Consider the following 109,312-nt stretch of genomic DNA (forward strand, 5'->3'; position numbering starts at 1 on the left):
CGCTGGCACGCCGAATCGCGGAAACGCGCCGGTGCCGACCGCCGCGCCGGTGCGGTCGTGCGTGGTGGGACCGCGACCGACCGTCTGTTCCGTGGGGACGACGCGGGCCGGACCGTGCGAATGCAGCCGGCACCAACCAATTAAAGTTGGATTGTTCTAATCACACTGTATTGATGATGGATCCGAGCGCGCTCCGAAGAGCGGACGAAGCGAACCGGAACTGGTCATCCCCGTCCCCCGTGGAGCTGTGGGGCAGATGAGGTTCGTCGTCGTGGCGGGCAACACGGAGACGGCACGGATCGACGGCATCAGCGCCGCCGGGGCCGACGGCGACGTGATGGTCCACACCCCGAGCGCCGACCTCGAGATACTGACGTACGGTCGGCCAGTGCAGGCACCGGTCGTCCCCGTCAGTCCGTCGGGGTGTCCCACGCCTGCGGTCGTCACCCGCGCGGCGCGTGAGCTGCTGGAGTTCGAGACCGTCGCGCTGGACGCCGGCCTCGCCCGCCAGACCGGGTCGCCCACCGTGACCGTCGGCGACGGTGTGGGGCGGGACGTCCGCCGAACCCGGGCCGTTCCCGCCGCTCCGGAGACGTACGAAGCGGCTCGGCAGTTCGGCCGCGACCTCCCGGACGACGAACTCGTGCTCGGTGAGACCATCCCCGGCGGCACGACGACGGCGCTGGGCGTCCTCACCGCACTCGGCGAGCGGGCGACGGTGTCGTCCTCGCTCCCGGACAACCCGCTCGCGCTCAAGCGAGCGGTCGTCGACGAGGCGCTGGACGCCAGCGGCCTGTCCCCCGGTGACACGGCCGACGACCCGGTCGAGACGGTCCAGCACGTCGGCGACCCCGTGCTCGCCGCCGTGGCCGGACTGGTCGACGGCGCGACGGATTCGGGCACGTCCGTAACGCTCGCCGGCGGCACCCAGATGGCGGCCGCCGCCGCACTCGCTCGCCACGCCGGCGTCGACGCACCGCTCTCGCTCGCCACCACCTCATTCGTCGCCGCCGACGAGACTGCGGCCATCCGCGACGTGGCGACGGACCTCGACCTGGCGCTGACCGTCACCGACCCCGGCTTCGACGCCCGGGACCATCCGGCGATGGACGCCTACGTCGCCGGCGAGGCGAAGGAAGGCGTCGGGATGGGCGGCGCGCTGGCGCTCGTCGACCGGTCCGACGTTCCGATGGCGTCGCTACGCGAACGGATAGTCACGGTGTACGACCGACTCGTGGCCGACGCGTCACCGCCGGATCCATGAATACCGCAGCATTCCGAGAGCCGAACCCCACGCTCCCCCGAGGTGACCACCCGTGAGTGGAGCCGACACGTCGATCGACGGCGTCTCGTTCGACCTCTTCGGGACGCTGGTCAGGGTGGACGGACCTGACGACCCGGCCGCGGCGGTCGCCGACGCGCTCGAAGCCCGCGACGTGGACGTGCCGGACGACTGGTCGACCGCCTACGCGGAACCGCACGTCGAGGTCCCCGACGGCACCGAACTTCCCCTCGCGGACCACGTGGTGGCCGCGCTGGCGAGCCGTTCCGACTCGCTTCGCGGGGACGACGTCCGAAGCGACGTCGAGGATGCCGTGTTCGACGCGTTCGAACCGCGCGTGGAGACCCGGGAGGACGCCGCGTCGGCCGTGAAGACGCTGGCGGACCGCCTGCCGGTCGGCGTCCTGTCGAACTGCAGCGTTTCCGGCCTCGCCGAACGCGCCCTCGCCGAGTCCGACGTGGACGAGTCGGCGCTCGACGCGGTCGTCACGAGCGTCGACTGCGGGTGGCGCAAGCCGGCCCCGCGCGCGTTCGAGGCCGTCGCAGCGGAACTGGGCGTCGAGGTGGACCGACTGGTCCACGTCGGCGACGATCCCCGGACGGACGGACGAGCGACCGCGGCGGGCGCGAGGAGCGTCCTCGTCGAGGAGACGCCGCTCGGGGCGGTTCCCGAGACCCTGGAGGAACGATGGGGATGACGGCGACCGCGGCGGTCGGACTGGCCCTGCTGCTGGACGCCGTCTTCGAGGAGTTCCCCGGCCGCGTCCATCCCGTCGCGCTGTTCGGTCGCGTCGTCGGTCGATTCGACCGGTCGTGGGCCCATCCGAAACCCGTCGGCGCGCTCGCCGCGCTCGTCCTTCCGCTCGGCGCGGCCGCTCTCGCGGGCGTACTCACCGACCTCGCCGGCAGCTACGGCGCGGCTCTCGGCACCGGCGTCGCCGCGGTTGCGCTGTTCAGCGCGACGAGCCTCCGGATGCTGGTCTCGGAGGCCGCCAGCGTCGTCGACCGGACCGAGAGCGACGTCGAGGCCGCCCGCGGCGCGGTGCGTGCGCTCGTCGGCCGGGACGCGACCGACCTGTCGCCGGGTGAACTCCGGAGCGCCGCCGTCGAGTCCGTCGCCGAGAACCTCGCCGACGGACTCGTAGCGCCCCTGGTCGCCTTCGCACTCGGCGCGCAGTTCTCCCTCCCGCTGGCGGTGGCCGCCGCCGTCTGGGTGAAGGCCGTGAACACGGTGGACTCGATGCTCGGCTACCGCTCGAAGCCGGTCGGCTGGGCGGGCGCGCGCCTGGACGACGTCGTCATGTGGCTGCCGGCCCGACTCGGCGCGGCGAGCATCGCGCTCGCCGGTCGGTCGCTGGCGGCGCTCGGTCGCGCTCGCGTCTGGCATACCGCGCCGCCCTCGCCGAACTCCGGGTGGCCGATGGCGACCCTCGCCGCCGTGCTCGACGTCGAACTCGTCAAACCGGGCGTGTACGACCTGAACCCGGCCGGCGAGCTGCCGACCGCCTCCGACGCACGGGCGGGCATCCGCGTCGTGGGCGTCGCGGGCGTGCTCTCGTTCTTCACCGCGGGGGTGGTCGCGTGGTTCTGACCGCGCTCCGGGGCGCGCTGGGGTTCCTCTCCCGGTTGCCGCTCGGCCGGACCGAGGACGCGTGGGAGGCGTTCCGGGCGTCCCCGACGGCGTTCCCACTCGCGGGCTACGTCGTCGGCGCGCTCGTCGCGCTGCCGCTGCTGGTGCCCGCACCGGTCCCCACCGTCGCGCTCCTGTTCGTCGCCGGCGTCTACGCCGCGACGGGTATCAACCACGTCGACGGGGTGACGGATCTCGGCGACGCGGCGGCCGTCCACGGCGGACCGTCCGAGCGTCGCGACGTGATGACGGACACCGTCGTCGGCACCGGTGGCGCGCTCGCCGTCGCCCTCGTCGTCCTCGGTCTCGGCACCGCCGGCGCAGCACTGGCCGGTCTTCCCGCACGGGCAGCGCTCGTCGTCGTCACGGCCGAGGTTGGCGCCAAACTCGGCATGGCGACGCTCGTCTGCCTCGGGTCGGCACCGCACGAGGGACTCGGTTCCGCGCTCACGGCGAACGCGGACGCCCGCTCGCTCGTCCCGGCGGCCGTCGTCGCGCTGCCCGCGGTCGCGCTGACCTGGCCGCGGCTCGCCCCCGGCGCAGCGGCCCTGACCGCCGCCGTGCTGGCGTCGCTCGCCGTGTTCGCCTGGGCGCGGACGAACCTCGGCGGGGTGAGCGGCGACGTCCTCGGGGCGACGAACGAGGTCGCTCGCGTCGCGGCGCTGCACGCGGGGGTGGTCGCGTGGACGCGCTTCTGATGTGCGGCGGCCGCGGCACCCGCCTCGACGCACCCGTCGAGAAGCCGCTGTTCGAGGTCGGCGGCCGGCCGATGGTCGACCACGTCCGCGACGCGCTCCGCGCGAGCCGCTGCGAGACCGTGCACGCGGTCGGCTCCCCGGACACGCCGGAGACCCGCGACCACTGGGAGGGCACGTATCTCGAAGCACCCGGCGACGGCTACGTCGCCGACCTGCAGTACGCACTGGAGCGGGTGGACACCCCGGTCCTGACCGTCGCTACGGACCTCCCGCTGCTCGGCGGCGACGCGGTCGACGCGGTGCTGGACGCCCACGGCGGCGGGTCGCTGACGGTCGCCGTCCCCGCCGCGCTGAAGCGCCGCCTGGGGGTGAGCACCGACACGACGACCACCGTCGTCGGCCGCGAGGTCGCACCGACGGGACTCAACGTCGTCGACCCGGACGACGACGGCGACACGCACCTGTCGTACGACGTCCGCCTCGCGGTCAACGTGAACCGACCCGGCGACGCGACCGTCGCGGAGGAACTCCTATGAGAACGCAACGCAGGAACCCGGATCCGACGGACGGAACGAACGGTGACGGCACACACCGAACCATCCAGCGAGGCTGTCTGAAGACGGACGAGCGACCGCCCGGCCGACCGACGTCGGCCGGGAGGGGTGACGGATGAACCCCGACGCCGTCCGCCAGGTCGGCCGAGAACCACACGGTAGCAGCGACGACCCGACCCTGCTCGACTTCAGCGCCAACACGAACCCCCGGGTTCCGGACGGGGTCGAGGCGGTGTACCGGGACGCGTTCGAGGCGTCGCGGTCGTATCCGCCGGAACCGCCGGCCGAGTACCGGGAAGCGGCGGCAACGTACGTCGACTGCGACCCCGAACAGGTCGTCCCGACGCCGGGCGGCCTCGCCGCCATCCGCCGGACCGTCGATCTCGCCGTCGACGACGGCGACTCGGTGCTCGTCCCGCACCCCAGTTTCGGCGAGTACGCGCGGGAGGTCCGCCTCCACGGTGGCGACCCGTCGTTCGTCCCGCACCACGAAATCCTCGACGCCGACCCCACAGACCACGCGCTCGCAATCGTCTGCAACCCGAACAACCCCACCGGCACCGCGTACGACGCCGGCGCGCTGGCGGCGTTCGCCGACCGGTGTCGGGGGGCCGGAACGCGACTGCTCGTCGACGAGGCGTTCCTCGGGTTCACCGACCGGCCGTCGCTCGCGGGCACGGACGGCGTCGTCGTCGCGCGCTCGCTGACGAAGCTGTTCGGCCTCCCCGGCCTCCGGGCCGGGTTCGCCGTCGCGACGGGGGAGTTCCGGGAGGCCCTGCTCGGTGCTCGCCGCCCGTGGAACGTCGGCGGCACGGCACTGGCCTCCGGTGGCTTCTGCATGGACCAGGGCGACTTCGTCGCGCGCACGCGAGAGCGCGTGCGAACGGAGCGAGCGCGGATGCGGGAGGCACTAGCCGAACGGTTCGACGTCGTCCCCTCCGACGCGCCGTTCCTGCTGTTCGACGTCGGCGACCGCGACGTAGACGCCGTGCTCGCACGGGCGCGGGAGCGCGGCCTCGCGCTCCGCGACGCCACGACGTTCCGGGGGCTCGACTCCCACGTCCGCGTCGCCGTCCGACTCCCCGAGGAAAACGACCGTCTCCTGGAGGTGCTCCGTGACGTTTGACGCGACGGTCGCCGACGGTGTCCTCGCGGTCCGCCGACCGTCGACGCGCTGGCTCTCGACGGGGTGGGCCGGCGGGTACGAACGGGCGGACGCCGCCTACAACGTCACCGTCCCCGAGGGCTGGGACCGGACCGACCTCGACGCGTACGTCGCGGAACGACGCGACAGCGCGGGGTTCGAGAGCAGCGGGCCGTCGCTGCTGACCGGCGTCGAGATGCGCCACGCCAGGGGTGCTCGTCTCGGTCCCGTCCGGGCGTTCGCCACGGTCGGTCTGTCGAACCCGGCTGCCCTCCCCGTGGAACGGGGAGCGAAGGACGGTGACCGAGGAGGCGCCGCGACGACCGGCGTCGACGACGAACGGGCGACCGACGAATCGCTCGACGGTGAACGACGCATCGGGACGGTCAACCTCGTCGTCGGGACGACGCGGACGCTGGACGACGGCGCGCTCGCGACCCTGCTCGGCGTCGTCGTCGAGGCGAAGGCAGCCACGCTGGTGGCGCTGTCCGGCTTCCCCGGCACGACGTCGGACGCTGCGGTCGTCGGCAGCGTGCCGGACGGCGAGTCAGAAACGTTCGCCGGCAGTGCGACGGCGGTCGGCGCGGCCGCCCGCGCCTGCGTCCGGGACGCGGTGCGTGCGAGCTTCCGCTCCCGGTACGCCTCGCGGGGCGTCCCACGTTCCGTCGACGACGCCGATCACGGCGTCGTCACCGACCAGCGCGCGGATGTGTTCGAACCGTGAACGACGATAGGGATACCATGACGAACGACGACACCGACGACGACCGAGAGGAACAGCCCCCGCGCCCGCCAGGGCGCGGCGAGACGCCCGAAGCCCGCCCCGTCGAGCCGTCGGCTCCGCCGGAGTTCGGCCTCGTCCAGGTCTGGTGGGGAGACGGCAAGGGGAAGACGACCGCCGCCCTGGGGATGGGGTTCCGCGCGGCCGGGCACGGCTACCGCGTCCACGTGCTCCAGTTCATGAAGGGCGGCGCGTCGAGCGTCGAGGACGTCCGCGGCGAGTACAACGCCATCGCGGCGATGCCCGGCATCTCCTACGAGAACTCGGGTCACTACGGCTGGCACGGACGGCTGGACGGGTCCGACGAGGACGAACACGTCGCCAGGGCGCGCGGCGGACTGGAGCGCGCCCGGGAGCTAATCGGCGCTGTGCGCGAGGCCGACCTGGGGTCGCCGCTCCCGCTCGACGGCCCCGCCGACGACGGCGTGCACATGCTCGTCCTCGACGAGATACTGTACGCCGCGAACCGCGAGCTCGTCGACCCCGACGCGGTCGTCGACCTCGTCGAGTCGAAACCGGACGACCTCGAACTCGTGCTCACCGGCGGTCACGAGGCACCCGAGTACGTCCGCGACCACGCCGACCTGATCACGAACGTCCGCAAGGAGAAACACCCGTTCGGGGCGGGCCACCGCGCCCGCAAGGGGACCGAGTACTGATGACCCACACCCTGCTCGTCGCAGGGACGGCGAGCCACGTCGGCAAGAGCACGGTCGCGACGGGGCTGTGTCGGCGTCTCGCGCGGCAGGGCGTCTCGGTCGCCCCGTTCAAGGCACAGAACATGAGCAACAACGCCCGGGCGGTCGTGACCCCCGACGGCGACTGGGGCGAGGTCGGCGTCTCGCAGTACGTGCAGGTGCGCGCAGCGAACGTGGCGCCGACGACGGACGCGAATCCGGTCCTGCTGAAACCACGTGGTGACGGCGAGAGCCAACTCGTCGTCCAGGGGGAGCCGGTCGGCCACTTCGCTGCCGGCGACTACTACGAGGAGCACTGGCACCGCGCTCGCGAGGCGGCCGTGGAGTCCTACGAGCGACTGGCGGCCGACCACGACGTCGTCGTCGCCGAAGGGGCGGGCAGCATCGCCGAGATCAACCTCCACGACCGCGACCTGGCGAACGTCGAGACGGCCCGGTTCGCGGACGCGTCGATCCTGCTCCTCGGCGACATCGAGCGCGGCGGCGTGTTCGCCAGCCTCTACGGCACGCTCGAACTGCTGCCGGACGACCTGCGCGAGCGGGTCTACGGCGTCGCCATCACGAAGTTCCGCGGCGACGCCGCGCTCCTCGAACCCGGCATCGAGGAGTTCGAGCGGCGCACGGACGTCCCTGTCGTCGGAGTGCTCCCCCACGACGACCCCGGTCTGCCCGAGGAGGATAGCCTGTCGCTCCCCTCCGTCGACGAGCGGGCCCTTCTCGGCGACGACGACGGCGTTTCACCGGACCGCGCGGTCACCGTCGGCGTCCCTCGCCTCCCGCACGTCTCGAACTTCACCGACGTCGACCCGCTGGCGCGCGTCCCCGGTGTCCGCGTCGCCTACCTCCCGCTCGACGCCACCCTCGATGGGGTCGACGCGCTCGTCCTCCCCGGCACCAAGAACACGGTCGACGACCTGCTGGCGCTCCGGGAGGCCGGGTTCGACGACGCCCTCGCGACGTTCTCGGGCCCCGTCGTGGGCATCTGCGGCGGCTACCAGATGCTCGGCGAACGACTGACGAACGCCGCCGTCGAAGGGACGGGAAGGAAAGACACCCTCCGGGGATTCGGCCTTCTGCCGGTCGAGACGCGGTTCACGCGCGAGAAGGAGGTCCGTCAGGTGTCCGTGGACGTCACTGGAACCGGCCCCATCGACGGCGCCACGGGAACCGCGTCCGGCTACGAGATACACGTTGGGCGGACGTCGCAGACACCGTCCGTCGGTCGGCCGCTGGGCGAACAGAGTGCTGCGACCTCGTCCGTCCTCGGCACGTACCTGCACGGCCTCTTCGAGAACGAGAACGTTCGGGCGGCGTTCTGCGACGCCGTCTTCCGTAGCACGGGAACGTCCCGTCCGTTCGCGTCGTCCGAACTACCGTCTCCCTACGTCGACGCCGCGGACCTCGTCGACGGAATCGACCTGCCGTTCGATCCGTTGCCGTAGGCCGTCTGTTCGTTCCGTTTTCGCGATGAGATTGTCTCGGTCCTGTCCGTTCACCCCACTGGCTTCTGTATAGCGAAATGCGGTTTACTCGTTGCGTCGGAGACGTCGGCAGTGCCAGGAACTGAAAGTACATTTATAACTAGTCTGTCGCGTTCCAGCGAAACGGCCGACGGATACGGGATGGTGCGTCCCCCCGTGCAACCGTCCGGGCGCGGTTCGCTGCTGCTATCCTCTGACCGGCTGTCAATCAGGCGCGAAGTTCCGGCAGGGACAGGAGGACACGGCCTCGTTCGACACAACGATAGCCGACCGGAGCTTCGGTTCGTGGTGTTCCGTCCGACCTGGACGTACAGCCCTCACTTCGTCCCATCGACCCCAGGGTGACATCGCTCATAGCTCCTCGGCTGGCTTCCTGTAGACAGCCTCCACTGCGGCGTGCTGGTGGGGTTCGCCGCCGGAGTCGTCGTCGAACACGAACTCGTCCCTGTACAGGCGCTCCCAGTCGCCGTAGTACGTCCGGAGTTCAGTGGGGTCGTAGAAGTGCTCGTTCTCCCCCCAGTCGGGTGCCGGCGGGACGTCCTCCCGGTCGACGAACGCGAAGACGGCGTGGACGCCGCCCGGGCGAGTCTGCTGCTTGAAGTGGTCGAACTGCGCGCTGCGATTCTCCGGCCGGAGGTACTGCACCGCGCCGATGGAGTAGAAGACGTCGACCGGACGGTCGATCTGGAGGTCGTTGACGTCGGCCGGTTCCGTGTCGATCGCGACGCCGCGTTCCTCCGCCAGCCGTCGGGCCTTCTCCAGCCCGTTCGGCGCGACGTCGACGGCGAGGACGTCGAGGCCCCGTTCGGCCATGTAGACCGAATCGCGTCCTTCCCCTGCGCCGACGTCGATGGCGGAGAGGTCGTCTCGCTCGGGCGCGAACTCGACCGCCCGCTTCGCGAGCTCGTTCGGTTCCGTTCCCCAGTAGTACTCGTCGCGTCCGTAGATTTCCTGCAATCTCTCGTATTCCATCGTCGTCTCCTCGGTCGAGAATCGCCGACGGGGAGTAGTTTTCGACGTGCGTCTCGTCTTGGATACGGTCGGTACCGCGGATTCGGGTCCGACGGTCCCTCGAATGGGGAAATCTCCGGAATCGACGAGGGAGACGTCCTGTACGGTATTTCCGGTAGTCGAACTGGCGGCGTCCGTCACTCGCAGGCGTCCGGGTCGAGGGTCGTCGGCATATCGCGGAACGTCCCGTCGGCGTCGACGCGCACGGTGACGGAGTAACAGCCGGCATTGCCGTTCTGCGGAAAGGTTCGCCGTATCTCGTCCGTTCCGCCGTCGAGACGGGCCGTCACGGTGTACCTGCCGGGGTCGGTCGGCAACCCGTCGGTGACGACCGGTTGTGTCTCGTCCTGCGGCGGGACGTCCTGGGTCCTGCGGAACACCGTCTCGTCGTCCGATTCGATGTGAACTGCGACCGTTTGCGGCGCGTTTCCGCGGTTGATGAACACCAGTTCGCCGATTCGTGCGTTGGGAGTACCGAAGACCGACGTACACCCAGCGAGGAGCGCTGTCGACGCCGTTCCGAGCCCGACGAGAAGGCGGCGACGGGACCGGTGCGTGGGCACGTCCGGGTATGGCGACGGGCACCGGTATACGTCTTTCGCTACTGACGGGGATTCAGTTTCGCGCCCATCTCCGCCACTGGATATCGCGACATGGAATTCATCTGTTCGCCATCGCCCTACAGCAGCGAGTACACGTTCGCCTCGTACACCTCGCGAACGCGGTCGCCCCAGTTGTGCGTGTAGGTGTCGATGATGTCGCTGGCGACGTCGCCGCGGAGGTACTTGACGATGCCGCGGTCGCCGGTACGGTCCCGGAGGTGGGTGGTGAAGAAGTGCCGGAAGTAGTGGGGTGTGACGTTCTCGGCCGCGCCGCCGCCGGTGCGGTACCACCCGGCCTCGCGGGCGTGGCGTTCGACTGCGTGGCGGACCATCTTCGGCGTGACGCGCTCGCCCCAGTCACCGCTCGTGCTGACGAACAGCGCCGGCGACGAGGTGTCGGGACGCACCGCCAGCCAGCGCACCAGCGTCCGCGACAGTTCGTCGTCTACGGGCACTATCGTCCCCCGTTTGCGCTTGTTCGAGGCGGTGCGCTCCTCGCCGTTGACGACGTCGCCGCGGGAGACGTCGGCGGCGACGTAGAGCGAGTCGGGGCGGTCGTCGATCTGCGGCCGTTCGCCCAGCGAGAACGCCGTCCTGGCGTCGTCGTCGGACAGGTTCACGTCCTGGAGGTCGAGATTGCAGAGCTCACCGACGCGCATCCCGGTCTTCAGTAGCGTGACGACGAGCGCCCGCTCCAGGGGGTGCCGGACGCCGTCGACGAACTCACGCATCCGGGGGATGGCGATCTCGCGTCGCGTCGGGTCCTTGTCGATGGACTCGTGCATCTCCTCGACGACGAGCGCCATCGGGTTGGATTCGAACGCACCGACCTGGGTCATGTACGCATAGAACCTGTGGAGGTAGGAGGCGTAGGTGGCGACGGTGCTCTCGGCGTTCTCGTCGCGGAGGGTGTGCACCCAGGCCATGCAGTCACGACGGCTGGCGTCCCCGGGCGTGACCGCACGCCCGGAGGGGTTGCGGTCGGGGTCGCCGAGGAACGACTCGAACTCCCGCAGGACGCGCTCGTAGGCGTCGCGGGTACGCTCGCTCTTGCCGTGGTACTGGAGGTCCTGGAGGAAGTACCCGACCGAGTCATCGGGGTCCGGGTCGTTGGTTGCGGGACTACTGGCCATCTGAACCCTCCACGACGACGTAGCCGCCGTGCCGACCGCTGTATCTCACGCGGTTCTCGTCCTGGAGGCTCCCGAGCGCCTCGTCGAGGCGGTCCTCGAAGTCGCCGGCGAGCCGTTCGACCAGTTCGTCCCACGACAGGTTCCCCTCGCGAGAGAGCAGTTCGAGGACGGTGTCTTCGAGGCCGTCACCCCCAGGGTTCGACCCGTGAGATTGGGGTTCCTCGGGGTCGAGGTCGAACCCCCGTCGTCCGGCCTGAACCATCGTCCGGACGAACTCGCTCTGGCTCATGTCGAGGGCGTCGGCGTGCTCCTTCCACTCGGATTTTTGGCACTCTGGAACGTACGTCTTCACAGCGGCGCGATCCGTCCCGTCGTCGGGCATGGACGGGACGTCTCAGCCCCACCACTTCAATTTGTCCCACGTGCCGTGATAAGCGAACTTATCTTCTCGAATAGGTCTCCAATCACTGCCGGAAATCCCTATTATCTCGTACGATAGCATCATCAAACCGCCCCTGATGGTACTATTTACGACGATAAACTTCTGGACGACGATTGCACCCAGGGCTGGTGGTCGGGGTCGACCAGTCGGCGTCCTCGTTCGTCGCTCGCTCCGGAACACTGCCCGTTCGAATCCGAAGCCCAACGAAGTTCTGGACGCGACGTTCTCGGACTCGCCCCGCGACGACGTTCGGTGTGGAGTCCGGGATAGTACACTGCGCCGTGCGCCCTTCAGGACGGGTGGCTGGACCTCTCCTGTCGACAGTCGCCTCGAACTGCTGGACAGCGGACTTTCGACCGTTCTCCGGATCCGTTCCCCCGGTGGTGGGCATGATGACCATGACGCCTCTGTGACGAGACGTGCGATTGTTCGGTGCTGACGCAGTCGAACCACCATCTCCGAACGGTGTCCGACCGGTCGGTTGCCACGCTCTTGCTCGACACTTCAGCCGTCTACTTCGCGTCGGCGTTCTCGAAGGCCCACCGAGACCAGGACGACTGAAGAGTCGCTCGACGTCACTGTCAGGGCCGTCTGCCCCCCTGCGCTGGGTTTCGGTAGCCCAGTGTGCGCTCGAACGGCGTCTGGACTCGTCCGATACGGAGGCGATGAACCACATGTCGCTATACCCAACGACGGGGGTGTCGGCGTCGAATCACTGCTCCTACGACTCCACCCTGTCGGCGTAGCATTCGAGTTCGTTCGCGAGTTCGCGGGCGCGGTCCGTGGAGAGCGACACGGTGTCGCCGTGGGCCGGCAGGTCGCCGAGTTTCGCGTTGTCGAGCTCGAGTTGCAGCGTCACGACGTCGGGACTTTCGACGCGAGGGGTGCTCACGTCCAGGATAGCGTCGGTCTCCTCGGACCAGCCGTGTCCTTCGGCCACGTCGCGGAACAGGTCGAACGTCGTGTAGTCGGCGACGCTCATGACCCGGTCGGCCATCTCAGTCGTCCCCCGATGCGGGCGCGTCCCCCGGACTCGTCGGCGCGGGACTGTCGTCCATCGCGTCGTCCTCTGCGTAGGGGTGCCACGTATTCTTCGTGTTGTGCATGACGGGGTCGTAGGAGGTCTCTTCCGGTTCGAGGAGTTCGGCCAGCGTCTCCTCGTCGCGGCCCGCGACGAACTCCCGGAAGGCCTCGCCGTCCTCGCGCTCGGCGACGAACCCCTGGACGAGGTTGCGGATGGCGCCGGACACCTCGTCGGCGGCGACGCGCTCGCGCACCCAGTCGGCGAACGCGGGATTCTCGCCGAGGCCGACGTCGAGCACCTCGACGACCTCGCCGTTGTTGCGCGTCTTCATCCCGCGGAGGCTCACGTCCGCTATCTGGGGTTGCGCGCAGGAAGCGGTCCAGTCCGAGAGGTGGACGTGAAGTTCTCGACGTCGTCGAGCAATGCGACGTTCTCGACCAGCCAGCGCGAGAACCGGACCTGCCGGTTCTTCGTCTCGACGATGGAGGGCGAGCAGAACTCGGTGCCGGTGCAGGCGATGGACCCGCGCTGGAACGGGTGCGGGTCGGGGCTGTAGCGCTCCAGGAGTGGCTCGTCGTTCAGGGCGTCGAGGTTCTCCTCGGGCACGTCGGTCAGCAGGAGGTTCTGGCGCTGGGTGAGCCGGACCTCGCCCGAACCGTACTGCTCTGCGATGTCCGCGAGTTCTATCGTCTCCGCCGCGCCGACGCGGCCGACGAGGACGTTCAGGCCGACGTAGAAGTTTCCGTCGCGCTGACGATGGACGCCGACGTGGTCCGCGTAACCGGGGTCGTCCGGGACGCCGGCGTTGCAGGAGTACTCCTCGCGCAGTTCGGTGCCCGCCGTGTGCAGTTCGAAGTCGACGTACTCCTCCTGGAGGACGCGCCGCAGTTTCGCCGGTCCCCACTCGTCGACGAGGAACTTGATGTGGGCCCGCCGGCGGTTCTCGCGGTTCCCGTGGTCGCGGAACAGCGCGGTGAGCCCTCCGAGCACGGCCACCACGTCGTCCTCCACGACGCGCTCGTGGGCGACGGCGTCGTCGACCGACACGCCGATGCGGTGGAGCGCATCGACGTGGGAATGACCCGAACGGCGAGCGGACGACCCAGGAGGATATCAACCGCCTGCTGGTCCGCCAGGCGCGCGAGGGGAACGACGTGGTCCGCCTGAAGGGCGGCGACCCGGCGGTGTTCGGCCGCGGCGGCGAGGAGGCCGAACATCTCGCGCGCGAGGGCGTGGCGTTCGGGGTGGTACCGGAGACCACGAGCGCCATCGCCGCGACCGAGGTCGCCGGCATCCCGGTGACCCACCGTGAGTACGCCTCGAGTCCGAGGGTCGTCACTGGGCACGAGGGCCCGACGAAGGCCCAAAGCGCCATCGACGGTGGCGCTCTCGCGGACTGCGTCGTCGCGGGCGGCACGCTCGTCGTCCTGATGAGCGTCGCGCGACTAGCGGACAACGCCCGCGCGCTCCGCGACCACGGCGTGCCGAAGACGACGTCGGCCGCCGTCGTCGAACGAGCGACTCACGAGGATGAGTTCACCGTCACCGGGACGGTCGACACCATCGACGAACGGAGCCGCGAGGTGGGCGTCGATACCGACCTCGCTCCTCGCGCGAGCGCCGCGATGGTCGACGAGGTGGGGTTCGGATTCTACCTCCAGTCGCGGGGCGAACCCCGGCGTCGACGTGCTGTTGCTCGCCCGGCAGACCCTCGGGTACGGTCGTTCGTCAACACCGTCGAGACGCTGGCGAATCTCGCCGACGCGGACGCACACCTCGCCAGCTTCTTCCACCTCTCGTTCGCCAGGAGGCTGGTCGACGCGCTCCGCAAGAGCGAGCAGGCGATCGACCGCGTCGTCGGGTTCCAGGGGTGAGAGAGCTACGACGACGTGCGGCCCGGCACCACGCGGTTCGCGGAGTGGGGCGGCGAGTTCCGCGACGGCGAACGTGAGACGGAGACGCTCGGCCTCGACGCAGACGCCGACGTGCTCGAGGTCGCCGACGACCGCGTCGATTCCGCACGGATCACTGAGTCCGTCCTGGCCTGCGACCGGACGGACGCGTTCGCCGACGCCGCTGCGGTCAACGCCAGCGTCAGGATCTACGCTCGCGGCGACGTCCATACGATGTGGGACGGCGTCGAACTCGCGAAGAAGACGCTCGCCGACGGCGACGCGGGCGACCGGCTCGCTGCGCTCCGGGACTTCGACGCCTGAGAACACTCCCCCCGACGTGGCGACGCGCGCCCCGTGCCGGGGGCGATAAACCGTCGAGCGACGCCGCCGCGACCCGCTCCGCGACCCCCGCACTTCCTCGACGTCGCCGGTCTCCCTGGCGACGCGCCAGACGCGCTCCGACGCCACGACGGCGCGCAGCGCGTCCCGCCGGGCTTCCGGCGGTCGGTCGCGCAGGTCTGCTGCGGCACGGGCAACCAGCCCCGCGCCAGCGACCTCCGGTTCGAGACGCCGACGGAGGTGTGCTCAGGGCGGGACTCAGACCGCGCGTCGCGACCGCAGCGAGGACGGGGACCGTCCCGGACCGCGCGTTCGACTGCCTCGTTCACCGCCGCGTCGTCCGTCGCTGCCACGACCAGCGCCGGGTCCGTCCGGTCGACCCAGTTCGCCACGTTCCTCCGCCCGGCCGCTTTCGCGTCCGCAACGGGGGCCGCGCGGACCATATCTACCCCGGGACGTACTCGTCGAACGCCGGCGAGACGACCACCACGTCGGCCTCGTCGGCGAACCGGCCGCCTTCCGCAGGCCGACCGGTCCGCCGCCGAAGACGAGCACGCGCTCGCCCTCGCGGTCGTGCAGGAGCGAGATCATCGTCCTCGGATAGCCAGGCAGGGGTCTTCTGCGTCTCCCTTCGGGTTTCCCTCCCGCTGGACGACCCGACCGCGTAGGACCTGCTGACGGGCGCGGTAAGTTCGACGCCCGTCGCGGGTCCGCTCTCGCGGGTGACGCCCCATCCCACCGCGCAGGCGGATCGTCCGGCGCGTCGTCGCGCTCGTGGTCCTGTCGACGTGAAGCGCCCTGTCGTTCATCCCCATCGATCCCGGCGGTCAGACCCCGCAGAGAGGATGACGTCGTTGGTCGATCCAGGGCCACAAGGTATAACATATTCTTAATTATAGCGAATTTGACTGGTTTGAGGCGCAACGGATGAACCGTATTTCGCTATATACAATTCCGGGCGTGATCCGCTCCCGACGACACACCCAGGACCGGCAGATGAGTGGTCGGGAGAGAACATGGACGACCCGGCGCTGAGGGCGGCGCGACGACGCGGGATTCAATCGAGAGTGTTCCGGAGTCGGTCGGCGACGGCGTCCATCGCATCGTCTGCGGTCGTCACGCTGTCGGTGAGGCTGAGGAACCCGTGCGCCATGCCGGGGTAGTGCTGGTGGTCGACCGGAACCCCCGCGTCGGACAGGCGCTCCGCGTAGGCGACGCCCTCGTCGCGCAGCGGGTCGAAGCCGGCGGTGACGACCGTCGCGGGGGGGAGGCCGGTGACGTCGTCCGCTCGAAGCGGGGACGCGTAGGGGTTCGCCGCGTCGACCGGACTTCGAAGGTACTGCTCCCAGAACCACTTCATGTCTGCGCGCGAGAGCAACGGTCCGTCCGCGTTCTCCGCGTAGGAGTCGGTGTCGAACCCGTGGTCGGTGATGGGGTAGAGCAGGGACTGCGCGGCGAGGTCCGGGCCGTCGAAGTTCCGTGCACGGAGCGCCGTCGCGGCCGCGAGGTTCCCGCCGGCACTCGTGCCGGCGACGGCGATGCGGTCGGCGTCGCCGCCGAAGGACTCGACGTGGTCGGCCACCCAGGCGAGTGCCGCGTAACCGTCGTCCACCGCGGCGGGAAAGGGGTGTTCCGGCGCGAGGCGGTAGTCGACGGAGACCACGACGCAGTCGGCCCTGACCGCCAGTTCCCGGCAGACGCCGTCGATGGAGTCGAGCGTCCCGAGCATCCATCCCCCGCCGTGGTAGAAGACGACGACCGGTCGTTCGGGTATCGCTCCGGCGTCTACCTCACCTGCTTCGGAGAACTCGGGGCGGTAGACGCGGATCGGGATATCGCCGTCCGGCCCGGGGATCGAGAGGTTCCGGACGAATCCGACCGGCCTGACGTCGCCGGACGTGAACACCTCGTCCTCGACGCGGCGTGCCGATTCGACCGACAGCGCGTGCCAGGGCGGGACCCCCGCTCGTTCTATCTCGGCGATCGCGGTAGCCATCTCCGGGTCGAGTTCCATACGCTCCCTCTCGGGGGCACGAAAGTTATAGTTCGGCCACGCGAGGACGCGTCGACTTCTCTGGCGCCAGCGTCCGTATCTCCACCCTAACCGCCGGTAATTTCTGTTATACGGCATCAACGACAGGGTTCTCCGGTGGACGGTCGTCGCGTTTTATCCGGGTGCCTGGCGGAGACGTGACCGGAATGAGAACGAAACGATCGACGCGAACAGCGACAGTTGGACTCATCGCGGTGTTGCTCGTCGGATACGCCGGCGCTGGCGTTGCGGTCGCAACACAGGACGATGGCGGGACTACGAACGTCCGGGTGGCACACATGTCGCCGGACGCCCCGGCCGTCGACGTCCTGGTCGACAACGAGACGGCCGTCGAGAACCTCTCGTTCGGTAACGTCACCGACTACCTGTCGGTGCCGGGTGGCGAGCGGAACGTGACGATAACCGCCGCGGGCGACCCGAGCACGGTCGTCTACTCGGACAACGTCACGTTCGAGGCAGGCACGAACTACACCGTCGTCGCCGCCGGTGAGGTCTCCGAGGGCGCGAACACCACGTTCCAGCCACTGGTCCTCGAGGACAACTTCACCGTTCCCGGGCCAAACGAGGCGTCTGTCCGACTCGTCCACGTCGCACCTGATGCGCCGCCCATCGACGTGACCGTCCCCGCGACGAACCGGACGCTGTTCGACAACGTCTCGTTCGGCGAGGCGACCGACTACGTCTCCGCCCAGCCGGGCTCCTTCGAGGTCGAGGTGCGCGCAGCGACCGCGAACGACACCGGCCAGGTCGTGCGGACGTTCAACCTGTCCGTCGAGGGCGGCACGGTCTACACCGCCTTCGCGGCCGGATACCTGAACCCGCAGGACGCGCCCGCCGACGTGCCGCTCCAGGCCATCCTCGTCACCGACGCGACGAGCGGAGCGAACCAGACGACGGCAGGCAACGCCACGACGGCCGCAGGGAACGCGACGACAGCGGCAGGGGCGGCGACCGAGACTGGCACCGCAACCGAGACCGGTACTGCGACCGGAACGACGACCGAGGCAGGCATGGAGACCGGTACTGCAACCGGAACGACGACCGAGGCGGGGATGAACACCGAAACCGAAACGGGGACGACGACCGAGACAGGCATGGAGACGGGAACTGCGACCGGAACGACGACGTAGAACTCGCGAGGCAGGGGCCGGCGTCGGGATTCCGACTCCCGCTGACGCCGACGTTCTGGACTCCGTCACCTCGCTTTGTCGTCGGTGAAATCGCCCACAATCGCCGAATACCTGGACGCAGTGGTCGTTTCCGGTTGGATTTCGGCGATCGTGGGCCGAGGTAATTCCCGTTACGGAGGTAGCGAATCGGCGACGGCCCCAGTACCGAGCCCGTTTCTGCTATGCACGGTCGCACCATTTTAACCGCGACTCCCTCGAAGAGAGGAGTCGATGAGGGGGAAACACACACATAGAACGGTAGCGGTAGCACTCGTGACACTACTACTGGTGGGGTACGGCGGGGTGGCCGGCGTGTTGGCCGGGTCGGCGTCGCAGTCGGACGAGGAGACGAACGTCCGGGTGGCACACATGTCGCCGGACGCCCCGGCCGTCGACGTCCTGGTCGACGACGAGACGGCCGTCGAGAACCTCTCGTTCGGCAACGTCACCGACTACCTGACGCTCGCCCCGGGTGAGGCGAACGTGACGATAACCGCCGCGGGCGACCCGAGCACGGTCGTCTTCTCGGACGAGATCACGTTCGAGGCCGGCACCAACTACACCGTCGCGGCGACCGGCGAGGTAACCGAGGCCGCTGAGACGACGTTCGAGCCGGTCGTCTTCGAGGACGACTTCACCGTTCCGGGGCCTGACGAGGCGTCGGTCCGGCTCGCGCACGTCTCGCCCGACGCGCCGGCCGTCGACGTGACGATAGCGGAGACGAACGAGACGCTGTTCGACAACGTCACGTTCCAGGAAGCCACCGAGTACGTGAACGTTCCCGCGGGCGACTACACGCTCGAAGTCCGCCCGGCGACCGAAGACGACGACGGCGAGGTCGTCGCGGAGTTCGACGTCTCGCTCGAAGGGGGTACAGTCTACACGGCGTTCGCGGCGGGGTACCTGAACCCCGAGGACGCCCCGGTCGATGAGCCGTTCCAGCTCATCACGGTCGTCGACGCGGAAGGTGAGAAGGTGACGACCACTGAGGCCGCGCCGGAGACGACTACGACTGAGAAGCCGGTGGAGACCACTACCGAGAAGCCAGCGAAGGAGACTACGACGGAGAAACCGGCAAAGACAACCACCACGGAGAAACCGGTGGAGACTACGACAACCGAGAAGCCAGCGAAGGAGACTACGACGGAGAGACCGGTGGAAACCACCACGGAGAAGCCGATGGAAACCACCACGGAGAAGCCGATGGAGACTACGACAACCGAGAAGCCAGCGAAGGAGACTACGACGGAGAGACCGGTGGAAACCACCACGGAGAAGCCGATGGAAACCACCACGGAGAAGCCGATGGAGACTACGACAACCGAGAAGCCAGCGAAGGAGACTACGACGGAGAAGCCGGTGGAAACCACGACGAAGAAGACAGAGCCGATGACCGAGACGACTGAGAAAACCGACGGCGGCGGCGACTACTGACGACGCTCCGTTCTCATTGCAGTTCGACGGGACGCGCCTGACGGCGCGTCCGGACTGCTCACGGGTCGACGGCATCCGAGAGGGCGAGGTCACTCGGCGGATTCGACTCAGTCGTCCTTGATGCGCTCGGCGACGCTCTCGAGTTGCTCCATCCGCTCCTCTCTGGCGGCGTCCCGGAGCGCCTGCTGGTTGTCGGTCGGGCACTCCAGTTCTGGAACCGGCGTCGGAGAGCCCGATTCGTCCAGCGCGACGAAGGTGAAGACGGAAGTGGTCGTCTCGCGCTCCTCGTCGGTCCGGGGGTCCTCGGCCCGGACGTTCACCTTCACGTCGACGCTCGTGTTGCCCGTCGAGAAGACGAACGCCTCGACGACTGCGACCTCGCCGCGGTCGATGGGGCTGATGAAGTCGACGTGGTCCATCGAGGCGGTGACACACTGGTTGCCGGAGAAGCGCATCGCCGCGATGGCCCCGCAGATGTCCATCCAGTGCAGCACCGCGCCACCGAGCGCGCGTCCGAGGTTGTTCGTGTCGTTCGGCAGCAACAGCTCCGTCATCTCCGTGTACGAGTCCATCAGCGTCGCGGTCTCGCTCATGACCGGGCGTTCGCGTGACGGTCACTTAGTTCCCGTCCGTCCCGCCCTTCCCGGTCGAACGCGAGTCGCCACAGGGGCGCTCCGGTACCGCCGACATCGTCCCGCCTGCACGGGGTCGATTTAAAGGATGGGCCATTGAACGGACAGGCCCTTGCTCGTCTCGTTCGACGTATCCAGCATGCCACGACCGCGATCGACGGCAGACTCCGATTGGGCCGTCACGCTCCAACACTCCTGGAACGACGAGACGTCGCTCGTCGAGACGGTCGTCCGGGCGCTGGTTGCCGCAACCGACGACCCACCCGAGTCGTTCACGCCGATACATCGCTGCGTCGACGTCGACGCTCTCGAACGGATCTTCGCTCCACGTCCCGACGGAACGCCGCGACCGGACACCGCCGCGACGACGTTCACCGTCGACGGCCACGAGGTTCTCGTGGAGAGCGGCGGTCGCGTCGCCGTTCGCCCGGTTCGCTGACGACGGCTGCTGACGGTGGCCGCCGGTCGCCGACGAAGGGCGTCCCGTCGGTAGTCGGCCGCCGTTCGGCTCAGTTCGGGGGACAGGCTGGCGATAAAAAATTGCTCTTTCACCGACAACGGTAAAAACGGAGGGCGAGAAAAGTGGATAATGACCGACCAGAACCCGCCGTCGTCCACGAACGACGACGGGAGCGTACGCGTCGTGGGGACGGCCCACGTCTCCGCGGAGAGCGTCGAACGCGTCGAGGAGGTGGTCGAGGAAGAGCAACCGGACACGGTGGCGGTCGAACTCGACGAGAGTCGGTACAAGCAGATGCAAGGGGAGGTGGCGGACGACCTCGAACCGGCCGACCTGCTGCAGGGCAACACCGTCTTCCAGTTCATCGCCTACTGGATGCTGTCGTACGTCCAGGCCCGGATGGGCGAGCAGTTCGACATCGAACCGGGTGCGGACATGAAGGCCGCCGTCGACGTCGCCGAGCGAGAGGGCAGCGACGTCGCGCTGGTCGACCGCGACATCCAGATGACCATCCAGCGCTTCTGGGCGCGGATGACGTTCCGCGAGAAGCTACGGATGGTCGGCAGCCTCGCCCTGGGGGTGACCGACCCGCTCACGCTGGGCGTCCTCGGCGGCGCGATGGTCGGGGCCTTCTTCGCCCTCCTGTTCGGCATCTTCCTCGCGCCGCTGCTCGGCATCGGCTCGCTGCTCACGCTCGGGGCGGGCGCTGGCACGCTCGAACTCGTCGGCGGGGTCGTCGGCGGTACGGTGGCCGGCGTCGGCCTCGGTGCGTTCGCGGTGTCGATGGGTGCGACCCGGCGGTACGACGTCGCGCTCGCTGCGGGCGGACTGCTCGGCCTGATCGTCGGGGCGGCGGCCGGCGTCGGCGCGGTGACGGTCGTCGGCGCTGCCACCCTGGAGTCCATCGGCGCGATAACGCTCCGGTCGCTCGTCGCCATCGCCGGCGGCGTCGGGGTGGGTCTCGTCGGTGGGGCCGCGCTCGGCGTCTTCATGGGGACGGGCGTGCAGACTGACCTGGACGAGGGCGACCTCTCCGACGTCGACGACGGCGACCTCTCGAACCCGGACGTCCTCGCCGCGATGAGCGAGGAGGAGGAGTTCGACATCGAGGACCTGACGGACGTCGACGTCATCACCGCGATGATGGAGGAGTTCCGGCAGTTCTCGCCTGGCGGCGCGGAGGCGCTCATCGACGAACGCGACGCGTTCATCGCCCACCGCCTCGTCCAGTTGCGCGAGGCGGGCCGTGACGTGGTCGCCGTGGTCGGTGCCGGCCACCGCGCTGGCATCGAGGAGTACCTCGAGTCGCCCCAGACGCTCCCCCCGATGGAGTCGCTGGTCGGCGTCGAGACGGGGCGGCGCTTCTCGCTGTTCAAGATATTCGGATACCTCATCTCCGCCGGGTTCGTCGCCTTCTTCGTCCTGCTGTTCATGGCCGGCGTGCGCAACACGTTCCTCGTCAAGGTGTTCGCCGCGTGGTTCCTCTTCAACGGCGTCTTCTCGTTCGCGCTGGCGAAGCTCGCGGGCGCACACTGGGGGAGCGCGCTCGTCGGCGGCGCGATCGCGTGGCTGACCAGCGTCAACCCGCTGCTCGCTCCCGGCTGGTTCGCGGGCTACGTCGAACTGAAGTACACGAGCGTCAACGTCTCCGACATCGCGACGCTGAACGAGATCATGAGCGACGAGGAGAGCCCGCTCTCGGACCTGGTCGGTCGGATGATGGACGTCCCGCTCTTCCGACTCATCGCCATCGTCGCGATGACCAACTTCGGGAGCATGATCGCGACGTTCCTCTTCCCGTTCGTCGTCCTCCCGCTGCTCGGGCCGGAGGTCGGCGGCGTCGACCGCATCACCCAGCTGATGATAGAGGGCGCTCGCAACAGCGCCGACCTCATCGTGGAGGCCGTGACGTGAAGTTCAGCGGCCGCGAGGTCCGCGACCTGCTGGTCGCGTGGCTGGCGCTCGGCGTCGCCTTCACCTTCTTCTTCGAGCGCGACCTCGTCCGCGCGCTGATGAGCGGCGGCGTTCCACCGGTGCAGTTCGGTAGCGTCCTCGTGCTCTCGCTGACGACGGCCGGCGTCGCCTTCCTCCTGCACGAACTCGCGCACAAGGTCGTCGCCGTGCGGTTCGGCCAGCTCGCGGAGTTCCGCGCCGACTACGGTATGCTCTTCCTGGCCGTCGCGGGCGGGCTGGCGGGCTTCCTGTTCGCCGCGCCCGGGGCCGTCTACCACCAGGGTCGGTCGACGCTGCGCGAGAACGGTCTCATCGCGCTCGCCGGCCCGGTGACGAACGTCGCACTCGGGTTCCTCTTCCTGCCGCTGGTGTTCGTCGGGGGCTTCGTCACGGACGTCGGCTACCGCGGCGCACAGATCAACTTCATCCTCGCCGGCTTCAACATGCTCCCCTGGGGACCGCTCGACGGCAACACGGTCCGGAAGTGGAGCACCCCCGTCTTCGTCGCAGTGCTCGTGCCGACGGTGCTGCTCGCGCTGTTCGTGATGTTCCCGACGCTGTTCCTGTAGCGCACTTTCGCCGGTTTCGACGCGTCGACGGGTACCAATGCGACGCAGAACGGCAGACATTTACTCCCGGCACGCGCCGGTTCGACCATGAGCGAGGACGAGGACGCGGAGCTCACGTACGCCGACGCGGGGGTAGACATCGACGCGAGCGAGGCGGCGACCGCCGCGCTGGTCGGCGCGGTCGGCGACATCGACGACACGACCGACTACGCCGGACTGCTCGACATCGGCGACCGGTACCTCGCGCTGGCGACCGACGGCGTCGGCACGAAACTGCTCGTCGCCGAGGCGCTGGGCGACTACTCGACGGTCGGCGTCGACTGCATCGCGATGAACGCGAACGACCTGGTCGCGGCGGGCGTCGAACCCGTCGCCTTCGTCGACTACCTCGCCGTCGAGGAGCCGAGCGAGGAGTTCTCCGAGCAGGTCGGCGAGGGCCTGGCGGCCGGCGCGGAGGAGGCCGGCGTCGCCCTCGTCGGCGGCGAGACCGCGGTGATGCCCGACGTCATCAGGGGGCTCGACCTCGCAGGTGCGTGCGTCGGCCTCACGCCGAAGGACGCCGTCTTCCCCGGCGAGGCCGAGGCCGGCGACGCGCTCGTCGGCTTCCCCTCCAGCGGCATCCACTCCAACGGGCTGACGCTCGCCCGCGAGGCGGCGACCCGCAACCACGAATACACCGACCCGTTCCCGTACGGCGACCGCTCTATCGGCGAGGAACTGCTGGAGCCGACGCGGCTCTACACGTACCTTCTCCCGGCGCTGCGCGACCACGACGTCCACGCCGCCGCCCACGTCACCGGCGGCGGGTGGACCAACCTCTCCCGGATGGGTGAGTTCGAGTACGACGTCACCGACCCCTTCCCGGCACAGGACGTCTTCGCGTTCGTCCAGGAGGAGGGCAACGTCTCCGACGAGGAGATGCACCGGACGTTCAACATGGGCACCGGTTTCGTCGTGGCGCTTCCCGCCGACGAAGCCGAGTCGCTGGCCGACGCAACTGACGGCCGGGTCGTCGGCGAGGTCGGCGAGGGCGACGCGGTCGAGATCCGCGGGCTGACGCTGTCCTGATCGGTTACGCCGGCGGACTTCGTATCGCAACCGTTCCAGAAGGCGCTCGTTCTCCACGCCGTCGAACGGCGGAGCCGACGAGAGCAGTACCGTCGTCGACGCGAGGCCGGACGTTCAGGAGAGTCGTGCGGCGACGTCGGCCTCGGTGACGATGCCGACCGTCTCGCCGCCTTCGGTCACCATCACGGCCTTGTAGTGGTCGAGGAGGTTCGATATCTCGTTGAGCGTCGCGGACTTCGAGACGGTCGGGAAGCTCTCGGCCATGAACTCCCGGACGGGCTGGTCGCGGGCGTCCTCGTCGACGTGCACGAGGTCGCCCTGGCTGATCGAGCCCACGGGGACGCCCTCGTTGATGACCGGCAGTTGCGAGTACCCCGCGTCCTGCATCTTGCCCACCGCGTCGCTGACGGGGTCGGACGGGGCGACGCTGACGACCTCCTCGTGCAGCAGGTCCTCCGCCCGGACGACGTCGCCTTCCGACTCCTCGAGCGCGTCGATGATGCGGGTGAAGGTAGAGAGCCGAGGGTCGACGTCGTCGCCCTCGATGCGGGCGATGAGGGGTTGTGAGACGCCCGCCCGCTCGGCCAGTTCGCTCTGTGTGAGTCCCAGGTCCTTCCGCCGTTCGCGGATGTCCTGGGTCGTCGGAATCTCCATACCTGAGATAACCCGAGGTTATGGGATAAAACGTTCGACTCGCTAGACGTCGCCAGCGTCGTCCGTACCGCCGAACTCGATGTCCTCGTCCTCACCGAACTCGATGGTTTCGACGACCGACAGCGGGACGTCGCGGAGCGCGCCGCCGATCTCGCTCTTCGCGATGCGCTGGGCGTGCTCCTCGCTGTCGGCGTTGAACACCTTCATCTCCAGGACCAGACCGACGAGCGCGGTGTTCGCCGCGATGAACGCGGAGTCGAACGGCTCGCCGCAGGCCGGACAGCCCGTCGCTCCTACCTCGACCTCCACGTAGTCCATGTCCTTCTCGTTCAGTCGCTTGCCGGCTTCGCTGACGGCGACGCCGATGGCGTCGTCGATGTCCTCTACGTCACGTACCAACCAGGCCGCCTCCATCGCAACGAGGTAGTTGCTCATACCAGAGCGGTTGCTCCCGAGGGTTTCGTGTCTTTTGGTTTCATCGCCGCCGTCGCCGTGGACTACCGTACCGTCGCGGTGGTCGACCCGCCCCGTCGCCGGCGGGACACCCGACCCGTCGCGTTCACGGTCCGTCGGTCGCGTCCGTCACCCGTCCTCGGCGGACAGGTCCTTCTCCATCTCGACGACGTCGAGTTCGACGCCGCCGGTGGTCGCGTGCGTCTGGACCCGCTGGCGCTCGTAGCCCGCACGCTCGTAGAACGGCACCGCGTTCAGGGAGGCGCGCAGCGTGAGGGTGGGCTGGCCGGCGGCGTCCGCTCGCGATTCGAGGTCGGCGAGCAGGGCGGAGCCGACGCCGGTCCGGGCGTGGTCGGGGTGGACGTACACCGCAGTCACCGTGCCGTCGTCGAGCCTGATGCGGCCGAACCCGGCGACCTCGCCGTCGCGCTCCGCGACGACGATGGCTGTCGATTCGTTCCTGACCGACTCCCGGAACGACGCGACCCCGAGCGGCCGGTGGGCCCACGCGTCCACCTGTTCGTCGTCGTATGTCGCTGGCCCGAACGCGCGGATCGACGCGACGTGGACGTCGAGGACGTCACCGACGTCCCCGTCTGTGGCTGGACGAACGGTTGGCACGACGCGGGGTACGACGACCCCCGATAAAGCTCCGTTGGGGGACGAGGACGCACGTTCAGGACGGAGCGGGGACGCCCGTCAGGTGACGATGGAGTAGGTGAAGAGGAAGGCGAAGTAGAGCACGACGAGCAGGGCGACCATCTTCAGCCTGAAGATGCGGAGGTCGGCCGTCTCCTCCTCGTAGGCCTCGCGGAACGCGGCCACCTCCTCGTCGTCGAGCGCGTCCCCATGTTCGATGCCGCGGTGGAGGACGAGATGCTCCTCGTCGCGGAACGGGCGTCCGCAGTAGCCACAGTCGTGGGACGATTCGCCGGCCGGAACGTGGGTTTCGAGGTCGGTGGTCATACGTACGGTGGGTCGACGGGCGGCTGGGAGACGATCCACATGCTGGTCATCGTGTACAGTATCATCACCACGACGAGCGCGTACTGGCTCCGGACCGCCTGCAGGCGGCCCGGGAACAGTCGGTAGGCCGTCGTGTGCGCCACCCAGACCGCGAGGAGGTGGCCGAGCAGGACGAACGACATCTCCAGCCCGCCGAACCAGGCCGGCAGGACGAGTCTGACCGCCGTCGGCGGGTCCAGCGGTGCGGAGAGCGCGCCGGCCAGTGCCGGCGACAGCGCGAGGAAGTAGTCCAGATAGTGCGCGAGGTGGTAGCCGGCCGCGATGGGGAGCAGCGACGGAGCGAACCGTCGCGCGATGGCCATCGGGGTGAGGTACGTGTCGGCCGACCGTCGCGATATCGACGTCGCCAGCCAGTAGACGCCGAGGAAGAGCGCGTACCCGCCCAGCAAGGCCCCCAGGTAGGCGACCCGCGCCGGCACGCCGCTCTCGACGACGGGGCGGACGGCGTCCCCCCAGAGGCCGGTGGCGACGAGGCCGTCGTAGGTCGTCACCCACAGGAGCGCGACGACGAACGCCACCTCGTCGACGCCGGTGACGAGTTTCGTCTCGGCGAGTCGCGCGCCGGGCAGCGTCACCTCGATGCCCGATTCGGTCCGTCGAACCGGCGCGACCCGGCCGTAGTAGCGGAACACGCGCGCGACCGGGTCGACCGTGTCGAACCACCGGTCGGTGCCGAAGACGGTGGTGCCCGCGAGTGTTACGGCGGTGTAGACGAGCACCACGGTGGCGAGCAGTTCGGCGTCGGACGCGAGCGGGCTGACGACCTCCAGCCAGACGAGCGCGAGCAGGCCGACGACGCTGGGCCACGCGCCCAGCCGTTCGGGGTAGTCGGCCCCGAGCGTCGGCAGCAGGTCGCCCAGCGTCCGCCAGGGGTTCAGCGCCGGCCAGGCGTTGCCGACGAGGTAGGTCGTCGCCGTGAACCCGGCCCACCAGCCGACCCAGACGACGAGGATGGCGAGGTTCTGCTCCGGGGTCGACGGCCCGACGAGTCCGACAGCGACGACGGCCACCAGGCCGACCAGACCCACGCCGCGCGTGACGAGCGCGAGACGGTCGTCGAACGTCGGCGACCGCTGTCGCCAGTCGTGGATGGCACCGATGAGGGTCCGGTCGGTGACGAAGCTGGCGAGGAGGAAGGAGGCGCTGACCACGCCGCCGCCCGTGAGCAGGAACAGCCACAGCGGAACGGAGAGCGACCCCGACGACGCACCGCGGAGGCTCCCGCCGTGAGCCAGCGCCCGTCCCGTCGGACCGGCGAGGAGCGTGGTCGCGGCCAGGGCGAACGCGAGAAGTCGTGTCCGTGTTCGACCGCTCATCGGTGGCGGTAGGGGCGTCCGCCGATAATACCTTCCGGAACTCGTCGAGCGGCGTCGGGGAGCCTTCCCGACGGCGAGTTCTGCGGTACCGAGTAGCGAGGCGAGGAGAAGAGAGCCAGCGGTCGAAGACGAGGCGCGAACGGAGAACGGAACGCGAGACCGTTCAGTGGTCGGGCTGCTCAGCGGGCGCTTCCATTCCTGATATCTTGAGGATGAGGATGTTCTGGGTGTCGTCCTTGCCGTCGACGGTGCCCTCGACGACCAGCTTCGACAGCGGCGTCGGACCGACGGTCACGTCGTCGCCCTCGTGGAAGTCGCGGACCGACCCGCGGAGGTGGATCTCGGCGCGACAGAGGTCGGGATGGTGGACGCTGGTGAGACCGATCTCCTTGACGTTCGCCTCCTCGACCTCCTCGCCGTTGTGACGGAGTTCGACCTCGGCGGCGTCGTCCATCTGCTGGACGTCGAGGGCCTCGTAGGCGTTCGCGGTCGGCTTGTACCCCCCTTTCGGACCGGGGACGCCCTCGACGAGCTGGAGCGCCTTGAGACTCTGCATCTGGTTGCGGATGGTCCCCGGATTCCGGTCGACCTCCTCGGCGATGTCCTCACCCTTGACGGCGTCCTCGCTCTCCCGGTGCAGGTTTACGAGCGCCGTCAGTATCGTACGCTGGCTCGAAGTTAACTCGATGCTCGACATTGTGGGAAACTTGGTAATAGATTTCCTTAAATGCGATGGTGTGAACGGAGAGTTACAGGAAATCGACGTTTCCGCTCGACGTTCGTCAATCCTGCGATGTCGACGGGCGGGTCGGTCGACGACGATCCGTCTCGCGCGGCCGAATGGGGGCCTCTTTTCCCCCTGCGCTCGTTGGCTGACGTATGAACAGAACGGTCCAGATCATCGGTGCACCGGTCGACTACGGGGCGAACCGACGCGGCGTGGACATGGGTCCGTCCGCGATCCGCTACGCCGGCCTCGGTGACCAGCTCGACAGTACCGGGGTCGAGGTCGTCGACGCGGGCGACCTCCTCGTGCCGCGCGCGGAGGAGCGAGACCCAGAACGGGAGTCGCCCGAGGAGGGAAAGGCGAAGTTCCTCCGGGAGACCGCCGACGCCTGCGCCCGGCTTTCGGACGAGGTGGCGGCGACCATCGCGGACGGCGCGTTCCCGCTGGTGCTGGGCGGCGACCACTCCATCGCGATGGGGACGCTCGGCGGGTCGGCCCGCGACGCCGACGTCGGCGCCGTGTGGTTCGACGCCCACGGCGACTTCAACACGCCGCGCACGTCGCCGAGCGGGAACGTCCACGGGATGCCTCTGGCCGGCGCCCTCGGCGTCGGCGACTTCGCGGACACCGAGTGGGCCAACGCCCCGCGCCTGCGGGAGGAGAACGTCGTCATCGTCGGCTTGCGGAGCATCGACGACGACGAACGCGAGGCCATCCGGGACAGCGAGGTGACGGCCTACACCATGTCCGACATCGACGAGCGGGGCATCACCCCCATCGTCGAGGAGGCCCTCGACGTCGCCACTGCGGGCGTCGACGGCATCCACGTCAGCCTGGACCTCGACTGGCTCGACCCCAACGAGGCCCCTGGCGTCGGGACGCCCGTCCGCGGCGGTGTCACGTACCGCGAGGCCCACTCCGCCCTGGAGACCGTCGCTCGCCGCGACGAGCGCGAGGGCGTCCTCCGCTCGCTCGACGTCGTCGAGGTGAACCCCATCCTCGACGAACACAACGAGACGGCCGAACTCGCCACCGAACTGGCCGCGAGCGCGCTCGGCAAGCGCATCCTCTGAGCCGGACCGCTCCCGCCCATCGTAACGGCCGGAACACCGACATTATGATATAGATAGCTCGACGACCCGCGAGCGTGACCGACTACGACGCCATCCTGTTCGACAACGACGGCGTGCTGGTCGAACCGCCGACCGACGAGAACCTGCTCGCCGCCGCCGAGTCGGCGTTCCGGGCGGTCGGCGTCGACGACCCGGACACCACGCACGTGGACGAGATAATCCGCGGCGTGACGCCCGACAGCCTCTACGACGTCTGTTCCGCCTACGACGTCGACCCGCAGGAGTTCTGGCACGTCCGCGACACCCACGCCTCCGAGGCGCAACTGGCCGAGTTCCGCGAAGGGAGACGAACGCAGTACGACGACGTGGCGGCCATCGAGGACCTCGCCCACGACCTCGGCATCGTGAGTTCGAACCAGCACCGGACCATCGAGTTCATCCTCGACTTCCACGAGTTCGGCGACCTGTTCGACACCTACTACGGCCGCGGAATGGGCGTCGAGGACCTCCACCGGAAGAAACCGGAACCGCACTTCCTGGAGCGCGCGCTCGACGACCTCGGCGCGGAGTCCGCGCTGTTCGTCGGCGACAGCCAGAGCGACGTCGAGGCCGCCCACCGCGCAGGCCTCGACTCGGCGTTCATCCGGCGCTCCCACTGCGCGGACGCGACGCTGTCGACCGAACCGGACTACGAGGTCGAGGACCTCTACGACGTGGTAGAAATCGCGCGATAGAACGGCCGGACGCTGCTTACTCGTCCGCGGCGTCCGCTTCGTCCTCGGCGTCCGGCGTCGGCAGCACGTCGACGCTGGCGACGGCGTCGCCGCCCTCTATCTCCATCACCTTCACGCCCATCGTGTTCCGGCCGACCTCGGAGACGTCGCCGGCGCGGATGCGCATGATCTGGCCGTCCTCGCTCATCACGACGAGGTGGTCGTCCGCGGCGACGCTCTTGACGGACGTCACCGGACCGTTCCGGTCGCCTGTCTTGATGTCGACGAGGCCCATGCCGTTGCGCGACTGCGGGCGGTACTCGGCGAGGGGCGTCCGCTTGCCGTAGCCCTGGCGGGTGACGGTGAGCAGGTCGCGGTCCCCGCCGTCGGCCGCGACGACGCCCACGACCTCGTCGTCGTCCTGGAGGTCGACGCCGTGGACGCCGCGGGCGCTACGTCCCATCTCGCGGACCTCGGATTCGTCGAAGCGGATGGTCATCCCGCCGCTGGTCGCCAGCACGAGGTCCTTCGTGCCGTCGGTGACCTCGACGTCGACGAGTTCGTCGCCGTCCTCAAGTCGCGCGGCGATGATGCCGGTGGAGAGGATGTTCTCGAACTCGTCGGCGTCGGTCCGCTTGACGTAGCCCTGGCGGGTGACCATCGTCAGGCACTCGTCGTCCTCGAACTCGTCGGTGGTGACGACGGCGGTGATGTCCTCGCCGTCGTCGAGGTCGAGGAGGTTGATGGCGGACTTGCCCCGTGCGGTGCGGGACATCTCGGGAATCTCGTAGGTCTTCAGGCGGTAGACCTGCCCGTGGTTGGTGAAACAGAGCAGGTAGTCGTGGGTGTTGGCCCGGAACACCTTCGAGACGCGGTCGTCCTCCTTGATGTCGCCGCCGATGATGCCCTTGCCGCCGCGGCCCTGGGCGTCGAACTGGTCGACGGGCATGCGCTTGACGTAGTCCTGCTCGGTGACGACGACGAACACCTCCTCCTCGGCGATGAGGTCCTCGCGGGTCACCTCGTCGGTGGCCTCGACGATGCTCGTCCGGCGGTCGTCGTCGTACTCCGCCTTGACCTCGCGGAGTTCGTCCTTGATGACGCCGAGCAGTTCCGACTCCTCTTCGAGGATGGTCTCCAGGCGGTCGATGCGCGCCTGGACGTCCTCGTACTCGTCCTCGATCTCGGCGGCCTCCAGGGAGGTGAGGCTACCGAGCTGCATCCGGACGATGTGTTCGGACTGGGTCTCCGAGAAATCGAACTGGGCCTGGAGCGCCTCGCGAGCCTCGTCGCGGTCCTCGGCGTCCTGGATGAGGTCGACCACGTCGTCGATCTCCTCCAGCGCGCGGAGGCGACCTTCGAGGATGTGGGCGCGGTGTTCGGCCTCCTCGAGTTCGTGTTCGGAGCGCCGGCGGACGACCTCGCGCCGGTGGTCGACGTAGTGTTCGAGCGTCTCCTTGAGGCTCAACACCTTGGGCTGGCCGTCGACCAGCGAGAGGTTGATGACGCCGAACGTCTTCTCGAGGTAGTGGTCGAGCAGCTGGTTCTCGACCACCTCGGCGATGGCGTTCTGCTTGAGTTCGACGACGACGCGGATGCCGTCGCGGTCGGACTCGTCGCGCAGGTCGCGGATGCCCTCGATGGTGCCGTCGTTGACGAGGTCGGCGATCTTCTCGACGAGGCGCGCCTTGTTCGTCTGGAACGGCAGTTCCGTGATGACGATACGGTCGTCCTGGACCTCGTACTCCGCGCGCACCCGGAGCCGACCGCGGCCCGTCTTGTACGCCTGGTGGATGGCGTTCTTGCCGACGATGTTCGCGCCGGTCGGGAAGTCCGGTCCCTTGACGTGTTCCATCAGGTCCTCGACCGTGGCGTCGGGGTTGTCGATGAGCTCGATGGTGGCGTCGACGACCTCGCCGAGGTTGTGCGGCGGGATGTTCGTCGACATCCCGACCGCGATGCCCGACGACCCGTTGATCAGCAGGTTCGGGACGGCGGCGGGCAGCACCTCCGGCTCCTGGAGGCGGTCGTCGTAGTTGGACTGCCAGTCGACGGTGTCCATGTCGATGTCCGCCAGCAGCTCCTCCGCGATGGGTGCCATCCGGGCCTCCGTGTAACGCATCGCGGCCGGCGGGTCGCCGTCGACGCTGCCGAAGTTCCCCTGGCCGTCGATGAGCGGGTAGCGCATCGAGAAGTCCTGGGCCATCCGGGCCAGCGCGTCGTAGATGGACTGGTCCCCGTGGGGGTGGAAGTCACCCATCGTGTCACCCACGATGTTCGAGGACTTGCGGTGGCTCGCACCGCTGGTGACGCCGGACCGGTGCATCGCGTAGAGGATGCGCCGGTGAACGGGCTTCAGCCCGTCGCGCACGTCCGGCAGCGCGCGCCCCGCGATGACCGACATCGCGTAGTCGATGTAGCTCTGCTCCATCTCGTCTTCGACCCGGACGTTGTCGATCCGTTCGGCGACCTCGTCGGGTACGTCTGGTACGTCCGAACTCATATGTCGACCCACTCGGCTTCCGTGGCGTGCTCCTGGATGAACTGCTTGCGTGGCTCGACGGCGTCACCCATCAGCACGGAGAACATCTTGTCCGCCGCGGCGGCGTCCTCGATGGTGATCTGCTTGAGGATGCGGTTCTCGGGGTTCATCGTCGTCTCCCAGAGCTGCTCGGGGTTCATCTCGCCGAGGCCCTTGAACCGCTGGACCTGGGAGGGTTCGCCGTCGCACTTCTCCTCGACGATGCGGTCGCGTTCCGCCTCCGTCATCACGTCGTACGTCTCGCCGCGGTGGCGGATGCGGTACAGCGGCGGCTGGGCCGCGTAAACGTACCCGGCTTCGAGCAGCGGGCGCATGTAGCGGTACAGCAGCGTCAGGTACAGCGTCCGGATGTGCGCGCCGTCCACGTCGGCGTCGGTCATGATGATGATCTTGTGGTAGCGCGCGTCGTCGATGTCGAACTCCTCGCCGATGCCCGTGCCGACGGCGGTGATGAAGTGACGGATCTTGTCGTTCTCCAGCACGCGGTCGAGGCGGTGCTTCTCGACGTTCAGCACCTTGCCGAACAGCGGGAGGATGGCCTGGAACTTGCGGTCGCGTGCCTGCTTTGCCGACCCGCCCGCGGAGTCGCCCTCCACGACGAACAGTTCCGCCTCCTCGGGGTCGCGCGTCTGACAGTCGGCCAACTTCCCGGGGAGCGCGGTCGAGTCGAGCGCGTTCTTCCGGCGGGTGAGCTCCTCGGCCTTCTTCGCGGCCTTGCGTGCCTTCGCGGCCTCGACCGCCTTGGCGACGATGGCCTCGGCGGTGTCGGGGTGCTCCTCGAAGAACGTCCCGAGACCGTCGTGCATCGCGCTTTCGACGATGCCCCGGACCTCGCTGTTGCCGAGTTTCGTCTTCGTCTGCCCCTCGAACTGCGGGTCGGGGTGTTTCACCGAGATGACCGCAGTGAGTCCCTCACGGATGTCCTCGCCCTTGAGGTTCTCGTCGAGGTCGGCGAGCAGGTCGTTGTCGTTCGCGTAGTCGTTGACGACCCGGGTGAGCGCGGTCTTGAACCCGGTGAGGTGGGTACCGCCCTCGCGCGTGTTGATGTTGTTGGCGAACGCGTGGATGGAGCCCTGGAGTTCGTCGGTCGCCTGCATCGCGACCTCGACCTGGATGTTCTCCGCCTCGTCCTCGAAGTAGATGACGTCGCGGTGCAGCGGCGACTTCGTCTCGTTGAGGTACTCGACGAACTCGCGGATGCCGCCCTCGTAGTAGAACAGGTCGCCCTGTTCGTCGTCGCGTTCGTCCTCCAGCGCGATCTCCACGCCGGAGTTGAGGAAGGCGAGTTCGCGGAGGCGGCTCTCGAGCGTCGAGTAGGTGAACTCGGTGGTCTCGAAGATGTCGTCGTCGGGCCAGAACCGGATCTCGGTCCCGGTCTCCTCCTCGTCGTCGAGGGGTCGGACCTCCTCCAGTTCACCCTGGGGTTCGCCGCGCTCGAACGCCTGTCGCCAGAGCGTCCCCTCGCGCCTGACCTCGACCTCGAGGCGCTGGGAGAGCGCGTTGACGACGGAGACGCCGACGCCGTGCAGACCGCCGGAGACCTGGTAGGACTTGTTGTCGAACTTGCCGCCGGCGTGGAGGACCGTCAGGATGACCTCGACGGCGGGTTTGTCGTACTCCTCGTGCGTGTCGACCGGGATGCCCCGGCCGTCGTCGGCGATGCTGACGGAGTCGTCCTCGTGGACGGTGACGTCGATGGTGTCACAGTGGCCCGCCAGTGCTTCGTCGATTGAGTTGTCGACCACCTCGAACACGAGGTGGTGTAACCCGCGAGAGTCGGTAGAACCGATGTACATCGCCGGACGTTTCCGGACGGCCTGGAGCCCTTCCAGGACCTGTATCTGCCCGGCTCCATACTCATTTGCGTCGCTCATAAATCCTGATTTATCGTAGGAGCTTCCAACTGATAAAGGTCACGCACGCGCGCGCATGAAACCCAAAAATAGGGCGCCAGCGAGAAAGAACAGCCCGACGCCGCGTTGGAACAGGCCAGCGACGCATCAGAATGTGGGGGGAACGGCGAGAGAGCAACTGACGGCGGGTACAGCGGGCTCGGTGATGACCCACCGTCGAAGTGGGTCGGTGTAGTGGCGGAACGGCACGGACGCGACTGGTCACCCTGCGACCGGAGCGATGGAACGAGCGGCTCCCCCGACGCCCGCCTACACTTTCACTTTCACCGCGGACCACCGCGGCAGTTTTAACGCCCCCGGCGATAATTACGAGCGAAGAATGCCTTCGATGCAGTCGACGCTCGGCGACGAGGGGATCGCCGAGGAGCTGGCCGAGAGCCAGCGACAGATCTCCATCGCCGAGTTCTTCGAGAAGAACAAGCATATGCTCGGGTTCGACAGCGGGGCCCGCGGCCTTGTAACGGCCGTGAAGGAGGCCGTCGACAACGCGCTCGACGCCACCGAGGAGGCCCGGCTGGACCCGCCGGACATCTACGTCAAGATCGAGGAGGCCGGCGACTACTATCGGCTCATCGTCGAGGACAACGGCCCCGGCATCACCCGCGAACAGATACCGAACGTCTTCGGGAAGCTGCTGTACGGCTCGCGGTTCCACAAGCGCGAGCAGTCCCGCGGCCAGCAGGGTATCGGCATCTCCGCGGCGGTGCTGTACTCCCAGTTGACCAGCGGGAAGCCCGCGAAGGTCACCAGCCGGACCGAGAACAGCAGCACGGCCCAGTACTTCGAGCTCATCATCGACACCGACGAGAACGAGCCGGAGATCAAGAAGGAGGTCGAACTCTCGCCGGGCGAGAGCGACCTCAACCCGACCCACGGCACCCGCATCGAGATGGAGATGGAGGCCAACATGCGGGCCCGCCAGCAGCTCCTCCGGTACATCAAGCACACCGCCGTCGTCAACCCGCACGCTCGCATCCGGTTCAAGGAGCCGAGCATGGACGACGAGCAGGTGTTCGAGCGGGCCGACGGCTACGAGATGCCCGCCGAGACAGACGAGATCCGCCCGCACCCGCACGGCGTCGAACTCGGGACCGTGCTGAAGATGCTGTCGAACACCAGCTCGCACAGCGTCTCCGGGTTCGTCCAGGAGGAGTTCACGCGCGTCGGCAAGAAGACCGCCGACAGCATCGTCGACAACTTCCGCGACCGCCACTTCGGCCGCGAGCTCACGTGGCGCGGCCCGCAGGCTCACGACGAGGAGGACGTCGAGGCTGCCGTGACCGACGCGGTGGCGAACAAGGGCGCAGACGCGACGGCGGCATTCGCCGAGCGCGTCGCCGCCGCAGTGGCGGAGCGCGAGCCCATCGGCCACTCGCAGCTCGAAGCGGCGGTGGCCGACGCCGCCGAGGCGGTCGGCGAAGAACACGGCGTGACGTTCGGCGACACCGTCCAGGCGAACGCGGTCGAGGCCGCCTGGGACGCCATCGTCGCCGACCGGACCGCCGACCTCTACCGCATCGTCGACGAAGCGACGACGACCCGCAAGGACGACGAGACCGTGCAGGCGCTGGCCGAGCGCCTCGCCTCGCAGTTCGACCGCGAGGAGTCGGTCGACCGCGCGACCCGCGACGAACTCGTCGAACTCGTCGACCGCGCGGCGGACAACACCGAGGAGTACGCCGACGCGACGTTCGGCGAGACGGCCCGCGAGAACGTCGTCGAGGAACTCTGGTCGGCGATGGTGACCGTCCCGGACGACGTGCCGCTGGTCCGCGAACTCGTCGACGACCGCGACGCCAGCAGCGAACTGCTGGAGGCGATGCGGGAGACGGACATCATCTCCCCGCCGACCGACTGCCTGTCGCCCATCACGGACGAACTCGTCGAGGCGGGGCTCCGGAAGGAGTTCGACGCCGACTTCTACGCGGCGTCGACGCGCGACGCCGACGTCCACGGCGGCGACCCGTTCATCGTCGAGGCGGGCATCGCGTACGGCGGCGACCTCCCCGACGAGGGCGAGGCCGACGTCATGCGGTTCGCCAACCGCGTTCCGCTGGTCTACCAGCGCGGGGCCTGCGCGACGACGGACGTGGTCAAGTCCATCGGCTGGCGCAACTACAACCTCGACCAGCCCGGCGGGAGCGGCATCCCCCAGGGACCGGTCGTCATCATGGTCCACGTCGCTTCGACGAACGTCCCGTTCACGAGCGAGAGCAAGGACGCCATCGCGAACGTCCCGGAAATCGAGGACGAGATCGAACTCGCCATCCGGGAGGCTGCCCGAGAGCTGAAGTCCTACCTCAAGAAGCGCCGGTCGCTCCAGCAGCGCAAGCGCAAGCAGAACGTCATCGCTTCCATCCTCCCGGAGATGGCGACGAAGCTGGCCGAGGTGACCGGCCGGGACGAGCCGGAGTACGGCGACGCGCTCGCCCGCATCATGAACAACGTGCTGGTCGAGCGGACGGTCGAGGACGGCGCGGTGAGCCTCGCCGTGGAGAACCACACCTCCAGCAACGAAGCGGTCGACGTGACCGACATCGTCTCCGCCGAGCCGCGGAACCTCTCCGACGGCGCGACCGCCGTCGACATGGACGGGGAGTGGTTCATCAAGTGGTCGCCGGAAGTGGAGAGCGGCGAGACCGCCGAACTGACCTACGAGACCGACCCGGACGCGTCGTTCGACACGGCTGACGTGGCCGGAATCGAAGACGAGCTACTCACCAACAACACATGAGCGCAGACACGGAATCCGACGCCCGCGAGCAACTCATCGAACTCGCGGAGGAGTTCTACGACCAGTTCGAACAGGGCGAAGTGCCGCGGATGAACCTCCCGACTCGGACCAAGAGCAACATCGAGTACGACGAGGAGGACGAGGTGTGGGTGTACGGCGACCGCCAGAGCACCCGCAGCGCCAAGAGCGTCCGCGGCGCCCAGAAGCTGCTGAAGGCAATCTACACCATCGAGTTCCTCTCGACGCAGCTCCAGGAGGAGCGCTCGTCCACCCTGCGTGAGCTGTACTACCTCTCCGAATCGTGGGACGCCAACGAGGCGCAGTTCAACGACCAGGACGAGTCGAACCAGATGGTCGAGGACCTCGAGATCGTCTCGGACGTCACCCGCGAGGACTTCCACATGCGGCCCGAGGAGTCCGGCGCGACCATCATGGGCCCGCTGCACCTTCGCGAGCAGACCCGCCGCGGCGAGCGCGAGATACACTGCCAGAAGGACGTCGGGGAGGGCGGCTACCAGATCCCGAACAATCCCGACACGATCGAGTTCCTCGACCACGACGCCGACTTCGTCCTCTGCGTCGAGACCGGTGGTATGCGCGACCGCCTCGTCGAGAACGGCTTCGACGAGGAGTACAACACCATCGTCGTCCACCTCAAGGGCCAGCCGGCCCGGGCGACACGTCGCATCACCCGACGGCTCCACGACGAACTCGACCTGCCGGTCACTGTGTTCACTGACGGCGACCCGTGGTCGTACCGCATCTTCGGCTCGGTCGCCTACGGCTCCATCAAGTCCGCCCACCTCAGCGACTACCTCGCGACCCCCGACGCCAGGTTCATCGGCATCCAGCCGGAGGACATCGTCGAGTACGACCTGCCGACCGACCCCCTCTCGGACTCCGACGTGAACGCCCTGGAGTCCGAACTCGAGGACCCGCGCTTCCAGTCCGACTACTGGACGGAGCAGATAGAGCTCCAGCTCGACATCGAGAAGAAGTCCGAACAGCAGTCGCTGGCGTCCCACGGTCTCGACTTCGTCACCGAGACGTACCTGCCCGAGCGCCTGGACGAGATGGGCGTCCTGTAGCTGGGCAGTCCGTTCCGACGGCCGAGCCTCTCTCCGTCCCGCCGTTCTCACCCGCGATTGCCGCCAGCAGTGCGTCTATCGCTCGTCCAGCGCCACGGGGACGCCACGGCTTGCGACGTCCGCGGCGAACGCCCGCGAGTCGGTCTCCAGCGCCGCGAAGGTGTCGTAGTGGATGGGAACGACGAGGTCGGGGTCGATGGATTCCGCCAGGTCGGCCGCCTCGTGCCGGTCCATGGTGAAGCTCCCGCCGATGGGCGGCAGGAACAGCGAGGTCTCGATCTCCCCGAGGCCGTCGAGCGCGTCGGTGTCGCCCGGCCAGTACGCCGTCGTCCCGTCGAGCGACAGGAGGTAGCCGACGCCGAACCCCTCCGGGTGGTATGGGTCGCCCCCGGCGTCCGTGTGCGGACCGTCCGGTTCGTTGAACGCCGGGACGGTCCACGCCTCGCTCTCGCCGACGGTCACGTGGTCCTCCTGACCGACCCGCACGACGTCGTACGGCAGGTCGTCCACGGGGCGGACGTCGCGCCCGGTGTTGGCGGCGTCCACGCCTTCGTACGCGACGACGGTGGCGTCGTCGCTCGCGACGCGCTCGATGCCGTCCGAATCGTAGTGGTGGTCGTGGGTCACGAACACGACGTCGCCGTCCCGCGCGTGGTAGTCGACCGGGTCCGGGTGAGCGGCGTCGGGGTTGTCCGGTTCCCAGTCGCCGGTGAGGACGCCGTACCGCCCGGGGTCGAGGTAGGCCACGAAGCCGGACGGGGTCTCCAGTCGGACCGTCGCGTACCCGAACCACTCCACAGTGAGGCCGTCGTGTCGGATCGTCATGACTGGCGATTGGCCCGCCCCGGTAGAAAAGGCTGTGCCAGCTACCCCTGGTAGGGGGCGTAGCTCACGCAGTAGGCATTCGGCTCGATGGTGCCTTCGACGATGGCGCAGGCGCCGACGCCGTCGCCGTTCTTGTCGGGGATGTAGTACAGACACCCCGAGCACTGCTGGCCGCTCTTCGGTTCGGGCTGGTAGGCGACGGCGGACTGCGACGAGACCGCGTCCGGGTCGCGTTCGTTCCCACCCAGCGCCGTGGCGGTCGCGTACTGGTCGGGGACGGGTTCGACGGTCCCCTGGGTTCCGCCGGTCGTATCACCGTCGCCGCCGTCGCCGCCGTTGCTGCTGCATCCCGCCAGGCCGACCGTCGCCGCGGTCACGCCCGCGAGGTGGATGAACCGTCTGCGACTGCTGGTGCCGTCGTCGGACATGGTGAGAAATCGGCATCGGCGGAGAGTAACGCTACTGGTCCGGTTCTCGAAAACGAAGCGGAAACGTCCCGGGGGCGACCCCGGTCAGAGGTCCACGCGGTCGCCGATCTCGACGATGGCGAGCGACAGCGGGTGGTCGAAGCTGCGAACGTGGTCGTGGAGGGCCGTCGGGTCCGCGGTCAGGCCCTTCCACATGTCCCAGTGGCTCGGCAACAGTCGGTCGAGTTCGAGCGCGTTCGCTGCCTCGGCGACCTGGTTCTCGTCGCTGTACCACTTCGTCCGCTTCGGTTCGCGTGTCTCCTTGTCCGGAATCCGGCCGACGGACCCGAACGCCAGGATACCGAGGTCGATGTCGTACCGTTCGCCGACGCCGGCGAGCTCGTCGCCGGGCTTGGTGTCGCCGCCGTGGAAGACGGTCCCGGCATCGTGTTCGAACACGTAGGAGACGGGATGGGTCGCGTCCGGGTCGTGGGCCGGTTCGACGTGGACGGTGAACTCGCCGACCTCGACGGACTCGCCCTCGGCGACCTCGGCGAACTGGTCGTCGGTCACGTCCCACTCGTCGGGCCAGCGCTCTTCCTCGCGCGCGACGGCGAGGCTATCGTCCGGGGCGTACAGCGTTGCGCCCGTCGATTCGAGGATGGGTGCCTGGCTCGGCCCGTGGACGTGGTCGGTGTGTTCGTGGGTCGCGAAGAGGGCGTCGGCCTCGTCGACGTCGGTCGGGTCGAACGGCACGGGGACCATCCGGACCGTCCGCGGCGGGTCGCCGGTGCCGAGGTAGGGGTCGACGAACACCGTCGTCCCATCGGTGCCCTTCAGGACGAACCCGTTGCAGCCGAGATACCAGATGGCGACGCCGTCGGGGTCGGCGTCCTCGACGGCGCGCGGGAGCCAGTCTCCCCAGTCGCTGTGTATCGTCACGTTCGACCATGCTCCGAGCGCGGGCCTAAGTGTTGCGGAACGACGGACGACGTCGGTCACGGTCGCCACCCCCCATCGTCGTCCGCCGGGGTGCCCACTTCATCTTCACCTGTCCCGTATGAATCTACTTGTTTGATTTACTAACCAAAGACATATATTGTGCGGGAAAAATCAGGTGAATACCTGCAACCGGCCGTTCTGCCGAGTGCAGGTACACTGGATCGACGTGTCTCTGACAACCGCGGCGTCACGCCGCATCGCGTCCGGGAGTCTGGCCCGGACGTGATTTCGCGACCCACGGTCGCTCGACCGTCGCTGTCGAAGATGTTCCTGACGGAGTGGAGAGAGCGACCAGCGCAGTCGCCGTCGCCGGACGACGACCGGTGGTCGCTGGAGTGCACGCCGGACCGGGAGCGTCGGCGGGGACCGGCGTCCGAAAAGGTTCCGGACGAGTAGATGGTGGTGGTCGGGCCGCTTTACTTTACGGCACGGGACGGGTTTCGGCAAGTCGTATCCGTCTTACGGACGTGGAATCGTCCGGTGTTCTGAACGCGCCTAATAAACTAACCGGCTATTTAAGATAGTTTTATGCGGACGGACCCCCGACGTCCACGAACGATGACGGCGAGCGAGGACGTGCCGGCGGAGACGATCGCGACCGTAACGAGACGCTCGTCGTTCCTCGCTGCGCTCGCCGCGGGACCGAAGCGGAAGCGCGACCTCCGCGACGAACTCGGCGTCTCCCGTTCGACCGTCTACAAGGCCGTACGCGAACTCGACGAACACGGACTCGTCGAGCGAACCGACGACGGACTCGTGCTGACGCTCGCGGGGCGCATGGTCGAGTCGGCGTACGCGACGTTCCACGGGACGGTGACGGACGTCTCCCGGACGCGAGAACTCCTGGCGAGTCTGCCGCGGACCGTCGACGTCCCGTCGGCGCTGCTGGACGGCGCAGACGTCGTCACGGCCGAACGACACGCCCCGAACCGTCCGGTTCGGCTGTTCGAAGAACTCGTCGGTGATGCCGACGTCGTACGCGGCATCTCGCCGGTGGCGCTCCCACAGTACGTCGACCTGTTCCACGAGCAGGCCGTCACCGGGGAACTCGCGGCCAACCTCGTCCTCGAGAAACCCGTCGTGGAGTACCTGCTCACGGAGTACGGGGACGAGTTCGGCGAGACGCTCGACACGGGCCACCTCGCGGTGTGGGAGACGGAGGCGACGCTCCCGTTCGGTCTCGTCGTCGTCGAAGGAAAGCGGAGCGGCGTCGGCGTCGTGGCCTACGACGAGCGCGGCGAACTGCGCGGACTCGTCGTCAACGAGTCGCGCGAGGCGGTGACGTGGGGGCGGGAGACGTTCGACGACTACCGGTCGTCGGGGACCCGCCTCCGGCCCGGTCCGGTGCAGTAGTCGGTCGTCGCGTCAGCGGCCTTCCCACTCGGGCTCTCTGTCCTCCAGGAACGCGTCGATGCCCTCGTTCTTGTCCGCGGAGGCGAACAGTTGCGCGAACAGTTCGGCCTCGTACTCGATGCCCGATTCGAGGTCCATCCGGCTGCTCGCCTTCACGGCCTTCTTCGCGAGTTCGAGCGCGAGCGGGCTCTTCGCCGCCATCCGGCCGGCGAGTTCGTAGACGCGCTCGTCCAGCGCGTCGGTGGCGTGGACCTCGTCTACGAGACCGATGTCGCTGGCCTCCTCGGCGTCGATGATCTCGCCGGAGAGGACGAGCCGCATCGCCTGGCCCTCGCCGACGAGTCGCGCGAGCCGCTGGGTGCCGCCGCCCCCGGGCATGATGCCGAGGTTGATCTCGGGCTGGCCGAGCTTCGCGTCTTCGCGGGCGATGCGCACGTCGCAGGCCTGCGCGAGTTCGCAGCCGCCGCCGAGCGCGTGCCCGTTGATGCGCGCGATGACCGGCTTCTCCAGGTCGTCGACGTACTCGTAGACACGGGGGCGTTTGCTCGCCTCCCGCTGCTCGATGGGACCGCGCTCGCGGAGCTCCTTCACGTCAGCGCCGGCGACGAACGAGCCGGAGTCCTCTGAGCCAGTCAGCACGACGACGCGCACCTCGTCGGACGCCTCGACCGCGTCGAGGACGTCCTTCAGCTCGGCGCGGAGCTGGGCGTTCAGCGCGTTGCGGGCGTCGGGGCGCGAGAGCGTGACCGTCGCGACGTGGTCGGCTCGCTCGCCGACGGCGACGTCGACGGTCTCGCACTCGCCAGCCACCTGCTGCGGACTGCCGGGCGAGGCGTCGCCGCTCATTCGTCGTCACCCCAGTCGCCGGAGGTGCCCACTATCTCGCCGTCCTCCCAGACGTAGAACCCCTCGCCGGTCTTCTTGCCGAGCTTCCCGGCGCGCACCTTCTGGCGGAGGATCTGCGGCGGGCGGAACCGCTCGCCGAGCTCCTCACGGAGGTGTTCGAGGATGTCGAGGCGGACGTCGAGTCCGACGACGTCGCCGAGTTCGATGGGGCCCATCGGGTGGTTGTATCCGAGTTCCATCGCTGCGTCGATGTCCCGGGGGCTGGCGACGCCCTCCTGGAGCATCCGGATGGCCTCGACGCCGAGCGCGACGCCGAGTCGCGAGGAGGCGAAGCCGGGCGAGTCGCGCACCTCGACGGCCACCTTGTCGACGTCCTCGACGAACTCCGTGGCGAACGCGACCGTCTCGTCGTCGGCCTGCTCGGGCACGACGACCTCGACGAGCTTCATGATGTGGACGGGGTTGAAGAAGTGCAGACCGACGGCGCGCGAGGGGTCGTCGAGCGCGCTCGCGATCTCGGTCAGCGACAGCGAGGACGTGTTCGAGGCGATGATGGCGTCGTCGTCGACGAGTTCCTCCACGTCTCCGAAGGTGCTATGCTTGATCTCCATCTCCTCGGGGACGGCCTCGACGACCAGGTCCGCGTCGCCGACCGCTTCTTCGAGGTCGGTCGTCCCCGAGATGCGGTCGAGCGCCGCGTCCTTCTCCGCCTCGGTCACCTTGTCGCGGTCGACGCCCCCCTGGAGGTTGGCCTCGATGCTGTCGATGCCGTCCTCGACGAACTCCATCTCGATGTCCCGCAGCGTCACGTCGTGTCCGGCCATGGCCGTGACCTGGGCGATGCCGTGTCCCATGGTCCCGGCTCCGAGTACGCCTACCTTCATCGTGCGACAAACGGCGTCGGCGCACGAAAAGCGTTTATCTCCGGGACGGACTTGCCACGTCCGTCGCTCTCGTCGGGGTCACCCCGCTCAGTCGTCGACCGGCGGCCGCAGCTTGAACCCGTAGCGGGTGACGCCCTCCTGCGTGTAGATGCGCCGCATCGTCGTCTCGACCGGGTCGCCGATAGTGAGGCTCCCGGGGTCGGTCCCCGTCACCTGCGCCGGCGCGCTCGTCTGCCCGCCCTCGGGGCCGTCGAACGCCACGACGATGACGCCGAAGTCGCCGGACCTGGCCTGCTGTTCGGCGAACTCCGGGGGTGCGCCGCCCTGCGAGATGGTCGTCGTTGCCTCGACGGTACCGGTGCCGGGCAGGGTCACTTCCTCGTACTCGACGAGCGAGGTGCAGGCGGTACAGGCGCCCTCCGGCGGGAAGTTCAGCGCCCCGCAGTCGGGACAGCGGCCGGCGACCAGCCGGTGGCGCTGGTCGAGGGTGCGCCGCCACGACGGGACGCTGACGTACGCACCGCCGCCGCTCGGCGGGCCGGAGGTGAGTTCGCCGCGTTGGCGGAGGTACTCGGCGTAGGAGACGGACTCGTCGCCGTCGAGCGCAAGCGACGCCGGCACCTCGCCGCTCTCTGCCTCGACGACCAGGGCGTCCGCGCCCGCGCCGCTACCGTAGGCGGCCGCGAGGACGCGCTCGTGTCCGTCTGCCAGCGCGCGGGCGAGGCTCAGGGGCACGCTCGCCGCACCGGTGTCGCCGAGGTCGCGGACCAGCGCGCACTCCTGGACGTCGGCGGCCTCGACGCCGAGTGCGCCCGCGGCGCGGTAGGGGAGCTTCCCGTCCGGCGCTTGCACGGCCGCGGCGTCGACGTCTTCGAAGTCCAGTTCGGCGACAGCGCCCGCGAGCGTGTCCGTGAACGCCTGGCGGTCGTACGCGGTGACGCCCAGGCCCTCCGTGGCGTCGTCGCCGGTCCGTCGGAAGCGCGTGCCAGGGTACTCGCTCGCGTACTCCGCCTGCTGGGTCACGACCGCCGGGCCTTCGGCGGCGAGCACGAACGCCGCGGCACCAGCGCCGGCGGCGTGCTCCTCGTCGCTGTCCGGTTCGCCGCGCGGGCTGTCGGCGGCGACCACGAGACCGACGCCGTCGCCCCACTGTCCGGCCGCGAGACCGGCGTCGAGCGCGCGGGTCCCGGCGCGGGTGCTGCCCGTGAAGACGTGGCGGGTCGCGTCGTCGGGAACGCCGAGCATCCCGCCGAGACGGACGGTCAGGTCGGACTCGGCCAGCGGCGGCGTCGTCGAGGCGAACGCCAGGAACGCGACCTCGTCGCCGTCGCGACCGGCGGCGTCGAGCGCGCGCGTCGCCGCCTCCCAGGCCATCGTGAGCGCGTCCTCGTCGGCACCGGGGACGGCCTTCGACTCGACGCCGGCGGCGTGGAACTGCCCCCACGCCTCGCGGAACTCCGCGGCGTCGACGCGGAACCGGGGCGCGTACGCGCCGACCGCCGCGATGGCGGGTGCGTCGCTCATGCGTCCACCTCCCGGTCGACGGCAGACTCGCGTTCGAAGACGTGGACGACGGCCGCGCCGCCGCTCCCGCCGACGTTGTGCGTCAGCCCGCGGGTCGGGTCCTCGACCTGGCGCTCGCCCGCGTCGCCGGAGAGCTGCTTGAACGCCTCGGCGACCTGACCGACGCCGGTCGCACCGATGGGGTGGCCCTTCGACTTGAGGCCGCCCGAGGTGTTGACGGGAAGTTCGCCGTCGAGTTCCGTCGCGCCGGCTGCGACGAACTCGCCCCCCTCGCCGGGCTCGCAGAAGCCGAGGTCCTCGTACGCGAGCAGTTCGGCGATGGCGAAGCAGTCGTGGACCTCCGCGAAGTCGAGGTCCGACGGGTCGACGCCGGCCATCTCGTAGGCGCGCTCGCCCGCCTCGCGCGAGGCCGGGATGGAGGTGTAGGTGTCGCGCTGGAACAGGCCGACGTGGTCGCTGGCCGCGCCGACGCCCGCGACGCGGATGGGGTCGTCGGTGTACTCGTCGACGACGTCCTCGCTCACGACGAGCGCGGCAGCCGCACCGTCGGTGGTCGGACAGCAGTGGTACAGCGTCAGGGGGTCGGCGACGACCGGCGCGGTCTCGGCGTCGTCGAGCGAGCACTCGAAGCCGAGGTGGGCGTGGGGGTTCTTCGCCCCGTTGCTGTGGTTCTTGACCGCGACGTGCGAGAGCTGTTCGCTCGTCGTGCCGTACTCGGCCATGTGTGCGTCCGCCATCTGGGCGTACACGCCCGCGAACGTCGTCCCCGAGAGGCGCTCCCACTCCGTCTCGCCGGAGACGCCCAGCCAGTACTTCGTGGCGTCGCTGGAGGTGTCGGTCATCACCTCGACGCCGCTGGCGAGCGCCACGTCTGCCATCCCGCTCTTGACGGCCTGGACCGCCTGCCGCATCGCGTAGCCGGACGCGGCGCAGGCGTTCTCGACGCGCGTCGTCGGGACGCCGTCGAGGCCCACGTGCTCGGTCGCCGCCGGCCCGGAGAGGCCGAGCTGTCGTCCGCCCACGCCGAGAGTGCCGACGAACGCCTCGTCGATGTCGTCTGGATCGATGCCGGCCGGGACGCTGTCGCAGGCGCCCTCGAACGCCGTGCGGAACAGCGACCGGTAGCTTTCGTCGGGGAACGACCCGAAGTCGGTCTGGGCCGCGCCGACGAGGTACGCGTCTCGCATGGGAGCCAGTCACGGCCCCGGGGAGAAATAACTGCCGTCCTTCCCGCGTTTTGCCCGTTCGCCCCATGGGTCCGTTCGTCCGCATCTCGACCGTGTGAGCGGCGGAACGGCGCTCGCACGGACGGTCACGCACCTGACGTCACCGGGGTCTGACGTCACTGAGACTCGTCCCGCGCGAAGACGCGCGTGCCCCAACCGACGACGTAGCCCGTGACCGCACCGGCGATGCCGACCGTGGCGAAGACGACCACGACGGCCCACAGCGGCGCGTCGCCGGTCTCGGCTCCGACCAGCGCCTGGCTGGCCGCGACCACCAGGCCGAAGAGTAGCGCGGGCGTCAGACCGACGGCGAGGCTCGCGAGCACGCTCCCGCCCCGGTAGGCGCTCGCGGCCGACACGACCGGCGGCGCGAGAAAGAGTACCGCCGGGAGGAGCGGGTCGTAGACGGCCCGCGCGACCGGCCGCACGCCCGGAACGTGCTGACCGACCACGACGACCAGCAGGAGTCCCAGCACGACGACGGCGAATCCCCCGACGAATCGCATCCAGTGTTCGGTCCGGTCGTCGGCGGTGGTCCGCGACGGGACGGCAACGAGCGGAATCACGGATACGGGCTTCGAGAGTCAGAAATATAAACTTTCTCGGGAGGCAGCGCTTGCGTAGCGAGAAAGGATTTTGTACCCGCCTTCTAAACGATAGTTTGGCAATGGTATACAGCGACATAGAGGTCGCGTCCCGTGAGGAACTCCGGGACATCCAGACCGAACGCCTCACCGAGACAGTGGCGTACGCGTACGAGAACGTCCCCTACTACCAGGAGGCGCTGGACGAGGCCGGCGTCACACCGGACGACATCGAGAGCGTCGAGGACGTGTCGAAGCTGCCGTTCACGACGAAGGAGGACTTCCGCGACGAGTACCCCGACGGCCTGTTCGCCGTCGACCGGTCGGAGATCGCTCGGCTCCACGCCTCTTCCGGCACGACCGGGAAGCCGAAGATCGTCTCCTACACCGACGAGGACCTCGACGTCTGGCGCGAGGTGATGGCGCGGTCGCTCGCCGCGGCCGGCGTCACCGACGACCACGTCGTCCAGAACGCCTACGGCTACGGCCTGTTCACCGGTGGCCTCGGCTTCCACGACGGCGTCGAGGAACTCGGGGCCTGCGTCATCCCCGTCGGTGGCGGCAACACCGCCCGCCAGATCGACATGATCCAGGACCTCGAGAGCGACGTGCTCTCGGCGACGCCGTCGTACTGTCTCTACCTGGCGGAGGCCGCCGAGGAGCAGGGCATCGACCCCGCCGAGCTCTCCCTCTCGCGGGTCATCATCGGCGCTGAGCCGTTCACCGACCCCATGCGCGAGGAGATCGAGGAAGCCCTCGACGTGACCGCGGTAGACGTCTACGGCCTCTCGGAGATCATCGGCCCGGGCGTCGCCATCGAGTGCGAGCACGCCCAGGACGGCCTGCACCTCTGGGAGGACCACTTCTACCCCGAGATCGTCGATCCGGAGACGGGCGAACCCCTGCCGGAGGGCGAGGAGGGCGAACTCGTGCTGACCTCCCTGACCAAGGAGGCCCTGCCGGTCCTCCGCTACCGCACGGGCGACATGACCTCGCTGAACTACGAGGAGTGCGAGTGCGGTCGCACCGTCGTCCGGATGGACAACGTCACCGGTCGCGCGGACGACCTGCTCATCGTCCGCGGGGTGAACGTCTACCCGAGCCAGATCGAGGAGGTCATGGTCGACATCGAGGAGGTCGCCCCGTACTACCGCATCGACCTCTACCGGCGCAACAACCTCGACACCATGGAGCTCACCGTCGAGTACTGCGAGAGCTACGAGGGCACCCACGACGAACTGGAGTCCACCATCCGCCAGCGACTGGAGGAGATACTGGAGGTCAAGCCGGACGAGATCGAGGTCGTCGGCCCCGGCGTCATCGAGCGCTCGGAGACCGGCAAGGTCAAGCGCGTGTTCGACCACCGCTGAGAACGACCCGCGACGCGACCCACGATCCAGTGTAACGGCCCGCTTTTTTCGCCGCCGAACGCCCTCAGTCGGAGACGCTGACGCCGCCGAACGCCGTGAATCCCGTGACGACGAGGTCGACCTCGTCGTGTTCCTCGGAGCGGTGGGGGCGTTCGTCCTCCGCGCCGCCGAACACCGGCAGCACGTCCATCTGGACGTTCCACTCCCGGGGGACGACGACCTCGACGCCGCCGAAGAGGGCGACGACGTTGATCTGGGCCGGGCGGTCGGTCACCTCGGACTTGCGGAGGTCGAGTTCGACCCCGCCGAACAGCGCCGTGAGGTCGCCGCCGTTGAACTGCCGTGAGGTCGCGCGCTGGTTGCGCCCGCCGAAGATCGCCAGCGTCGAGACGTACTCGCTGCCGACGGCGACCGACTGGCTCCGGAGGCGGCCGAGGACGACGGAGACGCCGAAGATGATGAGGAGCACCGGCCAGAACTGGCCGAGGTCCGCAGCCACGACCACGTCGAGGGCGACGAGTTGCCACGCCAGCGCGACGGTCACGAGCACGAGCGGGCCGGTCACGTTCCTGAAGCGACTGGTGACCAGCGCGTACAGCCCGACGAGGACGAACAACGAGGGGACGAAGTCGACGAGGAAACTCGTGTCGTAGACGCCGGTCGTGTTCAGGAGCAGGACGATACCGAGCAGGATGATCAGCGCCCCGAAGAGCGCCTGGCTGTTGGGCCGTCGTTCGAGTGACATGACTATATCGATGTCTACGGCCCGTTACGTCATATGGTTGTGGTAGCGAACGTTACCACGCGGCAACGCGTCGGGAACCGTCGACCACGCGTCGGGCGACGCACCGTGCGATGGGCGGTGAGTGCGTCTGACGGCCGGCGCGTGCGTCCGACGGCCGACGTGTCAGGGCTTGTAGACGCGGCCGCGGAAGATGGCGATCTCCTCGCCGTCGTCGTCCGTGATGTCCACGCGATAGCTGGCGGTCGAACGGCTCCCGTGTTCGCGTTCGGCGCTGGCGGTCAGCGTGTCGCCGACCTCGACGGCGTCGAGGTACGAGATGTTCGTCTCCAGTGCGAGCGCCGTCTCGCCTTCCGAGTTGGAGGCGGCCGCGAACGCGGCGTCGGCGAGCGAGTAGACCGCGCCGCCGTGGGGCGTCCCGTGGAAGTTGAGCAGGTCCTCGGTGACGGTGAGTTCGGTCTCCGCCGTCCCGGGCGCCAGTTCGACGAGTTCGACGCCGATCTTCTGGCAGAAGGGGTCCTCGGCGATACGCTCGCGGCGTTCGTCCGGTATGTCGGCCATACGCGCGATTGGGAGAACCACTATTTATAATCTCGCGTCCACCACGTCGCTTGCGTCGACTCTCCGGGCGAAACCGTCGCCGGATACCATAGAGTTTTATCGGAAACGCCGAAACGTGGGGATATGGCCTACAGCTACGAGCCCCACTACTTCGAGGACTTCGAGGAAGGACAGACGTTCGAGAGCGTCGGCCGCACCGTCACCGAGTACGACTTCGTGATGCACTCGGCGTTCACCGGCGACTGGACCGAACTCCACACGAACAAGGAGTACGCCGAGGAGGAGAACTTCGGCGAGCGCGTCGCCCACGGCCCGATGACGTTCTCGCTCGCGACCGGGTTCGTCTACCGCATCGGTATCCTCGAACGCACCGTGCTGGCGTTCCTCGGGATGAACTACATGGACATCCCGAACCCCGTCTACATGGACGACACCATCTCGCTGGACATGGAGGTCGTCGAGACGAAGGACATCAGCAGCCGCGACGACTCCGGCCTCGTCGTCATCGACACGACGATGACGAACCAGGAGGACACCATCGTCTTCGAGGGCGACATGAAGTTCCTCATCAAGAAGCGCGACTGAGGACGGACAGCGACCGGGGACAGCTCCGGGAGTGGCGAGCACGCCCGCGATTGCTGATTCTTCCGCGCGGTCGGGACCCGGTCGGTGCTGGCGGGTGAGCCAGCGGGCGGTGCGACCCCGCGGACGGGACGACTCCGCGACGGGAGACTGTCCGGCGGCCGACTGCGCAGGCGGTCGACAGCGCCGACGGCGGTGACGACAGCTTCAAGGTATGACGACGACGCAACTTCACGATAGCAATGGGTACGACACGTGGTAGCATCGAACGGCGCGAGGGAATCGATGGCTGACCGATCGACGCGCGTCGGCGTCGACGTCGGCGGTACGTTCACCGACATCGTCTCGATACGAGACGGGGCGGTCCAGGTTAGCAAGACACCGTCGACCCCTGACGCGCCCGAGCAGGCGGTCCTCGACGGACTCCGGACGGTCCGGGACCGTGACGACCTCGCGTTCCAGGACGTCGACTTCCTCGCGCACGGGACCACCGTGGCGACGAACGCCGTCCTCGAAGTGGAGTGGGCGGACACCGCTCTGGTCACGACCGAGGGGTTCGGCGACGCCCTCGAGATCGGTCGCCAGGCCCGTCCCGACATCTACGACTTCCAGGTGGAGAAACCCCGGCCCGTGGTCGAGCGCGACCGGCGCTACGAGGTACCGGAGCGACTCGACGAGCGCGGCAATCCGCTCGTCGAGCTAGACGAGAGCGCGGTCAGGGACCTCGCCGCGGAGTTGCGGGAGACCGGCGTCGAGAGCGTCGCCGTCAGCCTGCTCTTCTCGTTCGAGAACGACGTTCACGAGCGCCGCGTCCGCGAACTGCTCCGCGAGGAGGGCCTCGACGCCTCCTTCTCGCTGTCCAGCAACGTCCTCCCCGAGATTCGCGAGTACGAACGCACGCTGACGACGGGGCTGAACGCCGCACTCAAACCGGTGATGGACGAGTACATCGGGAACCTGGAGTCCCGGATCGCGGACGACGACATCGCCGCCGAACTCAAGATAATGCAGTCCAACGGCGGAATCATCACCGCCGACGCGGCCAGGGAGCAACCGGTCAACACGCTCCTGTCCGGACCGGCGGCCGGCGTGCAGGGTGCGGCCTACGTCGCGGAACTCGCCGGGACGGAGGACATCATCACGATGGACATGGGCGGTACCTCCTGCGACGTATCGCTGGTCGAGGGCGGCGAACCGCTCGTCACGACCGACGTCGAGGTCGGTGACTACCCCGTCAGCGTCCCGATGATCGACATCCACACGGTCGGCGCAGGCGGCGGGTCGATCGCGTGGATCGACGCCGGCGACGCGCTCCGCGTCGGTCCGCGGTCGGCGGGCGCGAACCCCGGTCCGGTCTGCTACGGCCGGGGGGGCGACCGTCCGACGACGACGGACGCTCACCTCCTGCTCGGGCGACTGGACCCCGAATCCTTCCTCTCGGACGATCTGGACGGTGCGGCGGACGCCGCCGAGCGAGTCGTCGAGCGCGACGTCGCCGACCCCCTCGGGATGAGCGTGCAGGAGGCCGCGCAGGGAATCCTCGACGTGGCGAACGCGAACATGGCGCGAGCGCTCCGCGTGGTCTCCGTCGAGCGTGGATACGACCCGCGGGAGTTCGGCCTGGTGGCGTTCGGCGGTGCCGGACCGCTGCACGCCTGCAAACTCGCCGCGGAACTCGACGTCCCGCGCGTCATCGTTCCCCGAACGGCGGGCGTCCTCTCGGCGCTCGGACTGCTGATCAGCGACGTGCTGTACGACTACAGCACCTCGCGCGTGCGGCCGTTCGTCGAGTTGGACGCCGCGGACCTGCAGGCGACGTTCGACTCCTTCGCCGACGAGGGGCGGGAGCGACTCGCGGACGAGGACCACCCGGAGGGACAGCGCCAGTTCGAACGCTCCGTCGACCTTCGGTACGAGGGACAGTCGTTCGAACTGTCGGTGCCGGTTCCCGACGGGGACCTCGACGCCGACGCCCTCGCGACCATCGTCGACCGGTTCCACGAGCGCCACCGCCAGCGGTACGGCCACGCCTACGAGTCCGAACCCGTCGAACTCGTCACCATCCGGCTCCGGGTCCGTGGCGTCGTGGAGACGCCCGACCTGGCCTACAGCGGGGCAAACGGTGATCTGGCCGACGCCGTCAGCGATACCCGGCCGGTGGTATACGACGGAACGGTCCACGACACGCGCATCTACGACCGCCAGCGGCTACCGTCCGGGGCCTCGTTCGACGGCCCCGCCGTGGTCGAGGGCGTCGAGAGCACCGTCGTCGTCCACCCCCACCAGCGGGTCAGCGTCGACGAGTACGGAACGCTACTGGTGGAGGGACAGTGATGGTCGACTCGGTCACGCTCGAAGTCATCCGCAACGCCTGTATCGCCGTCGCCGAGGAGATGAACGCGAACCTCATCCGGACCGGGTACTCGCCGAACATCAAGGAGCGCCGGGACTGCTCGTGTGCGCTGTTCGACGCCGACGCCCAGATGATCTCGCAGGCGGAGAACATGCCGGTCCACCTCGGGGCGATGCCGTACTCCGTCGAGGCGGCCGTCGACCGCTTCCCGCCCGAGACGCTCGAACCGGGCGACGCCGTCCTGTTGAACGACCCCTTCTACGGCGGCGCACACCTTCCCGACCTCACGCTCGTGACCCCGGTGTTCGTCGACGGCGAGATACTCGCGTTCGCGGCGAACCGCGCGCATCACGCCGACATCGGCGGCTCGCGCGCCGGGAGCGTCGCCGCCGACTCGACCGAGATATACCAGGAAGGCCTGCGGATTCCGCCGGTGAAACTGTTCGAAGGCGGCGAGCCGAACGAGGCCGTCTTCGACGTGGTGCTGACGAACGTCCGCACCCCGGACGAGCGACGCGGGGACCTCCGCGCGCAGGAGGCGGCCAACCAGACGGGCGTCCGCCGCTTCCGCGACCTCGCCGAGAAGTACGGCGTCGAGACGCTGCGGGACGCCCTCGACGGTATCAAGACCTACTCCGAGCGCCGCATGCGGTCCGAGATAGCGGCGTTGCCGGACGGCACGTACGCCTTCGAGGACGTCCTCGACGACGACGGTCTCGGGAACGAGGACGTCCCCATCCGCGCGGAGGTGGTCGTCGACGGCGACGAGGTGCGAGTCGACTTCACCGGCACCGCCGAACAGGTCGACGGGCCGGTGAACGCGGTGTTCGCGGTCACCGCGTCCGCGACCTACTACGCCGTCCGCTGTGTCACCGACCCCGACATCCCCCCGAACCACGGCTGTTACCGACCCATCGACATCGACGCACCCGAGGGGACCGTCGTCAATCCGGAGCCGCCGGCGGCGGTCGTGGGGGGCAACCTGGAGACCTCCCAGCGGGTCACCGACGTCGTCCTCGGTGCGTTCGGCGAGCAGGTGCCCGAACGCGTCGTCGCGGCCGGCCAGGGGACGATGAACAACGTCACCTTCGGCGGCACCGACCCCCGCGACGGGTCGCCGTACGCCTTCTACGAGACGCAGGGCGGCGGGTTCGGCGGCCGCGACGGCGCGGACGGGATTGACGGCGTCCACGTCCACATGAGCAACACGATGAACACGCCCGCCGAGGTGCTGGAGACCGCCTATCCGCTCCGGGTGACACGCTACGAACTCCGCCCCGACTCCGGCGGCGCGGGCGAGTTCCGCGGCGGCCTCGGTCTGCGCCGGGACATCCGCGTTCGCGGCCACGAGGCGACGTTCAGCCTCCTCGCCGACCGCCACCGCCACGCACCGTACGGACTCGACGGCGGCGACCCCGGTGAACCGGGCGCGGCGTACCTCCTGGACGGCGACGAGACCCGCATCGACCAGAAGTCCATCCACGACCTGCCAGCGGGGACCACCGTCAGCATCCGCACGCCCGGTGGCGGCGGGTACGGCGACCCGTCGGACCGCGACCCGGCAGCCGTCGCCCGGGACGTGCGTCTCGGCAAGGTGTCGGTCGAGGAGGCGCTCCGACGGTACGACGTCGACCGCGACGACCTCGACCTCGGCGACGCCGACGGCGGCCGTCTGGAACGCGACGGCGTGGACTCCGACGGAACGGAGTGAACGGTCCGACGGCGAATCCACCGGTGTTTTCTATTCCGATTGCCAACGGTGACACATGGCACCCGTCGATGTCCTCGACGACGAGGACGAACCGCGCATCGTCGACACGCACTGTCACCAGCCCACGGAGGAGTTCCTGAACGACGCCGGCGGCCAGATGATGGAGGACGCCGCCAACAAGTTCGGGGCGGACATGGAGACGGACACCTACGAGAACCTCGTCGAGGAGTACCACGAGGTCGGCATCTCCACGGCCGTCCTCCTCGGCTGGGACGCCGAGACCAACACCGGCAACCCGCCGGTGCCGAACGACTACGTCGCCGAGATCCGCGACCAGTACGACGACTTCTTCGTCGGGTTCGCGAGCGTCGACCCCCTGAAGGACGACTGCGCCCAGGAGGCCGAACGCGCCGTGAAGGATCTCGACCTTTCCGGGTTCAAGTTCCAGCAGATCGCCCAGGGGTTCGACCCGAGCGACCCCGAGCACGACGAACTGTGGACCACCATCGAGGACCTCGGCGTCCCCGTCGTGTTCCACGGCGGCAACTCCACGCTCGGCGCGGGCGCTCCGGGCGGGCGCGGACTGAAGGTCAAGCACGGCAACCCCATGCTCATCGACGACGTCGCCGCCGAGCACCCCGACCTCCAGATCCTCATCGCTCATCCCGCGTTCCCGTGGGAGAAGGAGCAACTCGCCATCTGCCAGCAGAAGGGGAACGTGTACATGGACCTCTCCGGGTGGATGCCCCGGTACATCGACGACCAGGTGCTGCACTACGCGAAGACCCTCCTGCAGGACAAGGTGATGTTCGGCACCGACTACCCGATGATCGACCCGAAGCCGTGGCTCGAACAGTTCGCCGAACTCGAGTTCCCCGAGGAGGTCCAGCGCAAGATCCTCTGGGAGAACGCCGAACAGTTCCTCGACCTGTAACGCAGCCGACCCATCCCGACCGCTCGTTTTCCGACCGACGCTTCTCGCGTATTTCATCCGCCAAGCGCCTGTTCTCGGTCGACCGAACGGTCGGCCGGAGCGTCCCTCGTCCGTTCGCCGGACGGCGTTTCAGTGACCCTACTTAATTCTATTTCAGGAAACGCTCATGTCCTCGGCCGGACACCCTTCGAGTGACCATGTCCGACTACGAACTCGACCCGCTGCCGTACGACTACGACGCACTCGAACCGCACGTAAGCGAGCAGGTGCTCACGTGGCACCACGACACCCACCACCAGGGCTACGTCAACGGCTGGAACGCCGCCGAGGAGACGCTCGCCGAGAACCGCGAGGACGGCGACTTCGGCTCCTCCGCCGGCGCCATCCGCAACGTGACCCACAACGGCTCGGGCCACGTCCTCCACGACCTGTTCTGGAACTCCATGTCCCCGGAGGGCGGCGACGAGCCCGAGGGACCGCTCGCCGACCGCATCGCGGCGGACTTCGGCTCCTACGAGGCCTGGAAGGGCGAGTTCGAGGCGGCCGCGAGCGACGCCGGCGGCTGGGCGCTGCTGGTCTACGACTCCTTCAGCAACCAGCTCCGCAACGTCGTCGTGGACAAGCACGACCAGGGCGCGCTCTGGGGCAGCCACCCCGTCCTGGCGCTCGACGTCTGGGAGCACTCCTACTACCACGACTACGGCCCGGCCCGCGGCGACTTCGTCGACGCCTTCTTCGAGGTCGTCGACTGGCGCGAACCGACCGCGCGCTACGAGCGCCTGGTCGAACAGTTCGAGTAACTCCCGAATCCGCTAATTTTTTCGGCCGCTAGCAGTCGACTTTCACCATGGACGACGCGACGCGACTGACCCCCGTCGACGACGTGCCAGCGAACGGGTCGTGGCTGTTCACCGTCTTCGATCGGACCGGCGAGCGCGAGGAGGCCATCCTCGTCCGCGCGTGCGACGGCGTCGCCGGGTGGCTGAACTTCTGTCAGCACGAGACCGACCAGCGACTCGACCGCGGGGTCGGCGCCGCCGTCCGCGACGACGAGATCGTCTGTCCGAAGCACGGCTCGATGTTCGACGCCTGCTCAGGAACGTGTGACAACGGCAAGGCCGCCGGGTCGACGCTCGTCGCGGTGGACGTCGCCGTCGAGGACGGCGCGGTCTTCCTCACGGACGACGCGTACGACTTCGCCCACGAGGGCGGCATCGAGGACGACGACCTGCCGGGGTCGTCGTCGCACCTCACCTTCTAGGTCTCACTCGAACTCGGGTTCACGACCTTCGAGGAACGCCGAGACGCCCTCCTCGTGGGCCGGCGTTCCGTAGGCCAGCGACTGGACCATGTTCTCGAACTCCATCGCCTCGCGCCACTCCTTGCCCATGTTGCCGTGGATGGCGCGCTTGGCGAGGCCGATGGTCTTCGTGGGGCGCTGCTGAAGGGTTTCAAGCAGGTCGTCGACGGCGGCGTCGAGTTGCTCGTCCGGCACGACCTCGTTGACGAGGTCCATCTCCGCGGCCTCGTCGGCGCCGAAGAACTCCCCGGTGAACGCCAGGCGCTTGGCCGTCCGCAGGCCGACGAGCTTCGGGAGGAGGAAGGAGCCGCCGGTGTCGGGGATGAGGCCGACGCGGACGAACGCGCAGCCGAACGTCGCCGACTCGACTGCGTAGGCGAAGTCGCTGATGGCCGTGATGGCCAGTCCCGCGCCGACGGCGTCGCCGTTCACCTTCGCGACGATGGGGACGGGCGCGTCGAGCGCCTCCTCGACGACGCGACCGAACGTCTCCGTGACCCGGTCGAAAGCCTCGTCCGGGCTCTCCTCGCGCTCGGCCATCGACTGGATGTCGCCGCCGGCGCTGAACGCCTCGCCCTCGCCGGTCAGCACGACGGCGTCGTGTTCGCTGGCGTCGGACTCGGCGAGCACCTCGGCCAGTTCCTCCGCCGCCTCGATGCTGAAGGCGTTCAGCACGTCCGGGCGGTCGAACGTCACGGTGCGGATTCCGTCCTCGTCGGAGACTCGCATATCCGAGCGTTTCCCTCCAGTGAGTTAAGGGTACTCACCCGCCGGGCGACCGGCGACCGTCCGCCGGACGACGCGACGGCAATGGACCGGGGGAAGAAGTACGCTTAAGCCGCTCCCACGTGCACGTCGCCGGTATGGACATCGAAGCGTTCTTCGAGGGGATGCCGTTCGCCGACCTGCTCGGCGTCGAGGTGACCGAGGCAGCGGACGGCCACGCTGAAGGACACGTCGAGATGCGCCAGGAACTGTCCTGGAACCAGGATCGCGAGATGGCACACGGCGGCGTCACGTTCACGCTCGCGGACACCGTCGGCGGCGCGGCGCTCGTCTCGCTGAACGACCAGCCCGTACCGACCGTCGACATGCGGATCGACTACCTCGCCGCCGGGACCGGCGACCTGTACGCCGAGGCTGACGTCGTCCGGAACGGGAGCGACGTCGGCGTCGTCGACGTGGCGGTCTACGACGAGGACGACGAGCACGTCGCGGACGCCCGCGGCGTCTACAAGACCGGGTAGAACACACTCCCTTTTCAGCCGAACAACTGCGTGAACAGCGCCCGTTGTGCGCGGTGGAGGCGTTCGAGGAAGGCCGACTTGCTGACGCCGAGTTCGTCGGCGACGTCGCTGGCGGTAACCTTCCGGGGGACGGCGAAGTACCCCATCTCCAGCGCGGCGCGCAGGGCGCGCTCCTGCGCGGGCGTGACGTCCCACTGGCGAGCGACGACGGTCTCGTCCTCCGAGCCGAGCGGGTGGACGCGCGCCAGGGTCACGCCGACGGCCTCGCCGGCAGCTTCGAGGACGCCCTGGAGGACGTCGTGGCCGACGACCGCGCCGGTGAACGTCGCGCCGCCGTCGCGGTAGCGTAGCGACTCCGCCATGAAGCCGGCGTTCGTCAGTTCGTGGACGATGCAGGGGTGTTTCGAGAGACAGCGGTAGTTCAGTCGGTCGTCGGTCGTCGAGACGTGGAGGTAGCGGACGCGGTCGTCGGCGTCGAGGAACTCCGTCAGCCCGCCGCTGTCGCCCGGCGCGCTGAACTGCAGGAGGACGTTACCGTCGTCGCGGTACTGCGGCGGCTGGCAGTCGACGGCGACGTTCGTCGCACGCGTCGCCTCCGCGAGCGGGCAGTCGTCGCCCGTCACGTCGAACTCGACGACGAGGCACTCGTCTATCACGCCCGACCGGTCGGCCGGGGAGTACATAAATCCCGTTCATGGGCGGGTGAACTGGTATGGGTCGGGGCGTGTAACGAACGACCATGGAGATAGAGACCGTCAAAGAGCGGGCCGGTCCGCGGGCGTTCAGCCCGAAGGACGACCTGCCCGAGAAGTACCGGAAGGCAGCCACGCGGATGATCGAGTTCCACGCGAACAGCGAGATCATGGGCGCGTACCTCGAGAAACCGTTCATCCGCGAGGCCCCGAGCCTCGACCGGAAGCTCGCCTTCTCGGCGAAGGTCCAGGACGAGATCGGTCACGGTCAGCTCCTCTACCGGGCCGCGGAGTCGCTCGGCGTGAAGACCCGCGACGAGATGCTCGACGACCTCGCGAACGGACAGGGGAAGTTCCTGAACTGCTTCCACTACCCGATGGAGAGCTGGGTCGAGACGCCGATGATCGCCTTCTTCGTCGACGGTGCCGCGATGCGACGGCAGGCGACGCTGAAGAAGACCAGCTGGGAACCGTACGCCCACGCGATGGACAAGGTCTGCTTCGAGGAGGGCTTCCACGTCAAACACGGCGAGGCTATCCTCTACGAGCTCATGACGGGGTCGAAGAAGGAACAGGAGATGACCCAGGACGCCTTCGAGACGTGGTGGCCGCGCATCATCCAGTTCTTCGGCCCCACCGACGACAAGTCCACCCACCACGACTTCTCCAGCGAGGTCGGGCTCAAGCAGATGTCGAACGACGAACTGCGCAACACGTTCCTCAACGCCTACATCCCGAAGGCGAAGAAGTACGGCCTCGAGATTCCCGACGAGCCGCGCATCACGAAGAACGACGACGGCACCTACGAGGTCCGCGAGGACGACCTCGACTGGGACGAGTTCTTCACCATCGCGAAAAACGAGTACGAGCCGGGCGTCGGCCAGATAAACGGCCGGAAGAAGGCCCAGGAAGCGGTCGAATGGGTTCGCGAATCGATGGACAGCCACGAACAGAAGATGTACGGCGGCACGCAGCCGCAGGCGGCTGACTGACAATGATCTGGGAAGTGTTCCGACAGAACCAGGAGGGTGACTACCACACCCACTGTGGCAACGTTCACGCGCCGGATCGCGAGATGGCGCTGATGTTCGCCGAGATCCAGCACGCGCGGCGCAAACCGACCAACAGCCTCTGGGTCGTCCCGAAGGAGGAGATCGGCGAGGTCGACACCGAGGACGCGGCCTTCGGCGGCACGACGGACAAGTCCTACCGCTGGGCGCAGACGTACAGCTTCGAGGCCGCTGCCGAGGAGGTCGCCGCCTCCGAGAGCGAGCAGGTCGAGGCCGAGCGCCGTCGCACTCCCGCGGACGGAGGTGACGACTGATGGCGGCCGCCGAACCCCTCTCCGGTCCGGACGACCTCTCCGACGACGAGCGCGAGGCCGTCGAACACCTGCTGTACCGCCTCGCCGACGACGAGTTCGTCGTCGCGGAACGCTACACCGAGTGGCAGGTCCGCGCGCCGACGCTGGAGTCGGACCTGGCGCTCGCGAACATCGCGCAGGACGAACTTGGCCACGCCCGGCTCTGGTACGACCTGCTGGAGGACTTCGGCTTCGACGAGACCGACCTCGTCTGGGAGCGCGACCCCGGCCAGTGGCGCCAGAGCACGCTGACCGAACTCCCCTACGGCGAGGGCGAGTGGGCCGACGTCGCCGTGCGCTCGTACCTCTACGACGTCGCCGAGGAGCTCCGCCTCGACGCCCTCGCGGACTCGTCGTACGCCCGCATCCGCGACCGCGTGGGCAAGATCCAGAGCGAGGAGGACTACCACCGCGAGCACGCCGAGAACTGGCTCGACCGGCTCTGCGAGGACGAGGAGAGCCGCGAGCGCGTCCAGGACGCGCTCGACCGTCTCCTCCCGCACGCGCTGACCATCTTCGCACCGACCGACGAGGCCGTCGAGGACCGCATCGACGAACTCGGCCTCCGCACGCGGTCGCTCGTCGACATGCGCGAGGAGTGGCTCGACACCGTCGTCCCGTACCTCGAGAGCCTCGGGCTCTCGGTCGACGAGGTCGAACTCCCGGAACAGTACGACACCCACCACGAGAACCTCGAGATGCCGGACGTGGTCGGTCGCGACCAGTCCCACACCGAGGCCTGGGACGACCTCTGGTCCGAGTTCACGAACTCCTACCGCGAACTCGGGCGCACCGAGGCGTCCACCATCATGGCGGATCCCGACGATGTCTAGCGACATCCCCTACGACCCCGAGGTGCCGGGGCTCGACGACGACTGCGAGGACCCCGTCCTCTGTGCGTACACCGAGTACGTCGAGGGCGACGGCGACGTCGAGGACCTGCCGGCGACCGGCGAGGACGCCGATGGCGTCGAGGCCGACGTCTGGGAGGCACTGTACGACATCGAGGACCCGGAGATGCCGGTCTCCATCGTCGACCTCGGCCTCATCTACGGCGTCGAGGTCACCGAGGGCGACGACGGCGCGACCGTCGAGGTGCTGATGACCCTCACCTACTCCGGCTGTCCCGCCCGCGAGATGCTGACCCAGCAGGTCGAGGACGCGGCCGCCGACGTCGACGGCGTCGCGCGCGCCGACCTGCGTCTCGTCTGGAGCCCCGAGTGGACCATCGACATGGTGACAGAACAGGGCAAAGACGACCTTCGCGAGTTCGGACTGAGCGTGTAACCATGCGAGGACTCGACCCGAGCGTCGAAACCAGCGGCGAGACGAGCGGTGCGGAGTGTCCGTACTGCGGTTCGACGGACACCGAGCGCGAACACCCCAAGGGGCCGTCGCTCTGTCGGTCGATGCACTACTGCAACGCCTGCGAGCAGCCGTTCGAGAAGTTCGAGTGACGGCACCGGGGCTCCCGGGACAGCCTTCGCGTCGGAAAAGACGGCCCGGCGTTCGGGCCGATGACCGGCCGTGACGTGTCTCGACTGGAGCTGATCACAACGGGTGCGTCGTGACCTGCGTCGAAGTGTGGTAAGCGATGACGACGCGTTTACGTCATACATCCAATTTATTATAAAGTTTTTGTTATCGGAATTAACTGGCAGGCGGCGCTGTTCGTCTCGATGGTCGTGAGCAGTAAACTATCGGTGACCGCGGTCCCCGGGACCGGGCACGTCGACCGGGAACGGGTCGTGGACGCCGTCAGGCCTTGACGACGTGGACCGGCCCGTCGCTCATGCGGACCACGCGTTCGGTGACGCTGCCGAGCAGGCGGCGGTACTCGCCGGTGTGCTGTTCGGTGCCCATCACGACCAGGTCGGCGTCGACGTCGTCGGCGCACGCGAGTATCTCCTCGTGCGGATGGCCGCGGACTATCTCGGTCGTCACATCGACGCCGTCGGCCTCCGCGGCGGCCGCCGACAGCACCCGTTCGCCCTGTTCCTCCAGCGCCGGCTCCGCGTTCTCGATGGCGTCGACGCCGGCGTAGTGGCCGTAGACGTCGTCGTCGACGACGTAGAGCAGGTGGACGGAGGCGTCGCACTGGCGCGCGAGGTCGAAGCCGCTGTCGACCGCCGCGCCGGAACCGTCACTGCCGTCGGTTGGGATGAGGATGCGATCGTACATCGTACGAAAAACTCGGCGTTCCGAGAACTAATATCGGGTTCCAGATTCCCAGTTGCCGGGAATCCCAGGAACTGGGAATCGGGATGACCCCTCTTTTACCCGGACTCCGTACCGATTAGTATGGCAGAATACGGCACTCCCGGTCCACGGAAGCAGGAAGGCATCGACGTGATCCGTCTCGTCATGGGCGTCGTCTGGGTCGTCGCTGGCGGCCTGTCGCTGCTCGCGGCGTCGCTGCTCGTGTCGGAGTTCGGCTCGGGTATCACGATCACCGGACGAGCGATGTCGGGGCTGTTCTTCGCGGCGCTCCTCGTCGCCGTCGTCGTGCTGGCGTGGTGGATGGAGTAACGCGAGGCGGCTGACTGCGACTACTTCTTCAGCGACCGTGCGGTGTTGCCGACGACGACCAGGCTGCTGGTCGCCATCGCCACCGCGGCGACGAGCGGGTTGATGTGCCCGAGGACCGCGGCCGGGATGGCGACGACGTTGTAGAGGAACGCCCAGCCCAGGTTCTGACGGATCCGCCGGCGCGTCGCGGCCGTGAGCGAGAACGTCTCCGGTACCGACGAGAGTCGACCGCCCGCGACGACGACGTCCGCCGCATCGGCCGCGAGCGCCGAGGCGTCGCCGAGCGCGATGCCGACGTCCGCCGCGGCGAGCGCCGGGGCGTCGTTGCTCCCGTCGCCCACCATGGCGACCGTGCCCTCGTCGGCGAGGCGGGCGACCGTCTCGCGCTTGCCCTCCGGCGGCACGCCGGCGAACACCCGGTCGACGCCGTCGTGCTCGCGGAACCGGCGGGCGGCGCGCTCGTCGTCGCCCGTGATGACGACGATCTCACGGTCCTCGACGGCCGCGAGCTCGTCGACCACCGCCTCCCAGTCGTCCCGTGGCTGGTCGCCCGTGACGAAGACGGCGCGCGCCCGTCCGTCCCAGCCCACCAGCGAGGGGACCCGACCGTCCGCGCGGGCGTCGTCGCAGGCGCCGAGCAGGTCCGCCGGCACCGTCCAGTCGTGAGCATCGAAGAGGTCCGGGTGGCCGACGAGCACGCGCTCCCCGTCGACGACCGCGCTCACGCCGCGCCCGGGGTGGCGCTCGAAGTCGGTGACGTCGACCCCCGGCGGCGACGTGTGGTCGACGACCGCCGTCCCGACCGGGTGCGAGGAGAACTGCTCGACGGCCGCCGCGCGCTCCATCGCTCCGGGGTCCGCGGCGTCGACGACCGCCATCTCGCCGGTCGTCAGCGTCCCGGTCTTGTCGAAGGCGACGACGTCGGCCTCGGTCGCACGCTCGAAGGTCGATGCGTCGGTGACGACCACGCCGCGGTCGAGCGCCGCCTTGAGCCCCGACGCGACCGCGAGCGGCGTCGCCAGTCCGAGCGCGCACGGACAGGAGACGACGAGCACGGCCAGGGCGGTCAGCGCGGCGCCCGTCGGCGACGCGCCCGCGACGAGCCGCCAGACGCCCGTCCCCGCGGCGAGCAGGACGACCAGCGGGACGAAGACGGCCGCCAGCCGGTCGGCGAGCCGCTGGACGCCGGCGCGGGAGCTCTGGATGTCCCAGAGCAGCGTGACGAGGCGGTCCAGGGTGCTCTCGCCCTCGTCGTCGACGGTTAGGACGAGCGCGCTGTCGGTGACGACGGTGCCGCCGAGCACCTCGTCGTCGGGCGACTTGCGGACGGGCACCGACTCCCCGGTGACGAGCGACTCGTCGACCGCCGCGGTGCCCTCGACGACGGTGCCGTCGACGGGGACGCGCTCGCCGGGGCGGACGACGACCCGGTCGCCTGCGCGCAGCGACCCGACGGCGACCTCCTCGGTACCGTCGGCGGTCTTCCGGCGGGCCGTCTCCACGCGCTCCCGCGTCAGGTCCTCGAGGAAGCCGCCGACGCGGTCCTTCACGCGCGCCTCGTAGTAGTTGCCGATGGTGACGACCATCACGACGACGACGGTGATGTCGAAGTACACCTCCGTCCGGCCCAGCAGGACGGCCGCCCCGCTGTAGACGTACGCGTTGCCCGCCGCGAGCGCGACGAGCAGGTCCATGTTCGGCTGGCCGGCGCGGAGGCTGACGTACGCGCCCCGGAGCACTGGGTAGCCGGTGTAGCCGAGCACGACGGTCGTCATCACCCAGATGTTCCACAGGAGGTAGTCGCCGACCGTCCCCTGCATGTCGACGAGCAGGTACTGCGAGTCCAGGCCGAAGTAGGCGGGATAGAGGAAGAGGACGTACCACATCATCGTCATCATGCCGAAGAACCCGCCGATGAGCAGGCGTCCGAGGTCCTCCTCTGTGTCGCCCTCGGCGTCGAGGTCGCGGGCGCGGTAGCCCATCCCGTTTATCGCGTCCGGGACGTCCGACCTGCTCCGCTGGCGCGGGTCGTAGCTCACCTTCGCCATCCCGGAGGCGTAGCTGGCGTCCACGTCGTAGACGCCCGGTTCGTCCTCCGCGGTCGTCTCCACGAACGCCTCGCAGGTCGCACAGTGCATCCCGTCGACCGAGAGGTACGCCGACTCGGCGTCCTCCGGGATCGGTTCGTCGTCGTCGCCGAGGCGGTCCCGGACCTCCTCGGGGTCGTCGACGTCGCCGAGGCGGCGCGCGACTTCGAGACAGCCGCGACAGCAGTACGTCCCCTCGACGTCGTCGTCGGTGACGGGCGGGTCGGGCGTCGGCAGGTCGCAGAGCGAGCAGGGCATGGTTCGTGAGGTTCTCGGTTCCGTCTGGTTCGTCGTTGCGATGCCACCGGACGGGGGTCAACGTGTCGGTTCGGCCGTCGCGGTCAGCGCGGCGCCTGTGGCATCGGGAGTTCCGGATGGGGAACGTCGATGCCGACCACCATCAGGCCGTGCGCGAGCAGGAAGTACCCCATGACGACGAACAGCACGCCGAGCACCCGGTGGAGGTTCCCCCGCGCGTTCGCGTCGAGCGACTGGACGACGGTCCCCGAGACGAACAGCGACGGGACGGTGCCCAGGCCGAGCGCGGCCAGCGACAGCGCGCCCACGACGGGCGACCCGCGCGCGAACGCGTAGAGGTACGCCGGGTAGAGGATGGGGCACGGCAGCGCCGCGTGGACGACGCCCAGCAGCGCGATGGTCGGCCCCTCGACCCACCGGTCCACGCGGCCGGCCAGCACGCCGGAGACGCGCTGGAACAGACCGCCGACGAGCGGGAGGTCGTGGCCGCCGACGCTCCCGCGGACGAGGTAGCCGACGCCCGTGGCGACGACGGCGGTGCCGACGAGCAGTCCGAGGCCCGCGCGAACGCCATTCGCCAGCGAGACGAGCGCGGCGGCGTCGACGACGAGCGCACCGAGCGCGCCGAGCAGCGCGCCCGCGACGGCGTAGCCGGCCGTGCGGCCGAGGTTGAACAGCAGGTGCTGGCGCGTGTCGCGCCACGTCACCACGTCGCCGGTGTTCATCCGGTCGGCGTACAGCGCGACGAGCGGGCCGCACATCCCGATGCAGTGGACGCCGCCGAGCAGCCCCACCGCGAAGAAGACGACCAGGCCCGTCTGCTCGGGGGTCGTCGCTTCGGCGTGCAGCGGAACGAGGAGCGGGTCAGACACCGGGAATCACCTCCACCGAGCGCGCGAGCTGGCCCAGGCCGGCGAGCAGCACGACCAGGCCGGCCGCGCGCCGGACGAGGGCGGCGTGACGAACGAACAGGGGGCGACCGACGTCGAGGCCGACGCCGACGGCCAGCGTCGCCCCGAGCATCGGCACCGCCATCCCCGTCGCGTAGGCGGCGACGACGCCGACGCTCGCCGCCGTCGAGACCGACAGCGCGCCCGAGAGCGTGGCGACGAACACCGGCAGGAAGCAGCCGACGGCGGCGGCCGCGTACGCCGCGCCGAACAGCGCGAACCCCACGACCGACTGCCGGCGCTCCGGCAGCGCGACGTGCAGCGACGGCACCCGGTCGAGGACGGCGGCGACGCCGAACGCGACGAGGCCGGCGCCGACGACAGGTTCGGCGTAGGCGAGCGCGCCGAGCGCGGTGCGCCCCGCCGCGGCGAGGACGACCACGATGCCACCGAACACCGCCAGGACGCCGGCGCTCGCCGCGAACCCGCGCGCGACGACGCCGGAGAGCTCGACGTCGCCCTCGCGGGCCACGTAGCCGACGTAGCCCGGGAGCAGCGGGTACGCGCACGGGGCGAAGAACGTCGCCACGCCCGCGCCGAACGCCGCGACGCCCGCTCCGGTCATCCGACCACCCCGTCGGTCATCCCGTCACCTCCTCCACTGCCGAGACGACTTTCTCGGGCGGGGTCGTCCCCGCCTCGGCCCAGGCGACCCAGTCGCCGTCGACGATTGCGGTGTACGGCAGGTTCCGCGCGCCGAGCGCCCGCGTGACGGCGCCGTCGGCGTCGAGGGCGACGGGCCAGTCGCCCCCGGCCTCGGCCCACCAGTTCCGCAGGTCCGCTTTCGTCAGCGTGCCCCCGAGAACCTGGTTGGTGACGGAGACGAACCGGACGTCGAGTTCTTCGCGGGCTTTCGCGAGGTTCCCGACCTGCGGCTTGCACGGCGGGCAGGTCGTCGCGAACAGGTCGACGACCGCGACGCCACCGTCGAACAGCGTCAGATCTCCTGCGGACGACCCGCGGGCGTCCAGCGTCTCGACCGTCACGGGCGAGAGCGCGTCGGCGGTCCCGTCGGAGCGTGCGAGCCACGCGCCCCCGGCGAGCGCGCCGGCGCCCGCGACGCCGGCGAGGAACCGCCGTCGGTTCATGATTCGGCCTGACGCACCTTGTTCAGGTCGTCGCGGACGTCCTGCCAGACGAGCGAACCGTCGCTCGTCTCGCGGTACGCCCGTTCGACGTACCCCTTCCGGTTCGCGAGCAGCACGACGCCGCTGTGGGTGAACATGTACATGTCCATGTTCTCCGGGTGGGTCTTCTCGAAGGCCACGCCGAACGTCTCCTGGACGACCTCCTTCGCCCGCTGCTCGGACTCGGGCCGGAGGAAGTACCAGTTCCCGGCGTCGAGGTCGACGTTCATCTCCTCGGCGTACGTCCGGAAGCGCTCCTCGGTGTCACGCTTCGGGTCGAAGGAGACGGCGAGGAACGCGACGTCGTCCGCGTACCCGTTGTTCACGCTGTGGGTCTGGACGTTCCGGAGCGCGGAGGTGAGCCGCGGACACATCGTGTTGCAGTGCGTGTAGATGAACGTCATCACGACGTCCCGGTCGTCGAACTGCGTCGTCGAGATGGTCTCGTCGTGCAGCGGGGCCGAGAGCTCCACCGACGGCAGTTTCGCACCGTGAGCCGGGTACGGGAGGTCCTCGGCGTCGTACTCCCTGTCGGGGGCAGAGAGGTGCGTGTCCCCGTTCCCCGACGACAGCATCCCGGTACAGCCGCTCAGCGCCGTCGCACTCGCCCCGCCCGCGAGAGCGAGGTACTGTCGACGACGCATCTCAGTGGGCCACCTCGACGTCTTCGCGTTCGGATCGCGAGATGGAGAACATGTAGAACAGGCCAGTGGTGATAAGCACGACGTTCACCAGGGCCAGGACGACGGGCCACATCGAACGGCCCATCGCGTAGGCGACGACGGCCGGCAACGCGAGCAGTCCCAGGACTGGCAGTATCTGCGTTCTCGATAGCTCCATACGCCCGGTTGGAACTAGACGATTAAGTGGTGTACGCGCAATCCCAGCGAGTGAGAATCGGGGGGCCATCATATACTGGTGGCATCCAGAAATCCGGCTAGGATGGTACGAAACGAGAAATCGAGACATTGCGGACTGCCGTATCTACCCGGAGGTGTGGGGCGATGAGCAGTGGCACCGCAGACGACGTCGTACCCGAAGACGACGTCGTGCCAGCGGCCGACCGCGGCGAGGTCGACCTCGACGATGGCATCGTGCGTGAGCTCGGGCACGACGAGTACACGCCCATCGGCACGCTCGTGCTGGTCGCGATCTACGCGGCCATCCTCGTGTTCATGTGGTCGTTCATGTACTTCGTCGAGTTCCTCAACAACGGACCGACGGTGGTGGGATAGATGAAGATACACAGGTTCGAGAAGCTCTGGCTCGCGTTTTCGCTGCTGCTGATCGTCGGGTTCATCGGCACCGTCACGTACGGTGCCGTCGGCGAAGGCATCCAGATGGTCAGCGACGACGGCGACGAGGTCGACCCGACCAAGCTCGACCAGCATCCGAAGTTCGGCGACCCCGGCGTGGAGAAGACGGGGCCGAACGAGTACGCCGTCTACGTCGTCGCCAGCCAGTTCCAGTACACGCCGGGGTCGTTCGGTAACCCCATCCGGGTTCCGACCGACGCCAACGTGACCTTCTACGTGACGACCAAAGACGTCATCCACGGCTTCGACGTCGCCGGAACGAACCTGAACACGATGGCGATCCCCGGCCAGGTCGCCGAGGTCACCGTCCGGTTCGACGAGCCTGGCGAGTACGGCATCCTCTGCAACGAGTACTGCGGTTCCGGCCACCACGGCATGGAGGGCAAGCTCGTCGCGGTGCCGAAATCGCAGTACGAGGGAGGTGACGGCGAATGACGTTCGTCGACGAGCGCCCCGAAGTCGCCAGGATGGTGCGGCTGAACTTCACGATATCGTTCGGCGCGCTCCTGGTCGGCGGCCTGTTCGGGATGATACAGGCGCTCCACCGGACGGACGTGTTCCGGGGGTTCGTCAGCTCCTCGGACTACTACACCGTCCTGACGGGGCACGGCGTGCTCCTGGCGCTGTTTTTCACCACCTTCTTCCTCAGCGGCCTGTTCACGTGGGGCGTCAGCAGGAGCCTCGACGAACCCCTGCCGAACGCGACGGCAACGAAGGGCTGGTTCACGCTGATGTTCAGCGGTGCGACGATTGCGGCGCTGACGGTGCTCGGCGGCTTCGTCCCCTCGATGCCGTTCAAGGCCGACGTGCTGTTCACGTTCTACGCGCCGCTGCAGGCGCATCCGCTGTTCTACGTGGGGCTGGCGATGTTCCTCGTCGGGTCGTGGCTCTCCGGTCTCGACTGGTTCCGGATGTACCGGTCGTGGAACAAGAAGAACCCCGACGAGCGGGTGCCGCTGCAGACGTTCATGGCGCTGACCACCATGCTCATGTGGTACATCTCGACCATGGGCGTCGCCGTCGAGGTGCTGTTCTTCCTGCTGCCGTGGTCGCTCGGCATCATCGAGACGGTCGACCCGCTGCTGACGCGGACGCTGTTCTGGTTCTTCGGCCACCCCGTGGTGTACTTCTGGTTGATGCCGGCGTACTTCGTCTGGTACACCATCCTGCCGAAGCTCTCGGGTGGGCGACTGTTCAGCGACCCCCTCGCGCGGGTCGTCTTCCTGCTGTTCCTCATCCTCTCGACGCCGGTCGGGTACCACCACCAGTACCTCGACCCCGGCATCCCGAGCGGGTTCAAGTTCGTCGCGATGACGAACACGATGTTCCTGCTGCTGCCGAGCCTCCTGACCGCGTTCACCGTCGTCGCCAGCATGGAGCACGGCGCGCGACAGCGCGGCGGCGAGGGCTACCTCGGCTGGCTCCGCGCGCTCCCGTGGGACAACCCGGCGTTCTCCGGGTCCGCGCTGGCCGGCCTGATGTTCGCGGCCGGCGGCTTCTCCGGGATGATCAACGCGGGGATGAACATCAACTACCTCGTCCACAACTCGACGTGGGTCCCCGGCCACTTCCACCTCACCGTCGGAACTGCCACGGCGCTGACGTTCATGTCCATCAGCTACTGGCTGTGGCCGCAGGTGACGGGGAAGCGGCTCCAGCACCGCAGGCTGGCGATGGTCCAGCCGTACGTCTGGTTCGTCGGCATGACCCTGATGTCCAACGCGCTGCACCGCGGGGGACTGGCGGGCATCCCGCGCCGGACCGCCGAACCGCAGTACAACAACGTCAACTTCGAGACGATAGTCGGTAGCGTCGGCGAACTCCGGCTCCAGATCGGTATCGGTGCCATCCTGCTGTTCACCAGCCTGTTCATGTTCCTGCTCGTCATGACGGGGACGTGGCTGGTCGACCGACGCGGGACCGTCGCAGTCGACGGGAACATCCCGGCGCCGCTGTCCGGGCCGGACGACAGTCCGACGATACTGGACAACTTCCGCGTCTGGGTCGTGCTCGCCATCGTACTGGTGATCATCGCGTACGGCGTCCCGCTCAGCTCGATGGTCCTCGACGGGGCGTTGACCCCCGGCTCCCCGCCCATCCCGGCATGACGGAGAACGAGCAACCGGGGATAAGCCGACGCACCATCATCCGCGTGCTCGTCGGCGGCGGAATCGGCATCCCGATCGCCGTCGAGAGCGCGACGCTGCTCGGCATGCTCGACGAACAGTTCGGCGGTGGCGGTGAGGGCGACGCGACGACCCTGTCGCTCGCGAACGGCGGTGCCGACGACCTGCTGTCGGAGACGCCCCAGGTCGAGCGGTTCGTGGAGGCGACCCAGCGCGACCGGAAGTTCGTCGCGAAGGTCGACTTCCGCAACGCCGGCGACGCACCGGCGACGTTCGCCCTCGGTCCCGTCGTGACCGGCGGCGACATCCGGGTCGACGGCGTTCGCGAGACGGAGACCATCGAACCGGGCGACCGCACACGGCTCACCGCCGAGTGGGAGCTTCCCCGCGGCAGCGAGCCGGCGGAGGTCGAGGCGACGACGACGGTGGACGGCGAATCCACCACCCGGACGCTGCAGTTCGAGACGTAACGCGGCGCTGGCACATCTCCTTTCGACGCCGTTCCGTCTTCCACCGTTCTGGCGAGCGTCGTGCATCGCGCATCCCCGGGCGACGAATAGCTCAGGTTTAAACGAGAAGGCGCACAACCCTCGACCATGACAGAGGCGGACGACGGGTGGTTCGCGGGGGTCGAGGCCGGCGACGACGAGGCCGGCACGGCGGCCATCCGCGAGGGACGTGCCGAGGCACCGGCCGACTGGCCGCGTCTGGCGGTCGAGGCCGGCTTCGCCGACGACGAAGCGGACTACTACGCGGCGTTGCGCGAGGCGACGCTCCGGGCGACCCGCGAGGCGGTCGCCGAGCGCGAACGGGCCGACGACCGCCAGCTCGTGCACGCGATCCGGTCCATGGACGACTGCGAGACGGAGGCGAACGAACTCGCCGAGCGCGTCGCCGAGTGGGCCGGCACCCGCTACCCGGACGCCGGGACTGGCGTCGAGTACGCGCGGGAACTCGCGACCAGGGAGCCGGAGACGCCCGTCGACCGTCAGCTCGTCTCGCTGGCGGAGCGGGTCGCCGACCTGGCCGACGAGCGCGACGCGCTCCGGGCGTTCGTCGAGCGCCAGGCGCCGGAGGTCGCGCCCAACCTCGCGGCGCTCGCGGGACCGGTGCTGGCGGCACGCCTTGTCGCGCTCGCCGGCGACCTCGAATCGCTGGCGAAGATGCCCGGCGGGACGGTACAGGTGCTCGGGGCCGAGGACGCCCTGTTCGCCCACCTCCGCGGCCACGCGACCTCCCCCAAGCACGGCGTCATCTACACCCACGAGTACGTCCGCGGCGCACCGCCGGACCAGCGCGGCGCAGTCGCGCGGACCCTCTCCGGGAAACTCGCCATCGCCGCGCGCGTCGACCACTACTCGGGGGAGCGCAAGCCGGAACTGGACGAGGAGCTCGACCGGCGCATCGACGGCATCCGCGACCGGGGTGACGGCGGGTGAGTCTCCCCGAGGGCGTCCAGCGACGCGAGTTCGACGGGAGTTCGCGACTCGCGACCCGGGGGCCGCCGGTGTACGGCGAGCCGACCGACGGCGAGTGGCGGCTCTGGGACGCGGGCCGCTCGAAGCTCGCCGCGTTCCTCGAACTGGGAATGGATACGGGGCTGCAAGGCGACGAGACGGTGCTGTACCTCGGCGCGGCCAGCGGGACGACCGCGAGCCACGTCGCCGACTTCGCCGGGCCGACGTACGCCGTCGAGTTCGCACCGCGGCCAGTGCGTGACCTGCTCGACGTCGCCGAGGCACGCGACAACCTCTTTCCGCTGCTGAAGGACGCGCGGAAGCCGGAGACGTACGCCCACGTCGTCGAGTCCGACGTCGACGTCATCGTCCAGGACGTCGCGACCCGCGGGCAGGCTCGCGTCGCGTGCGAGAACCGCCGGTTCCTCCACCGCGACGGACTCCTGCTCGCCGCCATCAAGGCCCGCAGCGAGGACGTCGCCAGCGACCCCGCGGAGGTGTACGACCTCGTGCTCGCGGACCTCCGCGAGGAGTACGAGATCCTGGAGACGACGGAACTCGCACCGTTCCACGAGGACCACCTCGGCGTGGTCGCCGTCCCCCGCTAGCGGTCCGTCTGTCCCCCGACACGTCGTGCGGCCGGGACGAAGCCCTCCGGTGGAACTCTCCGGTAGGCGCGGCCGTCTCCCGGAACTATTTACCCGGTGAGCGGCTACCATCCGGAAAATGGAGTTGGGTTCGGCAGAGAACTTCACCGAGATGGGGTCTCTGGGGGTCGAAGAGGAGTTCTACGTCGTCGACGACCGGGGCGTCCCGACCGCGGGTACCGACGAACTCGTCTACGAGCACGACCCGCCCGAACTCCTGGACGGCCGTCTCGACCACGAACTCTTCAAGTGCGTCATCGAGACCCAGACGCCGAAGACCACCATCGACGCTGCCGGAGAGCAGGTCCGTGCCGTCCGCGACGCGCTCGTCGACTACGCAGGCGACCACGGGTTCGGCATCGCCGGCGCAGGGCTCCATCCGGGCGCGAAGTGGCGCGAACTCGAACACGCCGACAAGCCGCGCTACCGAGCCCAGCTCGACCGCATCCAGTACCCGCAACACCGCAACACCACCGCCGGCCTCCACGTGCACGTCGGCGTGGACGACGCCGACGCCGCGGTCTGGGTGTCGAACCAGATACGCTGGTACCTGCCGGTGATGCTGGCGCTGTCGGCCAACTCGCCGTACTGGAACGGGTACGACACGGGGCTGGAGTCGGCGCGCGCCAAGATATTCGAGGCGCTGCCGAACACGGGGATGCCCACCGCGTTCGACTCCTACGAGGCGTTCGCGCGCTTCGAGGAGACGATGGTCGAGACCGGTTCCATCAACGACAGGGGCGAGCTCTGGTACGACGTGCGACCACACTCCGGCCACGGGACGGTGGAGGTCCGGGTGCCGGACGGGCAGGCTGACCCCGAGCGCGTGATGGCGTTCGTCGAGTACACCCACGCACTCGTCGTGGACCTCGCGGAACGGTACCGCGACGGCGAGTCGGGCGATTCGATGCGTCGCGAACTCCTCGACGAGAACAAGTGGCGGGCGATGCGGCACGGCCACGACGCCTCGTTCATCCGCCGGGACTGCGACGGCGAGGTGTCGCTCGGCGAGGTGGTCGACCGGGAGTGCGACCGCCTCGGCGTCTCCGGCATCCGCGACGTGTACGAGAGCGACAGCGGCGCGACCCGCCAGCGTCGGCTCCGCGAGGAAGAGGGGTTCGCGGCGCTCTGTCGGTCGCTGCTCCTCTAGATAACTTTTTTATCCGTCACCGACTTCTGTCGTTCTGAGAACGACAATGTCCGGGGACGACGTCACAGACGAGACCGAACGAACCGGGGAGGAGATTCCCGTGGAGACGGGGGAGCCGAGCGAGGACGTGCCGGGCGACGCCGACGAACGACTCTCGCGCGGTCGGAAGCGACTGGGAGAGGGGGCCGACCGAGCGGTCGAGGGCTTCGACCAGGGGATCGTGGACCTGCTGTCGTGGGTGTTAGACACCGAAACCCGCGCGCGCATCTACGTCTACCTCCGACAGAATCCGGGAAGCACGAGCGAGGAGATCGCGGAGGGGACCGGCCTCTACCCGAGCACCGTCAGGGAGTCGCTGGCGGAACTCCACGAGGAGGAGAAGGTCGATCGCGAGAAGCGCGAGAGCGCCGGCGCCGGCAACAACCCCTACGAGTACACCGCCATCGCTCCGAGCGACCTCGTCGGCGGCATCGTCGACCAGGTCCAGAGCGAACTCAACACCGTGTTCAACCTCGACCGGCACCTCGAAGGCGAAGCCGAGACCGAAGCCGAGACCGAGCCGGTCAGCATCAGCGTCGAGGAGGAACCGGAGGCGGATGAAGACGACACCGGCCCGGAACCGGAGAGCGGTGACGGTACGGACGGCGAGGAAGAACGGTCCGAATCCGACGAGGAGTAGCGGTCGTCGGGAGCGTCCCGCTCCGACGTCGAACTACCCGCGGTTGCTTTTCGAGGTCGGAGCAGAAGCGTGGCTCTCACGGACGACGTCGTAGCGAGTGCCAGGAATTTCAGGGATCGAACGAGATGAGGCCGGCGGCCTCGGACGCGAACGATTCCACGTTCGCGTCGAAGGAGTCGGCGTAGCGGACGAGCAGCGTGATGAGCGTCTCCGGACGTTCGACGGCGTAGCCGTCCTCGCGGGAGAGCAGCCCCATCTCCTCGAGGTCGGCGGCGTGTTTGCTCACGGTGGCGCGCGAGACGTCGAGCGCGTCGGCGATGTCGCCGCCGGAGGCGTCGGGGTCCCGGAGGAGTTCGACGACCATGCCGCGCGCGGTGTCCCGGCGGAGGTACGACAGCGCCACCTGCTCGAACGCGGAGAACTGCGCGGCCGGGAAGAAGCGGCGGTAGTCGCCGTCGCGGTGGCTCTCGACGACCTCGCCCTCAACGAGGCGGCGGAGGTGGTGCTGCGTCTCGCCGGTGCCGAGCTGGAGGTCGTCACGAATCTTCGAGAAGTGTGCGCCGGGCGTCGTCGCGACGTAGCCCGCTATCGCGTCGGGAACCTCGCTGCGCTCGTCCTTGCGATCGGCGAGCTTCGTCAGCGGTGCGGCTGCTCCGAGAACAGCGAAGCGCCGGAGGGTAGCGCGCTTATTTTCATCCACGTTCCCGCGCTCAACCATCTATCAGTTCTAATACAGCGGTGCCTAAAACGTCTTCGCTTGTTCGTCCTGATGGCATATTGAGATGTAGCGCCGGACTTATGACCGACTGGCCGGTAGGATAGAGTGATGAGCAGTAGTGTAACATCTGCACAAGATAGCTCGGCCGTCAGCACGGCCGTCGTCGAGGCCGTCGCGAGGGAGCGAGGGGTTCCGATCACCGAGATCGACACGCCCCTGAACGACGTCGTCGATCCCGACGCCCTGGACGCGCTGTTCGGCTCGACGGTGACCGGGAAGGAACGAATGACCACGGGACACGTCGAGTTCACCTTCGCGGGGTGCGACGTCGTCGTCGAGGCGGACGGATCCGTTCGTGCCACCGACTGCTCGGTCGACGAGGCATCAGAGGAAGCTATCTAACCACCGCCAGTCTGTTCTCTGCTGCTCTGTCTGTCGGTCTTTTCCTGCGGCGAACCTTCTACCGGCCGTGATAGGACCGGGGCAAAGCGTTGCGTGCGCGAGAATCACACCGTCGTCGACGCGGGAGACGGGCGGCCGGCGGCGACGCTCGGAGACGGTGGACAGCGGTGGTCGCTCCGCCACGCGGAGGTACCGGCGCCCACTCTCGGTGACAGCCGTTCGCACGACGAGGCGGTCATTGGACCTCAATGGAGGGCAGAAGCTACTTACGGAGCGAGGGTGAGAGGTGAACGTAATGAGCGGTGGTTCAGTAGAGGTAAGTGTCGTTCTCCCCGCCTACAACGAGGAGGCGACCATCGAAAACACCGTCGAGACGACCCTCGACACGCTGGAATCGTTCCTGCCCTCCAACACTTTCGAGGTCATAGTCGCTGAGGACGGCTGTGACGACAGGACGCCAGAGATTGCGGACCGGATGGCCGCCGAGGACGAACGCGTTCGACACTTCCACAGCGACGAGCGCCTCGGGCGCGGCGGCGCCCTGAACGCCGCGTTCGAGGCCGCACACGGCGACACTCTGGTCTACTTCGACACCGACCTCGCGACGGACATGAAACACCTGGAGGAGCTCGTCGAGAGCATCAGGTCCGGCGACTACGACGTCGCCACGGGTTCCCGGTGGATGCCGGGCGAGGAGGCCAGTCGACCGGCCAAGCGCGACGTCGCGAGCCGGGGGTTCAACGGCCTGACGCGCCTGTTCCTCGGCTCCGAGATGCGCGACCACCAGTGCGGATTCAAGGCGTTCGACCGCGCCGCCCTGTTCGACCTGCTGGCGGACGTCGAGGACGAACACTGGTTCTGGGACACCGAGGTGCTCGTGCGCGCACAGCGCCGTGGCTACGACGTCAAGGAGTTCGCAGTGGACTGGACGCCGAAGGGAGACACCAAGGTCGACCTGGTGCGTGACGTGTTCGGGATGGGGAGCCAGATACTCCGCTGCTGGTGGGAGTTCGCCGTCCAGCCGCGTGCCACCCGCCGCGTCTCCATGGCCGTAGGCGTCCTGCTGACCGTCGTCGCCGTCGCGCTGATGACGGTCTACCTGCCGGTCGAGCGCGTGCTCGCGGAGATGAGCAGCGCCAACCCACTGCTCGTCGGGGCAGCGGCGGTCGTCTACGTTCTCTCGTGGCCGCTGCGCGGCGCTCGCTACCGCGACATCCTGGAGGAACTGGGATACACGGAGAGCCTGGGATTCCTCACCGGCGCTGTGTTCGTCAGTCAGACCGGTAACCTGGTCTTTCCGGCGCGTGCGGGCGACGCAGTCCGTGCCTACGTCGTCAAGGCTCGCCGGGGGATCCCCTACCCGACGGGGTTCGCCTCGCTAGCCGTCGAGCGCGTGTTCGACCTGCTGACGATCACCGTCATGGCCGGCACCGTGCTGCTCGGGCTGACCATCTCGGGAGAGGCCGCCCAGCTCGTCGAGGCGGTCACCGGTGCGAAGGAGGGCGAGGCCGCTCGCATGGCGGTCGCCGTCGCCGGTGGCGTGGGCGCCGCGGCCATCGCGGCCGTCGTCGCCATCGTCGCCAGCGCCCGCTCCGACCGGAACCTCGTCCGGGGCGTCGTCCAGTACGTCAGCACCGACTCCTACGCGGACTACGTGGCCGGCATCGTCGAGCAGTTCGTCGGCGACGTCCAGACGGTCGCCAACGACCGCGAGGCGTTCTTCCGCGTCGGCGCGAGCAGCCTCGCCATCTGGTCGCTCGACGTCGTGACGGCGCTGCTGGTACTCGTCGCGTTCCCCTCGGTCTCGCTCGCCCCGGTGACGCTCGTCACGGTCGGGTTCTTCGCGGTGAGCGTCGGGAACCTCGCGAAGGTGCTGCCGCTCTCGCCCGGCGGCGTCGGCCTCTACGAGGCTGCGTTCACCGTGTTCGTCTGGGGACTGACGCCGATCGGCTGGGAGATCGCCGTCGGCGCGGCCATCCTCGACCACGCCGTGAAGAACGTCGTGACGCTGGTCGGCGGCGTCGGGTCGATGTTCTCCCTCAACGTCTCGCTGACCACGGCGGTCGAGGAAGGCACCGACGTCGCAGCCAACTCCGACCCCGCGTCGCTCGACGACTAGTACCGGTCCGTGACGAACGGGCCGAGCGCTCCGGCGAGCGCACCGGCCAACGCCGTCTCGCGGTCGACGATACCGTCCGTCAACACGCCCGCCGCTCCCATCTTCTTCGCCACGTTCGACTCGCCCAGCACGTCGTCCATCACAGGGCCGAGTTCCTCGCCGCCCCGGACGCGCCGGGCCACGCCGTCCGGGAGACGCAGACGGAGGCCGCTCCCCCGTCCGATCGTCTCGCCGTCCGTCACCGCGGCCCACATGACGAGGTAGAGCCCGTCGACGTCGCCGACCTCGGCGACGCCACCCTCCAGTCCGACGCCGAGGTCGTACCCGGCGTCGAGCGCGCGCCGGGCGCGGTTCTCCGCTCCTTCGACCGTCTCGGCGTCGCCGAACGGCTGTTCGGGGACGCCCGACGCCACGTCGACCGAGTCGACCGTCGCGTCGGTTCGTCCTTCGAGCGCTGCCTCCGTCGCCGCGACCTTCACCGGATTCGTGCTACCCACGCCGACTCGCATGGTCGAGTCGTGTCGTGGGGTCGACTTGGCGGTTTCTACTCCTTCGCGACGGTCGGTCGTGACGTCCCGGCGGTCCGGCCGTCGAGATACCGCTCGCCGTCGTCCGTGATGGCGTAGGCGTCGTCGCCGACGTGGCGAGCCAGTCCGTTCGCCGCCAGTCGCCGGCAGCGCTCGGCGACGTGGCCGGGTTTCCAGGGGACGCGGTCGTCGGTTGCGACCCGCGACGGGCGCAGTGGACCGTCGACGGCCAGCAGTTCGAGTATCCGTTCGTCGAGCAGTTCCGTCCAGGTGGTCGACCGTCGCATGGGACGTCGGCTCTGGTCGCGTCACGGAATTTAAACGTTCGCACCGCCGGCGTGGTCGCACGAATCGGAAACCGGTTTACCGCGCGCCTCCCACCAAGCGGGTATGGACGTACTTTCCGCCGCGCGGCGAGTCATCGCCGAGGACCCGGTCTGTGACGCCTGTCTGGGCCGCCAGTTCGCCGACCGGAGCTTCGGGTTGACGAACGACGACCGCGGCCACGCCCTCAGGGTCGCGGTCGCGCTCGAGGACGACGAGGACTTCGCCGAACCGGACGAGCAGTGCTGGGTCTGTGAGGGCCAGACCGACCGCTACGACGAGTGGGCCGAGACGGTCGCGGCCCAACTGGAGGGCGTCGAGTTCGAGACGTACCAGGTCGGGACGCGGACGCCGCCGCTCATCGAGGAGAACGAGGCGCTGCTGCGCGACGCCGCCGACCTGCCGGAGGACGCCGGCGAGCTGTTCAAGTCGGCGTTCAACCGCGAGGTCGGCAAGCGCGTCGGCAGGCTCACCGGGACCGAGGTGGACTTCGACCGCCCCGACGTGCTCGCGCTGCTCGACCTCGAAGCTGCGCCGTTCGAGGGCGACCTCTCCTCACACGCCGTCGACGTGCAGGTCAACCCCGCCTTCGTCTACGGCCGCTACCGCAAGCTCGAACGCGACATCCCCCAGACGGAGTGGCCCTGCCGGGAGTGCGGCGGCTCCGGCAAGCAGCTCGCGGAAGGCGGCGGCGAGGAGCCCTGCGACCACTGCGGCGGGTCGGGCTACATGTACGAGGAGAGCGTCGAACAGCTGACCACGCCGCCCATTCTCGACGCGATGGACGGCGACGAGGCGCTCTTCCACGGTGCCGGCCGCGAGGACGTCGACGCGCTGATGCTGGGGACGGGTCGACCGTTCGTCGTCGAGGTGAAGCGTCCCCGCAAGCGCAACCCCGAGACGGACGCCCTCGAACGCGAGATCAACGAGTTCGCGGACGGCGCCGTCGAGGTCGAGGGGCTCCGCCTCGCCACCCACGAGATGGTCGAGCGCGTGAAGGAACTGCCGGCGAGCAAGACCTACCGGATGGACGTCGAGTTCGACGCCCCCGTCGACGCCGACGCGCTCGCCGACGCCGTCGCAGAACTCGACGGGACGACGGTGGAGCAGTACACCCCGAACCGCGTCGACCACCGCCGGGCCAGCCGGACGCGCGAGCGCACCGTCTACGACATCGACGGCCACCTGGAGGACGAACGCCACGGCGAACTGGAGGTCCACGGCGAGGGCGGCCTCTACGTGAAGGAACTCGTCAGCGGCGACGAGGGGCGCACCGAGCCGAGCGTCGCGGGCGTGCTCGGCGTCGGCGCCGAGGTGACCGCGCTCGACGTGACCGCCGTCGAGGGCGAGGACGAACCGTTCGACGACCCCGAGTACCTGCGCGAGTGAGCGTCCGGGAGTTCACTCGGTCCGGTCCGCGCTGGTGGTGTACCCCGGTGGCGGCGGCAGTTCCACCACCTCCGTCTCCTCGCGCTCGTGCGGTATCCGCGCTTCCATCTCTATCTTGACAGCGTGGTCGCCGCCGACCACGTCGCTCACGCCGACCATCACCGTCCCGGGCAGCTCCGGCGGTTCGAAGTGGTCGCGACACGCCTCGCCGATCTCGAACTCCGCCTCGGGTAGCAGGTCCTCGCGGACGAAGTGCCGAATCATGGTCACGTCCGCCAGCCGCCCGTCGCAGTATTCACGCAGGAACCTGTCGGCGAACGAGAGCGCGCGGTCCGCCTGCGCCTTCGGCGTGTCGCCGGGCGCGACGACGCCGTCCAACTGCACGTGGTCGTGATTCGCGTGCCGTGTCAGGACGCCGGTCGCCGCCACGGCGTCGTCGCCGCGGTTCTCGCGTCTGAACACCGTCTTCTCCATGCGATGGCGTAGCGGCCGGTGTAGTATAAAAGCTGACAGCAATGTTACCACTCGATTCGACCCAGGTGACAACCAAGAACAGGTCCTCGATGTCTTCAAACGCGGCCGCGCGGGCGACGGTCCCTGGGGCTACGCAAATCTCCACCGTATCCGCCTTGAAACCGGCCTCCGGAAGCAACGCGTCAACGAAGCCCTCGGCAGTCTCGTCGACGCCGACTGGATCGAACACGTCCACGTCGACGGCGAGAAGGTCCGCGGGCTGTACCGATTTGTAGACGACCCTCGAAATGAAGACAATCTGGAGGAGAGCGCTTGATTGTGGCATATTCCTATGTACTCTGCGCGAACTGCACAGCCGGCATTCTCGCTTCCAACCCTGAGTCTGTGGACGTGAATGTCTCCTATGATGTGTAGCGGCTAGAGCGTATAGAGTCGGAGGAGATAGCCAAGGGTATCACCAACTACATCGACGTGAGAGTCTCGAGTCTCAGCTTATACGTGGTAGTGACGCGGAACGCTGTTTGGGCTGAATCAATAGCGTCTATTTACTCTCGCGGTTAAGGAACGTTCTTCTCCCTGAAGTTATGATCGAGGTTGTCGATGAGTTCGAAGATCACGGCGAACGACCACATCATAGCCAGATTTATATTCGGGGGAGAATTCATTTATAATAATGGCTCTAAATCGGCGTACATTTAATAAATCTTTGATGGCTCTTGGGATAAGTGGGGCGCTTAGTGGCTGCTTCGGGAGCACCACCCCTGATGGAGTTCGATTAGATAAAATCAGACTAGTGAATTTCGACCCAATCGAAAAAGCCAAAATAAAATTGGCGGTTACACAGGACGGCAACAGTATACTTGAAAACGTATACGATGTTAAGAAGAAAGTTGATCGAGTAGCTCAACCGACAATTATTAACGACTTACCGCAAGACCTTGGGAAGTACAGAATCGAGGTCATGAATATCGAGACAAACGCTTCAACATCATTGAAAATCACCAGAAGTTCATATTATAAATGCTCTTATGTAGATATATTCATAGTAGAAGATAATATAAGTATTTATGTTAAAAGGTGTGAATAAGGCTACAGCTTTTTATTTTCACTGAGGGATTTTTAGCTACGTAAACTGGTTCCTGGGGATTTATATCTTTATCGGACGCCATTGCCGCTCTAGATTTGGCAGCTGGTTCTTTCTCAATACCATGTCTCTTCTTTTCTGAAGTCGACATTGAATCAGGGTTTTCAGAAACATAGTTTGAAAGGCCAAATGTTTGCTGGTAATTGTTGAAGTCGCTCAGGGCATTGTTTTGTGAATTTCTGACTGTAGAGTCAAAGTATTCCTCCCCATATCGGTCGGGAATTTATATGTGAACTCTACATAGTGTCCTAATCTATCCGTCCGTTGACCTCGATAACGTCACTCATCACCCCAATAGTTACCCACTACATCATCATTTGTCCCAGAGGGGTGGTCCGCTTTTTCGACCGTATCGATCTCGGGCGGTCGCGAGGGCGAACCATCGGAGAAGGGTCCGAGAGCCGGGAGGTTGAAGACGTCCGCGTCCCAACCCTCGCGCATGAAGATACGCCAGAACGTCCGCCACTGGGCCTCGAAGAAGGCGCTGGAACTCCCCGTGGTCAGCGACGTGGTGAGCGACAAACTCGTCGACCTGCACACGGGAATCTTCATCGGACGTGCCGACGAGGCACACCGCGAGGAGCGCCGCGACCACCTCGACGCGTTCTTCGACGCGACGATGGACACCTACCTCGTCGCGCTCCAGGAGGGCGCGCCGGAGGCGGAGGCGCGCGAGATCACCCACGTCCAGGCCAACTTCGACTTCTACAACCACGGCTGGACGGAGATGATGGAGTTCCCCAGCGACGAACTCGAAGAGCACTACGAGCGCTACGAGACGTTCTTCGAGCGCCACGGCATCACCATCGCCGACCCGCTCGGGGAGTTCGAACCCGCGGACCTGCCGGAAGCACCGTCGACGCCGGAGAAACTGGACGACCCAGAGCACCCCCACGCTGTCGGCGGGTTCGCGGACGACGTGTACGTGGAGGGCGGTGACGGCGAGATCCGCGTCGGCGGCGGCGAGGAACCGGACGACGTGAGCGTCGACCACGCGCCGGGCGTCGACGACGACGTCGAAGCGTAGCCGACCGTTCGGTCGGACTGCTTCTCCGCCTGCTTCGTGGGCGTATTTATACGGCCCCCGTTCGAACCACCGACATGGAGTTCGATACGGTCGAGATCGACATCGGTACTCGCCGCCCGGAGGTCCTCCTCAACGCCGTCGACGCCGAGGACCTCGGCGTCAACCCGCTCGACAGGGTCCAGATACGATGGAACGGTGGGACGACCATCGGCATCGTGGAGGTGACCGAGGGGCTCGTCCCGGAGGGAACGATGGGCGTAACTGAACGGCTCGCGCACATCGACGGACGCGTCGACGTCACGCTCGCACCGCAACCCGACTCGGTCCGATACGTGCGCAAGAAACTCGACGACGTGGAACTGGAGGCGGACGAACTGGAGACCATCGTCTCCGACATCAACGAGAACCGCCTGAGCGACGTGGAACTCGGGGCGTACGTCTCCGCGACCTACGCGAACGGCATGTCGCTGTCCGAGACGATGCACCTCACCGACGCGATGACGGTCGCGGGCGAGACCATCGACTGGGGCGACGAACTGGTCGCCGACAAGCACTCCATCGGCGGCGTCGCCGGCAACCGGGTGACGCCCATCGTCGTCCCCATCGTCGCCGCCGCCGGCGTCAAGATTCCCAAGACCTCCTCGCGGGCGGTGACGTCGCCCGCCGGCACCGCCGACACGATGGAGGTGTTCTGCGACGTCTCGTTCTCGCTGGCGGACATCAGGGACATCGTCGCGGAGACGAACGGCTGCATGGTCTGGGGCGGGTCGGTGAATCTCTCGCCGGTCGACGACAAGATAATCCGCGCGCTGACACCGCTGTCCATCGACCCGCCGGGACAGGTCATCGCCTCCGTGCTGTCGAAAAAGCGCAGTGCCGGGTCGACGCACGTCCTCATCGACGTCCCCTACGGCGAGGGAGCGAAGGTCCACGGCCTCGACGACGCCCGCGAACTCGCCGAGGACTTCCGGCGCGTCGGCGAGGACGCCGGCATGCGCGTCGAGTGTACCATCACGCAGGGGACCCAGCCCATCGGCCGTGGCATCGGCCCGGTCCTCGAAGCCCGGGACGTCCTCGCCGTACTGCAGGGCGACGGCCCGGAGGACCTCCGCCTCAAGAGCATCCGCCTCGCGGACATCCTGCTCGACGCCTGCGACGCCGGCGAGGACGCCGAGGACGTCCTCGATTCGGGGCGCGCACTGTCGAGGTTCCGTGACATCGTCGCGGCGCAGAACGGCGACCCCGACGTGACGACCGACGACCTGCAACCTGGGAGCGAGCGGGCGGTCGTCCGCGCCGACCGTGGCGGCGTCGTCACGCACGTCGACAACCGCCTCGTCAGCGACATCGCGCGCCGCGCCGGTGCGCCGAAGGACGCGGGCGCGGGGCTGTATCTCCACCGCCGCGTCGGACAGGAGGTCGAGGCCGACGACGAACTGTTCACGCTCTACGCCGAGAACGAGAGCAAACTCGACGACGCGTGCTCGCTGGAACAGCGGACCGAGACCGTCCGCGTTCGGGGCCGCGACGAGGCACTCGTCGAGCGGATATAGCTACCGGGGCGTCTCGGTGCCCCACTTCTCCAGCGCCGTCGCGAGTTCGGAGTGGTCCTCGGCGTACTCCTCGACCGGGACGCCGTCCATCGTCGCGTCGATTGCCTGCCGGAGCGCCTTCGCACCGGCGTGGGTGCCGTCCGGGTGGCCGTGGACGCCGCCGCCGGCCTGGATGCCGACGTTCGTCCCGACGCGGTCCATCAGTTCCGGGACGAGGCCCGGGTGGAGACCGCCGGACGCCATCGGCAGCACGTCGTTCATGCCGTAGCGGTCGGCGTAGAGCCACTCGTTGATGCCCTCCGTGTCCTCGTTCTCGAGCTTGCCGAGGTCGGCGGTGCCGGTGTGGATGTGGTCGACGCCCACGAGACGGGCGATCTGTGCGAGGACGCGCATCGAGACGCCGTGGTTCTCGACGCGGTCGAAGGCGGCGTGCATCGCGCGGTGGGCGTGGATGGCGAGCCCGAGCTCCTCGCAGCGCTCTCGTACCGACTGTACGGCGGCCCACCCGGTCGTGACGACGTCGACCATCACGTACTCGCAGCCCTGCTCGGCGACGGCGTCGGCGCGGTCGAGCATCGTGTTCGCGTCCGCCGTGATGTTGACGAGGTAGCTCTTGGGCTCGCCCGTCTCCTCCTCGGCACGGTCGCGCTGCGCGAGGCTCTCGGTGAGGCGGTCGTGGAAGGGGTTGAACGCCTGGTCGGTGAGGTTCTCGTCGTCCTTGAGCAGGTCGATGCCGCCGGTCCAGGCCTCGTACCCGATCTCGGCGTGCTGGTCGGTCGAGAGGCCGACCTTCGGCTTCGGCACCGTCGCGGTGATGGGGCGGTCGCCCGCGTCGAAGATGTCGTTGCGGACGCTGGTGCCGAACTGGGGGCCGGGGAACGTCGTCGCGAGCGGTTCGGGCCACTCGCAGTCGAGCAGGCGGATGCGCTCGACGGCCTTCATGCCCATGATGTTGCCGGCGATGCAGGACAGCACCTGCGCCATGTTGCCGTCCTCGAACAGTTCGTCGGGGTAGGCGACCTGCACGCGAGAGCCGTCGATGTCGAACGCGGTCGCGCTGAGGTCGGTGATGCCCCCGCTGACCTGCAGTTCGGCCCACGTCCCGTTGGAGGACTCGCTGGCGACGCGGCTGGCGGCAGACTCCATGTCCATGTCGGCGGCCGGTTCCACGTGGAAGCTGCAGACCAGGTCCGACGCGGCCGGTTCGTAGTCGAGGTCGAGGAAGTCTTCGTACCTGATGCCGGTCATAACCTATCGGTTGGACGGCTTGGGTTAAAAATCCGACCGCTGCATCGGGTCGAACCAGGGACCGTCCACCTCGGCGAGAACACTGAAGCCGTCACGGGTCGTGAGCCAGCGCCATGCCTGCACCGCCAGACAGGGTTCTGGTGACGGGGGCAACGGGGCGGCAGGGCGGCGCGGTCGCTCGCAACTTGCTCGGTGACGGCGTCGACGTTCGCGCGCTCACGCGGAGGCCGGCGAGCGACGCGGCCGCGGAACTCGTCGAACGCGGCGCGAGCGTCGTCGAGGGGGACCTGACCGACCGCAGTTCGCTCGAAGCGGCCGTCGAGGACGTCGACGGCGTCTACTGCGTGACGACGTGGGGCGAGGGCGTCGACGAGGAGATCGACCAGGGTACGACGCTCGCGACGGTCGCCGCCGGGGCGGACGTCGACCACCTCGTGTTCAGTTCGGCCTGGGGCGCGGACCGCGACACGGACGTTCCCTTCTTCAGCTCCAAGCGTGCCATCGAACACCGCCTCGCGTCGCTCGACCTCCCGGTGACCATCGTTCGGCCGGCCTCCTTCATGCAGAACTTCGAGGGGATGCGCGGGGAGATCCGCGACGGTCGGCTGGCGCTGGCGCTCGCCCCGCGCGTGCCGCTGTACCTCGTGGACGTCGACGACGTCGGTGCGTTCGTCGCCGACGCGTTCCAGCGGCCCGGACGGTACGCGGGGAACGCGTACGACCTCGCCGGCGACGAACTGACGCTGTCGGCGATGGCCGTCCGCTTCTCGGCGATCACCGGCGTCGACGTGACCGCGGACCACCTCCCTGTCGAGCACGTGGCGAAACGGATGGGCGACGAGTACGCGGCGCTGTACCGCTGGCTCAACCGCGGTGCGGGCCCTATCGACCTCTCGCATCTGCGCACGGCACACGACGTGGAGTTCGCGCTGTTCCAGGACTTCCTCCTGGAGAACGACTGGCGCTAGTCCTCGTGCTTCGCAACCTCGAACATCGTCTCGACGGCGACGTCGGGTGCGACCGAGATGGAGTCGATGCCGGCGTCGAGCAGGAACTCGACGTAGCCGGGCACCGTCGACGGCGCGTCGCCGCAGATGCCGACGGGGACGTCGTGGTCGTGGGCGTCGGCGACGAGCGAGCGGATCGACTCCTCGACCGCGGGGTCGGCCTCGTCGAACAGGTGGGCGAGCCGCGCCGAGTTCCGGTCGACGCCGAGCACGAGCTGGGTCAGGTCGTTCGACCCGACGGAGAAGCCGTCGAAGCGCTCGGCGAACTCGTCGGCGAGCACGACGTTCGAGGGGAGCTCCGCCATCACGTAGACGGGAACGTCGTCGGGCGGCAACCCGAACTCCCCGAGCAGGTCCAGGACCTGCTCGCCCTCCTCGGGCGTCCGGCAGAACGGCACCATCACGACGACGTTGTCGAGGCCGACGTCCTCCCGGACCTGTCGGAGCGCCGTACACTCCAGTTCGAACGCGTCGCGGAACCGCTCGTCGTAGTACCGAGACGCGCCCCGCCAGCCCAGCATCGGGTTCGCCTCCTCGGGTTCGTAGTAGCGTCCGCCCTCCAGGTTACGGTACTCGTCGGTCTTGAAGTCGCTGAGGCGGACGACGACAGTGGCGGGGTAGAACGCCGCCGCTATCTTCGCGATGCCGGTCCGGAGCGCGTCGACGAACTGCTTGCCCTCGTTGCGCGCGAGCAGGTGCAGCGGGTGGGCGCCGACGTGGCTGGTGACGATGAACTCCTCGCGCGCGAGGCCGACGCCGTCGACCGGGAGGTCGGCCAGCGCGAACGCGCGGTCGGGGTCGCCGAGCACGAGCATCACGTCCGTCTCGGTGTCGGGAACCTCGCCGGGGCGGTGCTCCTCGACGGCGTAGTCGAGGTGTCCCTCGTACACCCTGCCCCTCGCGCTCGTGCAGTCGACGGTCACCGCCTCGCCGTCGCGCAGGACGCGCGTCGCGTTTGCCGCGCCGACGACGGCCGGAACGCCGAGTTCGCGCGAGACGATGGCGGCGTGGCTCGTCTTCCCGCCGCGTTCGGTGACGATGGCGCTCGCCGACCGCATCGCCGGCACCCAGTCGGGGTCGGTCATCTCCGTGACGAGCACGTCGCCCGCCTCGAAGCGGTCCATCTCGCGCAGTTCGTGCATGACCCGGACCGTCCCGTCGCCGACGGCGTTGCCGATGGCGACGCCGGACAGCAACGGGTCGCCCCCCTCCTCCTCCAGGTGGTACTCCCGGAGGAACTCCTTCTCGCGGCCGCCGTGAACTGTTTCGGGACGGGCCTGGACGACGTAGGCCGTCCCGTCCGCGACCAGCCACTCGACGTCCATCGGACGCCCGTAGTGGTCCTCGATGCGACCGGCGTACGTCGCGAGTTCGCGGATGCGTTCGTCGTCGAGCGCCGGCACCTCCCGCTCGGCGGGGGGAACGTCCTCCACCTCGGTCTCGGTGCCCCGGACCACCATCCGGCGGGACTTCTGGCCGACGTCCCGTTCGACGATGCCGCCGGTCGGTTCGAAGACGGTGTAGCGGTCCGGCGTCACCTCCCCCTGGACGACGAGTTCGCCGAGGCCGTACGCGCCCTCGATGACGACGACGTCGTCGAACCCCGAGTCGGGGTCGTTGGTGAAGGCGACGCCCGCGGCGTCGGCCCGCCCCATCTGCTGGACGATGGCCGCGAGCTTCACGTCGAAGTGGTCGAAGTCGTTCTCCTCCCGGTAGGCGATGGCGCGGTCGGTGAACAGCGATGCGTAACACCCCCGGACCGCCTCCAGCAGGTCCTCGCTGCCCGTCACGTTCAGGAACGTCTCCTGCTGGCCGGCGAACGACGCCTCGGGGAGGTCCTCGGCCGTGGCGGACGACCGCACCGCGACCGCGGGGTCGGTCGCGTCGAGTTCCCCGCCCAGGTCCGCGTACCGGTCGGCGATGGCGTCCGCGAGGTCGTCGGGGAACGCCGCCCCGCGGATGATGTCTCGGACGCGCTGGCCTCGGTCCCGGAGGTCGCTCACGTCGTCGGGGGAGAGGTCCGCGAGGACGGAACGGACCTCCTCGTCGATGCCCGACGCGTCCACGAAGCGGTCGTACGCGTCCGCCGTCGTCGCGAACCCTGGCAGGACAGGCACGTCGAGCGTCGCGAGCACGCCGAGGTTGGCCGCCTTCCCCCCGACGACGTCACCGTCGTCGCCGTCCAGTTCCCGCAGTCGCCTCACGTAATCCGTGTCTCCCATCTTCTGTCCCCTCCACGGAACCTCGACGCGGAGCGTCTTGAAAGACGTTCATGTTCCGTGCGAACAATTCTGTCGGAGATGCTCTACAGCAACAATTAAGGACAGAAAGTATATCCACTACTGTATTACCAGAATAGATAGTAAAAGTCAGTGAAAATATATTATGCTAGGTAAACTTAAGAACGTCTACAAGACGCTCGGGTTCAAGATCGTCCTCGTTATCCTCGTCTGTAGTCTCGTTCCGCTCGGTGCGACGACGTACATCTCGCTGGAGCAGGCAGACGAGAAGCTGGACAAGAAGTCGACAGCTCGGCAGGCTGCGGCGGTCGAGAACGTCGCGGAGAAAGCGGAGACGCGGTCGCGGTTCTACCAGAAGCAGATCAGACTCGTCAGACAGCACCCGTCGGTGCAGGACCTGGTCGAAAAGCGGTACGAGAACGAGTCGCTCGGCGAGGCGGTGACGCGGTACGAGAAGGGCGCGGGATATCCCAGGCTCCTCGACGGTGACCCGGCCTACGAGCGGACGCAGACGTACTTCACGCGGGTCGCGGCCGACAACCCCAGCATCGACATGATACGGGTGTTCTGGCGCGACGGCAACGTCCTCTCCGGATACAAACTCGGCTCGGAGGACGTGAAAGACTACAAGGCGAACAAGGGCTGGTTCGAGGACGTCGTCGAGAGCAACACGATACGCGAAGGGGAGGTCTACGTCTCCGCGATCAACGTCGCGCGAGCGACCGACTCGCCCGCGATACGCTACGCGATGCCGATCGTCGTCGAGGGCAAGACGGTGGGCCTCGTCATCATCAACTACGAGGCGACCCAGATCACCGCGCCCGTCAGGACGATCGAACTCGGCGAGAACGGGTACGGGGCGCTCGTCGACACCGGGTATCAGACGGTCGAGGGCGTGGAGATGGGGCCGACCTACGTGGCGAACGGCCGGAACAACGACCTCGAGTTCAACATGTCGGCCGCCAGTAACCTCTCCATCCCCACGAGCTCGCTGTCCGGTGAGACCGGCAATCTCACGTTCCAGGACGACGGCCAGAAGTGGAACGGCCAGTACAGGAAGGTCGAACTGGCGAACGGCCACGAGTACTACGCGGTCGCTGCCGTCCCGTCCGCCGAGATGAACGCCGCCCAGCGCAACATCCGCGAGTCGAGCTTCCTCATCTCGGGGATCGCCGCACTGCTCGTCGTCGGCCTCGGTCTCTTCACGTCCCGACGCATCACCCGGCCGATCGACGAGATCGCCGACGACGCGGCGGCGGTCGCCGACGGCGACCTCGACCACGACATCCGCCAGTCGTCGTTCAGCAGCGAGATCGACACCCTCACGAGCTCGGTCGGGGAGATGAAGCGGAACGTCGTCGAGGCGCTCGAGGACGCGGAGGACGCGAAACGCGAGGCGGAGGCGGAGAGCGAGCGTGCCCGCGAGGCGATGGAGGAGGCCGAGCAGGCGAAGGCCGAGGCCGAAGGGGCCCAGGAGCAGGCGGAGGAAGCCAGGGCGGAGGCCGAGGCGCTCTCCACGGCCATCGAGTCGAAGGCCGACGAGTACAGCGCGGTGATGGCCGCGGCGGCGGACGGCGACCTCACCCGTCGCATGGACCCCGACAGCCGGAGCGAGGCGATGACCGAGATCGGCGAGGCGTTCAACGAGATGATCGCCGACCTCGAATCGACCGTCGTGGAGATACAGCGGTTCGCGGACCGGGTCGACGCCGCGAGCGGCCAGGTGACCACGAGCGCGGAGGAGGTCGAACGCACCAGCGAGGAGGTCAGCGAGTCGGTCCAGGACATCTCCGACGGCGCTGCCCGACAGAACGAGAACCTCCAGGAGATCTCCGGCGAGATGAACGACCTCTCCGCGACCATCGAGGAGATAGCGTCGTCGGCGAACGAGGTCGCCGGCGTGTCCCAGCGCGCGGCCGAGGTCGGCGAGACCGGCAGCGAGCACGCGACGGCGGCGCTGGACGAGATGGACAGCATCGAGACCGCCGCCGCAGGGGCGAAAGAGGAGGTCGAGTCGCTGGACGAGGAGATGGCCGCCATCGGCGAGATCGTCGAACTCATCGACAGCATCGCCGAGCAGACGAACCTGCTCGCGCTGAACGCCTCCATCGAGGCAGCCCGCGCCGGCGAGGCCGGCGAAGGGTTCGAGATCGTCGCGAACGAGATCAAGGACCTGGCGGCCGAGACGGCGGAGGCGACGACGGAGATTGAGGAACTCATCGAGAACGTCCAGTCGTCGACCGGCAACACCGTCGAGGACGTCGCCAGCGTGCAGGCGCGCCTGACCTCCGGGAGGGAGACCGTCGAGTCGGCGCTCGACTCGCTGGACGAGGTGGTCGAGTTCGTCGAGGAGGCCAACGACGGCATCCAGTCGATCAGCGACGCGACCGACGAGCAGGCCGCCTCGACCGAGGAGGCGGTCGCCATGCTCGACCAGATCGCCGAGACGAGCGAGGAGACGACCGCCGAAGCCCAGAACGTGGCGGCGGCGTCCGAGCAGGCGACGTCGGCCATCGGGTCGGTCTCTGACAGCGCGACGGACCTCTCCCGGCAGGCGACCGACCTCAAGGACCGACTCGACGAGTTCGAGGTGGCAGACGGCGGTGACGCATCCGCCGACGGATCCGTCGACGACACCGAGATGCAGTTCGGCCAGGTGACGACCGACGACTGACGGCCCGGTCCGTCGGGCCCGTCTCCGTAGCTGACTTCGTTCGCCGTCCTTCTTCGTTGATTCCCGGACCGTCCGCGGCCGTGACATCCACGAGCGTCACGTCGGTCGGTGACGTACACCGTCCTGGATGAACATCAGCAACCTGGTCTCCACGGAGTTCGAGACCGTAGACGTCGACGCTCCCGTGTCGAAACTCGAGGGGAAGTTCGCGGACCCGGAGCTGCAGGCGGTCGTCGTCACGGACGACGACGAGTACAGCGGTCTCGTGACCCGCCGGCAGCTGAACACGGCGCACCGCCACCCGGACGAGAAGGCGCGCAACCTCGTCTGGCACGTCTCGAAGGTCGCCCCGGACGAGAACGTCCGCACCGTCGCCCGACTGCTGATCGGCAGTCGCTCCCGCGTCCTCCCGGCGTTCGACGACGGCGACCTCCACGGCGTCGTGACCGCCGACGCGGTGCTCGACGCGGTCCGGTCGTACCTCGGCGTACTGTCTGTGTCGGACGTCTACAGCCACGACCTCGTCACGGTCGCGCCGACGACGACCATGGGCGAGGCGCTGCACCTGTTCCGCGAGCGCGACGTGACTCACCTGCCCGTCGTCGAGCGCCCAGACGCCCGCGCCGACGAAGCGGCGAGCGGCGACGTCGTCGGCGTCGTGAGCATCTTCGACTCCCTCGACTTCTCCGCGCGCGAGATGGGGAAAGAGCAGGGCGGGTCGCCCGACCGGTTCGACCGCACCGGCGGCCGCTCCCACGGCGGCTTCGGAGAGCGCGCCGGTGAACTGGAGCGGATGCTCGACCTCCCGGTGCGCAACGTGATGAGCGAACCGGCGCGGACGACCGCTCCCGACCGGCCGCTCGACGAGGCGGTCGGGACGATGCTCGACGAGGGCATCTCGTCGCTCGTCGTCACCTCGGGCGACGGACCGGCAGGCATCGTGACGAAGACCGACGCGCTGGAGGCGCTGACGTGGACCGAGGAGCGGCACCTCACGCTCCAGATCGACGGCATCGACCTGCTGGACGACGTCTCGCGGGAGGAGCTCCGTGGGATGATCGAGCGCACGGCCGACAAGTACGCGCGGATGACGGTGTACGACGCCCACGTCTACCTCCACGAGCACAAGGAGTCGTTCCGGGGTACGCCCCTGGTGCTGGCGCGCATCCGTCTCTTCACGGACAAGGGACAGTTCGTCGGCACCGGGGAGGGGTACGGCGCGGGGCACGCGCTCCGCCTCGCGCGCAACCGCCTGGAGCGCCAGATACTGGAGGGAAAGGAGTACGCCCGCTCGAAGAAGCATCCCTCGCTCGAGGAGCAGGAGAAACTGCTGGGCTGGTGGCTGGCGGGGTGACGGCGGCCCGACCCACGGGGCCAGGAACCGACGCCACCGCCGCCGGCCCCGGGACTTAACCTCGCGTCCGTGGACGTCGAAGAGGGTACGAGTATGGTCGACAGACGCGACGTTCTCCGGGCGGGCGCAGCGGCGGCGGGCGGGGCGACCGTGACCGCGAGCGCACAGGACGGCTCCCCGACGTACAGCGCCGGACGGATGACGGGCGACCAGCAGCCGGATTCGGTCGAGACCGACGCGGAAGGAGCGCTGCTACTCTCCCGCCGTGGGGACTCGATGCGCTACGTTCTCCTCGTGACCGGCGTCGAGGACGTCACCCAGGCGCACATCCACCGCGGCGAGGAGGGGAAGAACGGGCCGGTCGTCACCTGGCTCTATCCGGGGCCGCGCTCCCGGAACCCGCAACGTATCCCGGGACGGTTCGACGGCGTCCTCGCGGAGGGCGAGTTCGGAGCCGGTGCCCTCGTGGGACCGCTGGGCGGTGGGACGCTGGACGACCTCGTGGCAGCCGTCGAGAACCGCGGTGCCTTCGTCCAGGTGCACACGAAGGCGAACCCGGCGGGCGAGATACGCGGACAGCTCGGCGGGGTCGGGAGCGTGACGGTCCAGTTCCGCAACCGCGTCGAGGTCGAGGCCGGGGACGGGTTCGGCTTCCAGCGGTCGGTGCAGCTACAGATTCAGCAGCGTTCCTGACGCAGGCGCTCGCGGACGGCGTCGCGGTCGACGGTCCCCGACGCGGTTCGCGGGAGTTGCTCCGCGGTCGCCAGCAGCCGCGGGTGTTTGTAGCCCGCCAGCCGTCCGTCGCAGTGGTCGCGGACGTCGGCAAGCGAGAGGGCCGCGTCGCCGCGGGGAACGACGAGCGCGGCGACGCGCTCGCCCCACTCCTCGTCCTCGACGCCGATCACGGCCGCCTCCGCGACGTCGGGGTGGTCGCGGAGCGTCGCGACAACCTCGCCGGGGTCGACGTTCTCCCCGCCGGTGACGATGCGGTCCGAGCGGCGGTTGAGCACCCAGAGCCGGCCCGCCTCGTCGCGGTAGCCCACGTCGCCGGTGTGGAGGCCGTGTTCGCCGAACGCGGCCGCGGTCTCCCCGGGGTCGTCGTAGTAGCCCGCCATCACGGTGGGTCCCGAGACGACGAGTTCGCCGGGTTCGTCCGGTGGGAGCGGGTCGCCCGACTCGTCGACGACCGTCACGTCGGTCCAGAGGAGCGGTCGACCGACGGTGCCGTCGTGGTCGAACGCCTCCGCCGGGGAAGCGGTCGCGACCTGCGATGCCGTCTCGGTCATGCCGTACGTCGGGTAGACCGGAACGCCGCGTCGCTCGCACTCGGCGAGCAGTTCGTCGCGTGCGGGCGCGCCGCCGAGCAGGACGAACCGCAGCGAGTCCGGCAACTCGCCCGTCGCCAGCAGCCGTTTCAGCATCGTCGGGACGAGCGAGACGCCGGTCGCGCCGTGCTCGTCGAGCGCCGCGAGCGTCCGCTCCGGGTCGAACCCCTCCTCGACGACGACGGTGGTGCCGTACAGCGTCGACCGCAGCACCGGTGCGAGTCCGCCCATGTGGTACGTCGAGAGACAGAGGTGCCAGCGGTCCTCCGGGAGGACGCCGAGTCGGAACGCTGAGGCGGTCGCGCTGGCGAGCAGGTTCCCCATCGTCAGGACGACCGCCTTCGGGTCGCCCGTCGTCCCGGAGGTGAACAGGACGACCTGCGGGTCCGCGCGGTCCCACGCCCCCGGCTCGAACGCCGCCGGCTCCTGGCCGTCGAGGGACGGCACCGACCCGTCGTCGACCGAGACGACCGGGACGTCGCCGGCGACAGCCGTCGCGTCCGCCCCGGTGTCGGCCTCGCAGACCAGCGCCGCGAGGTCGGCCGTCGCGACCTGCGACCGGAGTTCGGGGCGCGCGAGACGGACGTTCAGCGGGACGAGCACGCAGCCCAGTCGCATCGCAGCGTGAACCAGCCGAACTGACGCGAGCCGCGTCTCCATCAGCACGCCGAGGTGGTCGCCCTCGCGGAGGCCGAGCGCGGCCAGGCGACCGGCCGTCTCCGCGACGCGCACGTCGAGGTCGGCGTAGGTCAGTTCCGTTCCGTCGTCGGCCGCGACGATGGCCGTCGCGTCCGGCGAGGCCGCCGCGCGGTGGGCGAGCCAGTCTCTCATGGCGACCCCCACGTGTCCGCGACGCCGACGCCGGGCGTCTGCGGGACTCCGATCCGACCGTCGACGACCCGCGCGCGGTCGGGGCCGAGGTCGCGGTCGAGCAGTTCGGCGGTCGCCAGCCCGCACGCCGGTCGGTCCGGGATGGCGGCCGCCGCGTGGATGGCCGCCGTCCGGGCGACGACGGCGTCCACGGTGGTCGTCACGACCGCTTCGACGCCGCGCTCGCGGGCCTGCCGGGCGGCCGCGACGGTGCGGTCCGGCCCGCCGAGCGCCATCGGCTTCAGAACGAGCACGTCCGCCGCCCCGGCGTCGAGCACCGCGTCGACGGAACGGGCGGCGAGCGACTCGTCGGCGGCCACGCCGACCGGGCCGCCACGGAGGTCGGCGAGACCGTCGAGGTCGTCTGCCGGAAGGGGTTGCTCGACGTAGACGACGCCGACGTCTGCGAGGGCCGCGAACGCTTCCTCGGCCTGCTCGCGCGACCACGCGCCGTTGGCGTCCGCACGCAGTTCCACCTCCGGGCCGACGGCCGCTCGCACGTCCCGGAGACGTGCGACGTCCTCGTCGACCGGGCGCGCACCGACCTTCACCTTCACGGCGTCGAAGCCGGCGGCGACGGCGTCCTCGGCGGCCGCGACGGTCTCGTCGGACGGTGCGTCACCAACGGTGGCGTTTACCGGAATCCCGTCCACGCGCCCACTCTCGTCGACGAGGTGGCGGTACAGCGGAACGCCGTCGCGACGGGCGCGAAGGTCCGCGAGCGCGAGCGCAACCCCGTGGCGGGCCGCCGGCCGGTCGTCGAGTTCGGAGAGGACGCCGTCGGGGTCGGCCAGGACGTCGTCGACGTCCGCGAGCGCGTCGCGGCACCGGGACGGCGACTCGGTCCACCCCGGCAGTGGCGTGGCCTCGCCGATGCCGACGTCGCCGTCGTCCTCGACGCGGACGAGCAGGCCCTCGCGGTGCTCGATTGCGCCGAGGGCGGTGTCGAGCGGCGACGCGAGGGGGAGCGAGAACTCGCGCGTCTCGACGGTCATACTACCATCCCGAGCGCGAACAGGGCGGAGTGGGCGGCGAGCAGCTTCCCCGTCTGTGCCAGCGCTGGGTTGAGCGCCTCGCCGGAGCTGTCGGTCAGCACCGTCCGCGTCACGAGTGCGGCGTAGGGCAGGGTGAGCAGCGGTAGGAGGACGCCCGGCCCGAATTCGTCGCCGATCCAGAAGCAGACGGGGACGAGATAGGCGAGCGCGACCATGCCGACGTACTCGGCGCGACTCGCCCGGTAGCCGACGAGGACAGCGAGCGTCTTCTTGCCCGCTTCGCGGTCGGTCTCCAGGTCGCGGACGTTGTTCACGACGAGGATGTTCGTCGAGATGGCGGCGACGGGGAGACTCGTGAGGAACGCCGTCCACGTGACGGTGCCCTCGGGGATTCCGAGCGGGACGCCGGCGACGAGCGAGGCGGCCTGCACGTAGAAGGTCCCCATCACGGCGACGACGCCGAAGAAGACGAACACGAAGAGGTCGCCGAGGCCGTGGGAGCCGAGCGGGAACGGGCCGCCGGCGTAGGCGAAGCCCGATACGACGCTGGCCAGCCCGACGACGAGGATGGGGAGGCCGCCGACTGCGACGAGGTAGACGCCCACGAGGACGGCGAGGCCGAACGTCGCGTAGGTCGCCCGCCTGACCTCGTCCGGCGGGATGAGCCCCGACTGGGTGACGCGGGTGAACCCCTCGCGGTCGTCGGTGTCGACGCCCTTCACCGCGTCGTAGTAGTCGTTGGCGAAGTTCGTCCCGATCTGGATGAGCGCCGCGCCGACGAACGCGGCCAGCGCCGGCAGGGCCGCGAACACGCCCTCGTGGACGGCCAGGCCCGTACCGACGACGACGGGGGCCGCGGCCGCCGGCAGCGTGTGCGGTCGGGCCGCCATCAGCCACGCCTCGCGGCGCGAAACCTGTGTCGCGGTCTCGGTCATTGCCTAGAGGTTCCGACGTGACCGGCAAAGCGTCTACGGTTTGGTGGAAGCGTTCGCGTCCGTCGACCTACCCGCTCAGGTCGGGGTCGGTGTCGACGAACCGGTCGATGCGCTCGGGCGCGCGCCAGTCGGTCGTCAGTTCGAGCAACTGTACGAGGATGCGACCCGTCGCTCCCCAGACGGTGTAGCCATCGACGTGGAAGAAGTGGATGACGACCTCGCCGTACCGGGGGTGGTCGCGGTACTCGCACTCGTAGTTCGCGTCCGTCGTGAGCTCAGCGACGGAGAGGACGGCAATCTCCGCCACCTCGCGCTCGTCGGGGTCGTACTCGCGGTCGGGGATGCGGACGACGTACGGCGTGACGGCGTAGTTGGTCACGGTCCGGATGTCGTCGAGGCGGCCGACGCTGTCGACCTCCACTGGACGCAGGCCGATCTCCTCGTTGGCCTCGCGGAGCGCGGTCGCCCAGAGGTCGTCGTCCTTCGGCTCCCGGCTACCGCCGGGGAAGCTCATCTGGCCGGGATGCTCCCCGAGGTGGTCGGCGCGCTTCGTGAACAGCAGGTGTGGCCCGTCCTGACGGTCGACGACCGGAACGAACACGGCGGCGTCGTGGTCCTCGTCCTCCACTGGTCGCGCCGTGTGGTCGGCCACGCGACCCAGGTCCATATCCATCCGTTGCCCCGTTCCGTCTTAACTGGCCCGGCTTGGGTCGCACCCGTTCACCGTTCTCGCGTTCCGGTCGTCGTCGCCTCAGACGTCGTCAAGTCGTTCGCGGACGTCCCCGGTGTCGACCGGTGCCCAGGCTTCGAGGTCGTAGCTCACGTCGATGAGGTAGCCGGCGCGCTCCTCGTCGCCCGCTTCGGCGGCGGCCTCGGCCTCCGAACGGAGTCGGTCGCAGGTGCGCTCGCCGAGTCCCGTGCGGTCGACGTCGCGGTCCGGCACGTCCATGATGTGCGGCAGGTCCTCGCCGTTCTCCGGCACCGACGGGAAGGCGACCGGTCCCGGGACCAGGACCGTCTCGTCGTCGTGGTCGGCCTCGACCAGGTAGTAGTCCTCGACCGCCCGGTCGATGACGGAATCGAACGCCGACTCGTCGACCGACTTGCCCTGCTTGAACGCGAGTTCGGCGAGCCCCTCGGCCAGTTCGGCGCGCGTCAGCGCCCCGAACAGGTCCACGACCCCTGCGAGTTCGTCTCTCGTTCGGCTCATTACCGGGAAGCGTCGGCCGACCGATATTAGTGTTGGCGTTCGGGCGACGTGCCGGGCGCGAACTTCGGGTGAAAAGGAGGGCTCGATGTCTACGGCCAGTCGTCGCGCTGGTCCTCCTGAGCCGTCGATTCGTCCTCGTCGGCGTCAGACGCGAGTTCCCACTCCGCGGCCGCCGCCGCTTCCTCGACGGGGAGGTACTCCCACTCCTCGTCCTCGGCGAGTTCGCGGTCCTCGTCGTCGGTGCCGACGAAGACGTGACGGTCCGTCTCGAACTGCTCTTTGACGCTCGCCAGGCTCTCGGCGCGCCCCTTCGGCCCGGAGAAGAAGTCCTGCCGGATGCGGTTCTTCCGGGTGAAGTTCGTCACGACGTAGGTCGGCTTGTCCGAGATGACGCCGACGTACTCGCTCCAGCGCCGCGCGTCGTCGAACACCGCGCCCGGTTTCGCCAGTGCCTTGAGCGCTTCCAGTTCGAAGGCCAGCGTCATCTCGCCGCTGCCGTTCATACCTGTACTCCTGTCCTGCGGGAGAAAACGGCTTCGGTATCGGCGGACCGCGAGCGGCGGGGTTACCGCCGCGTGATGCGGTAGTAGCCGGTGAAGACGACCACCACGTCGTCGACCACCTCCTCGGCGACCTCCTCGGCGACGGGGACGACCGACCGATCGCCGTCCAGTTCCGCCAGCACCTGCTGTGTGCGTTCGCCGAGTTCGTCGAAGTGACGGACCCTGGCCTTCGGCGGCACCGTACGGGTTCGACGGACCTCGATGGCCGCCCCTTCCCTCGTCGAGGGGGATTCGCTACTCGTTCGTGTGTTGGTCGCCATTGTTACATGTTACCGAATAGCGTGGTGTAGCTTAAGCCTTCTGGCGAAACTGTTGGGGAGTGCGGGGACTGTCAGGCGAGGAACACGCGATAGTAGCCGGTGTAGTTGACGAACTCGCCGTCGGTGAGTTCGAACGCCGCGGCGTCGTCGATGCGGCGTTCACCTCCCTCGACGACGGTGGCGAACTGTCGCTTGGCTGAACGTCCCAGTTCGTCGTAGTCCCTGACGCTCGCGTCGTCGGGGACGGTCTCCGCGTGTTCGACGGTTATCTTCGGGTTCAATCGTACCACTGACCTGGGCGGTCATTGGTAACGCATACCATGTCGTAACTTAACTCTTCGCTCCGTGGCAAGATTACGCCGGGGGCGACAACGGTCGCGAGCGAAGACGTCGATCGGCGCGTGCGACCCAGGGGTCGTTTCGAAACGTCTCGACGGCGAGAGAACGGTTCGGCGAAGACGGGGTACGGTCTACTGCTCCTGCGGGAGCGCGAGTTTGTCCGGGTCGAAGCTCTTCTCGAGGAGGACGTCCTTCTGGTCGGCGACCTCGACCTCCTTGCGGATGAGGTCCTTGTAGTTGCCCTGCGGGGCGATGTCGCCGATGAGAACGCCACCGACGAGTTTGCCGTCCTTGAACGAGAGGCGGCGCCACTCCGTGTCGCTGTACTTGCGCTCGCACTCGTCGTCGCCCAGCGTCGGGAAGCCGAAGCTGAGGAACGGGAAGTCGAAGTGCGTGATGGAGTACGACGACACCCAGCGGAACTCCGTCTCCTCGTCGTCGGCGACCATGTTCCGGCCCGCGACGACGCCCTGCTCCTTCGCGCTGCCCCACGAGCCGTTCTGGGCGTACTCGTCGAGGATGACGTCGTAGTAGCGCGTGATGTCACCGGCGGCGTAGATGTCGTCGGTGCTCGTCTGCATGTACTGGTCGACGACGATGCCGTCGTCCATCTCGAGGTCAGCACCCTGGAGGAACTCGGTGTTGAAGTCGAGGCCGATGGCGACGCCGACGAACTCGCTGTCGAAGGTCTCGCCGTTGGCGTCGACCGTCGAGACGACGTGCCCGTCGTCGTCGGTCTCGAAGTGGTCGACCCCGCTCTCGAACACCGGCGTGACGCCCTTCTCCTCGAGGGCGTCGTGGATGATCTCTGCACCGTCGAGGCTCAGGCCGTAGCGCCACCAGCGGTTGCCGCGCATGACGTAGTTGGCCTCGATGTCCTGGGCGGCGCAGACGGCGGCGAGGTCGATGCCGAGCAGACCGGCACCGACGACGACGCCGCTGTCGGCTGCCTCTGCGTGTTCGGCGATCTTGCGCGCGTCCTGGAACGTCCAGAAGTGGTGGATGCCCTCGGCGTCGCTGTTGTCGACCGGGAGCTGTGTCGGCGTCCCACCGGTGGCCACGAGCAGCTTGTCGTACTCGTAGGTCCCGCTGTCGTGGGTGTACACCTCGTGAGCGTCGGGGTCGACGCCGGTGACGAACGTGTTCAGGTCGAGGTCGATGTCGCGCTCCTCGTACCACTCTTCCTCGTGGATGGAGATGGGTGCCTCGGGGAGTTTCCCCTTGGCGAACTCCTTGATCAGGATGCGATTGTAGAGGGCTTCCCCCTCGTCGGTGATGACGGTGATGTCGGCATCGGGCTCCTCCTCGCGGATCGTCTCGGCCGCAGAGCTCCCCGCGATGCCGTCGCCGATTATCACGTACGACTCGGTCATGTTCAGAAACTTCTCCTTCGGGGTTAAAGTGGATTGCTATCTCCGGATTGCCGGCGAGCGCCGCTCAATGGTGCCGTTCGACGGTTCGCGGCATCTCCAGGAAATCGACGCCAGCACCGACAAGCGGCGGATTTGTCCGGAACTGTCCGTGCTCGATCTGCCCGTTCCGCGTCTGGCGCGAGTAACATTAATCAGCTAGGGGTTCCAGTGACAGGACGATGAGGGTTCCCCCGGGCGGACTGCCGGACGTCGCCGACGTGGAGGTGGTTCGGTGACCGAAGACGACGACTGGTTCGAGTCCGCGTTCGACGACGAGGACGACGCGCGCGAGGAGGCCGACGAGCCCGCGAACGACACGGAAACCGAATCGGAGGCCGACGCCGGCGACGGACCGGACGGTGCCGCGCTCGCTGGCGGTGAACCGGCGGCCGACGACCGGGGGCCGGCGGTCGGCGACGCCGACTCGACCGTGGAAGCGTCCCCTGGTCAGACCCCGGAACCGGAGGACGTCCCGGGCGACGGCGACGCCCTGGACGACGGCGACGCCCCGGACGACGATGCGGGCGGTTCGTTGTTCGAGGAGGACTTCGGCACCGCCTTCAGTAACGCGCCCGGTGGCGGTGCCGGTCCCGACATCGGCGACGACGGCGGGCAGTTCGGCGGCGAAGGACAGTTCGGCGGTGACGACGAGTTCGCCGGCGGATTCGACGCCGGCGGATTCGACGCCGGCGGCAGTGGCGGCTTCGGACAGGACGCCCCCGGGTTCGAGGACGAGGAGTTCGAGTCGTCGCTTCCGCGCGTCGACGTCGGCATCGAGGGGCTCGACGGGATGATCCAGGGCGGCATCCCCGAGCGGACGCTGATGGTCGCCATCGGCGACGCCGGGACGGGCAAGACGACGTTCGGGCTCCAGTTCCTCCAGCACGCGCTGGAGACAGGCGAGAAGGCCGTCTACATCACGCTGGAGGAGAGCGAGGAACGCGTGGTCGGCAGCGCGACGGAGAAGGGGTGGCCGTTCGACGAGTACGTCGAGGAGGACCGCCTCGCCGTCCTCGACATGGACCCCGTGGACATGGCTAACTCGCTGACGAGCATCCGGAACGAGCTCCCTGAGCTCGTCCGCGAGTTCGGCGCGACGCGGCTGGTCCTCGACTCCGTCTCGCTGCTCGAGATGATGTACGAGGACCGCGCGGTCCGCCGCAACGAGATCTACGACTTCACCCGGAGCCTGAAGGAAGCAGGCGTGACGACGATGCTCACCAGCGAGGCCAGCGAGGACAATCCCTACGCCTCCCGCCATGGCATCATCGAGTACCTCACCGACGCGGTGTTCGTCCTCAGGTACGTCCGCGGGACCGACGACTTCCGCGAGACGCGACTCGCCATCGAGATTCAGAAGATCCGGGATGCCAACCACTCCCGGGAGATAAAGCCTTACGACATCACGAACGAGGGCATCAGCGTCTACCAGCAGGCGAACCTGTTCTGAGCGGTCACCGCCTCGCCGCGTCGGCGACGCAGCGGTCGGCGACCGGCGTCGCGAGCTATCTGACGACCGTCACGGGAATCGGCGACCGTCGGACGACCGTCTCGGCGACGCTCCCGAGGAGGATGCGCGAGACGCCCGAGCGGCCGTGGCTGCCCATGATTATCTGGTCGACGTCGTTCTCGTCGGCGTACCTGACGATGACCTGCGAGGGTCGACCCAGTTCCGTCTCGGTCACCAGCGTGACGCCGTGCTCGTCGGCAGTGGCCTGGGCGTCCTCGAACAGCCGTTCGGCGTTCTCCTTGGACTCCTCGTACCACTCCTCGGAGTAGCCCGGCATCCCGACCGTCGAACTGTACCCCACGTCGATGGGGTCGATGACGTTGAGCACCGTGACATCGGCGTCGGGGAACTCCGCGAGCGCGTGTTCCAGCGCCTTCGTTGCCTGTTCGGAACCGTCGATGGGGACGAGAACGTGCTTTCCCATGGCCGAGGCTACGAACTCGCGATATATCGGTTTGCCGGTATCAACGAAACTGTCCGCGTCCCGACACGGGGAGTCGTGGACGACCTGTCGGCCGGTCGCGACCCTCGTCAGTCGCGGCCGTGCCGGGTGACACAGCGCGAGAGCCCGACGAGTTCGACCGGTTCGGAGTTGTCCGGGGAGTAGACCACCATCTGCCCCTTCTCCATGTAGGGGACCTTCCGTTCGAGGTTCGCGGGGATGTTGACGCTCTTGATGGCGTCCTCGTCGCCGAGGTTCAGGACGACGGTGGTGTTGATCTGCTTGAACACGGGTTCGGCGATGTCCTGCGGGTCCTGCGTGACGAGGAAGAGGCCGAGTCGCTCCTTGCGGCCCTGTTTCGCGGCCGCGGTGAACTTCCCGACGACCTTCCGGGCCTGGACGCTCTCGGCGTCGGAGAGGAAGTTGTGCGCCTCGTCCATCCCGACCACGAGCGGCGTCTCCTTGATTCGGTCGAAGCGCGGCGCGTTCGAGAGCTTCTCGTCGATGAGGAGGCTCGACACCGCGAGCACGATCATCTCCGTCGCGCGGGTGGAGTTGACGTGGTACGTCGGGACGACCGTCAGGCCGCCGGGGCGGACGAACTGCTTGACCTGCTCGGTCAGCGGGCGGGCGTCCTGGTCGAACACGTCGCGGAACGTGGCGTTGACCGCGCGCCGCTTCACCGCGTCGAAGGTCGCCTCGTGGACGCGGCCGCTCTCGTCGAGCTCCTCGCGCAGCGCCGGGTCGTCGAGGAAGTCGGTGAACTCGCGGTACGTCGCGTTTGACCCGTACTGGTCGAAGAACCGCCGCAGGAGGTACTGTAGGGCGTTGTACTGATTGTCGTTCAGGCGCGCGCCCGCGATGAGCCAGGGGTTCGAGCGCACCATCGAGAACGGGACGGTGAACTCCACCTGCTCGGCGCGGTGGTGGTCGGCGGCGTAGGTGACCCCGTCGACCTTCGGCACGAACGCGACGGTGTCGTCGTGGCCGCCGTGCGCGATACCCTCCCGCTCCCACGCCCGCTCGTCGTCGACGGTGACGGCGGGGTTGTCGTCGTGCATCTGGGCGTACTCGTCCTGGGGGTCGAACTGCACGACGGCCATCCGGCGCTCGCGGTCGTCGCCGCTCTCGACGGGGTAGGTGCGCTCCTCGTCGAGGTACTGCCGGAGCATGTTCTTCGTGCCGTGGGTCTTGCCGGACCCCGTGCCGCCAGCGACGAGCGTGTGCCGGAACACGAGCGGGTCGCCGTCGCTGTAGTCGTCCTTGACGCGGTAGTCGATGGTCGGCGGTTCGGCCGCGGTCCGGACCTTCTCGCCGCCGACCGCGAGGTGGCCGAGGAAGACGCCCTCGGTGGGTATCTTCAGCCCCGTCTTGATGTCGCGCTTGTCGTCGGCCTGCCTGACGGTCGTCTCCGGCTTCGGCACGCGGTCGGTCATCCGCCGCTTGAGGTCCCCGTCGTCGTCGTACAGCACCGCCACCGGGTCGAGCGTCGCGACGAACTTGTAGTCCGTCTCCTCGATGTCCTCGCGGCGCATCGCCCGTCGGGCGTGGATCTCGGTGGCGTCGTCGCTGCGGTACTCCTGGGCGTACTCCAGCGCGGTGACGCGACAGAACAGCTTCTCGCCGTCGGGGTACGGCACGAGCAGGTACTTGCCGACCCTGACGTGGCTCCGGTTCGGCGCGGTCACGTACGCGCGGAGGCGGTTGTCGTCGTCGGCTTCGCCGATGGACAGCCCCTCCGAGACCGCGAGGTGGCCGATACCGCGGTCCGCTCCGACCGGTTCGGTGTCCAGTGGCTCGAACTCCTGACGTTCGGTCCCGCCGGCCGGGGTGGTCTCCACGCGCGCGTCGGTGCTGGTCCCGGCGTCCGCGTCCGCACTGGCCCCGTCGTCACCGTCGTCGTCATCGCCGCCGAAGTCCGAGAAATCGCCGAGGTCGCTCATGCTCCGGGCATCTCGGCCGGGCGTCAAACACTTTTCGCACGACTTCCCCGCGAGCAGAACCTCGCGTCCGTCGCCCTGCTGGTCGTCTCGCCCACCACGGCCGGTCCCCACACGGTGTCGTAGTCGGGACCAACGGACTTATTAATAGCTGTATATTCGTTAATAACGATGGCGAGACTCTCTCGACTCGGTCTGGCGGGACTGCTAGCGCTCGTTCTCACCACCGCACTCGGGGTGGCGGTGGGGCTGGAGAAGGTGCTCACCATCGCGTGGTTCGCGTTCGCCGCGATGGCGGGCGGTGCCCTCCTGGGCGGGCGGTTGAACGAGTCCTCGCGAGCGGGCAAGCTCGTCTGGGGATTCGGGCTCGCCAGCGGGGCGATGATAACCAGCGCCGCGGTGTTCCTGGTCCCGGACGCCGTCGGTCACCACCCGCGCTACGGCGGCTTCGGTATCGCGCTCGGCGTCCTCACCGGGTTCTCCGCGCACACCGTCGGCCACCGGATGACCCACATGGACGTCCCGATGGACCACGCCGCGCTCGAACTGACCGCCCACTCGTTCGCCGCGGGCGCGATAATCGGCCTCGTCTACGGCAACATGCCCGACCTCGGTCTCCTGCTCGGCCTCGCCATCGTCTCGCACAAGGGTCCGGCGGGGTACGTCGCCGCGCACCGCCTCCAGCGCAGCGGCAAGCCGCCGTCGGTCCTCCTGCTGCCGGCCAGCGGCCTGGGAATCACGGCCATCCTGTCGGCGACGCTGCAGTTGCCCGCGAGCGACGCGGTCAACGGCCTCGTCTTCGGCTTCGCCGCCGGCGTGTTCCTCCACGTCGCCATGGACTTCCTCCCGCGGTGCGAACTCGGCGGCGAGGTGTACGAGGTTGCGCAGGTGAGCGACGACGCCCACGCGCTGCTCGACCGCCTCCGCACGCACGCCGTCGCCAGCACGGCTCTCGGCGGGGTCGCGGTGTTCGTCGCCTGGCTGGCGGTCGTACCGCAGTAGGGCGCTTCTTCGATTCTCCGTCCGTTCAGCGCACGACCGTCACGGTCACCGGACAGCGCTTCGTCACCGCCTCCGCGGTCGACCCCATGAGGGCGCGCGAGAGGCCGCTCTCGCTCGTCGCGCCGAGGACGACCTGGTCGACGTCGTTCTCCTCGACGTATCTGAGGATCGTCTTCGCCGGTTTCCCGAGTTTGACCACGCTCTCGAACGACCCCTCGAAGTCGTCCAGTTCCTCGCGAGTCTCCTCGTGGAGCTCCTTCGCGTTGTCCCACTGCTTCTGGTACCACTCCTGGGAGTAAGCGGGCATCCCCGACTTGCCGAGCGGCGACTGGTAGCCCGGCGTGAGCGGGTCGATGTCGTACGGGTCGACGACGGTGATGGCGGTGACGTCGACGTCCGACATGCCGAGCGCGTACTCCAGGGCCTCCTTCGAGTGGTCGGAGCCGTCCATCGGAACGAGTACGTGGTCCCCCATGCCGCCCACCACGCCCTCCGCCGTCTTAAGCGGCGGTGCCCGCGGCCTACGGGAGCAGCAGGAAGAGGACGTACGAGCCGATGACCGAGAGGGTCGGCGAGAGTATCCAGAGGATGACGATGCGACTGGTCGCGGCGGGGTCGAACAGGCTTTCGGCCGCGAGTTCGTCCAGTTCCTCCTCGCCGATGGGCGGGACTTCGACCGCCTCGTCGGGGTCGCGCTCCTCGACCTCGCCAGCGGCGAGCGTCCCGACGGTCGGTCCAGCGGGTTCGTCCATGGTCGGTTCTGCGAGCGCGCCGGTGGTGAGTTCCGCTTCGGGGTCGGTGTCGACGGCGGTCGTGGCCGCCTCCGCGAGCGTGACCGCGCGGCTCGCCCGGCCCCATCCGAGACCGATGATGCAGCAGGTCGTGCTCACGGCCAGGCTCGCCGGGATGCCGAGCCGCGAGAGGACGGTGATGACCGTCGCACCGACGAAGGAGACGACGAGCGCCGCCATGATGGGCAGGTCGGTGATGCCGTCGCTGATGGTGTCGAGCGTCCGGCGGGCGATGGTGAACCCGCCGAGCCCAATGGAGCCGATGGCGAGCAGTATCCCCTGCTCGATCGTTATCGCGCCGTCCCCGACGAGCGGCGCGACGGCGTTCGCCGCGTTCGACGCACCGGCGCTGAACCCCATGTAGCAGGCGATGCCGACCACGCCGACCCCACCGACGACGTCGCGCGGCGACGCGTTCTCGTTGAGGTGCGGCCGCGGTACCGTCCCCGAACGGTCCAGTTGCACCAGCGAGTTCTCGATGCGGGTGAAGGTGATGCGAGCGTCGAGGTGCGGGTAGACGTACCGCCCGATGACCACGCCCGTCAGGAAGGCGACCAGCGGCGCGACGATCCAGGCCGAGACGATGGTGAACATGATGGCCTCGTTCAGCCTGTTCCTGGCGAGGCCGAGGCCGACGATGGCGCCGACGGCCGTCATCGAGGTGGAGGCCGGGACGCCGTAGAGGTTCGACAGCAGGAGCGCAGCGCCGGCGAAGAAGAGCACGCCGACGCTCGTCGCGGGCGTGAACAGGGTCGCCGGAACGATGCCGTCGCTCATCGTGTCGATGACGTTGCGGCCGACCGTCCACCCGCCCAGCAGGGCGAAGGAGGTGAACAGCGTCGCGGCGGACACCTTGCCGACGATGCGACTGCCGACCGCCGGTCCGAACGCCACCCCCGTCGACGACCCACCGATGTTGTACCCGACGAACGCGGCGACGAACAGACCGACCACGAGCAGTGCTGACACCATCTTGGAGTTCCAGTCACGTACGACGACGACGACGGTACTACAATTTTCTACAAGCAATCCGATAGGTTGGCGGGCAGCGCCGGCCGGAAACGGCTCCCCCGTCCGCGACGAAGCTCCGGTATGCCGACGCTGATGGACACGTACATCGAGAACCGGGAGCGCGTGCAGCCGAACCACGCGAACAACTACGAGACGGCCCACGGCGGCGTCGTAATGAAGTGGATGGACGAGATAGGTGCGATGTCGGCGATGCGGTTCGCGGGGGAGACCTGCGTCACGGCCAGCGTCGACCACATGGACTTCCAGCGGCCAATCCCGGTCGGCGACACCACCGTCATCGAGTCGTACGTCTACGACGCCGGGCGGACGAGCGTGAAGGTCCGCCTGACCGCGTTCCGGGAGAACCCACGGACGGGCGACCGCGAGAGGACCACCGAGTCGCACTTCGTCTACGTCGCGGTCGACGACGAGGGGACCCCGACGCAGGTCCCCGAGTTCGACGTCGAGACCGAACGCGAGACCGAACTGCGCGAGGCCGCCGTCGAGGCCGACCCGCACGACCACCCGTGACGCGATGCGGCGCGCGTCGGTGACGCGGGGGTGACCGGCGGACGCCCGGCGGCTACAGTTCTCGCTCGGAGTCAGGGTCGTCGAGGTCCCAGAGGTACTCCGGCAGGAAGTCGTCGAGGCCGTCGACGATCCGCCTGTCGCCGACGTTCGTACCCTCGCAGTGCTCCCAGGCGCTGTCCCGGACGTCGACGTGGATCTCCCCGTCCACCGACCGCACCTCGAGGGGGTACACCGAACAGCGCGCGGGTTTCCAGTCGTGCTCGGCGTGGAGCTCGCAGAGGCCGTCCTCGCGGAGGAAGTAGCAGGCCCGGCCGTCCTCGCCGACGTGGTCGTGGTCTTTCTCCTCGCGGACGACGAAGTCCTCACCCCGGAACTGCGTCGTCGCCGCGTTGAGGTTCGCGCGCTCGGCCAGTTCGAGGAACTCCCGGTCGTACACGAGGACGCCGTGGTGACAGCACCACGTGCAGTCGGCGACGCAGTCGAAGGTGAGGTCCGGGTCGAACTCCACGACCGCCTCCTTTCCGGGGTACACTTCGACGCGCCGGTCGTCTGCGCTCACGCGTCGTAGTATCCGACAGGTGTTCAAAACGTCCGCGGTTCGGAGCAGCCTACCGCGTCGCTTCGCCGTCGTACCGGGCCACGACCGAGACCAGGCCGAACAGGAGCGCGAGGACGCTCGCAGCGAGCACCATCCCGAACAGCGCCATCGAGAGCGGCGACATCGAGAACTCCGCGACCAGCAGGTCCATCGTGAAACCGCGCTCCTGGCCGGTGGTGCCGACGACGAAGCCGAGCCCGCCCGCCAGCGCGACGGCGACCCCAGCGGCGATCAGGAAGACGGGGCGACTCGAAATCTCGCGCTCGCTCATCGCCTCCGCGTAGGAATCCAGGGCGGTTATCGTTTGTGCATCGGGGTCAGGAGCGCGGCTCGGCGCGGCGACCGTCCCACGCCACCGCACTCTCGGCGTCCAGTTTCTCCAGATGAGCCGCCACCGTCGCCTCCGCGAGCGAGCGGACGCTGGAGACGTCCTTGTCGTAAGCCGCGTCCGTCACGTCGGCGAGCGTCCGAGCACCAGAACGGACGGCGTCCGCGACGCGCTCCTCCCGCGCGAGTCGATGGTCGATGAGCCGCCGGATCTGGGCGCGCGGGTCGTCGATGACGGGGCCGTGGCCCGGATGCAGGGTCGCGGGGTCGCGGGCGTGCAGTCGCCGGAGCGAGACGAGATACGAGCGCACGTCGCCCTCGCCCGTCGCCGGGTGTGCGGCCCCTTCGCCGTCGGTCCGACGCCCGGCGACGACGACGCTTCCCTCAGCGACGACGAGGTCGCCCGTCAGCAGGGCCTCGCCGTACTCGAAGGCGACGTGGTCGGGCGCGTGACCCGGCGTGTCGACGGCGGTGAGGGGGCCGACGCGCGTCCCGCCGCGGAAGGTCCGGTCCGGTTCGACGCCGGTCGCGTCGACGAACCGCCGTTCGCGGCCCGCCCGAGCCCACACCGTCGCGTCACAGACGTCCGCGTAGTGGGCGACGCCGCCGACGTGGTCCGGGTGGACGTGGGTGACGAGCACGTGGTCGACGTCGCGCTGCGCGACGGCGCGGTCGAGAGCGTCCGTCCTGCCGGCCGGGTCGACGAGGGCGCTCTCCACGAGGTAGGCGTTCGTCGTCCCCTCCGGTGCCATCGTCTCCGTCGGGACGGCTATCGACTCCATGGCCGGGAACAGGGACGGCGACGGCAAAAGTCGGTCGCTACTCGGACGGGGTCGGGCATCAGAGAATCGTTCGCAACGGACGGCGTCGACGAAAGGAGTCCGGACCGCGGAGTCGTTCTCAGTCGTCGAGCAGGTAGACCTGCTTGC

General features: G+C 68.4%; 116 protein-coding genes and 2 pseudogenes (1 of these 118 running past the window's edge). 59 read left to right on the top strand and 59 right to left on the bottom strand.

The annotated features are described in order from the left end of the window. Nucleotides 1–256 precede the first annotated feature (256 nt). The 9 genes from cobT (at nucleotide 257) to NKT36_RS00880 (ending at nucleotide 8,228) form a co-directional block, all read left to right on the top strand. A complete protein-coding gene (gene cobT, locus NKT36_RS00840) occupies nucleotides 257–1,264 on the top strand; it encodes a nicotinate mononucleotide-dependent phosphoribosyltransferase CobT (protein ID WP_327052056.1) in 1,008 nt (335 codons plus the stop codon). A 52-nt stretch (nucleotides 1,265–1,316) separates the two neighbouring features. Beyond that, entirely contained in the window at nucleotides 1,317–1,979 is a 663-nt protein-coding gene (locus NKT36_RS00845) for an HAD family hydrolase (protein WP_327052057.1), read from the top strand. Continuing rightward, nucleotides 1,970–2,872, top strand: coding sequence for an adenosylcobinamide-phosphate synthase CbiB (gene cbiB / locus NKT36_RS00850; RefSeq protein WP_327052058.1), 903 nt, complete (start codon nucleotides 1,970–1,972; stop codon nucleotides 2,870–2,872). The genes NKT36_RS00845 and cbiB overlap by 10 nt, the downstream gene beginning before the upstream one ends. Further along, nucleotides 2,863–3,609, top strand: a complete 747-nt coding sequence (gene cobS, locus NKT36_RS00855) for an adenosylcobinamide-GDP ribazoletransferase (RefSeq protein ID WP_327052059.1) — start codon at nucleotides 2,863–2,865, stop codon at nucleotides 3,607–3,609. The genes cbiB and cobS overlap by 10 nt, the downstream gene beginning before the upstream one ends. Continuing rightward, nucleotides 3,609–4,145: an NTP transferase domain-containing protein gene (locus NKT36_RS00860; RefSeq protein ID WP_327053411.1), complete on the top strand. Its 537-nt coding sequence runs from the start codon at nucleotides 3,609–3,611 to the stop codon at nucleotides 4,143–4,145. Before cobS ends, NKT36_RS00860 begins: the two co-directional genes overlap by 1 nt. Nucleotides 4,146–4,278: 133 nt before the next feature. Continuing rightward, nucleotides 4,279–5,289 (top strand): aminotransferase class I/II-fold pyridoxal phosphate-dependent enzyme, encoded by a 1,011-nt coding sequence (locus NKT36_RS00865; RefSeq protein ID WP_327052060.1) that lies wholly within the window; start codon nucleotides 4,279–4,281, stop codon nucleotides 5,287–5,289. Beyond that, nucleotides 5,279–6,031 (top strand): adenosylcobinamide amidohydrolase, encoded by a 753-nt coding sequence (locus tag NKT36_RS00870; protein WP_327052061.1) that lies wholly within the window; start codon nucleotides 5,279–5,281, stop codon nucleotides 6,029–6,031. Before NKT36_RS00865 ends, NKT36_RS00870 begins: the two co-directional genes overlap by 11 nt. A 17-nt stretch (nucleotides 6,032–6,048) precedes the next feature. Continuing rightward, complete coding sequence (locus tag NKT36_RS00875; RefSeq protein WP_327052062.1) at nucleotides 6,049–6,747, top strand: cob(I)yrinic acid a,c-diamide adenosyltransferase; 699 nt, start codon at nucleotides 6,049–6,051, stop codon at nucleotides 6,745–6,747. Further along, nucleotides 6,747–8,228, top strand: a complete 1,482-nt coding sequence (locus tag NKT36_RS00880; protein ID WP_327052063.1) for a cobyric acid synthase — start codon at nucleotides 6,747–6,749, stop codon at nucleotides 8,226–8,228. The genes NKT36_RS00875 and NKT36_RS00880 overlap by 1 nt, the downstream gene beginning before the upstream one ends. Before the next feature lie 390 nt (nucleotides 8,229–8,618). On the opposite strand, the gene NKT36_RS00885 is transcribed toward NKT36_RS00880, so the two are convergent. The 6 genes and pseudogenes from NKT36_RS00885 to NKT36_RS00910 form a co-directional block, all read right to left on the bottom strand. Beyond that, a complete protein-coding gene (locus NKT36_RS00885; RefSeq protein WP_327052064.1) occupies nucleotides 8,619–9,239 on the bottom strand; it encodes an SAM-dependent methyltransferase in 621 nt (206 codons plus the stop codon). A 176-nt stretch (nucleotides 9,240–9,415) separates the two neighbouring features. Further along, nucleotides 9,416–9,658 carry a hypothetical protein gene (locus tag NKT36_RS00890; RefSeq protein WP_327052065.1) on the bottom strand — a complete coding sequence of 81 codons (243 nt, stop codon included), beginning with the start codon at nucleotides 9,656–9,658 and terminating at the stop codon, nucleotides 9,416–9,418. A gap of 299 nt (nucleotides 9,659–9,957) precedes the next feature. Continuing rightward, on the bottom strand, nucleotides 9,958–11,013 hold the full coding sequence (locus tag NKT36_RS00895) for a tyrosine-type recombinase/integrase (protein ID WP_327052066.1): 1,056 nt from the start codon (nucleotides 11,011–11,013) through the stop codon (nucleotides 9,958–9,960). Further along, nucleotides 11,003–11,395 (bottom strand): DUF5805 domain-containing protein, encoded by a 393-nt coding sequence (locus NKT36_RS00900; protein WP_327052067.1) that lies wholly within the window; start codon nucleotides 11,393–11,395, stop codon nucleotides 11,003–11,005. Before NKT36_RS00900 ends, NKT36_RS00895 begins: the two co-directional genes overlap by 11 nt. Nucleotides 11,396–12,176: 781 nt before the next feature. After that, nucleotides 12,177–12,452 carry a DUF6360 family protein gene (locus NKT36_RS00905; RefSeq protein ID WP_327052068.1) on the bottom strand — a complete coding sequence of 92 codons (276 nt, stop codon included), beginning with the start codon at nucleotides 12,450–12,452 and terminating at the stop codon, nucleotides 12,177–12,179. Nucleotide 12,453: 1 nt separating this feature from the next. Next, nucleotides 12,454–13,493, bottom strand: a pseudogene (locus NKT36_RS00910) (ferredoxin--nitrite reductase); the annotation flags it as partial. 110 nt (nucleotides 13,494–13,603) lie between these two features. Here NKT36_RS00910 and NKT36_RS00915 point away from each other — a divergent pair. Then, the gene (locus NKT36_RS00915) at nucleotides 13,604–14,353 is read left to right on the top strand and encodes an SAM-dependent methyltransferase (RefSeq protein ID WP_327053412.1); all 750 of its coding nucleotides are present in this window, start codon (nucleotides 13,604–13,606) and stop codon (nucleotides 14,351–14,353) included. Between the two features lie 15 nt (nucleotides 14,354–14,368). Continuing rightward, on the top strand, nucleotides 14,369–14,695 hold the full coding sequence (locus tag NKT36_RS00920; RefSeq protein ID WP_327053422.1) for a hypothetical protein: 327 nt from the start codon (nucleotides 14,369–14,371) through the stop codon (nucleotides 14,693–14,695). A gap of 123 nt (nucleotides 14,696–14,818) precedes the next feature. Here NKT36_RS00920 and NKT36_RS00925 read toward each other — a convergent pair. Next, a pseudogene (locus NKT36_RS00925) lies at nucleotides 14,819–15,304 on the bottom strand (precorrin-2 dehydrogenase/sirohydrochlorin ferrochelatase family protein); the annotation flags it as partial. A 466-nt stretch (nucleotides 15,305–15,770) separates the two neighbouring features. Beyond that, on the bottom strand, nucleotides 15,771–16,727 hold the full coding sequence (locus NKT36_RS00930) for an alpha/beta hydrolase (RefSeq protein ID WP_327052069.1): 957 nt from the start codon (nucleotides 16,725–16,727) through the stop codon (nucleotides 15,771–15,773). Between the two features lie 185 nt (nucleotides 16,728–16,912). Here NKT36_RS00930 and NKT36_RS00935 point away from each other — a divergent pair, with 185 nt between their 5' ends. Next, nucleotides 16,913–17,896: a DUF4397 domain-containing protein gene (locus NKT36_RS00935; RefSeq protein ID WP_327052070.1), complete on the top strand. Its 984-nt coding sequence runs from the start codon at nucleotides 16,913–16,915 to the stop codon at nucleotides 17,894–17,896. Nucleotides 17,897–18,166: 270 nt separating this feature from the next. Beyond that, nucleotides 18,167–19,369, top strand: coding sequence for a DUF4397 domain-containing protein (locus NKT36_RS00940; RefSeq protein ID WP_327052071.1), 1,203 nt, complete (start codon nucleotides 18,167–18,169; stop codon nucleotides 19,367–19,369). Nucleotides 19,370–19,476: 107 nt separating this feature from the next. Here the strand turns inward: NKT36_RS00940 and NKT36_RS00945 are convergent, their stop codons facing one another. Next, nucleotides 19,477–19,962 carry an acyl-CoA thioesterase gene (locus NKT36_RS00945; RefSeq protein WP_327052072.1) on the bottom strand — a complete coding sequence of 162 codons (486 nt, stop codon included), beginning with the start codon at nucleotides 19,960–19,962 and terminating at the stop codon, nucleotides 19,477–19,479. 178 nt (nucleotides 19,963–20,140) lie between these two features. On the opposite strand from NKT36_RS00945, the gene NKT36_RS00950 reads away from it, so the two are divergent. The 4 genes from NKT36_RS00950 to purM all read left to right on the top strand — a co-directional run bounded on the left by NKT36_RS00950 (nucleotide 20,141) and on the right by purM (nucleotide 24,051). Next, entirely contained in the window at nucleotides 20,141–20,440 is a 300-nt protein-coding gene (locus tag NKT36_RS00950; RefSeq protein ID WP_327052073.1) for a HalOD1 output domain-containing protein, read from the top strand. 150 nt (nucleotides 20,441–20,590) lie between these two features. Beyond that, nucleotides 20,591–22,375, top strand: a complete 1,785-nt coding sequence (locus tag NKT36_RS00955) for a TraB/GumN family protein (RefSeq protein ID WP_327052074.1) — start codon at nucleotides 20,591–20,593, stop codon at nucleotides 22,373–22,375. Further along, nucleotides 22,372–22,983 carry a zinc metalloprotease gene (locus NKT36_RS00960; protein WP_327052075.1) on the top strand — a complete coding sequence of 204 codons (612 nt, stop codon included), beginning with the start codon at nucleotides 22,372–22,374 and terminating at the stop codon, nucleotides 22,981–22,983. Before NKT36_RS00955 ends, NKT36_RS00960 begins: the two co-directional genes overlap by 4 nt. Before the next feature lie 87 nt (nucleotides 22,984–23,070). Then, nucleotides 23,071–24,051: a phosphoribosylformylglycinamidine cyclo-ligase gene (gene purM / locus NKT36_RS00965; protein ID WP_327052076.1), complete on the top strand. Its 981-nt coding sequence runs from the start codon at nucleotides 23,071–23,073 to the stop codon at nucleotides 24,049–24,051. A 114-nt stretch (nucleotides 24,052–24,165) separates the two neighbouring features. On the opposite strand, the gene NKT36_RS00970 is transcribed toward purM, so the two are convergent. The 6 genes from NKT36_RS00970 to NKT36_RS00995 form a co-directional block, all read right to left on the bottom strand. Beyond that, nucleotides 24,166–24,705 (bottom strand): CBS domain-containing protein, encoded by a 540-nt coding sequence (locus NKT36_RS00970; RefSeq protein ID WP_327052077.1) that lies wholly within the window; start codon nucleotides 24,703–24,705, stop codon nucleotides 24,166–24,168. Between the two features lie 42 nt (nucleotides 24,706–24,747). After that, nucleotides 24,748–25,140 (bottom strand): DUF555 domain-containing protein, encoded by a 393-nt coding sequence (locus tag NKT36_RS00975; RefSeq protein WP_327052078.1) that lies wholly within the window; start codon nucleotides 25,138–25,140, stop codon nucleotides 24,748–24,750. Between the two features lie 147 nt (nucleotides 25,141–25,287). Next, nucleotides 25,288–25,779 (bottom strand): GNAT family N-acetyltransferase, encoded by a 492-nt coding sequence (locus tag NKT36_RS00980; protein ID WP_327052079.1) that lies wholly within the window; start codon nucleotides 25,777–25,779, stop codon nucleotides 25,288–25,290. 78 nt (nucleotides 25,780–25,857) lie between these two features. Then, nucleotides 25,858–26,124 carry a DUF7410 domain-containing protein gene (locus NKT36_RS00985; RefSeq protein ID WP_327052080.1) on the bottom strand — a complete coding sequence of 89 codons (267 nt, stop codon included), beginning with the start codon at nucleotides 26,122–26,124 and terminating at the stop codon, nucleotides 25,858–25,860. Continuing rightward, a complete protein-coding gene (locus tag NKT36_RS00990; protein ID WP_327052081.1) occupies nucleotides 26,121–27,500 on the bottom strand; it encodes a hypothetical protein in 1,380 nt (459 codons plus the stop codon). The genes NKT36_RS00985 and NKT36_RS00990 overlap by 4 nt, the downstream gene beginning before the upstream one ends. A gap of 163 nt (nucleotides 27,501–27,663) precedes the next feature. Further along, a complete protein-coding gene (locus tag NKT36_RS00995; protein ID WP_327052082.1) occupies nucleotides 27,664–28,197 on the bottom strand; it encodes an Rrf2 family transcriptional regulator in 534 nt (177 codons plus the stop codon). A gap of 182 nt (nucleotides 28,198–28,379) precedes the next feature. On the opposite strand from NKT36_RS00995, the gene rocF reads away from it, so the two are divergent. Together rocF and NKT36_RS01005 are read left to right on the top strand one after the other, a co-directional pair. Continuing rightward, entirely contained in the window at nucleotides 28,380–29,300 is a 921-nt protein-coding gene (rocF, locus tag NKT36_RS01000) for an arginase (protein ID WP_327052083.1), read from the top strand. Nucleotides 29,301–29,374: 74 nt separating this feature from the next. Beyond that, a complete protein-coding gene (locus NKT36_RS01005) occupies nucleotides 29,375–30,034 on the top strand; it encodes an HAD family hydrolase (RefSeq protein ID WP_327052084.1) in 660 nt (219 codons plus the stop codon). A 16-nt stretch (nucleotides 30,035–30,050) separates the two neighbouring features. Here NKT36_RS01005 and gyrA read toward each other — a convergent pair whose 3' ends face one another. Beyond that, a complete protein-coding gene (gyrA, locus tag NKT36_RS01010) occupies nucleotides 30,051–32,516 on the bottom strand; it encodes a DNA gyrase subunit A (protein WP_327052085.1) in 2,466 nt (821 codons plus the stop codon). Next, a complete protein-coding gene (gyrB, locus tag NKT36_RS01015) occupies nucleotides 32,513–34,429 on the bottom strand; it encodes a DNA topoisomerase (ATP-hydrolyzing) subunit B (RefSeq protein ID WP_327052086.1) in 1,917 nt (638 codons plus the stop codon). The genes gyrA and gyrB overlap by 4 nt, the downstream gene beginning before the upstream one ends. Before the next feature lie 358 nt (nucleotides 34,430–34,787). Between gyrB and NKT36_RS01020 the strand changes: the two genes are divergently transcribed. Continuing rightward, the gene (locus NKT36_RS01020; protein ID WP_327052087.1) at nucleotides 34,788–37,202 is read left to right on the top strand and encodes a DNA topoisomerase VI subunit B; all 2,415 of its coding nucleotides are present in this window, start codon (nucleotides 34,788–34,790) and stop codon (nucleotides 37,200–37,202) included. Next, on the top strand, nucleotides 37,199–38,290 hold the full coding sequence (locus NKT36_RS01025; RefSeq protein ID WP_327052088.1) for a DNA topoisomerase IV subunit A: 1,092 nt from the start codon (nucleotides 37,199–37,201) through the stop codon (nucleotides 38,288–38,290). The genes NKT36_RS01020 and NKT36_RS01025 overlap by 4 nt, the downstream gene beginning before the upstream one ends. Nucleotides 38,291–38,365: 75 nt before the next feature. Here the strand turns inward: NKT36_RS01025 and NKT36_RS01030 are convergent, their stop codons facing one another. The 3 genes from NKT36_RS01030 to NKT36_RS01040 form a co-directional block, all read right to left on the bottom strand. Beyond that, nucleotides 38,366–39,115 carry an MBL fold metallo-hydrolase gene (locus NKT36_RS01030; RefSeq protein ID WP_327052089.1) on the bottom strand — a complete coding sequence of 250 codons (750 nt, stop codon included), beginning with the start codon at nucleotides 39,113–39,115 and terminating at the stop codon, nucleotides 38,366–38,368. 41 nt (nucleotides 39,116–39,156) lie between these two features. Further along, nucleotides 39,157–39,543 carry a high-potential iron-sulfur protein gene (locus NKT36_RS01035; RefSeq protein ID WP_327052090.1) on the bottom strand — a complete coding sequence of 129 codons (387 nt, stop codon included), beginning with the start codon at nucleotides 39,541–39,543 and terminating at the stop codon, nucleotides 39,157–39,159. Nucleotides 39,544–39,627: 84 nt separating this feature from the next. Then, on the bottom strand, nucleotides 39,628–40,464 hold the full coding sequence (locus tag NKT36_RS01040) for an MBL fold metallo-hydrolase (RefSeq protein ID WP_407652190.1): 837 nt from the start codon (nucleotides 40,462–40,464) through the stop codon (nucleotides 39,628–39,630). A 618-nt stretch (nucleotides 40,465–41,082) separates the two neighbouring features. On the opposite strand from NKT36_RS01040, the gene NKT36_RS01045 reads away from it, so the two are divergent. Next, the gene (locus tag NKT36_RS01045; protein ID WP_327052091.1) at nucleotides 41,083–41,877 is read left to right on the top strand and encodes a helix-turn-helix transcriptional regulator; all 795 of its coding nucleotides are present in this window, start codon (nucleotides 41,083–41,085) and stop codon (nucleotides 41,875–41,877) included. A 12-nt stretch (nucleotides 41,878–41,889) separates the two neighbouring features. Here the strand turns inward: NKT36_RS01045 and NKT36_RS01050 are convergent, their stop codons facing one another. From NKT36_RS01050 to NKT36_RS01070, 5 genes are all read right to left on the bottom strand, one after another. Continuing rightward, nucleotides 41,890–42,723 carry an enoyl-CoA hydratase/isomerase family protein gene (locus NKT36_RS01050; RefSeq protein WP_327052092.1) on the bottom strand — a complete coding sequence of 278 codons (834 nt, stop codon included), beginning with the start codon at nucleotides 42,721–42,723 and terminating at the stop codon, nucleotides 41,890–41,892. Further along, nucleotides 42,720–43,607 (bottom strand): 3-hydroxyacyl-CoA dehydrogenase family protein, encoded by an 888-nt coding sequence (locus tag NKT36_RS01055; protein ID WP_327052093.1) that lies wholly within the window; start codon nucleotides 43,605–43,607, stop codon nucleotides 42,720–42,722. Before NKT36_RS01055 ends, NKT36_RS01050 begins: the two co-directional genes overlap by 4 nt. A gap of 87 nt (nucleotides 43,608–43,694) precedes the next feature. Next, nucleotides 43,695–45,131: a zinc ribbon domain-containing protein gene (locus NKT36_RS01060; RefSeq protein WP_327052094.1), complete on the bottom strand. Its 1,437-nt coding sequence runs from the start codon at nucleotides 45,129–45,131 to the stop codon at nucleotides 43,695–43,697. Further along, nucleotides 45,128–46,318 carry a thiolase domain-containing protein gene (locus NKT36_RS01065; RefSeq protein WP_327052095.1) on the bottom strand — a complete coding sequence of 397 codons (1,191 nt, stop codon included), beginning with the start codon at nucleotides 46,316–46,318 and terminating at the stop codon, nucleotides 45,128–45,130. Before NKT36_RS01065 ends, NKT36_RS01060 begins: the two co-directional genes overlap by 4 nt. Nucleotides 46,319–46,473: 155 nt before the next feature. Beyond that, nucleotides 46,474–46,923 (bottom strand): hypothetical protein, encoded by a 450-nt coding sequence (locus NKT36_RS01070; protein WP_327052096.1) that lies wholly within the window; start codon nucleotides 46,921–46,923, stop codon nucleotides 46,474–46,476. 101 nt (nucleotides 46,924–47,024) lie between these two features. Here NKT36_RS01070 and paaK point away from each other — a divergent pair, with 101 nt between their 5' ends. Further along, a complete protein-coding gene (gene paaK / locus NKT36_RS01075; protein ID WP_327052097.1) occupies nucleotides 47,025–48,311 on the top strand; it encodes a phenylacetate--CoA ligase PaaK in 1,287 nt (428 codons plus the stop codon). A gap of 64 nt (nucleotides 48,312–48,375) precedes the next feature. Here the strand turns inward: paaK and NKT36_RS01080 are convergent, their stop codons facing one another. Beyond that, nucleotides 48,376–49,056, bottom strand: a complete 681-nt coding sequence (locus NKT36_RS01080) for a LiaF transmembrane domain-containing protein (protein ID WP_327052098.1) — start codon at nucleotides 49,054–49,056, stop codon at nucleotides 48,376–48,378. Nucleotides 49,057–49,218: 162 nt separating this feature from the next. Continuing rightward, complete coding sequence (gene paaI / locus NKT36_RS01085) at nucleotides 49,219–49,614, bottom strand: hydroxyphenylacetyl-CoA thioesterase PaaI (protein ID WP_327052099.1); 396 nt, start codon at nucleotides 49,612–49,614, stop codon at nucleotides 49,219–49,221. Between the two features lie 123 nt (nucleotides 49,615–49,737). On the opposite strand from paaI, the gene NKT36_RS01090 reads away from it, so the two are divergent. From NKT36_RS01090 to NKT36_RS01115, 6 genes are all read left to right on the top strand, one after another. Next, nucleotides 49,738–50,199 (top strand): MaoC/PaaZ C-terminal domain-containing protein, encoded by a 462-nt coding sequence (locus tag NKT36_RS01090; protein ID WP_327052100.1) that lies wholly within the window; start codon nucleotides 49,738–49,740, stop codon nucleotides 50,197–50,199. A gap of 282 nt (nucleotides 50,200–50,481) precedes the next feature. Continuing rightward, nucleotides 50,482–52,530, top strand: coding sequence for a hydantoinase/oxoprolinase family protein (locus tag NKT36_RS01095; RefSeq protein WP_327052101.1), 2,049 nt, complete (start codon nucleotides 50,482–50,484; stop codon nucleotides 52,528–52,530). Further along, nucleotides 52,530–54,260 carry a hydantoinase B/oxoprolinase family protein gene (locus NKT36_RS01100; protein ID WP_327052102.1) on the top strand — a complete coding sequence of 577 codons (1,731 nt, stop codon included), beginning with the start codon at nucleotides 52,530–52,532 and terminating at the stop codon, nucleotides 54,258–54,260. Before NKT36_RS01095 ends, NKT36_RS01100 begins: the two co-directional genes overlap by 1 nt. Nucleotides 54,261–54,315: 55 nt before the next feature. Further along, nucleotides 54,316–55,194, top strand: coding sequence for an amidohydrolase family protein (locus NKT36_RS01105; RefSeq protein WP_327052103.1), 879 nt, complete (start codon nucleotides 54,316–54,318; stop codon nucleotides 55,192–55,194). 197 nt (nucleotides 55,195–55,391) lie between these two features. Next, nucleotides 55,392–55,994, top strand: a complete 603-nt coding sequence (gene sod, locus NKT36_RS01110) for a superoxide dismutase (protein WP_327052104.1) — start codon at nucleotides 55,392–55,394, stop codon at nucleotides 55,992–55,994. A gap of 47 nt (nucleotides 55,995–56,041) precedes the next feature. After that, nucleotides 56,042–56,455, top strand: a complete 414-nt coding sequence (locus tag NKT36_RS01115; RefSeq protein WP_327052105.1) for a Rieske (2Fe-2S) protein — start codon at nucleotides 56,042–56,044, stop codon at nucleotides 56,453–56,455. Between the two features lie 3 nt (nucleotides 56,456–56,458). Here the strand turns inward: NKT36_RS01115 and NKT36_RS01120 are convergent, their stop codons facing one another. Beyond that, on the bottom strand, nucleotides 56,459–57,223 hold the full coding sequence (locus tag NKT36_RS01120) for an enoyl-CoA hydratase/isomerase family protein (protein ID WP_327052106.1): 765 nt from the start codon (nucleotides 57,221–57,223) through the stop codon (nucleotides 56,459–56,461). A gap of 134 nt (nucleotides 57,224–57,357) precedes the next feature. Between NKT36_RS01120 and NKT36_RS01125 the strand changes: the two genes are divergently transcribed. Next, nucleotides 57,358–57,741: a PaaI family thioesterase gene (locus NKT36_RS01125; protein ID WP_327052107.1), complete on the top strand. Its 384-nt coding sequence runs from the start codon at nucleotides 57,358–57,360 to the stop codon at nucleotides 57,739–57,741. A 14-nt stretch (nucleotides 57,742–57,755) separates the two neighbouring features. Here the strand turns inward: NKT36_RS01125 and NKT36_RS01130 are convergent, their stop codons facing one another. Then, nucleotides 57,756–58,397, bottom strand: coding sequence for a helix-turn-helix domain-containing protein (locus NKT36_RS01130; protein WP_407652191.1), 642 nt, complete (start codon nucleotides 58,395–58,397; stop codon nucleotides 57,756–57,758). A gap of 83 nt (nucleotides 58,398–58,480) precedes the next feature. Here NKT36_RS01130 and paaA point away from each other — a divergent pair, with 83 nt between their 5' ends. From paaA to paaE, 5 genes are read left to right on the top strand one after another with little or no spacing between them, the layout of a single operon-like run. Further along, a complete protein-coding gene (paaA, locus tag NKT36_RS01135) occupies nucleotides 58,481–59,425 on the top strand; it encodes a 1,2-phenylacetyl-CoA epoxidase subunit PaaA (RefSeq protein WP_327052109.1) in 945 nt (314 codons plus the stop codon). A 2-nt stretch (nucleotides 59,426–59,427) separates the two neighbouring features. Further along, complete coding sequence (paaB, locus tag NKT36_RS01140; protein WP_327052110.1) at nucleotides 59,428–59,757, top strand: 1,2-phenylacetyl-CoA epoxidase subunit PaaB; 330 nt, start codon at nucleotides 59,428–59,430, stop codon at nucleotides 59,755–59,757. Next, nucleotides 59,757–60,629 carry a 1,2-phenylacetyl-CoA epoxidase subunit PaaC gene (paaC, locus tag NKT36_RS01145; protein ID WP_327052111.1) on the top strand — a complete coding sequence of 291 codons (873 nt, stop codon included), beginning with the start codon at nucleotides 59,757–59,759 and terminating at the stop codon, nucleotides 60,627–60,629. The genes paaB and paaC overlap by 1 nt, the downstream gene beginning before the upstream one ends. Further along, nucleotides 60,622–61,083 (top strand): 1,2-phenylacetyl-CoA epoxidase subunit PaaD, encoded by a 462-nt coding sequence (gene paaD / locus NKT36_RS01150; RefSeq protein ID WP_327052112.1) that lies wholly within the window; start codon nucleotides 60,622–60,624, stop codon nucleotides 61,081–61,083. Before paaC ends, paaD begins: the two co-directional genes overlap by 8 nt. A 2-nt stretch (nucleotides 61,084–61,085) precedes the next feature. Next, a complete protein-coding gene (gene paaE / locus NKT36_RS01155) occupies nucleotides 61,086–61,253 on the top strand; it encodes a 1,2-phenylacetyl-CoA epoxidase subunit PaaE (RefSeq protein WP_327052113.1) in 168 nt (55 codons plus the stop codon). 301 nt (nucleotides 61,254–61,554) lie between these two features. Here the strand turns inward: paaE and NKT36_RS01160 are convergent, their stop codons facing one another. Beyond that, entirely contained in the window at nucleotides 61,555–61,977 is a 423-nt protein-coding gene (locus NKT36_RS01160) for a universal stress protein (RefSeq protein WP_327052114.1), read from the bottom strand. Nucleotides 61,978–62,097: 120 nt separating this feature from the next. Here NKT36_RS01160 and NKT36_RS01165 point away from each other — a divergent pair, with 120 nt between their 5' ends. Continuing rightward, a complete protein-coding gene (locus tag NKT36_RS01165; RefSeq protein WP_327052115.1) occupies nucleotides 62,098–62,325 on the top strand; it encodes a hypothetical protein in 228 nt (75 codons plus the stop codon). Between the two features lie 20 nt (nucleotides 62,326–62,345). On the opposite strand, the gene NKT36_RS01170 is transcribed toward NKT36_RS01165, so the two are convergent. From NKT36_RS01170 to NKT36_RS01195, 6 genes are all read right to left on the bottom strand, one after another. Continuing rightward, entirely contained in the window at nucleotides 62,346–64,670 is a 2,325-nt protein-coding gene (locus tag NKT36_RS01170) for a heavy metal translocating P-type ATPase (protein ID WP_327052116.1), read from the bottom strand. Between the two features lie 83 nt (nucleotides 64,671–64,753). Continuing rightward, the gene (locus NKT36_RS01175) at nucleotides 64,754–65,542 is read right to left on the bottom strand and encodes a sulfite exporter TauE/SafE family protein (protein ID WP_327052117.1); all 789 of its coding nucleotides are present in this window, start codon (nucleotides 65,540–65,542) and stop codon (nucleotides 64,754–64,756) included. Beyond that, entirely contained in the window at nucleotides 65,535–66,185 is a 651-nt protein-coding gene (locus tag NKT36_RS01180; protein WP_327052118.1) for a cytochrome c biogenesis CcdA family protein, read from the bottom strand. The genes NKT36_RS01175 and NKT36_RS01180 overlap by 8 nt, the downstream gene beginning before the upstream one ends. 16 nt (nucleotides 66,186–66,201) lie before the next feature. Then, nucleotides 66,202–66,708, bottom strand: a complete 507-nt coding sequence (locus NKT36_RS01185; RefSeq protein ID WP_327052119.1) for a TlpA family protein disulfide reductase — start codon at nucleotides 66,706–66,708, stop codon at nucleotides 66,202–66,204. Further along, nucleotides 66,705–67,391: an SCO family protein gene (locus NKT36_RS01190; RefSeq protein WP_327052120.1), complete on the bottom strand. Its 687-nt coding sequence runs from the start codon at nucleotides 67,389–67,391 to the stop codon at nucleotides 66,705–66,707. The genes NKT36_RS01185 and NKT36_RS01190 overlap by 4 nt, the downstream gene beginning before the upstream one ends. A 1-nt stretch (nucleotide 67,392) precedes the next feature. Beyond that, nucleotides 67,393–67,587 carry a hypothetical protein gene (locus tag NKT36_RS01195; RefSeq protein WP_327052121.1) on the bottom strand — a complete coding sequence of 65 codons (195 nt, stop codon included), beginning with the start codon at nucleotides 67,585–67,587 and terminating at the stop codon, nucleotides 67,393–67,395. 164 nt (nucleotides 67,588–67,751) lie between these two features. Here NKT36_RS01195 and NKT36_RS01200 point away from each other — a divergent pair, with 164 nt between their 5' ends. From NKT36_RS01200 to NKT36_RS01235, 8 genes are all read left to right on the top strand, one after another. Continuing rightward, nucleotides 67,752–67,982, top strand: coding sequence for a hypothetical protein (locus NKT36_RS01200; RefSeq protein WP_327052122.1), 231 nt, complete (start codon nucleotides 67,752–67,754; stop codon nucleotides 67,980–67,982). After that, a complete protein-coding gene (locus NKT36_RS01205) occupies nucleotides 67,983–68,498 on the top strand; it encodes a cytochrome c oxidase subunit II (protein WP_327052123.1) in 516 nt (171 codons plus the stop codon). It abuts the gene before it with no gap. Next, complete coding sequence (locus NKT36_RS01210) at nucleotides 68,495–70,171, top strand: b(o/a)3-type cytochrome-c oxidase subunit 1 (RefSeq protein ID WP_327052124.1); 1,677 nt, start codon at nucleotides 68,495–68,497, stop codon at nucleotides 70,169–70,171. The genes NKT36_RS01205 and NKT36_RS01210 overlap by 4 nt, the downstream gene beginning before the upstream one ends. Beyond that, on the top strand, nucleotides 70,168–70,659 hold the full coding sequence (locus NKT36_RS01215) for a hypothetical protein (protein ID WP_327052125.1): 492 nt from the start codon (nucleotides 70,168–70,170) through the stop codon (nucleotides 70,657–70,659). The genes NKT36_RS01210 and NKT36_RS01215 overlap by 4 nt, the downstream gene beginning before the upstream one ends. Before the next feature lie 126 nt (nucleotides 70,660–70,785). Next, complete coding sequence (locus tag NKT36_RS01220) at nucleotides 70,786–71,628, top strand: NOP5/NOP56 family protein (protein ID WP_327052126.1); 843 nt, start codon at nucleotides 70,786–70,788, stop codon at nucleotides 71,626–71,628. After that, entirely contained in the window at nucleotides 71,625–72,254 is a 630-nt protein-coding gene (locus NKT36_RS01225) for a fibrillarin-like rRNA/tRNA 2'-O-methyltransferase (RefSeq protein ID WP_327052127.1), read from the top strand. The genes NKT36_RS01220 and NKT36_RS01225 overlap by 4 nt, the downstream gene beginning before the upstream one ends. A gap of 118 nt (nucleotides 72,255–72,372) precedes the next feature. Continuing rightward, nucleotides 72,373–73,443 carry a glutamate--cysteine ligase gene (locus NKT36_RS01230; protein WP_327052128.1) on the top strand — a complete coding sequence of 357 codons (1,071 nt, stop codon included), beginning with the start codon at nucleotides 72,373–72,375 and terminating at the stop codon, nucleotides 73,441–73,443. A gap of 46 nt (nucleotides 73,444–73,489) precedes the next feature. After that, nucleotides 73,490–74,122 (top strand): winged helix-turn-helix domain-containing protein, encoded by a 633-nt coding sequence (locus NKT36_RS01235; protein WP_327052129.1) that lies wholly within the window; start codon nucleotides 73,490–73,492, stop codon nucleotides 74,120–74,122. 109 nt (nucleotides 74,123–74,231) lie between these two features. On the opposite strand, the gene NKT36_RS01240 is transcribed toward NKT36_RS01235, so the two are convergent. Beyond that, a complete protein-coding gene (locus NKT36_RS01240) occupies nucleotides 74,232–74,840 on the bottom strand; it encodes a winged helix-turn-helix transcriptional regulator (protein WP_327052130.1) in 609 nt (202 codons plus the stop codon). Nucleotides 74,841–74,948: 108 nt separating this feature from the next. Here NKT36_RS01240 and NKT36_RS01245 point away from each other — a divergent pair, with 108 nt between their 5' ends. Both NKT36_RS01245 and NKT36_RS01250 read left to right on the top strand, forming a co-directional pair. After that, complete coding sequence (locus NKT36_RS01245) at nucleotides 74,949–75,242, top strand: HalOD1 output domain-containing protein (RefSeq protein ID WP_327052131.1); 294 nt, start codon at nucleotides 74,949–74,951, stop codon at nucleotides 75,240–75,242. Between the two features lie 295 nt (nucleotides 75,243–75,537). Beyond that, entirely contained in the window at nucleotides 75,538–77,361 is a 1,824-nt protein-coding gene (locus NKT36_RS01250; protein WP_327052132.1) for a flippase-like domain-containing protein, read from the top strand. Here the strand turns inward: NKT36_RS01250 and yjjX are convergent. After that, a complete protein-coding gene (yjjX, locus tag NKT36_RS01255; protein WP_327052133.1) occupies nucleotides 77,358–77,870 on the bottom strand; it encodes an inosine/xanthosine triphosphatase in 513 nt (170 codons plus the stop codon). The genes NKT36_RS01250 and yjjX overlap by 4 nt on opposite strands. Nucleotides 77,871–77,905: 35 nt before the next feature. Next, nucleotides 77,906–78,175: a helix-turn-helix domain-containing protein gene (locus NKT36_RS01260; RefSeq protein WP_327052134.1), complete on the bottom strand. Its 270-nt coding sequence runs from the start codon at nucleotides 78,173–78,175 to the stop codon at nucleotides 77,906–77,908. A gap of 103 nt (nucleotides 78,176–78,278) precedes the next feature. On the opposite strand from NKT36_RS01260, the gene NKT36_RS01265 reads away from it, so the two are divergent. Next, entirely contained in the window at nucleotides 78,279–79,601 is a 1,323-nt protein-coding gene (locus NKT36_RS01265; RefSeq protein ID WP_327052135.1) for a tRNA pseudouridine(54/55) synthase Pus10, read from the top strand. A gap of 12 nt (nucleotides 79,602–79,613) precedes the next feature. Here NKT36_RS01265 and NKT36_RS01270 read toward each other — a convergent pair whose 3' ends face one another. After that, nucleotides 79,614–80,075, bottom strand: a complete 462-nt coding sequence (locus tag NKT36_RS01270; protein WP_327052136.1) for a hypothetical protein — start codon at nucleotides 80,073–80,075, stop codon at nucleotides 79,614–79,616. Between NKT36_RS01270 and NKT36_RS01275 the strand changes: the two genes are divergently transcribed. The 4 genes from NKT36_RS01275 (at nucleotide 80,074) to NKT36_RS01290 (ending at nucleotide 83,799) form a co-directional block, all read left to right on the top strand. Continuing rightward, nucleotides 80,074–80,391: a MarR family transcriptional regulator gene (locus NKT36_RS01275; protein WP_327052137.1), complete on the top strand. Its 318-nt coding sequence runs from the start codon at nucleotides 80,074–80,076 to the stop codon at nucleotides 80,389–80,391. The two genes, NKT36_RS01270 and NKT36_RS01275, sit on opposite strands and share 2 nt — an antisense overlap. 393 nt (nucleotides 80,392–80,784) lie before the next feature. After that, nucleotides 80,785–81,162, top strand: a complete 378-nt coding sequence (locus NKT36_RS01280) for a hypothetical protein (protein ID WP_327052138.1) — start codon at nucleotides 80,785–80,787, stop codon at nucleotides 81,160–81,162. 496 nt (nucleotides 81,163–81,658) lie between these two features. Beyond that, nucleotides 81,659–82,246 (top strand): DUF6149 family protein, encoded by a 588-nt coding sequence (locus NKT36_RS01285; RefSeq protein ID WP_327052139.1) that lies wholly within the window; start codon nucleotides 81,659–81,661, stop codon nucleotides 82,244–82,246. Nucleotides 82,247–82,320: 74 nt separating this feature from the next. Beyond that, entirely contained in the window at nucleotides 82,321–83,799 is a 1,479-nt protein-coding gene (locus tag NKT36_RS01290) for an AMP phosphorylase (protein ID WP_327052140.1), read from the top strand. Here the strand turns inward: NKT36_RS01290 and rbcL are convergent, their stop codons facing one another. After that, nucleotides 83,800–85,047, bottom strand: a complete 1,248-nt coding sequence (gene rbcL / locus NKT36_RS01295) for a type III ribulose-bisphosphate carboxylase (RefSeq protein ID WP_327052141.1) — start codon at nucleotides 85,045–85,047, stop codon at nucleotides 83,800–83,802. It lies immediately after the preceding gene. A gap of 113 nt (nucleotides 85,048–85,160) precedes the next feature. Between rbcL and NKT36_RS01300 the strand changes: the two genes are divergently transcribed. Beyond that, nucleotides 85,161–86,015, top strand: a complete 855-nt coding sequence (locus tag NKT36_RS01300; protein ID WP_327052142.1) for an NmrA/HSCARG family protein — start codon at nucleotides 85,161–85,163, stop codon at nucleotides 86,013–86,015. Here NKT36_RS01300 and ppsA read toward each other — a convergent pair. Then, nucleotides 86,012–88,276: a phosphoenolpyruvate synthase gene (ppsA, locus tag NKT36_RS01305; protein ID WP_327052143.1), complete on the bottom strand. Its 2,265-nt coding sequence runs from the start codon at nucleotides 88,274–88,276 to the stop codon at nucleotides 86,012–86,014. The genes NKT36_RS01300 and ppsA overlap by 4 nt on opposite strands. Nucleotides 88,277–88,439: 163 nt before the next feature. Here ppsA and NKT36_RS01310 point away from each other — a divergent pair, with 163 nt between their 5' ends. From NKT36_RS01310 to NKT36_RS01320, 3 genes are all read left to right on the top strand, one after another. After that, a complete protein-coding gene (locus tag NKT36_RS01310; RefSeq protein WP_327052144.1) occupies nucleotides 88,440–90,968 on the top strand; it encodes a methyl-accepting chemotaxis protein in 2,529 nt (842 codons plus the stop codon). Nucleotides 90,969–91,095: 127 nt separating this feature from the next. Continuing rightward, on the top strand, nucleotides 91,096–92,322 hold the full coding sequence (locus NKT36_RS01315) for a CBS domain-containing protein (RefSeq protein ID WP_327052145.1): 1,227 nt from the start codon (nucleotides 91,096–91,098) through the stop codon (nucleotides 92,320–92,322). 93 nt (nucleotides 92,323–92,415) lie between these two features. Continuing rightward, nucleotides 92,416–93,015 (top strand): CHRD domain-containing protein, encoded by a 600-nt coding sequence (locus tag NKT36_RS01320; protein WP_327052146.1) that lies wholly within the window; start codon nucleotides 92,416–92,418, stop codon nucleotides 93,013–93,015. Here the strand turns inward: NKT36_RS01320 and menE are convergent. The 9 genes from menE to NKT36_RS01365 form a co-directional block, all read right to left on the bottom strand. Further along, a complete protein-coding gene (gene menE, locus NKT36_RS01325; RefSeq protein WP_327052147.1) occupies nucleotides 93,000–94,478 on the bottom strand; it encodes an o-succinylbenzoate--CoA ligase in 1,479 nt (492 codons plus the stop codon). The two genes, NKT36_RS01320 and menE, sit on opposite strands and share 16 nt — an antisense overlap. Further along, on the bottom strand, nucleotides 94,475–95,512 hold the full coding sequence (locus NKT36_RS01330; protein WP_327052148.1) for a mandelate racemase/muconate lactonizing enzyme family protein: 1,038 nt from the start codon (nucleotides 95,510–95,512) through the stop codon (nucleotides 94,475–94,477). Before NKT36_RS01330 ends, menE begins: the two co-directional genes overlap by 4 nt. Then, nucleotides 95,509–96,447, bottom strand: coding sequence for a 1,4-dihydroxy-2-naphthoate polyprenyltransferase (locus NKT36_RS01335; protein ID WP_327052149.1), 939 nt, complete (start codon nucleotides 96,445–96,447; stop codon nucleotides 95,509–95,511). Before NKT36_RS01335 ends, NKT36_RS01330 begins: the two co-directional genes overlap by 4 nt. A gap of 67 nt (nucleotides 96,448–96,514) precedes the next feature. Further along, nucleotides 96,515–97,114, bottom strand: coding sequence for an NUDIX hydrolase (locus NKT36_RS01340; protein ID WP_327052150.1), 600 nt, complete (start codon nucleotides 97,112–97,114; stop codon nucleotides 96,515–96,517). Between the two features lie 84 nt (nucleotides 97,115–97,198). Further along, complete coding sequence (locus tag NKT36_RS01345; protein ID WP_327052151.1) at nucleotides 97,199–97,657, bottom strand: DUF7109 family protein; 459 nt, start codon at nucleotides 97,655–97,657, stop codon at nucleotides 97,199–97,201. A gap of 89 nt (nucleotides 97,658–97,746) precedes the next feature. Beyond that, nucleotides 97,747–98,160, bottom strand: a complete 414-nt coding sequence (locus NKT36_RS01350) for a DUF7124 domain-containing protein (RefSeq protein WP_327052152.1) — start codon at nucleotides 98,158–98,160, stop codon at nucleotides 97,747–97,749. A 62-nt stretch (nucleotides 98,161–98,222) separates the two neighbouring features. Then, the gene (locus NKT36_RS01355; RefSeq protein ID WP_327052153.1) at nucleotides 98,223–98,480 is read right to left on the bottom strand and encodes a hypothetical protein; all 258 of its coding nucleotides are present in this window, start codon (nucleotides 98,478–98,480) and stop codon (nucleotides 98,223–98,225) included. A gap of 71 nt (nucleotides 98,481–98,551) precedes the next feature. Beyond that, nucleotides 98,552–98,770, bottom strand: coding sequence for a hypothetical protein (locus tag NKT36_RS01360; RefSeq protein ID WP_327052154.1), 219 nt, complete (start codon nucleotides 98,768–98,770; stop codon nucleotides 98,552–98,554). A 180-nt stretch (nucleotides 98,771–98,950) separates the two neighbouring features. Continuing rightward, complete coding sequence (locus NKT36_RS01365) at nucleotides 98,951–100,192, bottom strand: NAD(P)/FAD-dependent oxidoreductase (RefSeq protein WP_327052155.1); 1,242 nt, start codon at nucleotides 100,190–100,192, stop codon at nucleotides 98,951–98,953. On the opposite strand from NKT36_RS01365, the gene NKT36_RS01370 reads away from it, so the two are divergent. Next, nucleotides 100,191–100,391: a hypothetical protein gene (locus NKT36_RS01370; RefSeq protein ID WP_327052156.1), complete on the top strand. Its 201-nt coding sequence runs from the start codon at nucleotides 100,191–100,193 to the stop codon at nucleotides 100,389–100,391. The two genes, NKT36_RS01365 and NKT36_RS01370, sit on opposite strands and share 2 nt — an antisense overlap. A gap of 72 nt (nucleotides 100,392–100,463) precedes the next feature. Then, complete coding sequence (locus NKT36_RS01375; protein WP_327052157.1) at nucleotides 100,464–101,681, top strand: KaiC domain-containing protein; 1,218 nt, start codon at nucleotides 100,464–100,466, stop codon at nucleotides 101,679–101,681. Nucleotides 101,682–101,736: 55 nt separating this feature from the next. Here the strand turns inward: NKT36_RS01375 and NKT36_RS01380 are convergent, their stop codons facing one another. Then, nucleotides 101,737–102,165 (bottom strand): universal stress protein, encoded by a 429-nt coding sequence (locus NKT36_RS01380; RefSeq protein WP_327052158.1) that lies wholly within the window; start codon nucleotides 102,163–102,165, stop codon nucleotides 101,737–101,739. A 107-nt stretch (nucleotides 102,166–102,272) separates the two neighbouring features. Next, nucleotides 102,273–104,126, bottom strand: coding sequence for an ATP-binding protein (locus tag NKT36_RS01385; protein WP_327052159.1), 1,854 nt, complete (start codon nucleotides 104,124–104,126; stop codon nucleotides 102,273–102,275). A 168-nt stretch (nucleotides 104,127–104,294) separates the two neighbouring features. Between NKT36_RS01385 and NKT36_RS01390 the strand changes: the two genes are divergently transcribed. Next, entirely contained in the window at nucleotides 104,295–105,125 is an 831-nt protein-coding gene (locus tag NKT36_RS01390) for a ZIP family metal transporter (protein ID WP_327052160.1), read from the top strand. 25 nt (nucleotides 105,126–105,150) lie between these two features. Here NKT36_RS01390 and NKT36_RS01395 read toward each other — a convergent pair whose 3' ends face one another. After that, nucleotides 105,151–105,600, bottom strand: a complete 450-nt coding sequence (locus tag NKT36_RS01395) for a universal stress protein (protein WP_327052161.1) — start codon at nucleotides 105,598–105,600, stop codon at nucleotides 105,151–105,153. Between the two features lie 46 nt (nucleotides 105,601–105,646). Continuing rightward, on the bottom strand, nucleotides 105,647–106,888 hold the full coding sequence (locus NKT36_RS01400; RefSeq protein WP_327052162.1) for an inorganic phosphate transporter: 1,242 nt from the start codon (nucleotides 106,886–106,888) through the stop codon (nucleotides 105,647–105,649). 120 nt (nucleotides 106,889–107,008) lie between these two features. Here NKT36_RS01400 and NKT36_RS01405 point away from each other — a divergent pair, with 120 nt between their 5' ends. Further along, nucleotides 107,009–107,458 carry an acyl-CoA thioesterase gene (locus NKT36_RS01405; protein WP_327052163.1) on the top strand — a complete coding sequence of 150 codons (450 nt, stop codon included), beginning with the start codon at nucleotides 107,009–107,011 and terminating at the stop codon, nucleotides 107,456–107,458. Between the two features lie 52 nt (nucleotides 107,459–107,510). On the opposite strand, the gene NKT36_RS01410 is transcribed toward NKT36_RS01405, so the two are convergent. The 4 genes from NKT36_RS01410 to NKT36_RS01425 form a co-directional block, all read right to left on the bottom strand. Continuing rightward, entirely contained in the window at nucleotides 107,511–108,017 is a 507-nt protein-coding gene (locus NKT36_RS01410) for a YkgJ family cysteine cluster protein (protein WP_327052164.1), read from the bottom strand. 49 nt (nucleotides 108,018–108,066) lie between these two features. Next, nucleotides 108,067–108,327: a DUF7520 family protein gene (locus tag NKT36_RS01415; protein WP_327052165.1), complete on the bottom strand. Its 261-nt coding sequence runs from the start codon at nucleotides 108,325–108,327 to the stop codon at nucleotides 108,067–108,069. Between the two features lie 46 nt (nucleotides 108,328–108,373). Then, a complete protein-coding gene (locus NKT36_RS01420; RefSeq protein ID WP_327052166.1) occupies nucleotides 108,374–109,165 on the bottom strand; it encodes an MBL fold metallo-hydrolase in 792 nt (263 codons plus the stop codon). A 118-nt stretch (nucleotides 109,166–109,283) separates the two neighbouring features. After that, nucleotides 109,284–109,312 carry the 3' end of a MarR family transcriptional regulator gene (locus NKT36_RS01425; protein WP_327052167.1) on the bottom strand. The gene runs 232 nt beyond the window's last position, so 29 of the gene's 261 nt are visible here — the last part of the coding sequence; its start codon lies off the right edge, out of view — the gene reads right to left on this strand; the stop codon is at nucleotides 109,284–109,286.

Source organism: Halomicrococcus gelatinilyticus (assembly GCA_024227995.1).
In the GTDB taxonomy this organism is placed as follows: domain Archaea; phylum Halobacteriota; class Halobacteria; order Halobacteriales; family Haladaptataceae; genus Halomicrococcus; species Halomicrococcus gelatinilyticus.

What these genes read in the sequence shown, in the direction of transcription:
- sod (WP_327052104.1), top strand. Translation starts at nt 55,392, where the DNA reads ATGTCCGACTACGAACTCGACCCGCTGCCGTACGACTACGACGCACTC.
- NKT36_RS01055 (WP_327052093.1), bottom strand. Translation starts at nt 43,607, where the DNA reads ATGAAGGTAGGCGTACTCGGAGCCGGGACCATGGGACACGGCATCGCC.
- NKT36_RS00875 (WP_327052062.1), top strand. Translation starts at nt 6,049, where the DNA reads ATGACGAACGACGACACCGACGACGACCGAGAGGAACAGCCCCCGCGC.
- NKT36_RS01210 (WP_327052124.1), top strand. Translation starts at nt 68,495, where the DNA reads ATGACGTTCGTCGACGAGCGCCCCGAAGTCGCCAGGATGGTGCGGCTG.
- NKT36_RS01170 (WP_327052116.1), bottom strand. Translation starts at nt 64,670, where the DNA reads ATGCCCTGCTCGCTCTGCGACCTGCCGACGCCCGACCCGCCCGTCACC.
- NKT36_RS01260 (WP_327052134.1), bottom strand. Translation starts at nt 78,175, where the DNA reads ATGCGACGGTCGACCACCTGGACGGAACTGCTCGACGAACGGATACTC.
- NKT36_RS01405 (WP_327052163.1), top strand. Translation starts at nt 107,009, where the DNA reads ATGCCGACGCTGATGGACACGTACATCGAGAACCGGGAGCGCGTGCAG.
- NKT36_RS01220 (WP_327052126.1), top strand. Translation starts at nt 70,786, where the DNA reads ATGACAGAGGCGGACGACGGGTGGTTCGCGGGGGTCGAGGCCGGCGAC.
- NKT36_RS00930 (WP_327052069.1), bottom strand. Translation starts at nt 16,727, where the DNA reads ATGGAACTCGACCCGGAGATGGCTACCGCGATCGCCGAGATAGAACGA.
- paaA (WP_327052109.1), top strand. Translation starts at nt 58,481, where the DNA reads ATGGAGATAGAGACCGTCAAAGAGCGGGCCGGTCCGCGGGCGTTCAGC.
- NKT36_RS01395 (WP_327052161.1), bottom strand. Translation starts at nt 105,600, where the DNA reads ATGGGGGACCACGTACTCGTTCCGATGGACGGCTCCGACCACTCGAAG.
- cbiB (WP_327052058.1), top strand. Translation starts at nt 1,970, where the DNA reads ATGGGGATGACGGCGACCGCGGCGGTCGGACTGGCCCTGCTGCTGGAC.
- NKT36_RS01125 (WP_327052107.1), top strand. Translation starts at nt 57,358, where the DNA reads ATGGACATCGAAGCGTTCTTCGAGGGGATGCCGTTCGCCGACCTGCTC.
- NKT36_RS01160 (WP_327052114.1), bottom strand. Translation starts at nt 61,977, where the DNA reads ATGTACGATCGCATCCTCATCCCAACCGACGGCAGTGACGGTTCCGGC.
- gyrB (WP_327052086.1), bottom strand. Translation starts at nt 34,429, where the DNA reads ATGAGCGACGCAAATGAGTATGGAGCCGGGCAGATACAGGTCCTGGAA.
- NKT36_RS01400 (WP_327052162.1), bottom strand. Translation starts at nt 106,888, where the DNA reads ATGGTGTCAGCACTGCTCGTGGTCGGTCTGTTCGTCGCCGCGTTCGTC.
- NKT36_RS00955 (WP_327052074.1), top strand. Translation starts at nt 20,591, where the DNA reads ATGACCGACCAGAACCCGCCGTCGTCCACGAACGACGACGGGAGCGTA.
- NKT36_RS01310 (WP_327052144.1), top strand. Translation starts at nt 88,440, where the DNA reads ATGCTAGGTAAACTTAAGAACGTCTACAAGACGCTCGGGTTCAAGATC.
- NKT36_RS01060 (WP_327052094.1), bottom strand. Translation starts at nt 45,131, where the DNA reads ATGAGCGACGCACCCGCCATCGCGGCGGTCGGCGCGTACGCGCCCCGG.
- NKT36_RS01035 (WP_327052090.1), bottom strand. Translation starts at nt 39,543, where the DNA reads ATGTCCGACGACGGCACCAGCAGTCGCAGACGGTTCATCCACCTCGCG.
- NKT36_RS01420 (WP_327052166.1), bottom strand. Translation starts at nt 109,165, where the DNA reads ATGGAGTCGATAGCCGTCCCGACGGAGACGATGGCACCGGAGGGGACG.
- NKT36_RS01115 (WP_327052105.1), top strand. Translation starts at nt 56,042, where the DNA reads ATGGACGACGCGACGCGACTGACCCCCGTCGACGACGTGCCAGCGAAC.
- NKT36_RS00975 (WP_327052078.1), bottom strand. Translation starts at nt 25,140, where the DNA reads ATGAGCAACTACCTCGTTGCGATGGAGGCGGCCTGGTTGGTACGTGAC.
- NKT36_RS01050 (WP_327052092.1), bottom strand. Translation starts at nt 42,723, where the DNA reads ATGAGCGGCGACGCCTCGCCCGGCAGTCCGCAGCAGGTGGCTGGCGAG.
- NKT36_RS01180 (WP_327052118.1), bottom strand. Translation starts at nt 66,185, where the DNA reads ATGACCGGAGCGGGCGTCGCGGCGTTCGGCGCGGGCGTGGCGACGTTC.
- NKT36_RS01025 (WP_327052088.1), top strand. Translation starts at nt 37,199, where the DNA reads ATGAGCGCAGACACGGAATCCGACGCCCGCGAGCAACTCATCGAACTC.
- NKT36_RS01380 (WP_327052158.1), bottom strand. Translation starts at nt 102,165, where the DNA reads ATGGGAAAGCACGTTCTCGTCCCCATCGACGGTTCCGAACAGGCAACG.
- NKT36_RS00940 (WP_327052071.1), top strand. Translation starts at nt 18,167, where the DNA reads ATGAGGGGGAAACACACACATAGAACGGTAGCGGTAGCACTCGTGACA.
- NKT36_RS01330 (WP_327052148.1), bottom strand. Translation starts at nt 95,512, where the DNA reads ATGACCGTCGAGACGCGCGAGTTCTCGCTCCCCCTCGCGTCGCCGCTC.
- paaB (WP_327052110.1), top strand. Translation starts at nt 59,428, where the DNA reads ATGATCTGGGAAGTGTTCCGACAGAACCAGGAGGGTGACTACCACACC.
- NKT36_RS00860 (WP_327053411.1), top strand. Translation starts at nt 3,609, where the DNA reads ATGTGCGGCGGCCGCGGCACCCGCCTCGACGCACCCGTCGAGAAGCCG.
- gyrA (WP_327052085.1), bottom strand. Translation starts at nt 32,516, where the DNA reads ATGAGTTCGGACGTACCAGACGTACCCGACGAGGTCGCCGAACGGATC.
- NKT36_RS01205 (WP_327052123.1), top strand. Translation starts at nt 67,983, where the DNA reads ATGAAGATACACAGGTTCGAGAAGCTCTGGCTCGCGTTTTCGCTGCTG.
- NKT36_RS01300 (WP_327052142.1), top strand. Translation starts at nt 85,161, where the DNA reads ATGCCTGCACCGCCAGACAGGGTTCTGGTGACGGGGGCAACGGGGCGG.
- NKT36_RS01185 (WP_327052119.1), bottom strand. Translation starts at nt 66,708, where the DNA reads ATGAACCGACGGCGGTTCCTCGCCGGCGTCGCGGGCGCCGGCGCGCTC.
- NKT36_RS00950 (WP_327052073.1), top strand. Translation starts at nt 20,141, where the DNA reads ATGCCACGACCGCGATCGACGGCAGACTCCGATTGGGCCGTCACGCTC.
- NKT36_RS00985 (WP_327052080.1), bottom strand. Translation starts at nt 26,124, where the DNA reads ATGACCACCGACCTCGAAACCCACGTTCCGGCCGGCGAATCGTCCCAC.
- menE (WP_327052147.1), bottom strand. Translation starts at nt 94,478, where the DNA reads ATGAGAGACTGGCTCGCCCACCGCGCGGCGGCCTCGCCGGACGCGACG.
- NKT36_RS00865 (WP_327052060.1), top strand. Translation starts at nt 4,279, where the DNA reads ATGAACCCCGACGCCGTCCGCCAGGTCGGCCGAGAACCACACGGTAGC.
- paaK (WP_327052097.1), top strand. Translation starts at nt 47,025, where the DNA reads ATGGTATACAGCGACATAGAGGTCGCGTCCCGTGAGGAACTCCGGGAC.
- NKT36_RS01270 (WP_327052136.1), bottom strand. Translation starts at nt 80,075, where the DNA reads ATGGAGAAGACGGTGTTCAGACGCGAGAACCGCGGCGACGACGCCGTG.
- NKT36_RS01190 (WP_327052120.1), bottom strand. Translation starts at nt 67,391, where the DNA reads ATGCGTCGTCGACAGTACCTCGCTCTCGCGGGCGGGGCGAGTGCGACG.
- NKT36_RS01105 (WP_327052103.1), top strand. Translation starts at nt 54,316, where the DNA reads ATGGCACCCGTCGATGTCCTCGACGACGAGGACGAACCGCGCATCGTC.
- paaD (WP_327052112.1), top strand. Translation starts at nt 60,622, where the DNA reads ATGTCTAGCGACATCCCCTACGACCCCGAGGTGCCGGGGCTCGACGAC.
- paaE (WP_327052113.1), top strand. Translation starts at nt 61,086, where the DNA reads ATGCGAGGACTCGACCCGAGCGTCGAAACCAGCGGCGAGACGAGCGGT.
- NKT36_RS01215 (WP_327052125.1), top strand. Translation starts at nt 70,168, where the DNA reads ATGACGGAGAACGAGCAACCGGGGATAAGCCGACGCACCATCATCCGC.
- NKT36_RS01230 (WP_327052128.1), top strand. Translation starts at nt 72,373, where the DNA reads ATGGAGTTGGGTTCGGCAGAGAACTTCACCGAGATGGGGTCTCTGGGG.
- NKT36_RS01245 (WP_327052131.1), top strand. Translation starts at nt 74,949, where the DNA reads ATGAGCAGTAGTGTAACATCTGCACAAGATAGCTCGGCCGTCAGCACG.
- NKT36_RS01370 (WP_327052156.1), top strand. Translation starts at nt 100,191, where the DNA reads ATGTTCAGAAACTTCTCCTTCGGGGTTAAAGTGGATTGCTATCTCCGG.
- NKT36_RS01090 (WP_327052100.1), top strand. Translation starts at nt 49,738, where the DNA reads ATGGCCTACAGCTACGAGCCCCACTACTTCGAGGACTTCGAGGAAGGA.
- NKT36_RS00995 (WP_327052082.1), bottom strand. Translation starts at nt 28,197, where the DNA reads ATGTCGAGCATCGAGTTAACTTCGAGCCAGCGTACGATACTGACGGCG.
- NKT36_RS00935 (WP_327052070.1), top strand. Translation starts at nt 16,913, where the DNA reads ATGAGAACGAAACGATCGACGCGAACAGCGACAGTTGGACTCATCGCG.
- cobT (WP_327052056.1), top strand. Translation starts at nt 257, where the DNA reads ATGAGGTTCGTCGTCGTGGCGGGCAACACGGAGACGGCACGGATCGAC.
- NKT36_RS01320 (WP_327052146.1), top strand. Translation starts at nt 92,416, where the DNA reads ATGGTCGACAGACGCGACGTTCTCCGGGCGGGCGCAGCGGCGGCGGGC.
- NKT36_RS00880 (WP_327052063.1), top strand. Translation starts at nt 6,747, where the DNA reads ATGACCCACACCCTGCTCGTCGCAGGGACGGCGAGCCACGTCGGCAAG.
- NKT36_RS01385 (WP_327052159.1), bottom strand. Translation starts at nt 104,126, where the DNA reads ATGAGCGACCTCGGCGATTTCTCGGACTTCGGCGGCGATGACGACGAC.
- paaC (WP_327052111.1), top strand. Translation starts at nt 59,757, where the DNA reads ATGGCGGCCGCCGAACCCCTCTCCGGTCCGGACGACCTCTCCGACGAC.
- NKT36_RS01080 (WP_327052098.1), bottom strand. Translation starts at nt 49,056, where the DNA reads ATGTCACTCGAACGACGGCCCAACAGCCAGGCGCTCTTCGGGGCGCTG.
- NKT36_RS01250 (WP_327052132.1), top strand. Translation starts at nt 75,538, where the DNA reads ATGAGCGGTGGTTCAGTAGAGGTAAGTGTCGTTCTCCCCGCCTACAAC.
- paaI (WP_327052099.1), bottom strand. Translation starts at nt 49,614, where the DNA reads ATGGCCGACATACCGGACGAACGCCGCGAGCGTATCGCCGAGGACCCC.
- NKT36_RS01030 (WP_327052089.1), bottom strand. Translation starts at nt 39,115, where the DNA reads ATGACGATCCGACACGACGGCCTCACTGTGGAGTGGTTCGGGTACGCG.
- NKT36_RS01165 (WP_327052115.1), top strand. Translation starts at nt 62,098, where the DNA reads ATGGCAGAATACGGCACTCCCGGTCCACGGAAGCAGGAAGGCATCGAC.
- NKT36_RS00885 (WP_327052064.1), bottom strand. Translation starts at nt 9,239, where the DNA reads ATGGAATACGAGAGATTGCAGGAAATCTACGGACGCGACGAGTACTAC.
- purM (WP_327052076.1), top strand. Translation starts at nt 23,071, where the DNA reads ATGAGCGAGGACGAGGACGCGGAGCTCACGTACGCCGACGCGGGGGTA.
- NKT36_RS01100 (WP_327052102.1), top strand. Translation starts at nt 52,530, where the DNA reads ATGGTCGACTCGGTCACGCTCGAAGTCATCCGCAACGCCTGTATCGCC.
- rbcL (WP_327052141.1), bottom strand. Translation starts at nt 85,047, where the DNA reads ATGACCGGCATCAGGTACGAAGACTTCCTCGACCTCGACTACGAACCG.
- NKT36_RS01045 (WP_327052091.1), top strand. Translation starts at nt 41,083, where the DNA reads ATGACGGCGAGCGAGGACGTGCCGGCGGAGACGATCGCGACCGTAACG.
- NKT36_RS01315 (WP_327052145.1), top strand. Translation starts at nt 91,096, where the DNA reads ATGAACATCAGCAACCTGGTCTCCACGGAGTTCGAGACCGTAGACGTC.
- NKT36_RS01195 (WP_327052121.1), bottom strand. Translation starts at nt 67,587, where the DNA reads ATGGAGCTATCGAGAACGCAGATACTGCCAGTCCTGGGACTGCTCGCG.
- NKT36_RS01020 (WP_327052087.1), top strand. Translation starts at nt 34,788, where the DNA reads ATGCCTTCGATGCAGTCGACGCTCGGCGACGAGGGGATCGCCGAGGAG.
- NKT36_RS01290 (WP_327052140.1), top strand. Translation starts at nt 82,321, where the DNA reads ATGGAGTTCGATACGGTCGAGATCGACATCGGTACTCGCCGCCCGGAG.
- NKT36_RS01285 (WP_327052139.1), top strand. Translation starts at nt 81,659, where the DNA reads ATGAAGATACGCCAGAACGTCCGCCACTGGGCCTCGAAGAAGGCGCTG.
- NKT36_RS01280 (WP_327052138.1), top strand. Translation starts at nt 80,785, where the DNA reads ATGGCTCTTGGGATAAGTGGGGCGCTTAGTGGCTGCTTCGGGAGCACC.
- NKT36_RS01390 (WP_327052160.1), top strand. Translation starts at nt 104,295, where the DNA reads ATGGCGAGACTCTCTCGACTCGGTCTGGCGGGACTGCTAGCGCTCGTT.
- NKT36_RS01095 (WP_327052101.1), top strand. Translation starts at nt 50,482, where the DNA reads ATGGCTGACCGATCGACGCGCGTCGGCGTCGACGTCGGCGGTACGTTC.
- NKT36_RS00900 (WP_327052067.1), bottom strand. Translation starts at nt 11,395, where the DNA reads ATGCCCGACGACGGGACGGATCGCGCCGCTGTGAAGACGTACGTTCCA.
- NKT36_RS01265 (WP_327052135.1), top strand. Translation starts at nt 78,279, where the DNA reads ATGGACGTACTTTCCGCCGCGCGGCGAGTCATCGCCGAGGACCCGGTC.
- NKT36_RS01240 (WP_327052130.1), bottom strand. Translation starts at nt 74,840, where the DNA reads ATGGTTGAGCGCGGGAACGTGGATGAAAATAAGCGCGCTACCCTCCGG.
- NKT36_RS01200 (WP_327052122.1), top strand. Translation starts at nt 67,752, where the DNA reads ATGAGCAGTGGCACCGCAGACGACGTCGTACCCGAAGACGACGTCGTG.
- NKT36_RS01365 (WP_327052155.1), bottom strand. Translation starts at nt 100,192, where the DNA reads ATGACCGAGTCGTACGTGATAATCGGCGACGGCATCGCGGGGAGCTCT.
- NKT36_RS01355 (WP_327052153.1), bottom strand. Translation starts at nt 98,480, where the DNA reads ATGGCGACCAACACACGAACGAGTAGCGAATCCCCCTCGACGAGGGAA.
- NKT36_RS01275 (WP_327052137.1), top strand. Translation starts at nt 80,074, where the DNA reads ATGCGATGGCGTAGCGGCCGGTGTAGTATAAAAGCTGACAGCAATGTT.
- NKT36_RS00990 (WP_327052081.1), bottom strand. Translation starts at nt 27,500, where the DNA reads ATGAGCGGTCGAACACGGACACGACTTCTCGCGTTCGCCCTGGCCGCG.
- NKT36_RS01350 (WP_327052152.1), bottom strand. Translation starts at nt 98,160, where the DNA reads ATGAACGGCAGCGGCGAGATGACGCTGGCCTTCGAACTGGAAGCGCTC.
- rocF (WP_327052083.1), top strand. Translation starts at nt 28,380, where the DNA reads ATGAACAGAACGGTCCAGATCATCGGTGCACCGGTCGACTACGGGGCG.
- NKT36_RS00895 (WP_327052066.1), bottom strand. Translation starts at nt 11,013, where the DNA reads ATGGCCAGTAGTCCCGCAACCAACGACCCGGACCCCGATGACTCGGTC.
- NKT36_RS00970 (WP_327052077.1), bottom strand. Translation starts at nt 24,705, where the DNA reads ATGGAGATTCCGACGACCCAGGACATCCGCGAACGGCGGAAGGACCTG.
- NKT36_RS01120 (WP_327052106.1), bottom strand. Translation starts at nt 57,223, where the DNA reads ATGCGAGTCTCCGACGAGGACGGAATCCGCACCGTGACGTTCGACCGC.
- yjjX (WP_327052133.1), bottom strand. Translation starts at nt 77,870, where the DNA reads ATGCGAGTCGGCGTGGGTAGCACGAATCCGGTGAAGGTCGCGGCGACG.
- NKT36_RS00905 (WP_327052068.1), bottom strand. Translation starts at nt 12,452, where the DNA reads ATGGCCGACCGGGTCATGAGCGTCGCCGACTACACGACGTTCGACCTG.
- NKT36_RS01335 (WP_327052149.1), bottom strand. Translation starts at nt 96,447, where the DNA reads ATGACCGAGACCGCGACACAGGTTTCGCGCCGCGAGGCGTGGCTGATG.
- NKT36_RS00945 (WP_327052072.1), bottom strand. Translation starts at nt 19,962, where the DNA reads ATGAGCGAGACCGCGACGCTGATGGACTCGTACACGGAGATGACGGAG.
- NKT36_RS01340 (WP_327052150.1), bottom strand. Translation starts at nt 97,114, where the DNA reads ATGGACCTGGGTCGCGTGGCCGACCACACGGCGCGACCAGTGGAGGAC.
- ppsA (WP_327052143.1), bottom strand. Translation starts at nt 88,276, where the DNA reads ATGGGAGACACGGATTACGTGAGGCGACTGCGGGAACTGGACGGCGAC.
- NKT36_RS01235 (WP_327052129.1), top strand. Translation starts at nt 73,490, where the DNA reads ATGTCCGGGGACGACGTCACAGACGAGACCGAACGAACCGGGGAGGAG.
- NKT36_RS01415 (WP_327052165.1), bottom strand. Translation starts at nt 108,327, where the DNA reads ATGAGCGAGCGCGAGATTTCGAGTCGCCCCGTCTTCCTGATCGCCGCT.
- NKT36_RS01345 (WP_327052151.1), bottom strand. Translation starts at nt 97,657, where the DNA reads ATGAGCCGAACGAGAGACGAACTCGCAGGGGTCGTGGACCTGTTCGGG.
- NKT36_RS01065 (WP_327052095.1), bottom strand. Translation starts at nt 46,318, where the DNA reads ATGCGAGACGCGTACCTCGTCGGCGCGGCCCAGACCGACTTCGGGTCG.